At 35.6% G+C, this 115343-nt stretch carries 101 protein-coding genes; 73 read left to right on the plus strand and 28 right to left on the minus strand.

Features of this window, described 5'->3' with window-relative positions; genetic code table 11:
• Positions 1-676: 676 nt before the first annotated feature.
• The 14 genes from KEM10_RS12980 (at position 677) to KEM10_RS13045 (ending at position 14237) form a co-directional block, all read left to right on the plus strand.
• The gene (locus KEM10_RS12980; protein ID WP_212216445.1) at positions 677-1063 is read left to right on the plus strand and encodes an HU family DNA-binding protein; all 387 of its coding nucleotides are present in this window, start codon (positions 677-679) and stop codon (positions 1061-1063) included.
• Positions 1064-1220: 157 nt separating this feature from the next.
• Positions 1221-1613 (plus strand): HU family DNA-binding protein, encoded by a 393-nt coding sequence (locus tag KEM10_RS12985; RefSeq protein WP_212216446.1) that lies wholly within the window; start codon positions 1221-1223, stop codon positions 1611-1613.
• A 495-nt stretch (positions 1614-2108) separates the two neighbouring features.
• The gene (locus tag KEM10_RS12990) at positions 2109-3440 is read left to right on the plus strand and encodes a DUF2314 domain-containing protein (RefSeq protein WP_212216447.1); all 1332 of its coding nucleotides are present in this window, start codon (positions 2109-2111) and stop codon (positions 3438-3440) included.
• Between the two features lie 379 nt (positions 3441-3819).
• Positions 3820-4716: a HamA C-terminal domain-containing protein gene (locus tag KEM10_RS12995; protein ID WP_212216448.1), complete on the plus strand. Its 897-nt coding sequence runs from the start codon at positions 3820-3822 to the stop codon at positions 4714-4716.
• Positions 4713-7298, plus strand: a complete 2586-nt coding sequence (locus tag KEM10_RS13000) for a DEAD/DEAH box helicase (protein ID WP_212216449.1) — start codon at positions 4713-4715, stop codon at positions 7296-7298. The genes KEM10_RS12995 and KEM10_RS13000 overlap by 4 nt, the downstream gene beginning before the upstream one ends.
• A 503-nt stretch (positions 7299-7801) precedes the next feature.
• On the plus strand, positions 7802-8824 hold the full coding sequence (locus KEM10_RS13005) for a PH domain-containing protein (RefSeq protein WP_212216450.1): 1023 nt from the start codon (positions 7802-7804) through the stop codon (positions 8822-8824).
• A 127-nt stretch (positions 8825-8951) separates the two neighbouring features.
• On the plus strand, positions 8952-9605 hold the full coding sequence (locus KEM10_RS13010; protein ID WP_212216451.1) for a hypothetical protein: 654 nt from the start codon (positions 8952-8954) through the stop codon (positions 9603-9605).
• A gap of 230 nt (positions 9606-9835) precedes the next feature.
• Positions 9836-10582 carry a putative signal transducing protein gene (locus KEM10_RS13015; protein ID WP_212216452.1) on the plus strand — a complete coding sequence of 249 codons (747 nt, stop codon included), beginning with the start codon at positions 9836-9838 and terminating at the stop codon, positions 10580-10582.
• Positions 10583-10862: 280 nt separating this feature from the next.
• Positions 10863-11444 (plus strand): YdeI/OmpD-associated family protein, encoded by a 582-nt coding sequence (locus tag KEM10_RS13020; protein WP_212216453.1) that lies wholly within the window; start codon positions 10863-10865, stop codon positions 11442-11444.
• Between the two features lie 68 nt (positions 11445-11512).
• Complete coding sequence (locus KEM10_RS13025) at positions 11513-11914, plus strand: GFA family protein (RefSeq protein ID WP_212216454.1); 402 nt, start codon at positions 11513-11515, stop codon at positions 11912-11914.
• Between the two features lie 145 nt (positions 11915-12059).
• The gene (locus tag KEM10_RS13030; RefSeq protein WP_212216455.1) at positions 12060-12428 is read left to right on the plus strand and encodes a hypothetical protein; all 369 of its coding nucleotides are present in this window, start codon (positions 12060-12062) and stop codon (positions 12426-12428) included.
• A 182-nt stretch (positions 12429-12610) separates the two neighbouring features.
• A complete protein-coding gene (locus KEM10_RS13035; RefSeq protein ID WP_212216456.1) occupies positions 12611-12886 on the plus strand; it encodes an autorepressor SdpR family transcription factor in 276 nt (91 codons plus the stop codon).
• Positions 12870-13520 (plus strand): SdpI family protein, encoded by a 651-nt coding sequence (locus tag KEM10_RS13040; RefSeq protein ID WP_212216457.1) that lies wholly within the window; start codon positions 12870-12872, stop codon positions 13518-13520. The genes KEM10_RS13035 and KEM10_RS13040 overlap by 17 nt, the downstream gene beginning before the upstream one ends.
• Before the next feature lie 135 nt (positions 13521-13655).
• Positions 13656-14237, plus strand: a complete 582-nt coding sequence (locus tag KEM10_RS13045) for a Crp/Fnr family transcriptional regulator (protein WP_212216458.1) — start codon at positions 13656-13658, stop codon at positions 14235-14237.
• Between the two features lie 2 nt (positions 14238-14239).
• Here KEM10_RS13045 and KEM10_RS13050 read toward each other — a convergent pair whose 3' ends face one another.
• The 5 genes from KEM10_RS13050 to KEM10_RS13070 form a co-directional block, all read right to left on the minus strand.
• Positions 14240-14731, minus strand: coding sequence for a thioredoxin family protein (locus KEM10_RS13050; protein ID WP_212216459.1), 492 nt, complete (start codon positions 14729-14731; stop codon positions 14240-14242).
• A gap of 15 nt (positions 14732-14746) precedes the next feature.
• Positions 14747-15796 (minus strand): serine hydrolase domain-containing protein, encoded by a 1050-nt coding sequence (locus KEM10_RS13055; protein WP_212216460.1) that lies wholly within the window; start codon positions 15794-15796, stop codon positions 14747-14749.
• 28 nt (positions 15797-15824) lie between these two features.
• The gene (locus KEM10_RS13060) at positions 15825-16682 is read right to left on the minus strand and encodes a CPBP family intramembrane glutamic endopeptidase (protein ID WP_212216461.1); all 858 of its coding nucleotides are present in this window, start codon (positions 16680-16682) and stop codon (positions 15825-15827) included.
• A gap of 77 nt (positions 16683-16759) precedes the next feature.
• A complete protein-coding gene (locus KEM10_RS13065) occupies positions 16760-17212 on the minus strand; it encodes an MBOAT family O-acyltransferase (RefSeq protein ID WP_212216462.1) in 453 nt (150 codons plus the stop codon).
• A 22-nt stretch (positions 17213-17234) separates the two neighbouring features.
• A complete protein-coding gene (locus KEM10_RS13070) occupies positions 17235-18167 on the minus strand; it encodes an NAD(P)-dependent alcohol dehydrogenase (RefSeq protein WP_212216463.1) in 933 nt (310 codons plus the stop codon).
• Positions 18168-18370: 203 nt separating this feature from the next.
• Here KEM10_RS13070 and KEM10_RS13075 point away from each other — a divergent pair, with 203 nt between their 5' ends.
• From KEM10_RS13075 to KEM10_RS13100, 6 genes are all read left to right on the plus strand, one after another.
• Positions 18371-18814 (plus strand): hypothetical protein, encoded by a 444-nt coding sequence (locus tag KEM10_RS13075; RefSeq protein ID WP_212216464.1) that lies wholly within the window; start codon positions 18371-18373, stop codon positions 18812-18814.
• A complete protein-coding gene (locus KEM10_RS13080; RefSeq protein ID WP_212216465.1) occupies positions 18814-19269 on the plus strand; it encodes a DUF1801 domain-containing protein in 456 nt (151 codons plus the stop codon). Before KEM10_RS13075 ends, KEM10_RS13080 begins: the two co-directional genes overlap by 1 nt.
• 114 nt (positions 19270-19383) lie before the next feature.
• A complete protein-coding gene (locus KEM10_RS13085; RefSeq protein WP_212216466.1) occupies positions 19384-20418 on the plus strand; it encodes a serine hydrolase domain-containing protein in 1035 nt (344 codons plus the stop codon).
• A 180-nt stretch (positions 20419-20598) separates the two neighbouring features.
• The gene (locus KEM10_RS13090) at positions 20599-20946 is read left to right on the plus strand and encodes a hypothetical protein (protein WP_212216467.1); all 348 of its coding nucleotides are present in this window, start codon (positions 20599-20601) and stop codon (positions 20944-20946) included.
• Positions 20947-21032: 86 nt separating this feature from the next.
• On the plus strand, positions 21033-22943 hold the full coding sequence (locus KEM10_RS13095; RefSeq protein ID WP_212216468.1) for a toxin-antitoxin system YwqK family antitoxin: 1911 nt from the start codon (positions 21033-21035) through the stop codon (positions 22941-22943).
• Positions 22944-22952: 9 nt separating this feature from the next.
• Positions 22953-24149 (plus strand): NADase-type glycan-binding domain-containing protein, encoded by a 1197-nt coding sequence (locus KEM10_RS13100; RefSeq protein ID WP_212216469.1) that lies wholly within the window; start codon positions 22953-22955, stop codon positions 24147-24149.
• Positions 24150-24152: 3 nt separating this feature from the next.
• Here the strand turns inward: KEM10_RS13100 and KEM10_RS13105 are convergent, their stop codons facing one another.
• A complete protein-coding gene (locus KEM10_RS13105; protein WP_212216470.1) occupies positions 24153-26153 on the minus strand; it encodes a sensor histidine kinase in 2001 nt (666 codons plus the stop codon).
• 355 nt (positions 26154-26508) lie between these two features.
• Between KEM10_RS13105 and KEM10_RS13110 the strand changes: the two genes are divergently transcribed.
• The 3 genes from KEM10_RS13110 (at position 26509) to nudC (ending at position 29467) form a co-directional block, all read left to right on the plus strand.
• A complete protein-coding gene (locus KEM10_RS13110; RefSeq protein ID WP_212216471.1) occupies positions 26509-28038 on the plus strand; it encodes a glycosyltransferase family 39 protein in 1530 nt (509 codons plus the stop codon).
• Between the two features lie 26 nt (positions 28039-28064).
• On the plus strand, positions 28065-28505 hold the full coding sequence (locus KEM10_RS13115) for a GNAT family N-acetyltransferase (protein WP_212216472.1): 441 nt from the start codon (positions 28065-28067) through the stop codon (positions 28503-28505).
• A 137-nt stretch (positions 28506-28642) separates the two neighbouring features.
• The gene (nudC, locus tag KEM10_RS13120) at positions 28643-29467 is read left to right on the plus strand and encodes an NAD(+) diphosphatase (protein WP_212216473.1); all 825 of its coding nucleotides are present in this window, start codon (positions 28643-28645) and stop codon (positions 29465-29467) included.
• Positions 29468-29546: 79 nt separating this feature from the next.
• Here nudC and KEM10_RS13125 read toward each other — a convergent pair whose 3' ends face one another.
• Both KEM10_RS13125 and KEM10_RS13130 read right to left on the minus strand, forming a co-directional pair.
• Entirely contained in the window at positions 29547-30239 is a 693-nt protein-coding gene (locus KEM10_RS13125) for a response regulator transcription factor (protein WP_212216474.1), read from the minus strand.
• A gap of 2 nt (positions 30240-30241) precedes the next feature.
• Positions 30242-31798 (minus strand): sensor histidine kinase, encoded by a 1557-nt coding sequence (locus KEM10_RS13130; RefSeq protein ID WP_212216475.1) that lies wholly within the window; start codon positions 31796-31798, stop codon positions 30242-30244.
• A 215-nt stretch (positions 31799-32013) separates the two neighbouring features.
• Between KEM10_RS13130 and KEM10_RS13135 the strand changes: the two genes are divergently transcribed.
• Genes KEM10_RS13135 through KEM10_RS13150 form a run of 4 tightly spaced genes read left to right on the plus strand, consistent with a single transcriptional unit; the run spans position 32014 to position 37595 of the window.
• Complete coding sequence (locus KEM10_RS13135; RefSeq protein ID WP_212216476.1) at positions 32014-34392, plus strand: efflux RND transporter permease subunit; 2379 nt, start codon at positions 32014-32016, stop codon at positions 34390-34392.
• Positions 34393-34398: 6 nt separating this feature from the next.
• A complete protein-coding gene (locus KEM10_RS13140; protein WP_212216477.1) occupies positions 34399-35697 on the plus strand; it encodes a 1-acyl-sn-glycerol-3-phosphate acyltransferase in 1299 nt (432 codons plus the stop codon).
• A gap of 28 nt (positions 35698-35725) precedes the next feature.
• Entirely contained in the window at positions 35726-36523 is a 798-nt protein-coding gene (locus tag KEM10_RS13145) for an SDR family oxidoreductase (protein WP_244825827.1), read from the plus strand.
• A 13-nt stretch (positions 36524-36536) separates the two neighbouring features.
• Positions 36537-37595, plus strand: a complete 1059-nt coding sequence (locus KEM10_RS13150) for a VOC family protein (RefSeq protein WP_212216478.1) — start codon at positions 36537-36539, stop codon at positions 37593-37595.
• Positions 37596-37661: 66 nt separating this feature from the next.
• Here the strand turns inward: KEM10_RS13150 and KEM10_RS13155 are convergent, their stop codons facing one another.
• Complete coding sequence (locus KEM10_RS13155) at positions 37662-38495, minus strand: C40 family peptidase (protein ID WP_212216479.1); 834 nt, start codon at positions 38493-38495, stop codon at positions 37662-37664.
• A 489-nt stretch (positions 38496-38984) separates the two neighbouring features.
• On the opposite strand from KEM10_RS13155, the gene KEM10_RS13160 reads away from it, so the two are divergent.
• The 4 genes from KEM10_RS13160 to KEM10_RS13175 all read left to right on the plus strand — a co-directional run bounded on the left by KEM10_RS13160 (position 38985) and on the right by KEM10_RS13175 (position 46499).
• The gene (locus KEM10_RS13160; protein ID WP_212216480.1) at positions 38985-40421 is read left to right on the plus strand and encodes a methyl-accepting chemotaxis protein; all 1437 of its coding nucleotides are present in this window, start codon (positions 38985-38987) and stop codon (positions 40419-40421) included.
• A gap of 56 nt (positions 40422-40477) precedes the next feature.
• Positions 40478-40945 carry a hypothetical protein gene (locus KEM10_RS13165; RefSeq protein ID WP_212216481.1) on the plus strand — a complete coding sequence of 156 codons (468 nt, stop codon included), beginning with the start codon at positions 40478-40480 and terminating at the stop codon, positions 40943-40945.
• 397 nt (positions 40946-41342) lie between these two features.
• Positions 41343-46016: a type I polyketide synthase gene (locus tag KEM10_RS13170; protein WP_212216482.1), complete on the plus strand. Its 4674-nt coding sequence runs from the start codon at positions 41343-41345 to the stop codon at positions 46014-46016.
• A 57-nt stretch (positions 46017-46073) separates the two neighbouring features.
• Positions 46074-46499 (plus strand): lipocalin-like domain-containing protein, encoded by a 426-nt coding sequence (locus tag KEM10_RS13175; protein WP_212216483.1) that lies wholly within the window; start codon positions 46074-46076, stop codon positions 46497-46499.
• 44 nt (positions 46500-46543) lie between these two features.
• On the opposite strand, the gene KEM10_RS13180 is transcribed toward KEM10_RS13175, so the two are convergent.
• Positions 46544-46894 carry a translation initiation factor gene (locus KEM10_RS13180; protein WP_212216484.1) on the minus strand — a complete coding sequence of 117 codons (351 nt, stop codon included), beginning with the start codon at positions 46892-46894 and terminating at the stop codon, positions 46544-46546.
• A gap of 113 nt (positions 46895-47007) precedes the next feature.
• Here KEM10_RS13180 and KEM10_RS13185 point away from each other — a divergent pair, with 113 nt between their 5' ends.
• From KEM10_RS13185 to KEM10_RS13195, 3 genes are read left to right on the plus strand one after another with little or no spacing between them, the layout of a single operon-like run.
• On the plus strand, positions 47008-48336 hold the full coding sequence (locus tag KEM10_RS13185) for a serine hydrolase domain-containing protein (RefSeq protein ID WP_212216485.1): 1329 nt from the start codon (positions 47008-47010) through the stop codon (positions 48334-48336).
• Positions 48337-48357: 21 nt separating this feature from the next.
• The gene (locus KEM10_RS13190; protein WP_212216486.1) at positions 48358-49056 is read left to right on the plus strand and encodes an HAD family hydrolase; all 699 of its coding nucleotides are present in this window, start codon (positions 48358-48360) and stop codon (positions 49054-49056) included.
• 2 nt (positions 49057-49058) lie between these two features.
• A complete protein-coding gene (locus KEM10_RS13195; protein WP_212216487.1) occupies positions 49059-49325 on the plus strand; it encodes a SemiSWEET transporter in 267 nt (88 codons plus the stop codon).
• 92 nt (positions 49326-49417) lie between these two features.
• Here the strand turns inward: KEM10_RS13195 and rbr are convergent, their stop codons facing one another.
• Together rbr and KEM10_RS24765 are read right to left on the minus strand one after the other, a co-directional pair.
• Entirely contained in the window at positions 49418-49993 is a 576-nt protein-coding gene (gene rbr, locus KEM10_RS13200; protein WP_212216488.1) for a rubrerythrin, read from the minus strand.
• 183 nt (positions 49994-50176) lie between these two features.
• A complete protein-coding gene (locus KEM10_RS24765) occupies positions 50177-50884 on the minus strand; it encodes a flavin reductase (protein ID WP_212216489.1) in 708 nt (235 codons plus the stop codon).
• A gap of 266 nt (positions 50885-51150) precedes the next feature.
• Between KEM10_RS24765 and KEM10_RS13210 the strand changes: the two genes are divergently transcribed.
• The 6 genes from KEM10_RS13210 to rplI all read left to right on the plus strand — a co-directional run bounded on the left by KEM10_RS13210 (position 51151) and on the right by rplI (position 55700).
• Positions 51151-51984, plus strand: a complete 834-nt coding sequence (locus KEM10_RS13210) for a sulfide/dihydroorotate dehydrogenase-like FAD/NAD-binding protein (RefSeq protein ID WP_212216490.1) — start codon at positions 51151-51153, stop codon at positions 51982-51984.
• Between the two features lies 1 nt (position 51985).
• Positions 51986-53470: an NADPH-dependent glutamate synthase gene (gltA, locus tag KEM10_RS13215; protein WP_212216491.1), complete on the plus strand. Its 1485-nt coding sequence runs from the start codon at positions 51986-51988 to the stop codon at positions 53468-53470.
• Positions 53471-53473: 3 nt separating this feature from the next.
• Complete coding sequence (locus KEM10_RS13220; protein WP_212216492.1) at positions 53474-54463, plus strand: dihydroorotate dehydrogenase-like protein; 990 nt, start codon at positions 53474-53476, stop codon at positions 54461-54463.
• A 154-nt stretch (positions 54464-54617) separates the two neighbouring features.
• On the plus strand, positions 54618-54965 hold the full coding sequence (gene rpsF, locus KEM10_RS13225; RefSeq protein WP_212216493.1) for a 30S ribosomal protein S6: 348 nt from the start codon (positions 54618-54620) through the stop codon (positions 54963-54965).
• A gap of 3 nt (positions 54966-54968) precedes the next feature.
• The gene (rpsR, locus tag KEM10_RS13230) at positions 54969-55238 is read left to right on the plus strand and encodes a 30S ribosomal protein S18 (protein ID WP_212188816.1); all 270 of its coding nucleotides are present in this window, start codon (positions 54969-54971) and stop codon (positions 55236-55238) included.
• Between the two features lie 18 nt (positions 55239-55256).
• Positions 55257-55700, plus strand: coding sequence for a 50S ribosomal protein L9 (gene rplI / locus KEM10_RS13235; protein ID WP_212216494.1), 444 nt, complete (start codon positions 55257-55259; stop codon positions 55698-55700).
• 266 nt (positions 55701-55966) lie between these two features.
• Here rplI and KEM10_RS13240 read toward each other — a convergent pair whose 3' ends face one another.
• Complete coding sequence (locus tag KEM10_RS13240) at positions 55967-56344, minus strand: RidA family protein (RefSeq protein ID WP_212216495.1); 378 nt, start codon at positions 56342-56344, stop codon at positions 55967-55969.
• 81 nt (positions 56345-56425) lie between these two features.
• A complete protein-coding gene (locus tag KEM10_RS13245) occupies positions 56426-59245 on the minus strand; it encodes a putative LPS assembly protein LptD (RefSeq protein ID WP_212216496.1) in 2820 nt (939 codons plus the stop codon).
• A 138-nt stretch (positions 59246-59383) separates the two neighbouring features.
• On the opposite strand from KEM10_RS13245, the gene KEM10_RS13250 reads away from it, so the two are divergent.
• The 6 genes from KEM10_RS13250 (at position 59384) to KEM10_RS13275 (ending at position 67693) form a co-directional block, all read left to right on the plus strand.
• Entirely contained in the window at positions 59384-60493 is a 1110-nt protein-coding gene (locus KEM10_RS13250; RefSeq protein ID WP_212216497.1) for an N-acetylmuramoyl-L-alanine amidase family protein, read from the plus strand.
• Positions 60494-60528: 35 nt separating this feature from the next.
• Positions 60529-61770 (plus strand): MlaD family protein, encoded by a 1242-nt coding sequence (locus KEM10_RS13255; RefSeq protein WP_212216498.1) that lies wholly within the window; start codon positions 60529-60531, stop codon positions 61768-61770.
• A gap of 313 nt (positions 61771-62083) precedes the next feature.
• The gene (gene dnaA / locus KEM10_RS13260) at positions 62084-63514 is read left to right on the plus strand and encodes a chromosomal replication initiator protein DnaA (protein ID WP_212216499.1); all 1431 of its coding nucleotides are present in this window, start codon (positions 62084-62086) and stop codon (positions 63512-63514) included.
• 113 nt (positions 63515-63627) lie between these two features.
• A complete protein-coding gene (locus KEM10_RS13265) occupies positions 63628-64641 on the plus strand; it encodes an agmatine deiminase family protein (RefSeq protein ID WP_212216500.1) in 1014 nt (337 codons plus the stop codon).
• 6 nt (positions 64642-64647) lie between these two features.
• Entirely contained in the window at positions 64648-65538 is an 891-nt protein-coding gene (locus tag KEM10_RS13270) for a carbon-nitrogen hydrolase (RefSeq protein ID WP_212216501.1), read from the plus strand.
• Positions 65539-65581: 43 nt separating this feature from the next.
• The gene (locus tag KEM10_RS13275; protein ID WP_212216502.1) at positions 65582-67693 is read left to right on the plus strand and encodes a M3 family metallopeptidase; all 2112 of its coding nucleotides are present in this window, start codon (positions 65582-65584) and stop codon (positions 67691-67693) included.
• A gap of 167 nt (positions 67694-67860) precedes the next feature.
• Here KEM10_RS13275 and KEM10_RS13280 read toward each other — a convergent pair whose 3' ends face one another.
• From KEM10_RS13280 to KEM10_RS13295, 4 genes are all read right to left on the minus strand, one after another.
• Positions 67861-68406 (minus strand): glutathione peroxidase, encoded by a 546-nt coding sequence (locus KEM10_RS13280; protein WP_212216503.1) that lies wholly within the window; start codon positions 68404-68406, stop codon positions 67861-67863.
• A 76-nt stretch (positions 68407-68482) separates the two neighbouring features.
• Positions 68483-69184, minus strand: coding sequence for a protein-L-isoaspartate(D-aspartate) O-methyltransferase (locus KEM10_RS13285; RefSeq protein ID WP_244825829.1), 702 nt, complete (start codon positions 69182-69184; stop codon positions 68483-68485).
• 23 nt (positions 69185-69207) lie between these two features.
• Positions 69208-69624: a hypothetical protein gene (locus KEM10_RS13290; RefSeq protein WP_212216504.1), complete on the minus strand. Its 417-nt coding sequence runs from the start codon at positions 69622-69624 to the stop codon at positions 69208-69210.
• A gap of 23 nt (positions 69625-69647) precedes the next feature.
• Positions 69648-70100, minus strand: coding sequence for a nuclear transport factor 2 family protein (locus KEM10_RS13295; RefSeq protein WP_212216505.1), 453 nt, complete (start codon positions 70098-70100; stop codon positions 69648-69650).
• Positions 70101-70267: 167 nt separating this feature from the next.
• Between KEM10_RS13295 and truA the strand changes: the two genes are divergently transcribed.
• Positions 70268-71053 (plus strand): tRNA pseudouridine(38-40) synthase TruA, encoded by a 786-nt coding sequence (truA, locus tag KEM10_RS13300; RefSeq protein ID WP_244825831.1) that lies wholly within the window; start codon positions 70268-70270, stop codon positions 71051-71053.
• On the opposite strand, the gene KEM10_RS13305 is transcribed toward truA, so the two are convergent.
• The 4 genes from KEM10_RS13305 to KEM10_RS13320 form a co-directional block, all read right to left on the minus strand.
• Positions 71048-71794 (minus strand): shikimate dehydrogenase family protein, encoded by a 747-nt coding sequence (locus KEM10_RS13305; protein WP_212216506.1) that lies wholly within the window; start codon positions 71792-71794, stop codon positions 71048-71050. The two genes, truA and KEM10_RS13305, sit on opposite strands and share 6 nt — an antisense overlap.
• A 2-nt stretch (positions 71795-71796) precedes the next feature.
• Entirely contained in the window at positions 71797-72717 is a 921-nt protein-coding gene (locus KEM10_RS13310) for a DUF368 domain-containing protein (protein ID WP_212216507.1), read from the minus strand.
• A 20-nt stretch (positions 72718-72737) separates the two neighbouring features.
• Positions 72738-74147 carry a tetratricopeptide repeat protein gene (locus KEM10_RS13315; RefSeq protein WP_212216508.1) on the minus strand — a complete coding sequence of 470 codons (1410 nt, stop codon included), beginning with the start codon at positions 74145-74147 and terminating at the stop codon, positions 72738-72740.
• 736 nt (positions 74148-74883) lie between these two features.
• Positions 74884-75780 (minus strand): EamA family transporter, encoded by an 897-nt coding sequence (locus KEM10_RS13320; protein WP_212216509.1) that lies wholly within the window; start codon positions 75778-75780, stop codon positions 74884-74886.
• A 144-nt stretch (positions 75781-75924) separates the two neighbouring features.
• Here KEM10_RS13320 and KEM10_RS13325 point away from each other — a divergent pair, with 144 nt between their 5' ends.
• Both KEM10_RS13325 and KEM10_RS13330 read left to right on the plus strand, forming a co-directional pair.
• On the plus strand, positions 75925-77250 hold the full coding sequence (locus KEM10_RS13325) for an amidohydrolase family protein (RefSeq protein WP_212216510.1): 1326 nt from the start codon (positions 75925-75927) through the stop codon (positions 77248-77250).
• 80 nt (positions 77251-77330) lie between these two features.
• On the plus strand, positions 77331-79724 hold the full coding sequence (locus tag KEM10_RS13330) for a GumC family protein (protein ID WP_212216511.1): 2394 nt from the start codon (positions 77331-77333) through the stop codon (positions 79722-79724).
• Between the two features lie 3 nt (positions 79725-79727).
• On the opposite strand, the gene KEM10_RS13335 is transcribed toward KEM10_RS13330, so the two are convergent.
• Both KEM10_RS13335 and KEM10_RS13340 read right to left on the minus strand, forming a co-directional pair.
• Positions 79728-80483 carry a glycosyltransferase family 2 protein gene (locus KEM10_RS13335; RefSeq protein WP_212216512.1) on the minus strand — a complete coding sequence of 252 codons (756 nt, stop codon included), beginning with the start codon at positions 80481-80483 and terminating at the stop codon, positions 79728-79730.
• A gap of 15 nt (positions 80484-80498) precedes the next feature.
• Positions 80499-81026 carry a DUF7935 family protein gene (locus KEM10_RS13340; protein WP_212216513.1) on the minus strand — a complete coding sequence of 176 codons (528 nt, stop codon included), beginning with the start codon at positions 81024-81026 and terminating at the stop codon, positions 80499-80501.
• A 282-nt stretch (positions 81027-81308) separates the two neighbouring features.
• Between KEM10_RS13340 and KEM10_RS13345 the strand changes: the two genes are divergently transcribed.
• From KEM10_RS13345 to gyrB, 5 genes are all read left to right on the plus strand, one after another.
• Positions 81309-82508: a pyridoxal phosphate-dependent aminotransferase gene (locus KEM10_RS13345; protein WP_244825833.1), complete on the plus strand. Its 1200-nt coding sequence runs from the start codon at positions 81309-81311 to the stop codon at positions 82506-82508.
• 67 nt (positions 82509-82575) lie between these two features.
• Positions 82576-83307: a cell division ATP-binding protein FtsE gene (locus KEM10_RS13350; RefSeq protein WP_212216514.1), complete on the plus strand. Its 732-nt coding sequence runs from the start codon at positions 82576-82578 to the stop codon at positions 83305-83307.
• A 157-nt stretch (positions 83308-83464) separates the two neighbouring features.
• Positions 83465-86512 carry a tetratricopeptide repeat protein gene (locus tag KEM10_RS13355; RefSeq protein ID WP_212216515.1) on the plus strand — a complete coding sequence of 1016 codons (3048 nt, stop codon included), beginning with the start codon at positions 83465-83467 and terminating at the stop codon, positions 86510-86512.
• Positions 86513-86539: 27 nt separating this feature from the next.
• The gene (locus KEM10_RS13360) at positions 86540-88297 is read left to right on the plus strand and encodes a porin family protein (protein ID WP_212216516.1); all 1758 of its coding nucleotides are present in this window, start codon (positions 86540-86542) and stop codon (positions 88295-88297) included.
• A 186-nt stretch (positions 88298-88483) separates the two neighbouring features.
• A complete protein-coding gene (gene gyrB, locus KEM10_RS13365; RefSeq protein WP_212216517.1) occupies positions 88484-90448 on the plus strand; it encodes a DNA topoisomerase (ATP-hydrolyzing) subunit B in 1965 nt (654 codons plus the stop codon).
• A 178-nt stretch (positions 90449-90626) separates the two neighbouring features.
• Here gyrB and KEM10_RS13370 read toward each other — a convergent pair whose 3' ends face one another.
• Positions 90627-91880, minus strand: a complete 1254-nt coding sequence (locus KEM10_RS13370; RefSeq protein ID WP_212216518.1) for an OmpP1/FadL family transporter — start codon at positions 91878-91880, stop codon at positions 90627-90629.
• 457 nt (positions 91881-92337) lie between these two features.
• On the opposite strand from KEM10_RS13370, the gene KEM10_RS13375 reads away from it, so the two are divergent.
• On the plus strand, positions 92338-93123 hold the full coding sequence (locus tag KEM10_RS13375; RefSeq protein ID WP_212216519.1) for a class I SAM-dependent methyltransferase: 786 nt from the start codon (positions 92338-92340) through the stop codon (positions 93121-93123).
• 54 nt (positions 93124-93177) lie between these two features.
• On the opposite strand, the gene KEM10_RS13380 is transcribed toward KEM10_RS13375, so the two are convergent.
• The 3 genes from KEM10_RS13380 to KEM10_RS13390 are packed head-to-tail and all read right to left on the minus strand — an operon-like array spanning position 93178 to position 98123.
• The gene (locus KEM10_RS13380; protein ID WP_212216520.1) at positions 93178-93795 is read right to left on the minus strand and encodes a hypothetical protein; all 618 of its coding nucleotides are present in this window, start codon (positions 93793-93795) and stop codon (positions 93178-93180) included.
• 5 nt (positions 93796-93800) lie between these two features.
• Positions 93801-96095 carry a tail fiber domain-containing protein gene (locus tag KEM10_RS13385; RefSeq protein WP_212216521.1) on the minus strand — a complete coding sequence of 765 codons (2295 nt, stop codon included), beginning with the start codon at positions 96093-96095 and terminating at the stop codon, positions 93801-93803.
• Positions 96096-96119: 24 nt separating this feature from the next.
• Positions 96120-98123: a T9SS type A sorting domain-containing protein gene (locus KEM10_RS13390; protein WP_212216522.1), complete on the minus strand. Its 2004-nt coding sequence runs from the start codon at positions 98121-98123 to the stop codon at positions 96120-96122.
• Positions 98124-98334: 211 nt separating this feature from the next.
• On the opposite strand from KEM10_RS13390, the gene KEM10_RS13395 reads away from it, so the two are divergent.
• The 18 genes from KEM10_RS13395 (at position 98335) to KEM10_RS13480 (ending at position 115192) form a co-directional block, all read left to right on the plus strand.
• The gene (locus KEM10_RS13395; RefSeq protein WP_212216523.1) at positions 98335-100317 is read left to right on the plus strand and encodes a tetratricopeptide repeat-containing sensor histidine kinase; all 1983 of its coding nucleotides are present in this window, start codon (positions 98335-98337) and stop codon (positions 100315-100317) included.
• A gap of 4 nt (positions 100318-100321) precedes the next feature.
• Positions 100322-100954: a response regulator gene (locus KEM10_RS13400; RefSeq protein ID WP_212216524.1), complete on the plus strand. Its 633-nt coding sequence runs from the start codon at positions 100322-100324 to the stop codon at positions 100952-100954.
• 92 nt (positions 100955-101046) lie between these two features.
• Entirely contained in the window at positions 101047-101904 is an 858-nt protein-coding gene (locus KEM10_RS13405; protein ID WP_212216525.1) for a hypothetical protein, read from the plus strand.
• A gap of 92 nt (positions 101905-101996) precedes the next feature.
• The gene (locus KEM10_RS13410) at positions 101997-102539 is read left to right on the plus strand and encodes a hypothetical protein (RefSeq protein ID WP_212216526.1); all 543 of its coding nucleotides are present in this window, start codon (positions 101997-101999) and stop codon (positions 102537-102539) included.
• Positions 102540-102558: 19 nt separating this feature from the next.
• Positions 102559-103170: a Crp/Fnr family transcriptional regulator gene (locus KEM10_RS13415; RefSeq protein ID WP_212216527.1), complete on the plus strand. Its 612-nt coding sequence runs from the start codon at positions 102559-102561 to the stop codon at positions 103168-103170.
• Positions 103171-103226: 56 nt separating this feature from the next.
• Positions 103227-104579: a T9SS type A sorting domain-containing protein gene (locus KEM10_RS13420; protein ID WP_212216528.1), complete on the plus strand. Its 1353-nt coding sequence runs from the start codon at positions 103227-103229 to the stop codon at positions 104577-104579.
• Between the two features lie 55 nt (positions 104580-104634).
• On the plus strand, positions 104635-105117 hold the full coding sequence (locus tag KEM10_RS13425) for a GyrI-like domain-containing protein (RefSeq protein WP_212216529.1): 483 nt from the start codon (positions 104635-104637) through the stop codon (positions 105115-105117).
• A 44-nt stretch (positions 105118-105161) separates the two neighbouring features.
• On the plus strand, positions 105162-105926 hold the full coding sequence (locus KEM10_RS13430; protein WP_212216530.1) for a DUF6090 family protein: 765 nt from the start codon (positions 105162-105164) through the stop codon (positions 105924-105926).
• Positions 105927-106061: 135 nt separating this feature from the next.
• The gene (locus KEM10_RS13435) at positions 106062-106715 is read left to right on the plus strand and encodes a 3'-5' exonuclease (protein ID WP_212216531.1); all 654 of its coding nucleotides are present in this window, start codon (positions 106062-106064) and stop codon (positions 106713-106715) included.
• A 65-nt stretch (positions 106716-106780) separates the two neighbouring features.
• A complete protein-coding gene (locus KEM10_RS13440) occupies positions 106781-108679 on the plus strand; it encodes a DUF294 nucleotidyltransferase-like domain-containing protein (RefSeq protein ID WP_212216532.1) in 1899 nt (632 codons plus the stop codon).
• 15 nt (positions 108680-108694) lie between these two features.
• The gene (locus KEM10_RS13445) at positions 108695-109180 is read left to right on the plus strand and encodes a YdeI/OmpD-associated family protein (RefSeq protein ID WP_212216533.1); all 486 of its coding nucleotides are present in this window, start codon (positions 108695-108697) and stop codon (positions 109178-109180) included.
• Positions 109181-109335: 155 nt separating this feature from the next.
• On the plus strand, positions 109336-110916 hold the full coding sequence (locus tag KEM10_RS13450) for a sensor histidine kinase (protein ID WP_212216534.1): 1581 nt from the start codon (positions 109336-109338) through the stop codon (positions 110914-110916).
• Positions 110917-110920: 4 nt separating this feature from the next.
• Entirely contained in the window at positions 110921-111562 is a 642-nt protein-coding gene (locus tag KEM10_RS13455; protein WP_212216535.1) for a response regulator transcription factor, read from the plus strand.
• A 106-nt stretch (positions 111563-111668) separates the two neighbouring features.
• On the plus strand, positions 111669-112070 hold the full coding sequence (locus KEM10_RS13460) for a response regulator (RefSeq protein ID WP_212216536.1): 402 nt from the start codon (positions 111669-111671) through the stop codon (positions 112068-112070).
• Positions 112071-112081: 11 nt separating this feature from the next.
• A complete protein-coding gene (locus KEM10_RS13465; RefSeq protein ID WP_212216537.1) occupies positions 112082-113200 on the plus strand; it encodes a methyl-accepting chemotaxis protein in 1119 nt (372 codons plus the stop codon).
• Between the two features lie 149 nt (positions 113201-113349).
• The gene (locus KEM10_RS13470) at positions 113350-113760 is read left to right on the plus strand and encodes a gamma-glutamylcyclotransferase family protein (RefSeq protein WP_212216538.1); all 411 of its coding nucleotides are present in this window, start codon (positions 113350-113352) and stop codon (positions 113758-113760) included.
• Positions 113761-113782: 22 nt separating this feature from the next.
• A complete protein-coding gene (locus KEM10_RS13475; RefSeq protein ID WP_212216539.1) occupies positions 113783-114490 on the plus strand; it encodes a L,D-transpeptidase family protein in 708 nt (235 codons plus the stop codon).
• A gap of 3 nt (positions 114491-114493) precedes the next feature.
• On the plus strand, positions 114494-115192 hold the full coding sequence (locus KEM10_RS13480) for an epoxyqueuosine reductase (protein ID WP_212216540.1): 699 nt from the start codon (positions 114494-114496) through the stop codon (positions 115190-115192).
• Positions 115193-115343: the final 151 nt, after the last annotated feature.

Consider the following 115343-nt stretch of genomic DNA (forward strand, 5'->3'; position numbering starts at 1 on the left):
GAAGCCATAGCGGCTTGAGCTAATAATGAAACAAATTGTAAGTTGCATAGATATTTATTTTAGTTCCAGAAGATATACCATATAAATAGCATAGAGGAAAAATGCCCTTTAACTGAATTTTTGCAACTGATGACAGAAAGTACGTAAAAGAAAATACTATTCCTTTTGGGAAAAGCTTACCTGGCAATTCATTTAATAATAATGTCTGAAGGACATAAACAATAATAGCCGCGGGTGAAACCCGTGGTAATATGGTATTGGTAATGCAACCCGAATAGGGTTGAACTTTTATCGTTTTCCTTGCTGCAGTAATATCATTTTATCATCAAGCACCTCTCCTTGAGGAGAGGACCGAGGTGAAGAGAATAACCCCTAATTTAAAATAATTCTATATTATCATAGTATAATTACTGAAATCATTTACCGGTAAGGAATACAAGCGATTTTTAAAATTAAAATACGTACAACGGTTGTGTGTACTAGTAAAGGAGGTGATTAGTAAAGTGCTAATTTATTGGATAAATGTTTGTATGGTAATTAACAATATAGTATTTTAAGAAGCAAATATTGACGGAAAACCCTCCCCGGCTGGTCATCAACCTACCTGTTTTAAGCGACCGGAATGGAAGAAGAGGCCGGAGAGGTGACCGCAATATATCATTAAATTTTTTTAAATATGGCTGTAAAATATAAAGTCATTCAACGAGGTCAACCGGGTGTAGCAGGCGGTGGAGAAAAAAAGTACTATGCCAACGCAGTTACAAACGGAGAACTAACTTTAGAGAAGTTAACCACACGAATTGAAAAAAACAGTACTGTGGGTGGCGCAGATATTAGGGCTGTTTTGTATGCAATGGTTGATCTAATGCGCGAAGAACTTGAAGATGGTGCAATTGTTCGCTTGGGCGATCTGGGAAGTTTGCGAATTAGCATTAGCAGTAAAGGTGAAGCCGAAGAAAAGGATGTAACTGCCAATTCGATTAAAGGGGCAAAATGCATTTTTACACCTGGTAGTTCGCTTAAGAAAATGCTGAATAATTTAACGTATGAAAAGACCGTTTAAAAAACACTTTAGCATTGATCTTAAAAAACGTGCTTATGTTTTAGCCAAAACATAACTACGTTTTACTAAAAACATGCTTACGTTTTTTAAAAACATAAGCATGTTTTTTTTATTCCTTAATTGCATTTGATTATCAATTACTTACAAAGCCTGAAAAATGACTATAGAAATCACCTCAAAAATCTTTAAAAACTCATTGAATAAAGCAACTAAAAAACCGAAATATTACCCTTCTGTTGCGCATGCTAAAAAGATAGAATTTGAAAAGCTTTGCGATGATATTAGCTCCCAATCAAGTTTAAATGCTGTTCATATCCAGCATGTATTATTGGCCTTGAGATTTCAAATTGAAAATTATCTCGAAAATGGATATCGGGTAGAGTTACCCGGAATTGGGATTTTCTTTCCATCTGTAACCGGAGATCCTTCAAATACACCGGAAGAGGTAAATAAAAAAAAGATAAAAAACATAAAACTTCATTTCAGACCTGCCAACAACCTGAAAAAGGCATTACAGAGAGCTCCCTGTAAAATGGTTAGAAAAAAATAAGTTATTGAGAAATGTAAGCTTGTTGCACCCGAATGGCTTCGGTTGTTTACAAGCTTATTACCTGTAAAGATGTGTATAACTTATTATTTACATGATAAATGCCTCTAATCCCAAACCACCTATATAACAATAAAAGACACATAAGTATGTATTTATAATATGTTTGTTATTGAAATACAAAATTATACCATTTATCTTCTGTTTTACTTCGTTAAACTAAAAACGCAATGGTTTATTAGCATAATACCCGTATTGTGCTATTTTTGTAAACGCTAATTTTTAACCAAATACTATGAATCAGTATTTCTCACCTATCTGCTTATTTCCTTCAACCATGTGGGTCAATTGCTTAATCGTTTATAAACGTATTTTTTTAAATAAACGACTATAAGTAATTAAAACGATTTTATAGCATATATACAGGTGTTTACAAAAGAATAGGAAGTAATGGTAGATATATAGTAGTTGTAAACAATTGCAAGAAACACCCTGCATATGAGAAACAAGATTATAATTTTAGGAATGATTTTTTCAAATTTGATTACAAGCTGTTCAACTGGACAGAAAAAAGTACCAGGCGGAAAATTAAACGATGAACAAATACTATTTGAATATGGGATTTATTACACTCCTGATTCCCACAAGACAAAATCAGATGTAATAGAATTATTACAAAAGAATTATCCCGATTTTGAAATAATTGATTCTGTTCCAAATCCTGAGAATGTAAAAGGTTCTCAAATTGTAATTAAGGAAATTATAAATGTAAAGGAAGAGTTTGCTGCTCCCGACATTGATTTTCTTAGACATTGCAGTCGTGGATTAAGCGATGAGCAAAAGGAGATTTTACAAACATCTGATTTCGTAATACTTCTTGACTTTTTATGTATTGAGGATAGATTGATTTCAACCATGAAAAATGCAAATGAGTTAATTACGGAACTGACTATAAACGATAATGATATAATTTGGGATTCCGAAACAAGAGAATGTTTCACGAAGGACTTCTGGATTGAAAATAGAATGATTCAGGATAATTCGATAAATGTGAGCAAGCAAATTACAATACATCTTTATCCGAAGAATGATTATTGTAGAGCAATCACTTTAGGAATGTTAAAATTCGGTTTACCTGACATTTGTATTGAAAATTTATCGTGTCATAGTAATCAAAGTGTTGCAAGCTTGATAAATCTAACAGCACAGACTCTTCTTGACAAAAAAACTATTGCTAAAAAAGGAAAGTTATTAATTGACATTGAAGCACTTTCAAATCAAGAATTAAAGACCGATTTGCTTAATTCACTTGAAGAGAAAGCAGAGAAAAAAGCGGAAATTAATTTAAAACAAGGAATTTGGGAGGAAGGTGACCCACAAAATAGAATAATGGAAATTGGATTTCCAAAGAATAATCCACAGATTAAACAAGACGAATTAATAGCAAAGGTTTTTGGTTCAAAAGACGAAGTAACATATTTAAGCCATGATGATGAATTAATTGCAGCAAGTGAAAAAGCAAAGGAAAAAATTCCAGAACTATATGATAAATTTTCAAAGGGGTTGCCTGTTGGCACTCATTTGTTAATTAAGTTCCCATTTGAAAATGTTGCAGGTGAAAGAGAATGGATGTGGGTTGAAATTGTGAAGTGGACTGATAAAGAAATAAAAGGACTTCTTCAAAATGACCCACAAATAGTGAAGTCTTTAAAAGCTGGACAAGAAGTGACAAAAAATATAGATGATATGTTTGATTATATTTTATATTTTCCTGATGGAATACAAGAAGGGAATGAAACTGGAAAGATTATATCAAGACAGTATGAATAAGCAACAGTTTACAACACGCAATATACGTAAGCTGGGCGATGTAGCCAATTTAAGCCTTTGTGCATTTATTCAAAATCTCATCGGTTTGATAAGTTTGAGCTCCGAAATCACAGCCTCCGCATATTGCCACCGTTGTGCTTCATACTAAAAGAGACCGAATATAATCCAAATTGACAGGAAATAAAAATGAGAAGTAGAATTAAAGTAAGACAAACTGAAATAAAAGAAAAAGCCCTCGCTTCGCATTTTTTAAAATTTCTCTGCCAACCCACATTTGGCACATTTACAAAGTCACACAGGCTACCACACACCCTAAACTTAGTAAAAGAGCCAAGTTTTGCCAACACCCTAAAACGGGAATATCAAATGAAATAGCTGTATGATTGAAACAAGTATAAATAGTAATTTTTTGGATTTGTTCCATCTAATAATTGAGGATTATGAATTAGATAATTCCAATAGGCTGAACGTATTTACTCTTAAAATGCAAAATAATAGATTTGCATACAATGACTTGGTGGATTTGCTTGGAAACAATTTATACTACTTTGCTCTTTCAAGGACTGAAATACAAAAACTTATAGATAATAACCAGTTTGATACTCTGATTAAGAGAACAAAAAATAAATTCAGAGATTACACATCTAACGAAGGGGAACTTGGTGAAGTAATGCTGTACTGCCTTCTTGAAGCACATTTGAATGCTCCAAAAATTTTGACAAAATTAGAATTAAAAACAGCAAACAATGATTATGTAAAAGGTGCCGACGGTGTTCATTTATTAAAACTCGATGATGAAAATTATCAGCTAATATTTGGAGAAGCCAAATTAGATTCAGACTTAAAACAAGGTGTATATGATGCCTTTGGGTCAATATCAAAACTATTGAAAGACGACAATAAGAAACTTGACTTCGAATTTGATTTGGTCAATAGCCAGCTAATAAAAGAGGTTTATGATGAAAAGCAATATGAAAAATTGAAAAGTATTTTGTTGCCTAGTGCGAAAACAGATGAAACTTATTTAGATTATTCATTTGGTATTTTCTTGGGCTTTGAAGCAAAAATAACGGATGAAGAAATGAAGCTTTCTAATCCTGAATTTAGAAAACAAATTAAAGAGCGAATAAAAAAAGAGGTTTTGGATATTATTAGTTCTTTTAATTTTCAAATAAGAAAGGAAGAATTTACAGGATATCAATTTTACATTTATATCATCCCCTTTTCCGACTTAGCTAAAAAGCGTAAGGAAATTATAAAAGACCTGACGGTATGACAATTATTGAAAAACTCACAGAGGACATTTTAAATGATGAGTATTTCAACCAGCTTTTTAGAAAAAGCTCTTTGTTGTCCGCGTACAATCAGTTCAATATTTTAAATATTGATACTCTCTCCGAGAAAGAGTTGAAAGATATTTTAAGATATGCTGATATACTTTCAAACTCAACCAATTCGATAGCGAGAAATAAAGCGTATCAAATTATCACGTTTTTAAATACAAATTATTCTAATGACCCAATATATATGACTGTTTCTAAAGCAGTATATTCAAAACTTGGGAATTTTCCTGCAATTAAATACCTTGAGGAATATAATGAAAACAACTCCGAACTTCCTCTAAATCGCTTAATAGAAGTTGAGGCAAAGACACTAATACAGCAAGTACCAGGCAGTGACAAATTTACATTTACAGATGCTCAATTTGAATTGTTTTCAAGTTTAAGTAACTCAATTGAATACAGTTTTTCAGCGCCAACATCAATGGGCAAATCATTTATTATAAAGGCTTTCATTAAGAAAGTTATTAAAAATGTACCCCCTGAGAATCTAGTTGTTATTGTTCCTACTCGTGCCTTAATAAACCAGTTTGCAATTGACCTGAAAAGAGAATTGACAGAAGCGTTAGAAACGTATAAATACAGAGTTGTTACAAACTCAAGTGTAAGTGACCTGATTACTGAAGAACAGCATAACTATATTTTCGTCCTTACACCAGAACGGTTGATTAGTTATCTATCTCAAGAGAATAATCCTTCAATAGGATTTTTATTTGTTGATGAAGCACACAAAATTGCAAGCAATAAGGATAGTCGAAGCGTAACATCTTATGCAGCAATTGAAAAGGCACTAAAAAAATATGGCAACATTAAATTATATTTTGCCTCACCAAACGTGTCTAATCCTGAAATATTTTTAAAATTATTTAATAGAAACAGCAATGGCAATTCGTATAAGACTAGTGAGTCTCCAGTTTCGCAGAATTTGTTTTTTGTAGATTTATTAAATAATAAAATTGACTACATCGCTGGAAATGATAATGTAGAAATGGAATCTGAAGAGTTCTTTTCTATTAATAATTCTATTGATGATTTAATAAAGAATATTGGTCGAGAAAAGAACAATTTGATTTACTGTAATAGTAAGAACAGAACAATAAACTACGCTTTTAACTATTCAAAATCATTAAACAAGATACCACCTAATGAACAAAGCAGTGATATAAAAAAAGCAATTAATCAAATCAAGGAATACATACATCCTGACTATTATCTTGCAAATTTATTAGAGTATAAAATAGCGTACCATTACGGAAAATTGCCACAACTGATAAGAAATTCCGTTGAAGAACTTTACCAAAACGGTGATGTAACAAATGTCTTTTGCACTTCGACCCTACTTGAAGGTGTAAATATGCCAACCCAAAATATTTTCATTCTCAACAACAAAAATGGTTCATCCAAATTAGAACCAATTGATTTTTGGAATTTGTCAGGGAGAGCAGGAAGGTTGTCAAAAGAGCTTTATGGTAATATTTACTGCGTTCAGCATTCAGATTGTGAATGGGAAAATAAAGAAATATTGCATAGAAATGCTATTGAGTTAAAACCTACAGTTTTAAATAGGATTGATAGAAATATTCAAAGAATTGAAAAATTACTTAGAGAACAAGAAATTTCAACTCCAAAAACTGAAAAAGAAATTTTACAGTATATCGCCAACATTATTAGCGTTGACACAATGGAACTTCAAGGCAATAGAGAGCCGAGTCCATTACTAAAAAAACTAATTGAAAAAAATAAAGAAACCATAATTGAATTGGCGAAATCAAAAGTTCAAGATTTTACAATTCCAGTTTCAATTCTTAATTCAAACCAATCAATCAATCTCTCAGTGCAGAATAAGGTTTTCAATGAATTATTGAAGAGACATAAGCGGGGTGTAAACATAAAACTTCCATCGATAAATCAACCAAAATTTTATAAAGTTTGTAAAAGAGTTTTAGATTATATGTTCGATTTGTATGAATGGAAAAATGCGGAAAAGAAATTAAATAACCCAAATAGCCTATCTTATTATGCTACAATAATGACCCAGTGGGTCAAAGGATTTAGTTTAAACCAGATTATTCAACAATCTATCGAATACCATAATAATACAAACAAAGAAATTATTCTGGACTATGATTATAACAATCCAATTGTTTTTAATCCTAGAGACAAAAGGCATATAAACTACGTGATTGAAAATGTGATTGAGGATATTGAATATATTTTACGCTTTTTGTTTGAGAAGTATTTTAATCATTATCATAGCATTGTTGTAAACCTACTTGGAGAAGAGAATGCTGGTGAAAATTGGGCTACTCTACTTGAATATGGTACTCAAAATAGAATTGTGATTGCTTTGCAAAATACTGGGATTTCAAGGCATACAGCAATAAAAGTATATGAAAAATGTAGAAACAGTGGATTAATCATTAGAGATAATAAACTTGAAAGAATTGACAAACAACTTGTTTTGCAAAAATTCAGAAAGACCTCAATGGAATATGATGAATTGATAAAAATATTATAGCCAACACACACTTGTAAGCACATTTGCAAGTCACACAATGCCACCGCGAGTCCAAAACCTGCAAAAGAGCTTCCAAGTCCCTGCCCTAGAAAAAGAGAAATTAAAAAAATGCCACACCGCACGAGTGGAAGATGAAATGAATGAATAAAGAAAATAAAGTACGAAAGCACAACAATATGTATAGTGCATAGCGGGCTTAGAGGATTATATTAATCATACCGACAAGGTATTAGAGTTTACTTTAAATCTGATAAATGATAAAAAATAAATGCCATATATACCGAGTACCTTTACTCACCGTAGTCACAAAAATAAAGCTTGGCGAAGTTTGTAACTTCGTCACTTATTAAAAGTAGTTTGCAACTGCTAAACAAAGCAATATAAGCAGGTAATAATAGTCAGAGACTACTTTGTATATCAATCGAAGTCACAGACTTTGCTTAGCAATGGCAACAAATTAATCCAGCAAAACGCAATCGCTTATTAAAAACGACATTACCTAAATGAAAGCAATAGTAAAAGATTATGGAGGCTCGTTGTTTCTGATTGTTTTAGGAATAGCAATGATTATTATAACGCGCAATCCTGAATCCTATTCACCTGAGAACACTGATTTTATTGATGGAGTACTTTCAGAAGATCCTAAAGAAGGAGTTCATGATGAAAGTGAAGATTATATAGGAGTCTGGGTAAAGGGATATGATAATTTTTACGAGTTTTCAAGCTGTTCTTATAATGATAGAATTGCTGCGGATGTTAAACAATTGAGAGCTGGTGACCAGATTTCATTTTACGCCAAAAAAGACAATTCATCAATTACCTTTCCATGGAAAGGAAAAAAGTACAAAACATATGGCATTTGTGATGCTTCGTCACCCAAAGTTGGTAAGATTATAAAATTCGAGCAATTTAATCGTTGCAATGATTTTCAGTCTAATGTAGTTATTCCCATATTAAGTGGTATTCTGATGTTGATGGGAGTATTTCAATTTATTCGACAGCAAAAAGACAGAGTGAATAAAAATGAAATTAGCTCTTTACAGATGGGGCGATTAAAAAATACAGATGAAATAATAAAACTACGGCCCGACAGACTAACATTTGTTTTAAGAAACAGCTATTTCTCATTTTTCCTTATTGGTTTCGGATTGTTTTTTAATTATCCATTTGATTTAAATGACATACATACAATTGGAGCAATAATGATTTTATGTGGACTTTATATGTTATTCCACTATAGATTGATACATGATAAGATCAATTATATGATTGATTCGTCTGGCATCCATATTACAAAGATTTCGGTATTATTTCAAAGCGAGATGAATGTAATTAGATACAACTCAATTAAAGAGGTTATATATAGACAAGCATTTTATGAATCCGGAAAGAATGTTGGAACTATTCTAATAGATAACGGAGATACCAATAGTGATGGAGAAAAAGTTTATAGTAGAATTATTGGAGTTGAGAACTATAAAGAAATAGCCAGATTAATTTTAGAGAGAGCAGATTTGAACCAATAATAGCGACCAATATGCTGAAAATAAAGCTAGGCTTGACGCAAGTGCAATACGAGTTACTTTTTTTAGCCAAGGTGGTAGAGAGGCATTAGCAAACCCGTTACAAACAAAAGGAGATAATGTTATGAATATGAATAAATTAATTATTGCAATTTTAGTTATAGCCACAACTTCTTGCTCTAACGGCAAACTAACCAAACTTTCGATTAACTGTTTATGCAGTGTTTCAGAACACTTTGTTGCAAGTACTGACGAAGAGGATAATCATACAAAAGAATTTTCCTTCACTAATAGTAAGCTGTTTGACTATGGTGTTGCCAAGGAAGACTTTGCATTAAGTTCTGCCATATTAATAAAAAATGAATTTGAAATAGATTCAGCTTCGGTTATAAAAATTAGTCTTGTTACAGAAAATGGAAACAAGAAGAAAACCAAATCCTTTACCTATGAGCAAGAGCGTATTGAACAACTCTCTCTTAAATATTATGAAATAGAGACTTTAATTAATGAATTCGTTAGAAACATTTATGCGAATAATTTTTCAGAATGTAGAAAACTAACTGATATTCAAATTGAAGAAGAAGAATTTAATTCAATTATGAGTCAAGTATTAGAGTGGCTTGAAAAAGAATATATTGACACCAGAATTGTTGGTTATTCTATAAGTGAATTAGGATATGAAATAAATGGAGGTGTTTGGACAACAAATGAAATACTTAATCTTTTTACAATGACCCTTAAAGAAGCTGATGACGGATTGAAGATAATTGCTTTCAATTTCTAAAAATTTACAACTGCCCATTATTCACCGCAGTCACAAAAATAAAGTTTGGCGAAGTTTGTAACTTCGTCACTTATTAAAAGTAGTTTGCAACTACTAAACAAAGCAATATAAGCAGTTAATGATAGTCAGAGACCACTTTGTATCAATCGAAAACACAAATTCGTTTAGCAATGAGGTACGGCTCATTAATATAAAGTTAACCAACATCAACCTTTAACCCGATAAATGCAATGAACCAACTTAAAACCTTATTTAGTTCCAATATCCCGATGGATTGCCATATTCTAAAAGGAAGATTAGAATGTGAGAGCATTGATTGTTTTGTTTTTGATGAAAACATCGTTTGGCTGAATCCTTTTAGAGCCGTTGCCATTGGAGGAGTAAAACTAAAGGTTCCCTCTGATCAACTGGAGCTTGCACGTAAAATATTACTACACATAAAAAAAGGCTTTTTGTTCGACGAAGAAGGAGGGTACCCAATTACAGAAGCCTTGCAATCGGAATATGATAAACAGCAAGATGTATTGCGAATCAAATCAGAAATTCGTTCTCAACCCTCATTGCTTGATGCACCGGACGAAATTAAATCAACTATTCTTAGTCGTGATGAAATAGATTTATTGCTGGTTGCAGAAAAAGAATTTCAAACCTTGTCAAAGCAAAAATTCCAATTTGTCTGGAAAGATTTCCTTTCGGAATTATTAGATTTTGACGGGAATGTATTTGAATACCTGAGGCCTAAGCCTGTTGAATATTTTCAGGATAAGGAGTTGGTAGAAAACTACCAATCATACGATGCTTCGGGTGTAGATATACCTTGCCCCAATTGTCAATCGCATAATACAAGTAAGGGATATGCCATTGATTATAAATGGGATTTCTTGTATTTATTTTTATCTCTGTTGTTAGTCATACCATTTCCCCTGATACGAAAAAAAACACATTGTTTTAATTGTGGTTATGATTTTAAAAACTAAAGAACTTTCTTTATTAAAATTAGTTGTAATACAGAATAGTGAGATGAAAAATGCTTTGGAGGTGAAAATGCAAATTGGCACTGTCGATCTTTGCTAAAAAGAAAACAGCATGAGCTGGATTATAATTCTTTTATTAATGCCCAATATTTTGAAGACGATTTATACCCTCAACTAACCTTTAAAGTGGAAGACAAGGAGAAAGGATAAAATCCAATATGCTTGATATTTTAATTCAAGATTCAAACGAACCGATTTATTCTAAAATGGTTATAAGAACAGAATGGGTAAAAAGGAAGTAGAGACATATTATCCCAAAAGCAAAACAGATTGGCGAAACTGGCTAGAGAAAAATCATCAGTTGAAAAAAGCTGTATGCCTTATTTTTTATAAAACATCAACAAATGCTCCATCCATTAGCTGGAGTGAAGCGGTTGATGAGGCGCTTTGCTTTGGATGGATAGATAGCACGAAAAAGACTCTTGATAAAGAGAGGTATATGCAATATTTTACAAGAAGAAAGCCAAACAGTAATTGGTCAAAAGTAAACAAAGAAAAAGTAACCAAACTCATTCAAAACAACCAAATGTCAAAGGCCGGATATGATAGTATAGAAACGGCTAAACAAAATCGGTCATGGACAATATTAGATGAAGTAGAAGCGCTTAAAATTCCGGATGATTTAATTGAGCAATTGAAAAAATATAACAATGCTATCGAATACTTTGATAGTTTAAGTAAGTCTAATAAAAAGATATTGTTGCATTGGATAGTTTCTGCCAAGAGACCTGAAACCAGAAAAAGTAGGATTAACGAAATTGCTAAATCGGCCAGTCAAAGTCTAAAACCAAAACAATTTCGATAAAAACTAAGGGTGGCTTACAATATCTTGTATTTCTGCTAAAAATTATAATTAAAAAAGGCACTTATCAAATGGAATACTTGGGTTCTTGTTTATGCAAAGGAATTAAATTTAAAGTTGCAGGTGATTTTGAGAGTTTTTATTTATGCCATTGCAGATATTGCAGGAAAGATACCGGTGCTGCTCATGCTGCAAATTTATTTTTCACAACAGCTAAGCTTGAATGGATAAAAACGGAAACTGAAATGAAAATATTTCAACCACATAAAAGCAATCATGTGAAAGCCTTTTGTACTAATTGTGGTTCAGCTCTGCCCAATTTACAAATGGACGGTAAACTGTTAGTAGTTCCGGCAGGATGTTTAGATACAACATTAGCAATACGACCTAATGCACATATTTTTATCTCAAACAAAGCAAGTTGGGATGATTCGTTGGAAGAAATAAATACATTTGAACGTTTCCCGGAATAAGAAAAATTTGCTGCGGTTGTATAAAAAACATGGCGCATGCTAGTAATATAAAGGGTATAGAATGCTCAAACCGGATAGCGACTCGCTAAGTTTAAAGTCCTTATTCGCATTTGGCAAATCCACAATCAGTTAATTACAATTAAAAATGAAACTATATACTATTTGCAAAGATTGTAAGAAAGAAATTGGAATATGGACTTGGGCTACGGATCGTGTAGAATTAAAAATGAACCATGGACAAGACATGCAGCTTCATTGTAATCATTGTAAAAAGACTAACGATTATTTAATAGAAGACTTAAAAGCCAAAGACAACCAAATTGCAATATTGATTGGTATAACGGTATTTATTATTGGGACACCAACCCTTTTAATTTTTTTGTGGGATTACATATGGCAATCCGGATTATATGCTGTATTTGGACTAGTTGCGATTATAGGAATTCCAAGTCTTATTTATTCCGTAATTAGCAAAAATGACCTTGACAGAGTTAGAAATTTTAACAGAAGCTAATCGACTTTGAATAAAGTAGGAATGAATAATTAAATAGAAAAAACTAACTACAACGTAAGAAGAAAATACCTGCCAGGGCGCTGACGCTATAGAGAAAAAGCATTCTGCATAAAATTAACAAATGAGAATTTTGATTTTAAAATATGTATTTAGACATTTGTCTAAATATAGAAATGAATTAAATGAATATTGTTTTTAAAGCATTAAATGATCAGACTCGTAGAAGCATTCTTGATATGCTTAAAGAAAAAGATATGTCAGCTGGAGAGATTGCAGACCAATTTGAATTTTCCCGCGCGACAATATCTCATCATTTAGAACTTTTGTATCATGCCGATTTAGTATCAAGTGTCAAGAAAGGACAATTCATTATTTATTCTATTAATACAACAGTTCTCAATGAGATTTCAAAATGGATTGTCGAATTAATTGATAATAAAAATGAAAACAAAAAGTAATTTTAAGAAAGAAATACCAATTTTAGTAGTCGTCCTGCTTCCTTTATTATTCATCCTGTTAGGAAACGATTATTTAAATAAGGTAGTTGAAATTAATTGGATTCAACCTAAACTGATTCCAATAAGGACATTGATCTCAATATTTATTGGAGTAAGTATATTGATATATGGACTTATGCTATTTGTTCAAAGGATAGACCCTAAAAAAAAGAATTACGAAGCTTTTGAATCTTCATTTTATAAGATCCGATTCATAGTTTCATTATTTATGACAGCTATAACTGGACTATTTGTTGCTTCAAATATTGGAATTGTTATTGATGAGCTTAAAATTTTACGAATCTCAACCTTCGTGTTATTAGCAGTAATTGGAAACTATTTATATAGTGTTAAACCAAACTGGTTTATTGGATTTAGAACTCCATGGACACTTGATAATGAGAATGTATGGAGAAAGACGCATCATTTTGGAGCAAAAATTATTGTTGGATTCAGTATAATTGGGCTAATTGTATCTATGATTCCGCAAAAAGAGGGTATCAGTTTGATTGTTTTTTTTAGTATCATTATGATAATGGTAATGATACCGATAATCTATTCATATTTTTTGCATAAAATATTGACAAATAAATAGCTACAGTCTACCGGAAATGCATGACTAAGTTTGCTCGTCCTGACACCTTTGTCAAGCACAATATTTAAAACGAACTGAAAGCTGTATATGATTGCTTAAATATTTTGGAAATATTACAATTAAAGAGAAGGTTCCATGCAGAACAAATTAGTAGACTATTTTTCAAGAATATCACCACTTTCAAAAGAAGAGGCGGACGCCATTGCTGAAAGTATGCAAACGAAGAAATTCAAGAAGGGTGACTTCCTGATTGAAGAAGGTCAGATCTCAACCAAAACCTATTTTATTCTGGAAGGTTGTGTCAGAGAATATATTCTTACTGATGGAGAAGAAAAAACGACTAATTTCTTTACCGAAGAACAATGGGCTATTTCATTAAACAGCTTTACCCCACAAAATGCATCAAAGCACAATTGGATTTGTGCAGAAAATACCTTGGTGGTGGAAGGAGACGAGCAGCAAGGGCAGGCCCTTTTCAAGCGCTTTCCCCGGTTTGAAACAATTTCCAGAACCATAATGGAAGCTGCCTTTGCCGAACAAAAAGAAGCATTGACCTCTTATTATACCGATTCGCCTGAGCAACGTTACTTGAAACTTATGAAATCGAGGCCCGACTTATTCCAGCGAATCCCCCAATATCATCTGGCAAGTTATATTGGCGTGACTCCCGAATCACTAAGTAGAATAAGAAGACGTATTGCCTCGGCATTGGACTAATATTATGATGCCGTTGCATCCAAATTTTTAAGCATCTCCAGGAATTTTGTTTTCCCAATCTTTCCAACAGCGTAATCAATTACATTTCCTTCGGGATCAGTAAAAATGGTTACAGGTGTTCCACCAACTTTATAGAGTTTAACAAGCTCTTTTGCATAGGGGGCATCAACATTAATCATTACCGGTATAATTTGTGAGTTGATGGCTTTCATCACTTCCTTATCCGCAAAAACTTCTCGCTTCATAATGCGGCAAGGTACGCACCACTCGCCGGTAAAAAAGAGTAGCATGTTTTTACCGGAATCGTTGGAAAGTTCCCGAGCCGAGTCAATATTATCGGCCCAGTGCACATCATTGGAAGGTACATAAAATGAATACCCTGCATAAGTCAGAGAAAGCACAAGGAAAGAAAGCCAGAACCATCGCCAGAATGGATGCGACTTCGTTTTTTTACTCTTGGGAGAGTTGTTTGATGGATTCGAGTATCTTTTCATAGTGTAGGTTAATCTTTATTGCTTCTTCAGAATTTTAACAATTCTATTGTTGATGATTTCTGATAAGTTCCAATTGTATAATTTAGGATCAGTTGTACTATAAAACTCAACAATTACAGCATCAATATCTTTGTGGTATTTTGCAAAACTTTGGTATCCCGGAACCCAACCTGCATGTTCATACTTATAAACAGAAGAATATATTTCCTGTTCCCCCGGTGCAAACAATGATCCCTGCCTACCGGGCAGGCTGGCTTCATTTAATGCCCGCACAAAAGTGCCCACGTCTTCAGCAGTTGCTAACATGCCATGTTCGTCAGCCTTTAAATCAAAGGGGTGCCCAACATGATAGCCACTCATCACATCGTCAATATTCACTTCGCTAATCGAACCGAAGGTGTGATTAAGATGTAATGGATTTAGAATTTCTTCCTGAATGAATTGAAAGTTGCTATAACCTAATGCATCATCCATTATCTTATTAATTAAAAGATAATTGGTATTACAATATTCGTAGTCTTCGCCAGGTTCAAAATTGGCCGGTTGATCCAGTATCAATGCAAGGCTTTCTTCATAGGTTTGGGTTGGGTTTGCCCAAAAATTAGTAGCATCAGTAAAATTGGGTATACCACTTCTATGCTGTATCATCAACCGTAAAGTAATTTCTTCAGCATAAGCAATTCTTCCCACCAGTTCCGGTAAATAATCAGCTATGGTTTTATCCAGCGAAAGTCGCCCGTCACTTACTAATTTGGTGACAGCCACAGCATCATATAGCTTACTAATGCTGGCAATTTTAAATAATGCGTGCGGATTGGCAGGTATCTGGGATTCCCGATTATGCCAGCCGGAAGCAAAGTACTGAGGTGGTTTGCCGGCCTGATCTATATAAACAATCATTCCATCAAAGCCATGATCAATGGCTTCGTCTAACTGCTCCTGAACAGTATCAGGCAGCGGAAGTATCCAGGCTTTTACCAATAACCATGGAACAAAAAATAAGGAGGATATTGATGCAACTATAAAAGCTATTCTCAGAATTCGTTTTATATTTTTCTTTGTCATAATTCAATACTTTAATCAAAAGTGATCTTTACAATTTTTCTTTTAGTGCTTTTCGCCAAAAGTAAATGCCAAAAACAGAAGTCACTATTGCAAACATAACTCCGTATTCGCCCAACCAATATTCAGTTCCTTCGCTTTTAATGGTTAATTCAGGCAGTATTTTTTGAATATACACATTGCTTACGGCATGAAATAGTACAGCCGGCCATAAACTATTGGATTTAAAAGTGTAGTAGGTCATCATAAATGACATAGATATAATCACAACATAAAACGAAGCTAGTTCCACGAACACATTTTCGCCATAATATACAATTACCGGCCAGTGCCAGGTAGCCCAAATAACTCCACTGAAAACAGAAACACCGGTAAAGGAAAGTACTTTTCTTAATTCATAAATAAAAAATCCCCGCCATCCGATTTCTTCACCTAAAGTTGTTGCTGCTGACCGAATTACTTCAACGGTTCCAAGTAAGATAACAGCAATGATTACTATCGATGTTGAGTTTAAGGTTCCTATTCCAATCAAACCAATATCTTTAGCCCATACTGTAATTGTTTCTTTATTGGCTAATTCTCCTAAACCAAATATCCAGATTAGCACATAAGTGATGATACCATACAAGGCAGGAACAAAATAAGAGAGTCGGATATATTTCCATTTTCCCCAATTCCAATGCAGGGATGATATGGGGCGTTTTTTTATCCTCAATGTAATTATTGCAGCTATGGCCGGACACCACATCAAAGCTCCAATGTATATCCGTGAAGGGTACAAATTCACTATTGCATAATGAAAAAGCGAACTTAATACCGTGACAATGGCAAGGAAAATTATAATTGTTTTCCAGGCTTCTTTACGTTCTGATAGAGTTTCAAGTGTCATGTTTTATTGTTTGTTTCTTTTTAGAAGCTTACTTAGGCAAAATTGGTTATAGAGAATTCCAACTTCATTGACTTGGGTTAAGAAATGAAAACCATGAATATGAATTTATTTAATTGATAAGCGATGAAGAAACAAGCTGAAATGACTAGTGTATGAATTAATGCCCGCACCATCCATGATAATTTTGAATAATTAATTTTTGCATATTCTCCTATAATTACACAAAGTGCCATGAATAGAAACCATTGAGTCAGGAGCAGACTAAATTTCCATTTTAGTACCATCACCGCCAGATCGTGAATAAATCCGCATGCAATAAAAGTTATTATTAGCGATAATGAGGAGGGAAGGATCTGTTTAAGAGGTTTGAAAATATACTTCCCCAGGTAATATCCCCATATGGGATTCCAGTATTGCCAAAATTTCGCAAAGGTTTCTGCACCTAACGATCGATATAGCATATTTCGAAGGGAATCACTGGCCCCCAGAGGCATACCATTTCTTTTTTCTACGTACTCAGATAAATTCATATTTTAGGTTTGTGGCTCAATTTTATATGGTAATTATCACATTACCTCTTTTGTGGCCTCTCTCCACATATTTATGTGCTTCGGTCATTTCTTCTAAAGGATATATGCTATCAATAACAGGCTTAATCTTCTCTTGTTCAGCTAACGTTTTTAAATTAAGAAAAGCATCTTTGGGAGTTAAAGGAGTTCCATGATCAATGGAAATGTATTTACCATTTTGTGTAAGTGCTTTCTTGCTTTTCTTTTTCAAGTCTGAGGATTTAGAATTTCCAACAGCATCGATTACATATTTATAGGATTTCAGTTTCGAAGCAGCATTTTTTGCAGTGTAATCGATTATCTCATCACTACCTAAAGACTTTACTAATTCAAAGTTTCGACTACTGCAAACACTCGTAACATGGGCCCCGGCAAGCTTTGCCAATTGTATTGCCATGGTGCCAATACTTCCCGACGCTCCATAAATTAAAACTTTGTCGCCGCTGTTTATGCTTGTCTTTTTTAATAAATGCGAAGCAAGTAAACCGCCGTACGGAATAGCTGCTACTTCCTCAAAACTTTTATTTGTTGGTTTAATGGCAATATTCCAATCTTCGGGCAGGCAAATATATTCGGCATAAGAACCAAAATGGCGTTTGGTTGGTGAAACAGAGCCATAAGCAAATACTTCATCACCAATGTTAAAAGAGGAGACATCTTTTCCGATACTTTCAATAACACCTGAGGTAACCATTCCTAAAATTGGATTTCTAGGTTTATTAAAGCCAAATATTAATTGCACTATAAATCGGGCAACAGGGCCTGCCTTTAATCCACGTATAAGAACATCGCTGGTAGTTACTGAAGTAGCTTTTATCTTAATTAGCACTTCATTGTTTTTGGGAGTTGGCTTTTTTACTTCTGTCAATACCAGATTTTCAGCATCACCGTATTTTAAACATTTAATTGCTTTCATTATTTTTCATTTTAATGATGGTATCAAAATTACCAAAGGTGTATTCTGGTTTCATTGACTTGAGATAAGAAATGAAGGTGTTCTTTAATTTGAAAGTCAAGTTATATCGGGTGAAATAATGTCAACCTATCTGCAACATTCCATATCTTAAATCTGTTAGCCTTCTGTAACAAACCTGTATATAACAGTTAAATACATCGTGTATGGAATCAGCAATAACACAAAAGAAAGCTCCTGTTTGGTTTTGGATTTTAGCAGTATTATTACTGTTATGGAATATTATGGGAGTAGTATCGTTTTTTATGCATGCATTTATTTCCGATGAAGCCTTGGCTAAACTACCCGAAAACGAAAGAGCCTTGTATGCAGAGTATCCATTCTGGAGCACTATCCTTTTTGCCATAGCTGTGTTGGGTGGTTTATTAGGATCAATAGCAATGGTGGCACGAAAGAAAGCGGCTGTGTTCTTATTCATTATTTCTTTTTTGGTTGTTGTTCCGCAAATGATTCATAACGTGTTTTTCACCCAATCCATAGCGGTGTATGGTCTTCTTCAGGCTACATTAATGCCCATTCTGGTAGTGCTTATTGGGGCTTTTCTGATATGGTTTTCCATTTTTTCTAAAAATAAAAACTGGTTGAAGTAATGAAATATAAAGCTACAACACCAGAGGAGTATATTAGTCAGGTACCCGAAGATCGAAAAAGCGTATTGCAGAAGTTACGGGCTGTTATTAAAGAGAATCTTTCTGAAGGATTTGAAGAAGGAATCAATTACGGCATGATAGGTTATTATGTTCCGCATAGTATTTATCCCAATGGTTATCATTGTGCCCCGGAACTGCCTTTGCCCTTTATGAGTATTGCCTCGCAAAAGAGTTCCATCAACCTTTATCACAGTGGAATTTATGCTGATAAAGAGCTGTACGAATGGTTCGTTGCTGAATATCCGAAATACACATCGCGTAAGTTAGATATGGGAAAAAGCTGTATCCGTTTTAAAAAAATGGATGAAATACCCTATGAGTTAATTGGGGAGCTTTGCTCAAAAATGTCAGCTAAAGAATGGATTGATTTATATGAGAGAAGTATCAAAAAATAAGTCTTTAACAGGCATTAATTTTTATAGCAAAGTAAAATTGTATTATTGCATTAAAATAGCAGATTAGATTTGTGTAAGCTGCATCTTGTTTGTAAAAACCATAACCCTTAAACAATGAAGAAGAATAGAAGTAAACTGGTTGTTAGAATTTTATTGGCTGTTGGAACACTTACCTCATTTTACTTTGTACCATGGCCTATTGTAACGGCATGGATAAAGCCCTTGCCGGATACCATTCAGCAACAGGTTAATGCAGCTACCGATATGGGTTTCGATGGTATAATTGTATATGTTGATGAAGCTGGGAAGGAGCCGGGCTTTTACGCTGCCGGATATAAAAACCGGGAAAACAAAACTCCTGCCGATCCTCATTCCTTATTTAAAATTGCGAGTGTTAGTAAACTTTATACGGCTGTTTCTATCGCCAAGCTCGTGAACAGCGGACATCTAACTTTAGACAGTACGCTGGCTTTTTACTTTCCTGAATTAAATGGCCGAATAGAAAATGCAGATAGAATAACCGTGAGAATGATGGTTCAACACCGTAGCGGAATTCCTAATTATACAGATACCAAAAATTATTGGGTTCATCCAAAACAAAACGACAAAGAACGATTGGATTTGGTACTTGATTTACCTGCAAACTTTGAGCCCAATACCGATTTTGAGTATAGTAATACCAATTATTTATTACTCTCCATGTTAATCGAAAAAGTATCGGGAGTAAGTAAATTTCAGTATGTCAAAGAAAATATCTTAGAACCTCTCGGGCTTAAGAATACTTATGGCTCCATTAAAGACGTTGATTTAGATGATGTGATGAGTGGCTATTATGTTGGCTATGAAAACGATCTGAAAACAGATGATAATGGTGTTATGTTGGCAACCGCCCAGGACTTGGGTACATTCTTAAGAGCTTTAAATGATGGTTCGGTATTTAAAGACCAAAAAGAGCAAGAGATTTATTCGTCTATTTACCGATATGATCATACGGGATTAATACCCGGTTATCAAACCATTGCCAGATATTATAAAGATATTGATACAGTAGTCATTCAGTTTACGAATACAGTAAATTTTAATGGTTACAACTGGAGTCTCTCTGAAATTAATTTTAATCGTATTGTTAAAATACTAAGGGAAAAATAAACTGGTGTAGAGTAGGGAATAGTAATCAGCTTAACCGAATTATAAAGATCACTTTTACCGATTGCTTAAAGAAAGGAAGATATTGTTGTAACGTTTACTTTGAAATGAGGATAATTTCATATATCAGTAATTAAATATAAATGTTTATATTGTGGTGTAAATCTGTTAGATTTTAGATGTATGAAACCATTTACCTTACTAACCTTTTTATTACTTATGGGCGTTGAGCATGTAGTTGCGCAAAGTAATTATTCCTTTCAATTGGATAGTATCTCCATAGCCAATAGTTTTCAGAAACCCTCAGGTTTAGACTGTAGAATTGAATACAATAGCAATTTACCTGAATTGCTAAGTCAGCTTAAAGAAAGTACTATAGAAAAGCAAAAACAGGTACTATCACTCGAAAAAGATAGAAGCAATGGAGTTGAACACTCTATGCCTTGCTACCAGCCTGAAGGAGATTATCCTGCTTTGATATTTCAGCCTGATACAACCATTAAATATTCCTTATTGATTAAGGATAAGTAAGATCGTTTCAATTAAATGCCAGATTAACAATAGCAAGGATCCAATTTAATTGTGATCATCCCAAATAACATAAACCCAAATCAGTTATGACCAGACAAGAGCAACTTGAGTTTTGCAAAAAATGCAAAAACCGAAAGAGTGACATTAATCAAGGTATTATTTGTAGTTTAACCGGTGCTAAAGCCGATTTTGAAGAATCGTGTAAGGATTTTGAAGGAGATCCGTATTTATCTACCACAGCAACCTATGAAAATACCGATATGTCGATCCAACCCGAATTCCAACATTTGGATGATGCGGCATTAAATACACTTAAATCACATCAGGATTTTTATTATGCCATCATAGGTGGCTTGCTGGCCAGTATTATCAGTGGGGTTTTATGGGCAATGTTTACCGTTGCTACCCAGCATCAGATTGGATACATGGCTATTGGAGTAGGACTGTTGGTAGGATTTGCTGTCCGGTTTTTTGGCGCCGGTATTGATATGAAATTTGGTATTTTGGGTGCAAGCTTATCATTATTGGGCTGTTTAATGGGTAATTTATTTACTCAAGTAGGTTTTTATGCCCAGGAGGTTTCCATTCCTTATTTCGAGGTGCTTACTTACTTAACACCAAGATTGATTGTTGATGTTTTGGTAGAGGCTTTTTCGCCAATTGATATTTTGTTTTACGGTATTGCTTTGGTGGAAGGATACAAATTGTCATTCCGCAAAGTATCACCCCTTACATTAAAAGAATTGAAAGAGGGAGTTGTTGATGCAGTTCCTCCAATGGCAAAATTACGTATGCCTTTAGTCGTTATATCGGTGTTGGTTATTGGATTTACTGTTTTTAAGCTGAGAAAGGGAGTTAGTGGATTCAGAACTTATTATTACGAGTCGGGGCAAAAGATGTCGGAAGGTACACTTAATAATAGTAAGGAGGAAGGTAAATGGACTTACTGGTATGAGAATGGCAACAAACAATTGGTTGGTCATTTTACTAAGGGAAATCCGGATAGTCTTTGGCAGTGGTATAACGAGTCGGGTAAGCTGATAAAAGAAGGAACTTATAAGAATGGTTTAGAAGATGGTATTTGGATGAATTACTATGAAAATGGAGTTAAAACTGATTCGGGCTTGTATGTAAATGGTCGAATGGAAGGGATATGGAAAAACTGGAATGAGTCAGGACAACTGGTGCAAGTGGGTAATTTTACCAGAGACAAGCAGGATGGCATCTGGAAGGTGTATCATGATAATGGTAATTTACTTAGCGAAGGCATGATGAAAGAAGGAATCGCTTCGGGCTTGTGGACTACTTATTTTGAAGATGGAAAGGTTGAAAGCAAGATTGTTTATGAATCAGAGAATAAGATGATTGTACAGGATGTTTGGGATGCTTCAGGTAATCAGTTGGTGAAAGAGGGGAATGGTACCTACCAGACATACTCAAACAGGGGTGTATTACTGGGCCAAGGAAAAGTGAAAGATGGCTTACGCACAGGAGAGTGGAATATCTTTTACGAAAATGGGGCAAAAAAGGAAAAAGGTATATATGAAGGAGAAATACTTCGCCTTGATCAGGCCTGGTATCCTGATGGAAAAGTAATGATTCAGGGTGGTAATGGTAACTATGAATCGTTTTATGCTGATGGTAAAAAGTTGATGGAGTCGGGTAAAATGGTTAATGGTTTGCGACAAGGAATCTGGCTAACTTACTATGAAACCAATCAAGCCATTTTCCAGGAGAGTTCCTATGTCAATGGGCATCTGACTGGCGAAGTAAAATTTTACTATGAATCGGGCCAATTGTTTTCAAGCGGCAGAATGAATAATGACTTACGTGAAGGTGAATGGATCTGGTTCTATGAGGACGGTGAAAAGCAATCGGAGGTTAGTTATGTAAATGATAAAAAAGAAGGAAAACAAATTATGTGGAGTGAAGTAGGAGAAAAAGCCAAAGAAGAATATTATGAGAATGGAGAGTTAATTGAAGAGAAAATTTTATAGAACAATAGAATGAAACAAACCATATTGTTAACACTGATTTTTGCATCACAAATAGGAATATCACAAATAAAAGAATTGTTCCCTGAATATGTTCATGTACTTGATTTCTCGGAAGAAGCCAAAGCTGAATGGATCTTAAGAGATACCGTCATGCAGCAAATATCAGAAGGTCGAAAAGAATGGGAAGACTTATCAAAGGACGAACAGGCTATCTTTCAAAAATATGGTGAAGTATACGAAGATATTTGGGATATTGTAGGAGGAGGTTGCAGCTGGTATTGTGGTGGTGGTCCTAAAAAAGTGTCGGCTTCCAGTTATTTGTCATCACAAGGGAACATTGATTACAAACCCAAAAATGCTCACGACTTAAGCTATAAAAATGCATGGGTTGAGGGTGTTTCCGGATATGGTATTGGTGAATATTTGACTTATACATTTGAGCATAACTCACCTCGTATTACCGATATTATTGTTGTAAATGGGTACGTTAAGAGCACTTCATCATGGATTAATAATTCAAGGGTGAAAAAGCTAAAAGTATTTATTGATGATGAACCATATGCTATATTAAATTTAAAGGATGAGATAGCTGCTCAGTATTTTAAAGTGGATACTTTGGGTTATGGATGGAGTGAGGGGCAGAAACAACCAGACTGGACTTTAAGATTTGAAATACTTGAGGTTTATAAAGGCAATAAATATGATGATACCGTTATTTCAGAAATTTATTTCGACGGTATTGATGTTCATTGTTTTGCTAAAGGAACTAAAGTATTAATGGCTAATGGCTTATTAAAAAATATTGAAAACATACAAGTTGGAGATGAAGTAATTAGTTTTGATGAGGTATTAGGAAAGAAGTTTAAGGCAACCGTTGAAAAAACAGAAAGGGCGAAACATGGTGGCCTGGTGACTTATATCTTCGAGAGTGGTAAAGAAATAACAACCACTAAAGATCATCCATTTAAATTACAGGATAAAAGCTGGGCATCATTAGCCCCACATCAATCAAAACAATATAAAGGATTTGAACACATCGAAACCATAGTGGTGGGAGATTTTTTTCTGACTATTGCAGGCGAAGATCAATTAATTGCCATAGAAGAGTCAAAGGAAACACAAATGACCTATACAATATCAGCATTGAATAAAGGAATGAGTTTTATTGCCAATGGTTTTGTTGTGGCAGTTGAAAGAGTTGAATAATACTTAAGTTTTTGGTAGTTGAATAATAAACTCAGCCCCTTTACCAGATTGGCTGTTTACTTTAACCTTACCGCCTAATTTATTGGTGAGCGCCTGTACAATAGATAATCCAAGGCCGTTTGATCTTTCTCCGTTGGTTGGGCGGGCCGAAAGCTTTTGAAATAACTTAAACATCTTTTCCTGGTCTTCCGGACTGATACCCGGTCCTTCATCTTTAACTGCAAAACTAAAGTCATTAGCAGTTTCTGTCACATGGATATCAATATTTTTCTCCTTATCGGAGAATTTAATAGCATTGGATAAGAGATTATTAAGGATACGGGTTAACAGAAAAGGATCGGTAGTAAATTCAGAATTTGTGATACCAAAGGTAAGTTGAGCTGTTTGATTCTTCTTATTTAATTCTTTATCAAACTTTTTTAGCCAGCTATTCATGTATTCTTCAATATTAATTAACTCTAACCTGGCTTTTGCGTTTCCGGAATTGAAAGAGTGAAGATCCAATAAATCATCAATCAAATACATGCCGTCCTGCACCACATGATCAATAACGCGAAGGTGCTCTTTCTGTGCATCGCTATTGGGGGCCTCATGCTCAATTAATTCAACAAAATTAATGATAGTACTTAAAGGAGATCTTAAGTCATGAGCCACCACGTGCATTAAACCATCTTTCTCTCTGTTTAAATCAATAAGCTGTTCGTTAGTTGCCAATAACTCTTCATTTATCTCTTTTAATTGTTTGGTTCGTTCAGCTACTTCTTTTTCCAGTTCTAAATTCTGATTTTGGATGATCTTTTTATTTTCCAGTGTTTTTTCAATTACTTTTTGCTGGGCTTCAAATTTTTCTGTTTCTATTTCTTTCCTTTCCCACCTGAAGCGTCTTGAAAGCAAAAAGGATAGAATAAATGCCTCAAATAATGTAGCATAGGCAACAAAACTTAATCCACCAATGTATTCGGGCCTTCCGGTGTTAATATATATTGCCTGCATAACAACCAATAGGAAATATATAAAATAAGCAATGGCAAAATAGTAGCCCATCTTATTACCTTTCTTTCCCACCATAATACCCACCATACTCATGATAAAAAACGATAGAAGGGCATTGATGGTGTTTACAATCAGAACAAGAGGTAATGGAAGAAAGAACTTAATCAGCATCCATATGGCAAAATAGATAACTATACCAATAACTATTTTATTGACTTTTGGTACATATGATTTGGCTTTTAAAAATACCAGGCAATAGGATGTTTGCATAACAATGCCGATGGCCGGAATGGTTGTGTAAAAGAAGAGCAGGTTAACATGTGGAATAAAATATACGATAAAACCATCAATTACAGCCGCCGAATAACTTATATATATTAATACCAGTAAAGAGTAAAATAAAAAGAGCTTTCTGCGTAAGGATATAAATAGAAAGAAGTTATTAAGAACAACAAAAATCATTAATCCCAGGTAGATTCCATATCCCATCACTTTAGCAGTTGATGCTTTCTCAAATGCTTTTTCACTGTATAAATTCACGGGAATGGGTTCTGAATTAGAAACAAGCCGAATATAGCATTCTGTTTTTCCGGGCGGCAAAGCAAAGGCCTGGTAAGAACTGTGGTACGACTTGTTATGAACTGGTATTTGATAACCCGCCTTAACCAGTTCTGCAATACTATCGTTAAGAGTGTAATACAAATTAGCCAATGGTAAGCCCGCCTGAGCTAACTCAAGTATGGTATTATGGTTGGTTACATTATTGATGGCAACGTGCAACCAGAAATGAGATTCTGTATATCCAAGACTGAGAATGTTTTGAGATGAGGTTTTAAATTGCCTTTTTACCTCCTCAGAAGTAACTTGCTCAAGACTTAATGATTGCGATGGATCTTCTAATATTTCAACCATACTACCAATAGGTAATTGATCGATTGATCCATCCCAAACTATCTCCTGACCATGGGCGATCAAGGGAATAATAAAAAGAAATAATAACAACTTTTTCATGGTTGTTGACTTAGGTGTATTTGTAGCTTATTTCTTTAAACAAAAGTGTTATGGCGTGAGATAAAACAGTTTTTAAGTACTTTATATTAAGTGACATTAAAAACTCAATTTACATTGTTTCCCTTACTTTCCCCGTTTGATTTTACACTTTAATTCAAAAACAAAGTATAAGCTAGTTGTATTTTGGCTTAATAATTACAAAATAAGCAGATATAAATCATTTTCCAACACGACAGCTTTAGAAAAACAAATATTTAAGAGTTGTATGTCATTCAGATGATACCCTGAAAGAATGAATAAAAATAAATACATTTGATTGGTAAGTAAAATGTTAACTTTAACAGAAACCTGATTGATGAAGAAGAAAGAACTATTTATACTTACAGCCTTTATTATTCTAAAGTTTGTTCTGCAGTATGTGCTAATTGATCCTGTCTATGATTTGCATCGTGATGAATATTTGCATTTAGATCAGGCTAATCACCTGGCATGGGGGTATCGTTCGGTCCCTCCTTTTACATCCTGGATATCATATATCATTCAATGGTTAGGAAACTCTGTCTTCTGGGTTAAGTTTATTCCGGCTCTGTTTGGTGCTATAACCATTGGCCTTGTTTGGTTGATTGTCGATACATTTAAAGGCAATTTATGGGCAAAAATGCTTGCTGCTTCAGGGGTGTTATTCTCTGTACTCCTTAGATTAAATACACTTTATCAACCCAATTCGTTTGATGTTTTAAGCTGGTCACTGGTATTTTATTTCTTCATTAAATACTTAAAGAGTTCGCAAGCTAAATGGATTTACTTATGTGCGGTAAGTTTTGCCTTGGGCTTCTTAAATAAGTACAATATTACTTTTTTGGCCATAGGCTTACTACCTGCACTACTTTTTAGTTCTCATCGAATCATATTTTTGCGAAAAGAATTATGGATAGCTCTTGCCATTGTGTTTTTAATGGTCTTGCCCAACCTGGTATGGCAATGGAATAATCAGTTTCCTGTAGTTCAGCATTTAAATGAGTTAAGTACGACGCAGCTGGTTAATGTTAGCAGAATGCAATTTCTTTCTACTCAGCCTTTGTTTTATTCAGGTTCTCTTCTGTTGATAGTGGTGTCGTTGTTTGCTTTGATGTTTTACAAACCATTTAAAGAAATTCGTTTCTTGTTGGTTGTCTTTGGTGTAATATTGGTAGTTTACACTTATTTAAGAGCCAAGGATTATTATGCTATTGGATTGTATCCGTTATATATTGCACTTGGGGCAATATATGTTACCAATGTTTTGAATAAAAAGTGGAGAATTCCTGTTTTTGTGCTATTACTGATGGCTCCTGTTGCTTCTTTTGCATATATGGTTGGATTTTTATTTCCTAACAAAACACCAGAATATATAATGAGTCATCAGGAAAAATACAAATCCATGGGTATGTTACGTTGGGAAGATGGTAAGGATCACGATTTGCCACAAGATTATGCCGATATGTTGGGATGGCGGGAGTTAGCTGAGATAACAGACAAGGCTTATTCTGCAGTCAGGCAAACTGGTGAAACATTGGTTTTATGTGATAATTACGGACAGGCTGGTGCTGTTAATTTTTACTCCCAAAAGGGTATTCGAGCTGTGTCTTTTAGTGCCGATTATATCGATTGGTTTGATTTAGATAGAACGTATGTCAACTTAATAAGGGTGATTAATCGCTTTGAAAAAGATTCGGAATTTCCAGAAACAGCAGTTTATTTTAATGAAGCTTTTGAGGTGGATTCCATTTCAAATAGATTTGCCCGAGAGAAGGGAACAGCTGTTTATGTTTTTAAAGGAGCCAGAGATGGAGTTGATATTTCAGCCATTCTTGGCCAGGAGATCAAAGAACTACTGAAACAATAAGTACTGAATGATTTTAATGAATGGACATGGAGTATAAAATCAGAACAATAAAAATTTCAGATTATAGCAATCTAATTGAAATGTTTAAAGAGTTCGCTGCTTTTCAGAAGATGCCTGATGCAATGCTGAATTCAACAGAGTTAATGGAGCGGGAATCGGAATTGATAAATGGCTTTGTTATTGAAAATAAGTCAGGAGAGTTACTTGGTTATGCAACTTGTTTTTATGCCTATTACACATGGATAGGTAAATCGATGTATATGGATGATTTGTATGTAAAACCCAAATTTAGGGGAAAAGGATTGGGACAGAAGTTGATACAAGCAGTTATTCAAAAAGCAAAAGAAGAAAACTGTAAAAAAGTGCACTGGCAGGTTTCGGGATGGAATACTAACGCTATTGAGTTTTATAAAAAACTGGGTGCTAAAGTTGATGATGTGGAATCGAATTGTGATTATTTGTTATAGAGTTTTGTGAGCATAATAGAAGAATCTTGATGTTTGGTTTGAATTAAAAGGGCTAACGTTAATAAATCTGAAATTCAGTATTTATTGGCCAATAGTTTATATTTTCGTTTTTCTAACTTATAAGCCTAATAAAACTCATGATTCAGGATATTTTTCCACATACTTTCAAAAATGAGTTTTTGCCCAATCAGCAAATTCAGGAAGAAGATTACGTCTTTTGTTTTCATCAGAATAACGTTTTATTAAAGAAAAACGGTGATGAGTTTGAAATTCCACTTAAAAAAGATATTGGTACTGTCGACTCAACCGTGTTTTTGTTTATTTTAAATGAGAAGCCTTGTTTCTGGATTATTGATGAAATAGCACTGCCTTCGAATGAGTTCGTATATCATGATGTTACTTCTTATCAGTCGTTTCAACAGAAAGAGCTGGATTGGTCAACCATGGTGGCCATGCAATTGAAGAATTGGTACGAACGCAACCGATATTGTGGAAAGTGTGGTACCCCCACAACAATGCGAGAGGAAGAACGTGCCTTAGTTTGTTCTTCTTGCAAGCACACTGTTTATCCACAAATAGCACCTGCTATAATTGTCGCTATCTTTTGCAACGATAAATTGTTGCTGGCTCATAATACAAACTTCCCTGAGGGCTTTTATTCATTGGTAGCTGGTTACGTTGATGTGGGAGAATCGATAGAAGATGCAGTTCGAAGAGAAGTGAGGGAAGAAGTGGGTATTCAAATTAAAAATATTCGTTACTATAAAAGTCAGCCCTGGCCTTATTCGGGTTCAATGATGATTGGTTTTTTGGCTGATGCTGATGAAGGACAAATCATAAAAGTGGATAACAAGGAAATTGAGCATGCTGATTGGTATAGCAGAGATAATCTGCCTAATCATCCTCATACCCGAAGTATTGCCGGTGAGATTATTGAGAAATTTGTAAACAGGGAATTGTAGACTGTAAAGGCAAAGGTTAAAAGTATAAAGGCAAAATCTGGTAGCTAATGACTACTTCGGTCCTCGGTCTTTCGTCTTTTTAATAAACAAAACGATAGCCGATACCGTGCACTGTTATTAATATTTCAGGATGATTAGGATCTGTTTCTATTTTCTGGCGAAGTTTTAGTATAAAATTATCCACTGTGCGCGCTGTAGGCTGATAATCATAGCCCCAAATGCTGTCTAATATACTGTCTCGGCTTATGGTGGAGTTTTTATGATCGAGCAGATAGCGAAGTATTTCAAATTCCTTAGCAGTTAGTTTAACCGGTTGACCATCTGAAACAGCCAGGTAATTATCAAAGTTAACTTCCAGCTTTCCAATAGTAACTAAAGTTTCTACTTCTGGTTGATTGGAATTACCAGTACGACGAAGTACGGCTTTAATTCTGGCCATCAATTCGCGTAAGCTGAATGGTTTGGTCATATAGTCATCACCTCCCGATTCCAGTCCGATTACCTTATCAATTTCTTCACCTTTGGCAGTAAGAAAAATAATGGGTGTTTCAATTCCCCGGTGGCGAATTTGTTTGCACACATCAAAACCACTTATTTTGGGTATCATTACATCCAATAGAATAAGGTCAAATTCACCATTGGTAATTTTTTTTAGAGCCATCTCTCCATCATCAGCAACATCAACAGTATAACCTTCAAATTCAAGATTATCTTTTATGCCTTGTTGCATATCGGGTTCGTCTTCAACTATTAATAAGTGTTTGTTTAGCATTGTTAGATGTTTTTAGAGATAGGGAATTTAAGGGTGAAAGTACTTCCTTTGTTTTCTTCACTTTCAACAGATACCGAACCGTTGTGAGCTTGCATAATATGCAGTACAATACTCAAACCTAAACCAGAGCCTTTGGCATGATGAGCCAAAGCCCCCTTGGTAACACGGTAAAATTTATCAAATATATGTTTTTGTTCCTTTGGAGGAATACCAATTCCAAAATCACTGACTGTTATTTCAACTTGTCCGTCATAAAGCGATGAGGTAATTTCAATCTGTCTGATTTCCTTACTGTATTTAATTGCATTGTCCAGTAGATTGGTAAGGGCTTCGCTAATAGCCTCGGAATCGCCATCAATTAACGGAATATCATCGTTTAACTTAACCTGAGCTTCAAAGCCTTTAGTTTCCATTCGATAGGCGTAGTTTTTCATTACCTCGCTTATCAAATCATTAATATCAACCAGTGAGAAAGTAAACTGCCTTTTACCATTATCAATTCTTGAAAAATTTAGGATGTTATTGACAATCGATGAAAGTCGTTGTGTTTCTTTATAGATGATGTTGTAATATTTGCTTCTCTTTGATTCGTCATTCACCCGGTTGAGGCTGAGTGTTTCGGCATACATGCTGATAAGTGCCAGTGGGGTTCTTATTTCGTGCGAAACATTAGAGACAAAATCTGATTTGATTTTAGCCAGCTTAATCTCGCGGCGTATATTACGATAGAAAAACCATGCACTAATAATTAACAGAATGTCAACCAGGGCTAGAAATAAAATATTATTAGTCGCGCGTTGCTGTGCCACTTCACTAATGGTTAGGCCTTGAGGTTGAATTCCAATACTGTAATCAGGTAGTAGCCAAATAACCATTTCATCGGTAATGGAAGAAGGTACTGTATTCAAAAGGGTGCTATACACCATTTGATCTGAGCTGGTTTGTTTAACACTTAAAACGAAGTTATCACCGGCTATACGTTGCATTCGGGGTGATAGAACATCGGAAATAAATTGCCGGGCATCTAACAGAAAAACTCCTAGCTTATGAGTTCCGTTCAATTGAGCAATAAAAGTGATCAATGAATAATGATCTTGCTTGAGATCTATCCCTACAAGTTTTCTGTAACCCTCTTTATAATAGCTGAATTGTCGTTTAAGATTGTTCGAATGATTAAGCAAGGTGTCTTTTATTTCTTGCTTCAGCTGAAGGTCGTTAATTTGAATAGTAGAGAAATCAATGGAATCATTCTTTAGTGAAAAGAGGAATAGATTCTGACACTGTGGATTTTTTTGAATGTAACTGTCGATATTGGTATTCGTATTGGCCTCTGTCCAGTTCATTTTTTCCAATTCATTAATCCATGTGTTTACATGGTCATCAGAGAATTGATTGATGGAAAAGATAACTGCTTCCAGCTGATTCTTGTATATCCCTTCAATTAATTCTTCCTGATCGTCCATCGACGTTAGTTCCAGCACAGTAAATAAAGTGGTTGGTATAATTAACAGAATCAGAACAAAGATTAGCGGGCTTATTTTAAAGGTATAGTTTTTCATTTTTTATAATCAGGAGTACAAAATAAAAATATTTAATGTAAATGCCTAGCAGAAAAAAAGATGAAAACCAGGAGAGAAAATAGCTGTGTTCTTTTTTGATTCAGACTGTGCAAATAAGAGGTGCGAATTGTGTATTATTTTATTTGATTAACTGCTGAATAAATAGGATAAGATTTTACAATGTGGTAATTTTGCAGCCTTAAAAACAGAAATTTGTGAATTACTTATCGGTTAAACATCCTATTATAAAATATAGGGTTTCTATATTGGTTACCATAGCTGTTATCACCATTTTTATGGGATTTCAGGCCAAAAAGGTTGCGCTGGATTACGAATTAGCTCAAATGCTTCCGGAGAAAGATACAGCCTTTATCGAATACAATCACTTTAAAAGTATATTTGGTGAAGATGCCAAATTAATTTTGCTGGGATTTAAGGATGATGAAATTCTTAAACTTGAGAATTTTAAAGCGCTACAGCAATTAAGTACCGATATTGCCAATATTAGAGTAAAGGAAGATACCAATGAAAATCCCGAGTCAACAGTTCTTTCACTGGGTAATATTCATGTACTTACCAAAAATGATGAGACAAAGACTTTAGAGCTGCAGGATATTTTTAAACAAATACCTGAAACACAAACAGAGCTGGATAGTTTGTTGCAGATTGCTAAGGATCAGATTTTTTATAAAGACTTATTGTTTAAAGAATCAGATGATTCGTTTGTAACCATTCTTACTATTACCTTACGAAATGATTTGGTCAACTCAAAAAGCCGTATTGCTTTTGTGCATGAGGTATACGAGTTGGGCGAAAAGTTTCATAATCAAACGGGTATTGATGTGCATTATTCGGGATTGCCATTTATTCGAACCCATGTAATGGCAACGGTAAGAGGCGAATTAAGTCTGTTTATTGCCTTGGCAGCATTAGTATTGGCCGTTATTTTATTCCTGTTCTTTCGTTCGTTCAGGGTGGTGATGATTTCACTTCTTATTGTTGGTATTTCGGTAATTTGGGTGTTTGGAAGTATTGCGTTATTTGGATATAAAATCACCATTTTAACCGGGTTAATCCCGCCACTTATTATAGTTATTGGTATTCCCAATTCTATATTCCTTATAAATAAATATCATCAGGAGTGTCATAAAAAGGGTAATCAGTGGAAGGCCTTAAAGCAAATGATCAGTAAGATTGGTTGGGTTATATTTTTATCGAACCTGACAACAGCTGCGGGTTTTGCAACCTTTATTTTAACCAGTTCAGCTATATTGGTTGAATTTGGAATGATTGCAGCCATCAATATTTTTGGCTTGTTTTTTCTTTCCATCACCATTTTTCCCATTTTGCTGAGCTTTCAGAAAATGCCGTCGGAGCGACACCTAAATCACTTAAAAAATAAGCCACTAAAGAAAGTGATAAAGTGGTTGGTTTTAAGTTCAATCAAGAACCGAAGGTGGGTTTATGGAGGTGCTATTCTTTTGGTTGTTATTAGTGGAATAGGTATTTCACAGATAAAAACCGAAGGAACTGTGGTGGATGATATTCCGCAGGATGATGATGTTTACCAGGATCTGATGTTTTTTGAAGAGCAATTCAATGGTGTGTTGCCTTTTGAAATAGTGATAGATACCAAAACAGAAGATGGTGTGTTTAAAGATGGTGCGAAAGCTCTTTATAAAATGCGAAGACTTGAAAAAGTGCTGATGCGCGATTCTTTGTTTAGCCCATATTTTTCAAAGCCTGTATCAATTCTGGACGGAGTGCGTTATTTGTATCAAGCCCATCGGGGAGGTAATCCTAAGTATAACCAAATGCCTGCACCGCGATATCTCAATCAACTTAAAAAGTATGCTAATCAGGAGGATGGTGAAAATTCGGCCGTATTTAATTCATTTGTGGATTCAACCAAACAGGTAGCCCGAATGACTTTAAAAATGGCAAATATTACTACCGATCAGATTGAGGTGATTCAGGATTCACTTCGTGTTGAGGTGAATGAAATTTTTGAGCCGGAAGATTATCGGGTAAGCTTCACAGGTACCAGTGTGGTATTTTTGAAAGGAACCTATTTCTTAATTCGTAACCTTTTTGTGAGTTTAGCTATTGCTATTGTATTGATATCGCTATTTATAGCCAGCATGTTTAAATCATTCCGAATGGTGTTTATATCACTTATTCCTAATTTAATTCCCTTGTTATTTACAGCTGGCATAATGGGATATTTTGGAATACCTATTAAGCCATCAACTATCCTTGTTTTTAGTATTGCTTTTGGTATTTCGGTAGATGACAGTATACACTTTCTGGCCAAATACAAACAAGAATTAAAACATCATAAAGGAAGAATAAAGCACTCTGTTGTATGGGCCATTAAAGAGTCTGGGGTAAGTATGATTTATACATCAATTGTGCTGTTTTTCGGATTTGCTATATTTACAGCCTCAAGTTTTGGAGGAACGGTGGCATTAGGTTTATTGGTCTCACTAACATTATTGGTTGCCATGATAACGAACCTGGTATTATTACCGGCACTTCTTTTATCGCTTGAGAAAATGAAACGTAAAGAGTTAAAGAGAAAGAGGGGAAAATAGAAGCAAATGAATTATTATGTACTTCGCTACTCAATGCCTGTAGCATTGAGGCTTTTTTTTAAGAAGATATTCATCAACAACAAGCAAAATATACCTAAGAAAGGGCCTGTTATTTTAGCTTCGATGCACCCCAATTCGTTTATTGATGATTTTACTTTAGGAGTCTTCTCTGGAAGGAGGCTGCGTTTTTTGGCACGAGGTGATGTTTTTAAAACAAAGGTGGCTCGGTTTTTTCTGAATCAGATGCGTGTATCGCCGGTATACCGGGCAATGGATAATGCCAAGGACGTTAAAAAGAATCTGGAAGCGTTTAATGTCTATACTCAAACTCTTGAGAAAGGAGGCACTCTTCTGATTCATTCCGAGGGTATTTGTGTTCATGAAAAGAAAGTGAGGCCACTTAAAAAAGGAACCGCTAAAATTGCTTTTGGTGCGGAGGAAGCTCATAATTTTAAATTAGGTATTCAAATTGTACCTATTTCATTAAACTATACCAATGCTCCTAAAACAAGGGAGAATTTAATGATTGAATGTGCCGAACCTATTTTGGTAAACGATTATAAAGATCTCTATTTGGAGAATCCGGCAAAAGCAATTAATACAATAAATAAAGACATATATGCTGCGCTGGAGAAGGGAGCTGTAGTGCAAAAGGAAGGAACTGAGTTGGTTTCGGAGCAATGTTTGGAATTAGCCAGGAATAATCATCCGGTATCGGCATTACCCATTGCCGTTAAAAACAATAATCGTTCTGAGTTGGAGAAAAAGGTGTGTGATACAGTTAATACTATTCATGCCGAGTCGCCCGATAAATTTGCCCAATTGAAGTCTTCAACAGGTAATTATTTTACTCAACTGGAAAAGTACAAGATAAAAGACCGTGAGGTTGCACGCTCCAAAACAGGTTTATTCATGCATTGGTTAGGTTTGCTTTTGCTCGCTCCGATATTTGTAATTGGATATGCTTTAAATATTGGACCGATAATCATAAGTAGAAAATTGGCGCAAAAGGTATGCAAAACCATAGAATTTTATGCTTCTGTATTTCTTGGGGCTGCATGGCTGTTATTTATTATTCAGTACTTCATTTTATTTCTTGTATTTAGTCTTATTTTTGGCAAAATTGGTTTCTTTGCCATTGTTGGAGTAGCATTGGCAGGCTTTTGGTCGGTGTTAATTCGTGACCAGTTTGTAATTGGGATTAGTAAATTTCGTTTTAGCAGATTTAAAGCTAAATACCCAAAATTAGTAGATGAGTTAAATGAGAAAAGAAAAGAAATTCTACAATTAATTCAGATCAAGTAGGTTTTTGTCAATAAAAAGAAGAATATAATTGAAAAATATATCAAATAAAATAGTTTGGATTACGGGAGCTTCGTCGGGTATTGGGGCAGCTTTAGCTGAATCTTTTGCCAGAGAAGGAGCCCGCTTAATACTAACAGCGCGAAACCTTGAGAAGCTAAAAGGAGTAAGAGAAAAATGCTTAAATTACACTAACGAGTGTGATGTTTATGCAGCTGATTTATCGTTGAGTTCTGATATAGAGCAAGTGGTGAAGAAGGTACAAGAAAGGCATAAAGTAATTGATGTATTAGTTAATAATGCCGGAATGAGTCAGCGATCGCTGGCAAAAGATACATCCATTGATATTGATCGTAAATTGATGGAACTCAATTTTTTTGGAGCTGTTTATCTTACCAAATTAGTGTTGCCTGGTATGCTGAATAATCAATCAGGACATATTGTAGCAGTTAGCAGTATTGTAGGTAAGTTTGGGTTTCCGTTACGTTCGGCTTATTCGGCATCAAAACATGCAATTCAAGGTTTTTATGAATCGCTTAGAGCGGAGTTGGCATTTGATAATATTAATGTTACTATTGTCTCTCCGGGTAGAATTAAAACAGAAATTTCGAAAAATGCGCTCACTGAAAGAGGAGTAAAGCATGGTGAGATGGACCCGGGACAGGCAAATGGCATGGATGCTGATGCATGTGCTCGAAAAATTATCAAAGCAATAAAAGCGGATAAAAAAGATGTGCTGGTTGGAGGAAAAGAGTTGATGATGGTGCATATCTATAAATATTTACCGGCTTTGTATAATAAAATGGTTAATAAGATTAATAGTAAATAATATACAGGGTGTTATGAGCAAAAAACTTTGCGGGATACAACAGATAGGTGTCGGAGTAAAAGATGCTAAAGAAGCATGGAAGTGGTATCGAACACAATTCGGAATGGATATTAATGTGTTTGAGGATACTGCCGTTGCAGAGCTCATGCTGCCTCATACCGACGGTAAAACACGTGAAAGGTATGCCGCCTTGGCTATGAACCTGGAAGGCGGCGGTGGTTTTGAAATTTGGCAACATAATGGAATAACACCTAAAGCTCCTGATTTTGAATTGCAATTGGGTGATTTAGGGATTTTTATTACAAAAATGAAGTGCCGGGATGTTCAAAAAGCCTATGAAACGCATAAAGAAAGAGGTTTAAATATTATTGGTGAATTATCGGAGGATCCGGCAGGTACAAAGCATTATTTTGTAAAAGATCCATACGATAATATTTTTCAGGTAATTGAAGATGATAGTTGTTTTAAAAAGCAAAAGTCATTAACCGGTGGAGTATTCGGATGTGTGATAGGAGTTACAGATATTGATGCTTCATTAAAAGTGTATAGCGATATATTGCAATATGACGAGGTCATTTATGATGAGAAAGGAACCTTTTCTGATTTAGCCGCTTTGCCGGGTGGAGAATTGAAATGCCGTAGAATACTTTTAAAGCATTCAGAGACCAGAACAGGAAGTTTTAGTTCAATTTACGGACCAACAGAAATAGAATTGGTGCAAATTGAAGGTCGCACACCAAAAAAGATTTTTGAAAACAGAATTTGGGGAGAGTTGGGCTTTATTCATTTATGCTTTGATATTATTGGTATGGATGATTTAAGAGAAGAGTGTAAAAGCAAAGGTTTTCCGTTTACTGTAGATAGTGCCGATAGCTTTGATATGGGGGTTGCAGCCGGTCATTTTTCATATATCGAAGATCCGGACGGAACCTTAATAGAGTTTGTTGAAACACATAAATTGCCAATTATTGAAAAACTTGGTTGGTACATGAATCTTAAAGACAGAGATCCGAATAAAGGTATTCCTAAATGGATGATTAGTACTTTGGCTTTTAGTCGAATTAAAGATTAATCATAGCCATTCGGTTTTGATTGAATAAAATAGTATAGGCTCCGGTGATTTAATCATTGGAGCTTCTTAATATCTGCCACCTCCGGCAAAATATCTTTTGTAGTAGGTTTCATTTAAACTACTTATTACAACACCCCTTTTGGTAGAGGCATGAATAAATTCATCATTACCCAGGTAGATACCTACATGACTGACTCTACCTGAATTTATTTTGAAGAATACCAGATCGCCGGGTTTTAATCCTGACTTTGATACCTTTTTAGCTTGTCTATATTGATCTGCAGACGTTCGAGGTAAGGTAATGTTATATACTTGTCTATAAATCTGACCACTTAAACCAGAGCAGTCAACGCCACTTTTTGAGGTGCCCCCATAACGATAGCGAGTTCCCAGCCAATTTCGGGCTTCTTTTTTTAATGATGAAGGTTTTGTTTCCGGAATAGGAGCAGTGCGTGTAGAATTACCTGATTTATTATAAACAACCATTGTTTCGCCCGATAGGTAGGCAATTCGATTATTTATTTTATTGATTTCTGTTTGTTTGTCTTTTATATTTGTCCTGACATCCGATAACTCACTTCTTTTAGCCGTTAGTTTACTCAAAAGCTTTTGTTCCCGATTGCGGATTTTGGTTTTATTACGTCGTTTTTTACGCTTACCAGCTTCTGCCCAGGCCTTCTTTTTCAACAACTCTTCTTCATCGGCCAGCTTTTGCTCAACTGATTTTATCTTGCTGAGTTCTTTTTCTAATCGGTTAATTTCTTTCCGTAATTGACGGATTTCTTTCTTGACACCGGTTAAAACTACTTCTGTTGTACTTTTTTCTGATGCATAAGAAGAAAATGAAAAAAACAGTAGGCAAAGGCAAAATTGGAGTGTTGCAAAATGGTACACCTTCATTTTATTCTATCTTGATTTTATGGATTCGAATATAAATAAATGTGTTGGATAGTAACAAAAGGTTAGAACAATTCTTGCAATTTCAAGAAGGTAAAATTACTATAATATTAATCAATAATAATTAAAACATTATTTGATGATTATAAATTGTACGTTGTTAAAGTGTTTTATTATCAGTGATTAAAATCTTTTAGATGAACAGTATAATTTAAAGTGTGAAATATTAATCAGATTATTTATTGAAAAAATATAACCAAATAGTCAGTTTTTCGTATTTAACTTGCTGATAATTCAAATACGTTATTAAGATATAAAGATTCATTGATTAATTTATTGATAATATAATTAAAGAATTGAAAAAGAGATTAATAGCATATTAAAATATTAAAGTGTAATATTGTAAGTTACTTATATATAGTAATATAAGTAAGTATATGATAGGTGGTAAAGAGTAGTTTTAAGTCCTAATTATTTGAATGTAAATACATAATGAAATTAAAATTTGTTACTCTTGGTGAAAAATCTACGTTAAGTAGAAATTTTCTAATAGATGGTTTGTTTAGTGCTCTAATTGTTGTAGTATCATTTGTTTTATTGTTTTGGTGTTTGTTGTCATATAATAATTATATTTATCAGACTCACATTATCAGTGGTTTAGATGAGTATGTTGCCGACTATACTTTAGTAGTTGAGAAGGTAGTTCTTGACGAAAGTGAAAACAACAAGACTAAGGTTGTATCTTCAAATAAACATTTTGCTGATTTTATCCATGCTAACGATGAGAAATTCAAAGAATTAGAACTTGTTGATTTGAGTAGAGAAATTGAAAAAAAATTAAAAGAATCTATTCAACTTGTTGATAACGAAGAGATACAGAAGAGTAAATTAATTGATATACCTGTTTCGTTAAGTCATACATTAAATGCCCAAAAAGAAGCTCTTTATGAATCTTTTAATCTTAAAAAATCCATTTTAATACTGGTAACAATACTGGTTGTGCTAGGTGGAACTATTTGGATCTTTTACAGGCGATATAAACTGGTTAAAATACACTTGTTAGATGGAATGGAGCACTTGCGTCAGTTTGCCACAGATATTTCAGAGGGGAAATTAATTCAAAAAGAATGTCCGGTAACCATAGATAATGAAATATCGCAATTGCATACTAAGCTAAATTTAATATGTAAAAAATATAAAGAGTTATTATCAGAGGTGATATATAGTGCCGATAATATTGCTGTGGCAACTTCACAGTTAAGTTCCACATCGCAACAATTATCACAAAGTACAAATGAACAATCAGCTTCTGTGGAAGAAATCAGTTCAACTGTAGAAGAAATGGCTGTTAGTATTGAACAGAGTAAAGAAAATGCCTATTTAACAGAGCAGATATCAACAGAAGCTTTGCAAGGCATATTTGAAGTAGGTGATGAGTCAATGAAAAGTGTTGATGCTAATGAAAGTATTGCAAAAGAAGTGGGAGCGTTAAATTATATTTCTTTTCAAACTAATATTTTAGCATTAAACGCCGCAGTTGAAGCTGCACGTATTGGAGAACTTGGAAAAGGCTTTGGAGTTGTTGCCTCCGAAGTACGTAAACTGGCAGAGAATAGTAAAATCGCTTCGGCACAAATTTCAACTCTTTCAAACGATGGATTAAATATTTCCAAATCATCTTACGACAGGTTGATGAATATTTTACCTGAAGTACAAAAAACATCTGCCTTACTGCAGGAAATAGCCAGCACCAGTAATGAGCAAGCCACAGGGGCAACTCAGATTAATTCTGCCATTCAACAATTGAATTATTTAACTCAGCAAAATGCTGCAGCTAGTGAAGAATTAGCTGCTAATGCCGAAGAGATGTCATCTCAAGCAGAACTACTACGCAAGGCAATGGAGTTTTTTGAATTTGATGAGAAATAGTGAATAAGGAAAGGCACTTATGTGCATAACTATATTTATTAATAAAAAGTTAAATAATGGAAGTTATTAAGGATTACGATCAATCAACAAGCGGACTTAAAGTCGTTAAAGAAGGGAATATTATTAAAAGTTATAATAGAATGGGAAAAGAATTTCATTTTATTGATACAAGCTATTTGTCAAAAGGTATTTTGTTTCATGGATGGATTGGTTTCAGAACAGGTGATCAAATTAAAGAAGTGTTAAGTGGTCATCTATATGAAATGTTTGAGCAAAATAAATGTACCAATATGATTATTGATAACAGAAAAATGGAAGGAAGTTTTTCCTCTGTTAATGATTGGTTGGCAAATGATTATATGCCAAGTTTGATTAAACTAGGTTTGAGTAATAATGGGGTTGTTCTTCCAGCCAATGTGTTTGCAAAATTAGCTGTTGATGATTGGGATAAAAAAGTTAGCGGATTTGCAACGCGTAATTTCGATAATACTGAAGCAGCCATCAGCTGGGTGCAGTCGAACTAGAATTAGCAGGCTTTAGGCCTGTTTTTTTATTTTATAAAGCAGGTATCCACTGTATTTAGTGATACCTGCTACACCTTTTGTATATCAATTAATCAATCTTAACCATTGTAGTGACACCCAAATTACATTTAAAATATAAGCATTTAAAATGAATAGCACTATGAGGTTGTAATTCTTTTACTTAAAATGAATTGTACCTGTTTTCTATTAAATCATGTACCTATGTGAGTATAATAAAAGCACTACATATTTAATAAAAGACTGTTTAAAGATTGGATGGTTGAACGCAATGATATTGTCAGTAACTAAAATTCAGGATTAAATCTATTTAATGTTTAATTCAATTAATTCTGCCTTATTGAAATGGTAAGGATTAATAACAGTTTTTATCTAAGCTATGAAGCAACCTGTTCAAAAAAATGCCATTGCTGTGATTGGCATGTCGTGTCGGTTCTCGCAAATCGACAACCTTGAAGACTTTTGGAATGTATTAAGCGAAGGAAAGTCTGTAATAAGTAAAATTCCCAATGACAGATGGAATCATGATGAGTACTTCGATCCAAACCCCGATACGCCATTAAAAACCAATCAAAATTCAGGGGCATTACTAAAGGATATTAATCACTTTGATCCATATTTCTTTCATGTGTCGCCCAAAGAGGCCATTGAGATGAGTCCGTCTCAAAAGTTAATGATGGAGTTAGCATGGGAATCGTATGAAAATTCTTCTTTAACCAAAAATGAGTTTTACGGCTCTAAAACAGGGGTGTATATTGGAAATATATGGGCTGATTTTGAACATTTACGAAAGATTCGTAAATCAGAGATTAATAATTTTTCAGCTCTAGGTCAATCATCTAATATTATAGCCAATCGTATTTCGTATTACTTTGGTTTAACTGGGCCAAGTCTGGTATTAGATACCGGATGTTCTTCATCGCTGGTAGCCCTTATGTTGGCTTTACAAAGCTTGCGTGATGGTTCGTCGAATATGTGTATCGCCGGAGGGGTTAATCATTTGATCGATCCAGATGAGTATGTTTATCTTTCGAAATTTGGCGGTTTGTCTTCCAAAGGTCAGTGTAGCGCTTTTGACGCCGATGCTGATGGTTTTGTAAGAGGAGAAGGTGCCGGATTGGTTCTGTTAAAACGTTTGGAAGATGCCGAAAAAGATGGAGATAAAATTTTGGGTGTTATTCGTGGTGGAGCAGTAACCAATAATGGTTTTAATGTGAATATGCCTGCTACCAGTAAAAGCGGGCAGGTGGAAGTGTTAAAGCATGCGTATGAAGATGCAGGGGTTGAACCATCTGAAGTTGATTACATTGAAGCTCATGGAACCGGAACAAAACAAGGAGATCCGACTGAGACAAGCGCTCTGGGAGAGTTTTTTGGAGCGAACAGAAACGAAGATGCTGCATTATGGGTTGGTTCGGTAAAAACAAACCTGGGACATTGTGAGTCTTCATCGGGTATTGCAGGTGTAATTAAAACGCTGCTTGCCTTACAGAATAATACCATACCACGTAACTTAAATTTTAAGAATCCGAATCCAAAAATAGATTTTAAAACGCTTAAGCTAAGAGTACCTACTGAAAATGTTGCTATTAAAAAGGCAGAGAATAAAACCATTAAAGCCGGAGTGAGTTCATATGGTTGGGGTGGAACCAATGTACATATTGTTTTTGAGGAATATAAAAAGAAAGAGTCAATTGATTCTAAGGCTTTAGCGCCTGATTCAGCTTATTTCTTACCTATTTCAGCTCATTCGCCCAAAGCATTGGTAGATTATTCTCAAAAATTCAAAGCCCTGCTTGAAAAGCCTAGTTCATCAGAAATAGTGGCTGATATTTGCGCATCTGCAGCATTTCATAAAACTGATTTTGAATATAAAAAAATGTTTTGGGGTAAAACTATCAATGATTTAACAAATCAGTTATCAGGATTTAAGGCTATAGATCAAAAGGCTATTAAACCAGGCAAGAATACAAACGAAAAAGTTGTATTTGTATTTCCCGGGCAAGGAGCGCAATGGTTTGGTATGGGTAAGGAATTATATGAGAGAGAACCTGTATTTAAACAATCAATTGATAAGTGTGATAAAGCATTTTCAAAATATGCAGATTGGTCGTTAATTGATGAAATTTATGCGACTGAAGAAAACAGTAAGCTGAAAAATATCAATGTTATTCAGCCTTATTTGTTTGCAATGCAGGTATCGCTGTCAGAGTTATGGATATCTAAAGGAGTTGAGCCATCGGCTGTAGTGGGGCATAGTATGGGCGAAGTTGGTGCTGCTTATATTGCCGGCGCTCTTTCTATAGAGGATGCAGCTATGATTATTTGTACCCGTAGTATTTTAATGAATACTTTAAGTGGTCAGGGAGGTGCAATGGCAGTAACCGAATTAAGTGCCGATGATGCCCAGGCTCTGGTTAGTCAGTATAGTGGAAAAATTTCATTGGCTGTGCAAAATAGTCCTAAGTCAACTGTGTTAGCTGGTGATGATGAGATCATTCAAAAAATACTTGAAGATTTAACGGCAAAGAATTTATTCTGTCGTCAGGTAAAAGTTGATGTAGCTTCTCACAGTCCTCAAATGGATTTGATCAAAGATGAGCTATTTGATCGAATTCAGTCGGTGAATCCCAAAGACCATCAAATGACTATTTATTCAACCGTTAAAAACAAAGTGGTTGAAGGAACAGATTTAGATGCTGACTATTGGCGCTCAAATCTAAGAGGCACTGTTCAGTTTGCTTCGGTAACTGAAAAGTTATTGGGTGATGGATATACAGTATTTGTGGAGGTTAGCCCTCACTCCGTATTAAGTACAGCTATAAACGAGTGCGCTGAGCATTTTAAATACAACAATATTTCTGTGATTGGTTCCTTGCATCGCGATAATCCTTCGATGGAAGAATTTGCCACAAATGTAGGGTTACTATATGAAGCGGGATATCCTTTTAAATGGGAAAAGTTTTACGGTAAGCAATACAATAAGAATATTGAATTGCCGGCATATCCTTTTCAGCGCGAGAACTACGAAATAGAAGACTTGTCAAGCCATTTTGAGTCTGGAGCCGATACGGTAAGTAGTCATCCTTTTCTGGGCTCACCTATTAAATTGGCCGAATCGGATGTTCATTACTGGGAGTCGAAATTAAGTTTATATAGCACTCCTTATTTGGCGCATCACCAGGTGAATGAAACGGCTGTTTTTCCGGGTGGATTTTATATCGAGATGATATTATCGGCCATCAGACAGATTGATGCAAAAACTACTTATTCTATTGAACAACTTAGGTTTGTGCAGTCAATTGAGATATTTAACAACGAGCCGGTGAGTATTCAGTTGAAGGTTGAGTCTGATCAAGGTATTTGCACTCAATTTAAAGTGTTTAAAAAAGTGGGTGAAAATCAAGATTGGGAATTAACTTGTTTTGGTGCTTTAAAAGTAAATACTCATTCGTCTCAAAAAGAATATACTGAGCTGGCAAATGTTGAAACGACTCTTGATAAACCATCTGTTTATAATTCGTTTAACAATTTGGGTGTAACTTTCAAAGAGTATTTCCAAAATGTAGAAGAATTGGTGATTAATGGTGATCAGGTTAGGGCTAAACTACAACTATCTGATACCAGTTTTTATCGAAAAGAATTGTTTGAGGCATCGCCCATTCTATTTGATAATTGCTTTCATTCATTGTTTGCTAAAGCCTTTTCATCGGTAAGTGATAATACCATTAAAACCACTTTTGTTGAAGGTTTGGATAGTATTTGTTTTTATAACAATTTTGCTTTTGAAGGGATGTTTTATGTTGCTGCAGACTTAGCTCCAATTTCAACTGAAGGAAACGATAATGTATACCTTATAAAAGGTGATATTGAAGTGTTTGACGAAAGCAAGAAACTGCTATTTGAGTTAAAAGGAGTCCGGGCAAAAGTAATTGATACGGGCATTGAAAAAGCTGATGATGATGAGTCGGATGGTGATATTAGAATGAAGGTATTGAATGAACCGGATGCTCAAAAACGTGTAGCTCTTATTAATGAATACATGTTGAATTTGGTGGCTGATGCTGCCAAAGCTTCACCTGATCAATTGGAGTTATCGATGACGTTTAAGAATATGGGAATTGATTCATTAACTATTGTTCAGTTACGAAATGTCATTGAAAAACAGTTTGATATCAAAATTTCTATCAAAATGTTTTACGAATTTCCTTCTATTGATGTGTTCTCAGAACTTTTAAATGAGTTGGTTATTTCGGAAGATAGTATCCCAATGTTGGGCGCTGAAACAAGTAACAATGGATGGTTGATCAGGCAACCTCTGAGTGGTGAAGTAAAACAGCAACTGTTTGTCTTTCATGATGCGGGAGGAAGTATTCGTTTGTTTGAGCCATGGGCATCTGTGTTAAATGATTCAACAGAGTTGATAATGGTGCAATTGCCCGGAAGAGATAATCGAGCAGATGAAAAAATGCTAAATGATATTGATGTTTTAATGGAACAATTAGTTCCAATAATGAACGATGTAATTGATAAACCTTTTAGTATTTATGGACATAGTATGGGGGGATTGCTGGCATTTGAAGCAGCTCGGCGATTACAAATTCAGTTTGGACAAACAGCTCAGGAGTTAATTGTATCAGGTACGCCTTGCCTGAAAGGTTTTACAAATAAGTTTGTGAACACTATTTTCGAAGATGGATATACCGATGAGCAATGGTTTTCTCTGTTAACATCAGGTAATAATACCGGACTATCATTGCAAGATGAATTGGTTCAGCAAATGTTGACTACCTTACGTAACGATTTTGAATTGATTCATAGGTATCAGTACCAAAATGGAGATAAACTGAAGTGTTCGGTTGTTGCTCTTCATGCTATGGCCGACGATCGTGTAAATATGGAAGATGTTAAAAAATGGCCATCTGAAACGGAAAAATCATTTGAGCTTTACGAGGTGACAGGAGGACATAACTTTGTGTATGAACAACCCGAAGTTGCTCCGCAGATTGTAAGTGAAAGATTAGCTCGCTGTTTGGTTGAGTCAGAGGCTTAATTAAAAATAAAGAGAAAGCTTCCAATTTAGGGAGCTTTCTTTGTTATACTATTGAATATGACAAACGAAAATAATGTGTATTTGCCGATAGTTGGTACATGGGTCCTATCATCTATTTATTACCTTTTTGATGACGGTACCAAACAAGATATGTATGGCTCCAATCCATTGGGGATTTTAATGTACGATGAAAATGGTTTAATGAATGCTCAGTTGGGCAGTAAAGAACACAAAAGTTACGATTTTGAATCACAATCCTGTTCCGGGCTTTTTTCTAATTATATGGCTTATTATGGTGATTATTATGAAGAATCTCCCGGAAAACTAATACATAAGGTAACAGGATGTGTTCATCCGCATTGGATAGGTGAAAAAGAGGTGCGTTATTACGAGTTGAAAGAGGATGTGTTAAGAATATGGACTCCAAAAATGAACATTAATGGCAAAGATGCCATCATAGAAGTATATTGGAAGAGGGCTTAAAACATAGCTGTTAATCTTTTAAAGGTTAACAGCTTCTTCTTTTTTCAACCACCCGACTTCTTCACTTTGTAACCATCATTTTTAAGCAAATCAACCACTTTGTCTCTAAAATCACCTTGAATAATAATTTCTCCATCCTTGGCGGTACCGCCCACTCCACATTTACTTTTGAGCATTTTACCTAGATCTTTAAGGTCATCATTAGTGCCAATAAAGCCAGTTACTAAGGTTACTTTTTTGCCACCTCGCTGCTTTTTATCAAGCATCACTCTTAAATCCTGCTCCGATGGATTAAGGGTTTCCTGTTCTTCACTTTCGTTGTATTGATAGTCAAAATCCTGGTTGGTTGAGAAAACAACTCCATCCAGATTTTTCCATTTTTTCTTTTTTGCCATCATTAATATTTTGCGGTAAAAATACGATTAATCCTTAATTTGTAGAAGAATTAGAAAGTCTTTGGTATCTTACTATTTATTTCAGTTATTCTAATCTTTTTAACCCTAACATTATGAAAAAGTTAATCTTATTATTAGTGGTGGTAGTAGGTACAACCACTTTTGCGCAAGACTCACTTAATTTTATTAAGCTCGATCAGTTTTTTGATTTGCTCGAAAAGAACAATAAGTTTATGGGTGCCGTTGCGGCCTATAAAGGTGATCAACTGTTGTACGAACGATATTGTGGATTTTCTGATGTAGATATTAAGCAATCAATAGACTCCTTAACAACTTTTAGAATTGGTTCTATAACAAAAATGTTTACCTCGGTTCTCATCTTCAGAGAGATTGAGAAAGGCAATCTATCACTAGAAACCAAACTGAGTAATTACTTTCCTCAAATAACTAATGCTGATAAAATTTCTGTTGGTCAGTTACTAAGTCATCGAAGCGGGATTCATAATTTTACTGATGATATCGATTATCAAGGATATATGACGATGGATAAAACACGGAATGATTTATTGGAAATAATTCAATCAAAGGGATCTGATTTTAAGCCCGGCGAAAAAATGCAATACAGTAACAGTAATTACGTGTTACTGACTTTTATACTGGAGGATATTACCCATAAATCGTATAGCCAATTAGTTAACGGGTTATGTGATAATATTGAGCTGAAAAACACCAGGTTGGGAGGAACGATTGAACCATCTCAAAACGAAGCTTTGTCTTATGTGTATAATGAGAAATGGGTGCTGGCTCCCGAAACCAGCATGTCCATTCCATTGGGTGCAGGTTCTATTATTTCAACTCCCCGGGACCTTAACATTTTCATCCAAAAATTATTTAATGGTGAAGTTATTTCTAATGAAAGTTTTACAGACATGACCAGCCTGACGGGTGGTGTTGGATACGGTATTTTCTCGTTTCCGTTTTATGAAAAAACAATGTTGGGACATAATGGGGGGATTGATGGTTTTAGAAGTAATTTATCTATTAATGAAGATATCAGTTTAGCTGTATTGGGAAATGCTTACAGTTTCGACTTGAATGGAATATTAATTGCTTGCTTAAGCGAAATTTATGGCAAAGACTATGAATTACCTGATTTTTCAGGAAAAGCAATTGAGTTGGATGCTGAAGTTTTAAAAAGTCTTGAAGGTGAATATGTGTCAGCACAAATGCCTTTGAAAATATGGATTGTTTACGACGGTGAGAAACTAACTGCTCAGGCTACCGGTCAGTCGCCTTTCCCATTAACAGCTTGTGAAAACGGAATTTTTAAGTTTGATCCGGCAGGTGTTCAAATCGTATATTCAGTTGAGAATAATGTCATTGTGCCGGATAAATTTCAATTAAAGCAAAATGGTATGACATTCGATTATCAGAAGGAGTAATTCTTTTCTACTTTTGCAGGTATGGATTTGAGGTCAATAAAAGTAATAGGGTTTGATGCAGATGATACTCTTTGGGAAAATGAGACATTTTTCAGGGAGGCTGAGCATCAGTTTGCCAATGTTTTGTCCGATTTTATGCCGGAGGAAGATATTATGCGTGAGTTGTATCAGATTGAATTGGCAAATATGCCCATTTACGGATACGGAATAAAGGCTTTCATTCTCTCGTTGATAGAAACGAGTTGTTTAATTACCCATAATCAGTTAACAGCTGAGCACACAACTCAAATTCTGGCAATTGGAAAAGAAATGCTGAATAAACCGGTTGAGTTGCTGGATGATGTACCTGAGGTTTTGCAAATCCTTTCACAGAAATATAAATTGATTGTCGCCACCAAAGGTGATTTGCTCGATCAGGAACGCAAACTGGCTAAGTCTGGATTATTGACTTACTTTCATCATATTGAAGTAATGAGCGATAAACATCCGGAAGCATATTTGAAATTAATCAATCATTTGGAGGTTGAACCTGCTGAGTTTTTAATGATAGGTAATTCTATGAAATCAGATATTCTGCCGGTTGAGGAGATAGGAGGATACGGTATTCACGTTCCGTTTCATACAACCTGGCATCATGAAGTGGTTGAACATCATGTGGTTTCTGATCGAGTGCATGAAGTGGGAAAATTAAGTGAGGTGTTAACTCTTTTTAATAGCTGATTATGATTGTGACAATGATGGGTACTATTGCTGCTGTGCTCACTACTTCTGCCATGTTTCCTCAGGCCATACGTATTATTAAAACCCGTGATGTGCACAGTATATCCTTGTTAATGTATCTGGCTAATACTTTTGGAATTGTATTTTGGTTGATTTATGGAGTGTTACTTCAGGAATTACCTATTATAGTTGCAAATTCAATTGCTATAATACCCGCATCTGTTATACTTATTTTAAAGATTGTGCTTGGAAGGAATGTTAAGAAGTAAAAATAACCATCTCACATTGTTCAAATTGTCTGAAACAAAACTCAATTCAAGAGCAACAAGCGAGATGGTTTACCAATTACAGATTTTGCGGTCTAGTAATTAGTTTTATTAATTTCAAAATAAGATTGAGGATGTAAGCAAGCTGGGCATGTTTTAGGTGCTTTTGCACTTTCATGGATAAATCCACAATTACGACACATCCAGGTTACTTTTCCGTCTCTCTCAAAAACTTTTCCCTCCATTAAATTGTCGTATAGCTTTCTGTATCTTGCTTCGTGATGAGCTTCTACTTTAGCAATCATCTTAAAGGCAACTGCTACTTCTTTAAACCCTTCTTCTTCGGCAACTTTTGCAAATTCAGGATATAATTCAGTCCACTCTTCATTTTCACCATCTGCAGCTGCTTGCAGGTTTTCCTTAGTATCACCAATTACACCAGCAGGATATGAAGCAGTAATTTCAACCATGCCACCTTCCAGGAATTTAAAGAAGCGTTTAGCATGTTCTTTTTCTTGCTCAGCTGTTTCCATAAAAATAGAAGATATTTGCTCTAAACCTTCTTTTTTAGCTTGCTTAGCAAAGTAGTTGTATCGCATGCGAGCCTGTGACTCACCTGCAAAAGCTTTTAATAAGTTTTGTTCGGTTTTTGTTCCTTTTAAACTAGTCATAATTTGTTCATTTGTGTTTTTAAGATCTGGGTTGATCAACAATATTACTTTATATTTTTTATTTTTTTATATCTCAAGTAAGTAGAACCTCTTATTTAGATTTCTTCCAAACACATATAAAGTGCAGGATGCAGACCATTATTACTTTCTTTTTAAATGAATATAATGGAATTAAAGCTTCTTTTAAACAGGTTCAAACATAGATTTGGGTGATCCGCAAGTCGGACAAGTCCAATCGTCGGGTAAATCATCAAATGAAGTGCCCGGAGCAATGTCATTTTCTTCATCACCAACGGCCGGATCATAGATATATCCACAGGCCAGACACTTGTATTTTTGATTAGTAGATGCCTGTTCTGTTTTTGGCTTTGAGGTTATTTTTGATTTATCAATATAGGTTGGTGCATTTTTAGGAGCAGCACCTTTTTTAACATCTCGGTAGAAGGCGTATGTTAAAGGTTCTCCTGCTTCATCCAGTAATTCATTTTCTATTATTTCACCAATAAATAAAATGTGAGTATCAACAATTATGGTTTGTTTTACTTTACAGTCAAACCATGCAATGCTGTCTTGTGTAACAACCGGAGTACCGCTTTTACTGGTTTTGTATTCTATATTCTCAAACTTATCAACATCTTTTCCCGTTTTGTATCCAAAAAGTCCAATGGTGTCGGCTGAGGTATCTTGTTTTAGTATTGAAATAGAAAAATATCCTGACTCTTCTATTAGTTTAGAAGTAAGGTTATCTTTATTACAGCTAATAGCTATTTGAGGTGGCTCAGCAGTAACCTGGAATGCCGTATTGGCAACATATCCGTTTTGTTTATCATTGGCTTTGGCTGAAATAATATATAATCCGTAGGTGATTTTAAAAAATGCTTCTATGTTCATAGTTGTCTGTTTAGTTCTCGATTCTATAAAATTAAAATAAATTAAACGTTATAAGAAGTGTATCGTAGACTGGTTGTGATCTTTTTCTGCTTTTGGAATCTATTTAGATTGATTGTAAATTGTGATTTCTTCGTGTTTGTCATTCAAAATCTAAATCTCAAGGTTTACTTTTGACAGAGGAATGTGACACTAAGTAGTATAATTAATATTAACTGCAATAATTCTATCATCATTGCTTAATGCAATAAATTGATTAATTGTTCGATATGAATAAAATCGTTGATAAGGAGTTTTTTTCTGAGAATGTTGTTCGGTTGGAAATAGAAGCTCCCAGAATTGCAAAAGCCCGAAGAGCTGGTCATTTTGTAATTGTTAAGGTAGGGAAAAATGGAGAGAGAATACCATTAACTATCGCATCTGCAAATCCGGAAAAGGGAACCATTACTTTGGTTGTGCAACGTGTTGGTGTTTCATCACGCCGCTTAGCTGAACTTAACATAGGTGATGAAATTACCGATTTGGTAGGACCACTCGGACAAGCAACCCATATTGAGAATTTTGGAACCGTTTTGGCTTGTGGAGGAGGCGTTGGTGTAGCTCCGTTATTGCCTATTGTTGAGGCAATGAAAAAAGCGGGTAATAAAGTTATAACGGTAATTGCAGCTCGTACCAAAGATTTAATTATTCTGGAGGATCAAATAAAGCAATATTCCGATGAGCTGATTGTAATGACCGATGATGGAACTTATGGTGAAAAAGGTTTGGTAACCGATGCCATGGAGAAAGTTCTGCAACGCGAAAAAGTTGATCTGTCAGTTGTTATTGGGCCAGCTATTATGATGAAGTTTGCATCTTTAACTACTGAAAAATACGAAGTACCTACCTATGCCAGTTTAAATACTATAATGGTTGATGGTACCGGTATGTGTGGCGCATGCAGGATAACAGTAGGGGGTAAAACTAAGTTTGTTTGTGTTGATGGTCCTGAGTTTGATGCGCACAAGGTTGATTTCGATGAAATGTTGCTTCGCTTAAACGGATATAAAGAGATAGAAAAAGAAGCAGAACAAAATTACCTTCATTCAAAAGACAAGAAATAAAATGACTGTTAGCAAAGAATATTTAAAAGCAGAAAGAGAGCAGTCCTGGAGGGTTGATATACGCGGTTTAATGAAAAATAAGGATAGAACCGCATTGGTTAGGGTGCATATGGGGGAAGTAGATCCCAAAGAACGAATTCTCTCTAATATTGAAGTTAATAAAGGATTAACGCAGGAAGAGGCAGTAAATGAGGCACGTCGGTGTTTGGATTGTCCTGATCCGACATGTATTACCGGTTGTCCTGTTGAGATTAATATACCAAAGTTTGTAAAGCGCATTGAACAAGGTGAGTTTGTAGAAGCTGCCAAAGTGTTGAAACAAACAAGTACGCTACCTGCTGTTTGTGGTCGTGTTTGCCCGCAGGAGAAACAATGCGAAGCAAAATGCTTTTATAAACTTAAGCTAAAAAAAGATCCGGTTGCCATTGGTTATCTGGAGCGTTTTGCGGCCGATTATGAGCGCGAATCAAATCAGATGTCGGTGCCTGACATAGCCGCCAATAACGGAATTAAAGTGGCTGTGATTGGCAGTGGGCCTGCAGGCTTAACTTTTGCAGGTGATATGGCTAAACAAGGCTATGATGTTACTGTTTTTGAAGCTTTGCACGAAATAGGCGGTGTACTTAAATATGGTATTCCTGAGTTTCGTCTACCCAACAATATTGTGGATGTTGAAATAGATATTCTCAGTAAGATGGGGGTGAAGTTTGAGAATAATTTCATTGTAGGTCGAACAGCAACTATTGAAGATTTAAAAGAAGAAGGATTTGAAGCTTTCTTTACAGGTAGTGGAGCTGGTTTGCCTCGTTTTATGAATATTCCGGGTGAGAATTACATAGGAGTGTTAAGTTCCAATGAATATCTGACTCGTATCAACCTGATGCATGCAGCCAGTCCTGAAACGGATACTCCTATTGTGAGTGGTAAAAATGTTGCTGTTATCGGTGGTGGAAATACAGCTATGGATTCGGTTAGAACAGCTAAACGTTTAGGAGCCGAACGGGCCATGATTATTTATCGTCGTTCGCTGGAAGAGATGCCAGCACGTGTAGAAGAAATAAAACATGCTCAGGAGGAAGGGATTGAATTTATGACATTAACCAATCCGGTTGAATATTTTGCCGATTCAACAGGCAGGGTAAATAAGGTAAGAGTGCAAAAAATGGAGTTGGGCGAACCGGATGCATCGGGCCGTCGCAGACCTATACCTGTAGAAGGATCGGAATATGAAATAGAGGTTGATACAGTGGTAGTAAGTGTAGGGGTGTCACCCAATCCGCTTATCCCAAGTTCTTTGCCTCAGCTTGAAACAACCCGTTGGGGAACAATTGTAGTAGATGAAGAAAAATTACAGTCATCTATACCAGAGATGTTTGCCGGAGGTGACATTGTAAGAGGAGGGGCAACGGTTATTCTGGCTATGGGTGACGGCAGAAATGCAGCGGCAGCCATGCATAATTATCTTCAGGAAAAACATAACTCTTAAAATATGAAGAATCTTTCAACTACATATTTGGGTATTCCCATTAAAAACCCAATCGTTATTGGTAGTTCGGGATTGGCGGCTACCATTGGCGGAATTAAAAAACTTGCTGATGCCGGTGCTGCTGCCATTGTTTTGAAATCAATCTTTGAAGAGGAGATTGTGGCAGAAGCCGAGCAAACCATTGGTCAGCAATTAGGTATGGACGATAATAATCTGGAGTTTTTTGATTATTACGATTATCAGGTGAAGCATGAAGCGCTTCAAAACTATGTTGCTTTAATTAAAGAAGCCAAAGAAGCGGTAGATATTCCTATCATAGCAAGTATTAATTGTACTTCGTATAGCGAGTGGGTATCATATGCTAAAAAGTTTGAAGCTGCTGGAGTAGATGGTATTGAGTTGAATATTTTTAAGCTTCCGTACGATGAATCAGCAACTGCAGAATCAATTGAAAAGATTTATTTTGATATTGTTGATAAGGTGAAGCAATATGTACAAGTTCCGGTTGGATTAAAACTGGGATCGTATTTTACCAATATGGGCAGTGTGTTAACTCGTTTGAGCGAACAGGCTGGTGGTTTAATACTATTTAATCGTTTTACATCATTGGATTTTGATATTGAGAACGATCAGGTTGTATCGGGTAAGGTTTACTCTAATCCCGAAGATTTTTCGATGTCGTTACGTTGGATTTCTATTTTATCACCCAAGGCTAAATGTGATTTAGTTGCTTCAACCGGTATTCATGATTATTCATCTATTATTAAAATGTTGATGGCAGGAGCATCCTCTGTAGAGATGGTGTCAGCTGTTTATAAAGAAGGTCCGGAAGTAATCAGGTGGATGTTGGGCGAAGTGGAGAAATGGATGGAACGTAGGGGATATGAATCAATAAATGATTTTAAAGGACGATTAAGCCAGGGGCAATCATCCAATCCAGAGGTTTTTGAACGTGTTCAGTTTATGCGGTATTTTTCTGGTTACAACAAATAGAAAAATAAAGAATATAAAGGCAGAAGGCGGAAGTGTTCACGAATACTTCTGCCTTCTGCCTTCTGCCTTTATACAACCGACTTCTTTGTTTCTTAGTAATTTATTCCTATCTTTGCGCCCTGTAAAAATAAAACCTTCTAAAAATTAAGAAGATATGTTGAATCATTATGAAACCGTTTTCATTTTAACTCCCGTTTTGTCTGATGTTCAGATGAAGGAAGCGGTAGAAAAATTCAAAGGTTTGATAACCGAGAATGGAGGTAAAATTGTAAACGAAGAAAATTGGGGCCTACGTAAATTGGCTTACCCAATTCAAAAGAAATCGACTGGTTTCTATCAGTTGTTTGAGTTCGATGCTGAACCAGATTTCGTTGCTAAATTGGAAACAGCTTTCCGTCGAGATGAGCGTATTATCCGCTTTTTGACATTCAAGCTTGACAAGTACTCTAAAGCGTACGCCGAAAAAAGAAGAGCTAACAAAAAAGAAAAAAAGGAGAACTAGACCATGGCACAGAATCAATCAGAAATCAGATATCTTACTCCTCCATCAGTAGAGATTAAGAAGAAAAAGTACTGTCGTTTTAAGAAAAACAAGATCAAGTACATCGATTACAAAGATCCTGAGTTTTTGAAGAAGTTCTTAAACGAGCAAGGTAAAATTTTACCTCGTCGTCTAACAGGTACTTCTTTGAAATATCAAAGAAAAGTAGCTCAGGCAGTTAAGAGAGCACGTCACTTGGCCTTGTTGCCATACGTAACCGATTTGATGAAATAAGAAAAAGGAGGATTTACGATGGAAATTATTCTTAAAGAAGATATTCAGAATCTTGGCCACAAAAACGATATCGTTAGTGTGAAAAATGGTTACGGACGTAACTATTTAATTCCGCGTGGATTAGCTATTTTGGCTACTACGTCTGCCAAGAAAGTACACGAAGAAAATATGAGACAACGTGCTCATAAAGAAGAGAAAATTAAAAACGAAGCCCTTGAGGTAGCTAAAACATTAGAAGGTAAGTCATTTACTATTGGTGCTAAAGCTAGTTCAACTGGTAAGATTTTCGGTTCAGTAAATACTATTCAAATTGCTGAAGCATTAACTAAGGAAGGTTTTAACGTAGAGCGTAAAAACATTGCTATGAAAGATGATGCTAAAGAATTAGGTACTTACACAGTAACCGTAAAATTGCATCGTGAAGTTAAGGTTGACATCTCTATTGAGGTTGTTGCCGAGTAACATTTTTTATTAATCTCGGATAGATTAAAAAACATTTTTCAAACAGACATAAACCACCATGGGGACATGGTGGTTTTTTATTTGTATTAACTGAAGGATTTTAGCTGCCTTCGCAGATCTTTCTGTACGAGGCTGAAGATATCTCTGAGCGAGACTACAGATTATTCTGAGAAGATTATTCTGTCCTTCACTTTAGGATAACCTTCAGACATAAAAAAACTGCTCCTCTATACGAAAAGCAGTTTATAAAATATTGTAAGGTCGAATTATTTAACGGCTATTGTTTCAATTTCAACTAATACGCCCAATGGTAATTCTTTTACAGCAAAGGCGGCTCGTGCTGGTGGGTTTTCTGTATAGCGCGATCCATAAACTTCATTCATGGCTTTAAAGTTGGCCATGTCGCTTAATAAGCAAGTCGATTTTACAACATCAGCAAAAGTGTAACCTGCTTCATTAAGTATGGCTTCGATATTCTTCATTACCTGCTCTGTTTGCTCAGTAATTCCTCCCTCAATAACTTTACCTGTTACAGGAACAACTGGTACCTGACCCGATATGTATAATGTGCCGTTTACTTCTACTGCCTGACTGTATGGTCCAATTGCTCCCGGAGCGTTGTTTGTTGATATTATCTTTTTCATTGCGAATTGTTTTAATTTGATATTGAAACCAACTGTTTAGTTGAATGTTTTTAGATATCTATAATCTAAATTTCTAATCATCTAATTATAGAAATTAGGATTGTCACGAGCACTGCTTCGTTTGTCGTATTTTAAGTCTTGTAGCATACTTGAATTCACTCTTATGGTGAAAAAGTATGATTTATATCGGCCAACGGGTACTAAACTAAAATTCATGCTCCAGCAATGAAGGTCGCGACTGATACCCATACTGGTATGTGCCAATTCTTTTCTATCGAAACTATATCCAGATGAAAAATTGATTTTCCATTTAGGGGTTAAGGAGACGTTACCATTAAAGTTAACATCGGAAGTAACAGCATATACATAATCCTTTTCATCTCTATCAAATCGACCGGATACTCGTAATGAATAATTAAAGGATAAATTCCAGGGGATAGAGAAATCGGCGTAGCCATCATCACCAGCCATAAGGTTGCGATTTTCATCATCACCAAACTGAGGTAAGCCCGAAGTAGGATCGTTAGGGTCTATAGCATCACTATTTGGTGGTTCTTGATCCTGGTTTTGGTTATCTGTACTATTGTCGGTTTTCTTTTTAAAGGTATCGGAGCCAATGCTGTATCCAAAGCTTAAGTTGGCACTTTCTAAACGAAGAAGTTGTTTGTTTGACTCCCATAAAAAGGTGTTAGTGACGGCTCCTACAGAGTCGAGTGCGTATGCGTTAAAACGAGCGCCAAAATTAATATTGGTACCAGCAATTTTAGTACGACCTGTCATATTAATAGGAGCTAATTTAACCGAGTCTCTTAAGAAGTTGTAACTAGAGCTGAAGTTTAAGCTCTCAAGAATTTTAATTTTCTTAAATCCGGTAGTGTCTTTTTCGCTTTTTACTTTCATCTCCAGGGTGTTACCTAAGCTAAAGCCCATTGAGCCCGATTTTCCTGCTCCCGGAGTTCCATATAAGTAACCTTCGTAGTATGAATATTCTTTTCTTACTACTTCATCTCTGTTTTCGTCGTAGTATTCAAACCAATCATAGAATCCATATTTTGGATCACTAAAATCGGGGCTATATGAAAATGATACTGATGGAGTTGCAACATGGCGAATTTTTTCAATTTTGTTTCCAAAGAGTTTTCTCCATGGAGTAAAGAAGGTGTATATTTTAGTTGATGTACCAGCGCTCAAACTGTAATCATACGCGCGGTTAAATCCTGATATTGGGTCGCTTTTAACTATCGATTGTTGTTCTTCGTCCCAATATTGCTCGGTTTTGGATAGGTACCAACGCTCTCTGTAATTAAATGATGGATTTAATGTGAAGTGCTTAAGGAATTTAAAATTCATGGCAACAGGTATGGAGTGTTGTGCTCCATTTTTCCATTGGTTGGTAAAGTGGTCAGGAGAAAAACCCAATTCATATTCTTTTGCACTTACATAGTTTTTAGCATTACCTGTATAAGAGAGGCTAATTTTTTCTAAAAAGTTTTCGTTGGAACCAACCTTGTTTTTTTTCTTAAATGGATAAAAACGATTTACTGTAAAGGTTACGTCCGGAATGGTTAAGTCAATGGTTGTATCTCTACTGTTTTGCGAGTGAAGAAGGTTTAAAGAAAGGTTGAATGGTTTTCCAGGCCATCTTTTGCTGTAAGAAATACTTGATCGTTTAGTGTTTCTTGAGATATCACTTCCGTTTACTGTTCCAATGGAGTTGATATTGTTTTGATCGTATGAGCTGGTAGAATAATTTACACTGGCTGAAAAGGTTTGAAAAGGATTAGCTTTTGCATCCTGACGATGGCTCCAGGTGATTGACATATCCTTGGTTTTTCTGTAGTCAGGAAGGTCTTTTTCGCTGTAAACGTTTTCCATGTACTGAAAATTAAAACTACCGCTAAACTTATACCTTAATTTATAGTTGGATGAAGTTCGCGATGCCCAAGAACCATTGGTGAATATATCAGCCTTCTGTGTAAGATCGAAATAATCATTCGCTGCCCAGTAGTAACCTCCATCCGTTAGACCAAAGCCTCTTATTGTTTCATCGCGGTATGATGGAAATATAAAGCCTGAGCTATAGGAAGATGTACTTGGTATCATAGCGAAGGGAATTGCAATAGGTAATTTTACATCTTCTACCACCAGATAGGCCGGACCTGTAATTGTTTTTTTACCCGGAACTACTTTTGCTTTGGTTAAATTGAGGTAAAAATGCGGATGGTCGTGATTATCACAAGTAGTATATCGGGCGTCTTTCATGCAGTATGCATTGTCTTCAATTTTTTTAGCCCGTTCACCTACAACAAAACCTTCTCCTTGTTCGGTTACAATGTGCTTAATAATAGCTTTTTCTGTTTTGAAATTGTATTTCATCCTGCGCATCTCGTATTCGCCGCTGGGGTCTGTAAAAACAGGTAAGCCAATTTCATTATTGAGCGAATCTTTCATTCCGTAGGCAACAGCAGTACTGCTGTCCATATCCAAAATAATAGTATGAGCAGTTAATAATATATCCTGATAACTTACTTCCGCTTCTCCATATAGATAGGTTTTTTTCGTAACCATATCTGTATAAATTGAATCTTTTGCCTTGTACTGCACCTCAGAGTCAATCAGAAAGCTACCGGAGCCTGAGTTATCTTTAATAGAATCGTTAGGTGTATTTAACGAGTCTTGTTGGACAATTAAAGTCTGTGGCTGATTAAATTCCAGGCTGTCTCTTTGTGGCAATCTGTTATTTAGTGTATCATCCTTTATTGTTGTAGGTGGAAACATCTGCGGCATAATCTCAGGAGTTTGTGCCAACGTCGGAATTTCATGAAAGAAGATGACTGTCCAAAAAGCTGATAATAAAATAGTTTTTAGCAGTCTGCTATATTGTGTGTTTTGAAGTGTCAAAGTGGTTATTTTTTCAAGCGTCCACAAAAATAATTAAAAAAAGCGCACATCGCGGTTTCCTTAAAAAAAATAGGGATAGTAAGTGTCTTTTTTATCTCATCATTATTTTCCTATTTTTGAACAGTAATTTATAAATGTATGACAATTTTTCCACTAAATACACGCATTGTTTTTTCAGTATTTATTGTCTTTGGGGTGTTTCTGTCTGAAAAAGAGCTTGTAGCTCAGGAGGACTTAACTTTAAATACGATTGTAATAGATGCGGGACATGGGGGCAAAGATCCAGGGGCCATTGGTAAAAAGTCTAAAGAAAAAGACATTGTTTTAGATGTTGCTTTAAAATTAGGAGATTATCTAAACGAATATCTACCGGAAGTAGAGGTTGTATATACCCGAAATAAGGATGTGTTTGTACCATTAAATAAAAGAGCAGAGATTGCGAACAAAAGCAAAGCGGATTTATTTGTTTCTATTCATGCCAATTCAATAAGTGTTCCATCAATAGCTGGTGCAGAAACATTTGTTTTAGGTTTACATCGAACAGAGGAAAACCTGGAAGTGGCAAAGAAGGAGAACTCTGTAATTGTGTTGGAGGAAGATTATAGTACGACCTATGAAGGATTTGATCCAAATTCGCCCGAGTCATATATTATATTTGAGTTGATGCAAAATGTGCATTTAGATCAGAGTATTCATATAGCTTCAATGGTACAGCAACAGTTTCATAGTCGGGTTGGAAGAAAGGACAGGGGAGTGAAACAAGCCGGTTTTTTGGTTCTTCGGGAGGTTGCTATGCCCAGCGTTTTAGTAGAACTTGGTTTTTTAAGTAATATTAAAGAAGAAAAATTCATTGCATCAGAAGAAGGCAAGACTTATTTGGCTTCGGCACTTTTCAGAGCCATCAGAGATTATAAGAAAGAACATGATGCAAAAAGTAATATGCAGGATTTAGCCTTGTTACAATCTAATTTAATTAAGAGCAAAGTGCTATATCGAATACAGGTGGCGTCTTCGAAAAATAAGATAAAAGAGGGAACTCGGATATATAAGAAATTTAATGACCTTTATGAGTTTCAAGAAGGAGGTTATTTTAAATATTCTACAGGGTGCACGTCGGATTATAACGAAATTGTAAAGTTACTACAAACTGTAAAGTCCGATGTGAATGATGCTTTTGTTATAGCTTTCCAAAGTGATAAAAAAATTAGAGTTAGTGAAGCAAGAAAGCTAACTGGTAATAAAGAATAAATTCTCTATTAATACAATATCTTAAACCTATATAGATGAAGAAAGAGATAAAAATAGGATTAACGGTTATAGTGGCTTTCGCAATTCTGATTTGGGGATTCAATTTTTTAAAAGGACGTGATATTTTAAAGGTAGGCGACTTTTACTATGGATCATATGCAAGAATTGATGGTTTAACTAATGCCAGTCCTCTTTATTATAAAGGCTTTAAAGTGGGATATGTAAGAGATATTGATTTTCATCCTACAATACCCAATCGCTTTTTGGTAACCTTTGAATTGAAGAAAAATGTTCCATTACCCATTGATTCAAAAGCACAGATTTATAGCTTAGATCTAATGGGCACTAAAGGTGTTCAACTTATACCAGGTAAATCAGATGAACTCTTAGCGTATGGAGATACCTTACAGACCTCGGTAATGGGTGATTTAAAGGATCAGGTTAGTATGGAGGTGTTGCCTTTAAAGGATAAGGCCGAACGTTTAATTGTACAGCTCGATTCGGTGTTTACAAATTTGGGCGATATTGTTGATGAAGAGAATAGAACAAATATCAAAGAAACGATGAAGTCCTTTCGAAAATCGATGAAATCGTTTCAGACCATATCATCCAGACTTTCTGAGGAGCTTTCCGAAGGTGGCGAAATGTCAAATGTAATTAAACGCACCGACTCAGTTATGATGATGTTAACAGCCCAAGGGCCCTATATAGATACTGTTTTTCAGAGTATGGCTGGTTTTAGTCAACAATTAGAAAATGCTCAAATTGATGAGTCTCTTCAAGAATTAAAGAAAACTTTAGGTAATACATCTGAATTGCTTGCTACTATTAATGAAGGCGATGGTAGTTTAGGGTTGTTATTAACAGATAAGGAGCTTTATTATTCGTTAACCGAAGTTTCTGCTAGTTTAAATCGTTTATTGATTGATGTAAGGCATAATCCTAAAAGATATGTGAGCTTCTCAGCAATCGATTTAGGTAAGAATGTAACTGTTTCTGATGGTTCGTACGGAATAACCGGTATTGTATTTCAGGTTCAACTTAAAGAATCGAAAAAACCTCTTCAAATGGATTCGGTAATTTTGGATGGAAAATATAATGTATTTGAAGATTATCGAAAATCTAAATATTACTACTCAGTTGGTCAATCTCGCTCATTTGATGAAATAGAAAAAGTATATGACGAAGTGAAGGACTTTTATGATGAGGCAAAGATCGTCGCTTTTGAAAATGGGGAGTCTTTAAGTTTGAGAAAAGCTAAAAAAAGATCTAAATAATAAATATATATTATAATCAATAGGTGTGTATTAATTTTTTTTTACCGTCGTATTAAATTTTTTTTTAGAATATTCTAAAATGCCTGATAATTCAATAGGTTGCAAGTAGTGTTGTAATAGTGTTTAAATGCTATATGTCAGAATTTCAGTATCTTAACCTTAAAATCATTAAATGGCTGATTTATAGTGTAAGAACGACAATAATGAGAAAATCAAGAAAATTAATATTTTTTTTTCCATTTTTTTTTCACAAATTTTGTTTTCGGAAAAGGGATAGTGTTGAACATAAAGCTTAAAAAAGGAAACGAAAAGAATGAATGTCGATTACTCTAATGTTTGGGATAATTGCCTACAGGTGATAAAGGACAATATACCTCAAACAAGTTACCAAACCTGGTTCGAACCAATTAGGCCTGTGAAATTGGAAAAGGACATCTTAACCATTCAGGTACCCAGTTTATTCTTTTATGAATATCTGGAAGAACATTATATTGATTTGCTAAGCAAAACGCTTAGAAAAAGTTTGGGATCCACCGCTAAGCTGGAATATAATGTTGTTATGGACAACAGTCATATTGATAACAGAAAGCCATATACTTTAAATTTCCCAACAACTAACAAAACAGATTTACGTAATCGACCTGTTTCAGTTAGTTCAAATCAGGAACGTCCTGATATAAGAAACCCTTTTGTTATACCGGGGATAAAAAAGTTAAATGTTGATCCTCAGTTAAATAATGATTATAGTTTTGAGAATTATATTGAGGGTGATTGTAATCGACTTGCTCGTAATGCGGCAATGGCTGTAGCAAAGAATCCAGGTAAAACGGCATTTAACCCATTATTCTTACATGGTAACTCTGGTTTGGGTAAAACTCACCTGGCGCAATCAATTGGTATTGAAGTGAAGCGTCAAATGCCGGAAAAAACAGTTTTGTATGTAAATGCAAACAAATTTCAAACTCAGTTTACAGACTCGGTTAGAAATAATTCACAAAATGACTTTTTGAATTTCTATCAAATGATCGATGTCTTAATTATCGATGATGTTCATGAGTTTGCCGGAAAAACAAAAACACAAAATACATTCTTCCATATTTTTAATCATTTACATCAAACAGGTAAGCAGTTGATTATCACTAGTGATAAAGCTCCTGTTGAGTTGGCTGGAATGGAAGATCGATTGTTGTCGAGGTTTAAGTGGGGTTTATCAGCTGATTTGCAGATTCCTGATTTTGAAACTCGTGTAGAAATATTAAATCGTAAAATATATACCGATGGGTTAACTGTACCTGAGGATGTTGTTTATTACATTGCCAGCAATGTTTTGAATAATGTTCGTGAGTTGGAAGGTGCTTTGATCTCATTACTGGCTCAGGCTACTTTAAATAAAAAAGAAATCAACTTCGAAACTGCTAAAAGTATTATAGATAAGTTGGTTAAGAAAACTTCTCGCGAAGTGTCTATCGAATCTATTTCACAAACAGTTTGTGATTATTTCGGATTAGATTTGGATTTGCTCCAATCTAAGACTCGAAAGCGTGAAATTGTGCAGGCTCGCCAGGTGGCTATGTATTTTAGTAAAGGTTTAACCAATTCTTCTTTATCTACTATTGGAGCTAAGATTGGAAAAAAAGATCATGCAACGGTTTTGCATGCTTGCAAGGCTGTTAATAACTTAATTGAAACTGATAAAGATTTCAAAGGTCAAATTAAAGAAATTGAGGCTCAGTTGAAGTCGTAACTTGATAACGCTATTTTTGAAAAAAGACATCCAATTTTTTGGGTGTCTTTTTTTGTGTCCAAGTATTTGAATTAACATTTTCATTATTTTTGCCTTCATATAATTTATACTAAATGAGAGAGTTTCCAGCAGAGTGGCACAAGCAAAGTGCTGTTCAGTTAACATGGCCTGATTCTACAACCGATTGGAAAGATGATCTGAACGAAGTCATTCCTGTTTATAAAACAATTGTTGATGAAATCAGTCAGGATCAAAAAGTGATCATAGTGGCTCAGGATATAGATGATGTGAGTCTGATGTTTTCAGAAAAGGAGAATGTAAAAGTGGTTAAGAGTCAGATTGATGATACATGGGCGCGTGACCATGGAGGAATCTCTGTCTTTAAAGATGGAAAACCTGTACTTCTCGATTTTGGTTTTAATGCGTGGGGAGAGAAGTTTAGCTATCAAAAAGACAATGCTATTACTCAACATATGTTTCATTCAAATATTTTTAATGAAGATGTTGAGTATTCAAATAACCTTGATTTTATTTTGGAAGGCGGAAGTGTTGAGTCAGATGGGAAAGGAACGGTTTTAACAACAGCAGAGTGTTTACTATCGCCCCAGCGTAATCCTGAACGTGATAAGGAGCAGATTGAAGAAGAGCTGAAACAGCGATTGGGGGCCGACAGAATACTTTGGCTTGAACATGGCTACCTGGCTGGAGATGATACAGATAGTCATATTGATACATTGGCAAGGTTTGTTGATGAAGAAACAATTGCTTACGTTGTTTGTGATGATGCAGAAGATGAGCATTTTAATAGTCTGAAGGCAATGGAAGATCAATTGATGAAATTCAGACAAAAAGATGGAAAACCATATCGCTTAGTAAAATTACCAATGGCGGATAAGGTTTATGAAGATGAAGACCGTCTTCCGGCAACCTATGCTAACTTTTTAATTGTCAATAAAAAAGTATTGTTACCCTTTTATAATTCTCCTAAAGATGAGGAAGTAAAGTCGATGTTTCAACAATTGTATCCCCAACATCAAATTATTGGAATCAATTGTTTGCCTTTGATTAAACAACATGGTTCACTGCATTGTATTACCATGCAATATCCCATTGGATTTGTAAAATAACAAAACATGAAAAAAGAGAAGTTAATTGTAGGTGTTGTTCAGCAATCAAATATAGATTCAGTTAATGATAATTGTAAATTATTGGAGCGAAATATAAGGGATTGTGCAGATAAAGGGGCGGAGTTAGTTGTTTTGCAGGAGTTGCACAATAGTTTGTATTTCTGTCAGCACGAAACGGTTGACTATTTTGATTTAGCTGAAACCATTCCTGGACCATCTACAGAATTTTATGGAGCTATTGCAAAAGAGCTGGGGATAGTATTGGTTACATCACTATTTGAAAAACGTGCTCCAGGCTTGTATCATAATACAGCGGTTGTATTTGAGAAAGATGGAAGTCTAGCTGGTAAATACCGCAAAATGCATATTCCTGATGACCCCGGTTTTTACGAAAAATTCTATTTTACTCCAGGTGATATGGGGTTTGAACCCATAGTAACTTCAGTTGGTAAGTTAGGTGTTTTAGTTTGTTGGGATCAATGGTACCCTGAAGGAGCCAGGCTGATGGCTTTGAAGGGAGCAGAGGTTTTGATTTATCCTACAGCAATAGGTTGGGATATCAATGATACATCTGATGAACAGGAACGTCAACTTGGTGCCTGGACGATTTCGCAACGAGCTCATGCTGTTTCAAATGGATTACCTGTTATAGTGGCAAACCGAACAGGTCATGAATCAGATCCTACAGGTAATTCAGATGGAATTAAATTCTGGGGAAATAGTTTTATTGCTGGTCCGCAAGGGGAAATATTGGCAAGTGCTCCTTCAAATGAACATTGCAATATTATACAGGAGATCGATCTGAAGAGAAGTGAAGATGTTCGTCGTATTTGGCCTTTTCTAAGGGACAGGCGCATAGATGCATACGGAAATATTGTTAAACGGTATATTGATTAAAAATTGAAAACCACCATATTTATTTAAAGAATCTATGAAAAGAATGAAACACTTATGTTTTTTATTAATTGCATTAACGATAATGATTAATTCTTGTCAGAATAAAACGGTAGAGGAGCAAAATCCTTTTTTTGTGGATTATGATACTGAATTTAAGGCACCTCCTTTTGATTTAATTAAAGAGTCGCATTATTTACCTGCCTTTAAAAAGGGGGTTGAAGAGCAGAATAAAGAAATAGAGGCTATTGTGAAAAATATGCAAGCTCCTGATTTTAAAAACACTATTGTTGCTTTTGATAAATCTGGTGAACTGCTAACAAAAGTAGGAAGCGTATTTTACAATATTAAAGAAACGGACAATAATGATGAGTTACAATCTATTGCCCGTGAGGTAGCTCCTTTAATGACTAAACATCGTGACAATATCTCAATGAATATGGAGTTGTTTAAACGTGTTAAGTCGGTTTATGATCAAAGAGAGACTTTGGATCTAAACCTCTCTCAAATAAGGGTGGTTGAAAAGTATTATAACGATTTTGTGAGAAATGGTGCTGAATTAAGTACTGAGGATCAGGAAAAGTTAAAGAAACTGAATGCGAAACTGGCTTTATTGCAATTAAAGTTTGGTGAAAACCAGCTGGCTGAAACAAACGAAAACTTTCAGTTGATAATTGACAAAGAGGAAGACTTGGCGGGCTTGCCTGAAGGAGTGATTGAAGCAGCTGCTTTAACAGCCAGGCAAAATGGTGAAGAAGGAAAATGGATGTTCACTCTTCAAAAACCAAGCTTAATTCCATTTTTGCAGTATGCTGATAATAGAGCACTAAGAGAAAAGATCTACCGTGGTTATTTTATGCGAGGTAATAACAACGATGAATTTGATAATAAAGAAATCGCTATTCAGATGGCGAGTATTCGAGCTGATAGGGCAAAACTGTTGGGGTATGATACTCATGCCGGGTATGTGATTGATGAGAATATGGCAAAGACTCCTGACAAAGTGTATGATTTTCTTAATCAGCTTTGGGTGCCGGCTTTAGATAAATCAAAAACTGAGTTAAAAGAAATGCAAGCCATAATTAATGCAGAAGGCGGCGATTTTGAGCTCAAAAGTTGGGATTGGTGGTATTATTCCGAAAAGTTAAGAAAAGCTAAATATGACCTTGATGAGGCGCAAATAATCCCATATTTCCAGTTGAGTAATGTTCGTGATGGAATGTTTTGGGTAGCTAATCAATTATATGGAGTTACTTTTTCTTCAACTGATAATGTGCCTTTATATAATGATGAAGTTGAGGTATTTGAGGTGAAAGAAGCGGATGGAGCACACTTAGGATTGTTGTATTTAGATTATCATCCGAGAAATAGTAAAGGACCGGGTGCCTGGTGTACTGGATTTCGTGAATCTATTACCTGTGATGGGGTGAAAACAGCCCCTTTGGTATCTATTGTTTGTAATTTTACGAAACCTACGGGTGATGCGCCGGCCTTATTAAATTTCGACGAAGTAAGTACTTTATTCCATGAATTCGGACATGCTTTGCATGGTTTGTTTACTACCGGCGAATATAAAAGAACAGCGGGAGTAGTGCCTCAGGATTATGTAGAGTTACCATCTCAGATAATGGAAAATTGGGCTGCCGAACCAGAAGTATTGAAGCATTTTGCCAAGCATTACAAAACAGGTGAGATAATTCCGGATGAGCTGATTCAGAAAATTCAAAGCAGTGGCCATTTTAACCAGGGATTTGCAACCGTTGAATATTTGGCAGCATCTATATTGGACATGGATTGGCATAGTTTATCTGCCGCACAGGAGGTGGATGATGCATTACTATTTGAAAAAGAGTCGATGGATCGAATTGGTTTGATCGATGAAATTATACCTCGATACAGAACAACATACTTTGGTCATATTTTCGATGGCGGATACGCAGCTGGTTACTATGTGTATATTTGGGCAGAAGTATTAGATGCTGATGCTTTTGATGCTTTTAAGCAATCAGGTGATATTTTTAATCCGGAATTGGCTGCTAAGTTCCGCAAACATTGTTTATCGGAATGTGGTGAAGATGAAGGAATGGTGCAGTATATGAAATTCAGAGGACAAGAACCAACTGTTGATGCTTTACTATCAAAACGAGGTTTAAACTAACCTAAGTTCAGAATTTTATATGGACTCAGGTTATTAGTCTAAAATAAAAAAAACGAAGCGAATTGATACTAAGAAGTCAATTCGCTTCGTTTTTTTTAGTAAAAGTTGTCAACCTAATAAATGAATGCATTGGGATAGTGTCGCATATCTTAGGAGGGTGACAACTTTTAGTTTGTAATCCAATCAATTATTTCCTGGTCGTATGGTTTGGTTTTTGGTGAAATAACCTTAGCAATGGTTCCGTCAGTATTAATCAGGTATTTTTGAAAATTCCATTTTACTTTACTGTCTTCAAATCCATTAAGTGTTTTGGTGGTTAGCCATTGGTATAAAGGATGTATATCATCACCTTTAACCGATATTTTTGACATCATAGGAAACGTTACACCATAGTTTTCGGTACAAAAAGTCTTAATCTCACTCTCGGTACCTGGTTCCTGGCTCAAAAAATTATTTGCCGGAAAACCGATGATCATAAAATCGTCGCCTCCATATTGTTCATATAGTTGTTGTAATTGTTCATATTGAGGAGTAAGTCCGCATTTGCTGGCAACATTCACAATCATTACTTTCTTTCCTTTCAATTCACTAAGATCGAATAATTTTCCATCAATGTCTTTAACGGTAAAGTCATAGAAAGATTTATCGGCCTGGGCACTATTGTAAACCGGTAAAGCTAAAATTAAAGTCAGCGTTAAAATAATTCTATACATAATCTTATTATAAGGTTTGTAATTCAGTATTATAACAAAATATTGCTAGAAAGGTTGTGTCTGTTCAAGGTCAAAACTACAGATCGCTGTTTCTCATAAAAGGTACAAACCTAACCGTTAACAGGTTCTTCTGTTTTATTTTCCCTCTTTCTTTCTTATATATCTTCAGGTGCTGAATGTCATGAGTAGGGCCTACGGGTATTATCAGTCGTCCTCCTTCCGCTAATTGGTCGAGCAAAGGTTGTGGAACTTGATCGGGTGCAGCAGTTACTATAATGGCGTTAAAGGGAGCGTGTTCGGGCCAGCCATTATAACCATCGCCTGCTTTGCAATAAATATTTGCATAACCTGCAGTTTTTAATTTTTGATGACTGATGGTAGCTAATTGATTGATTATTTCAATGGTGAAAACACTGTCAACTATCTGTGATAGTATGGCTGCCTGGTATCCGCTGCCCGTTCCAATTTCCAACACTTTATCATCAGGGGATAATTTCAGTTTTTCTGTCATGAAAGCTACAATATAGGGTTGAGAAATAGTTTGATTGTAGCCAATGGGTAAGGGGCAATCGTAATATGCTTTGGATTTATGTATTTGTGGTACAAAATAATGACGGGGAACAGTTAACATGGCGTCAATAACATTTTCATCAGTAATACCTCTGTTAATAATTTGTTCTTGTACCATTTTCTGCCTCATGCTATCTTCCTCTTGTTGCAAAGGGAATAAGTTTAATATGGTGATCAATAATAGAATCATAAAATAAAATCCGGGCATTATAACCCGGATTTGTTTATGTATTAAGATTTTATTGATTCAAAGTGATCTTTCACTTTTGCTATTAATTGTTTTTGAGTTAATTTATCTGAGTTCTCAGTTTGTATAAATTTATCCTGAAATTGATGATGTTTTTTTAACTCCTTTTCCAGTAAATTTTTTGTTTTTGACGGTCCGAAAATAAACAGGTCCGAAGCGTCTTCAATGTTATTAATTATTTCATCAAAGTAATGATGAAGCTGATGCTTCTTGCGATTAGTCAGCTTCTTACTCGGATTTACCTGCATAGCTCCTAATCGTGAATAGTTTTTACCCTCTCCGGGAAAACGGGTTCTGCTTTCGATGTCTGATTCAATGGTTTTAACGGTTTGGTTACCATTGTTAATATCCACCAAAATGGCTTTGGTAGAATTTAACCAAATTCCAATTTCTCGTTTCATAAAAATGAAAGTTTTTTAAGTAATTAATCTAGCGGGTTTTCCTGGGCGTTGTTGTAAGGTGCCGAAATATGACTTTGTACAATTACCCATTTTTTGTTTCTTTTTTCCATTACACCTGTGTGTCTGAAACCTTCCAGATTAAATGGTTCCCCTTTGGTTTCGAAGCAGGTGTCAAGTAATTGAGAATACCATGCTACATCACCCGATTGGCTTAATTTAACATGAGTGTCTTTTTCTGTTATAGTGTAGCCTTTTCTATCAATAATGGCCGATTCCATCCAGGTATAGAAACTGCTCCAGTTATGCCAGATTTCGTCCAGATCGGTTCCGATGTTGATCATATCATTGTCGTGAGCGAAAGAGGATGCAAAAGTGGTAAGATCACCTTCTTCCTGTGCCCGCAACATCATGCTTAAGGTATCTTTTATCTTAGCTACCTTTTCCGAATCTCTGATTGATACATCCAGTGTATTCATGGTGTCGGTTTTTAATAGGTTAGTAAATCTTTATTCTGCCTTTTCGTCTTCTGCAATCTTAACTGATGATTGAATAAGTTACTAAAAAGCCATAGGGCTGTCAAGTGAAAACAAGAGTTCTTCAGGTGCGTGTTTTTTTGTTTCTTTGTACAAATTTTTCAATTGGTATGCCAAGATATTTTATGGAGATGGCCTATAATGGTCAAAACTATCATGGGTGGCAAATTCAGCCCAATGCAATAAGTGTGCAGGAAGTAATTAATGATGCTTTAAAAAAAGCTATTCGTGAAGAGGTGAATGTGGTTGGCGCCGGAAGAACTGATACAGGGGTACATGCTTCCTATTTTGTGGCTCACTTCGATTGTGAACAAGCTATTGAGGATACTCAGTTTATTCTTCATCGATTAAATCGTATTTTACGAAATGATGTAGTTGTGTACTCCTTGTTTTTGGTTGATGATGAGGCTCATAGTCGTTTTGGTGCAGTTTCAAGAACCTATCATTATTATATTAAGCCTTTTAAAACTCCTTTTTTTAATGACATATCATATCGTCCTTCATTTCACATTGATGTTGGAAAAATGAATGAAGCTGCCTACACGTTATTTGAATACACCGATTTCACCAGTTTTAGTAAGTTGCATACAGATACCAAAACAAATAATTGTAAAATAATGCAGGCTCAATGGGTGGATAAAGATGATATGTTGGTGTTTGTAATTAAGGCTGATCGTTTTTTGCGTAACATGGTTCGGGCAGTTGTAGGCACTTTATTGGAAGTGGGAAGAGGTAAAATGACGATTGAGCAATTTAAAGAAGTGATTGAGGCAAAAAATCGTTCGCAGGCAGGAACATCAGTTCCGCCACAAGCACTTTTTTTAGTTGATGTTGAATATTCTAATGAATTATTTCAGCCTATTGAAAAGAAACCACCAGTACAGGTTGATTTATAAATCATTCCAGATTGACCATGATGCCTCTGCCTGAAGATGCAACATCTCCAAACCATTTTTAGTTGTAGCTCCGTTTTTTGCCCCCAACTGCATAAACTTGGTATTCTCTGGATTGTATGTCAGATCAAAAAGTAAATGCTTGTCCGATAAACAATCATAGTTAATGTCAGGGCACTTATCAATATTAGGATACATGCCCAGTGGAGTTGAGTTGGCTATGACAGTATATTCATTGAGAATGTCTTCTGATAATGAGGCGTAGTTGATTAAATTGTCAGAATCAGCTTTACGGCTTACATATTTAAATTCAAGACCAAGCATCTCTAATGCGTGTGCAACTGCTTTTGCTGCGCCACCTGTTCCTAAAACTAAGGCTTTTTTATGATGATCTTTTAATAAAGGCTGAATGGAATTCTTAAACCCAATCAAATCAGTATTGTATCCTTTGAGATAAGGTTTCTTATCCTTCCAGGTTATTTTAATTGAATTAACAGCCCCAACTTTTTCAGCGGTTATATCCAATTCATTCAGGTATTTTATCACCTTTTCTTTGTATGGAATAGTAACTGAAAGACCTGCAATGTAGGGGTGGTGATCAATTAAGCTGGGAAGTTCCTCAATAGTAGGAATTTCAAAATTCAAAAAGCGGGCGTTAATATTTTCGTCTTTGAATTTTTGAGTAAAGTATTTGTATGAAAATGATTGAGCAAGAGGATAACCTATTAAACCAAAAGTTTTCATGACTATGCGTTTTGATGTTTTTTATTGGCTGTTAATTCGGTGGCAACAATGCTAGCTATCCCTAAAATAATAAAAAACAAGGCCAAATAAAACCCGCCGTCTAAGTTTGGTAAATAATAATTGTAGTCAACCGTTTTAATTTTTTCGCCAAACTGTTTTGTAACGGCTTCTTTCCAAGGCCATAATATACCCAATGATCCGGCAATAAATCCCGATAATAATGCGATGGTTTGGTTATGATATTTTTTTAATAGCCAAGACAGGAAGTGAGAGAAAGCTACCAGTCCAACTCCGGCACCTATTGCTACAGGTAATAATACTTTAACATTTAACTCGCTAACAGCATTAATCATTACCAATTGGTAATTTCCCAAAAGAATGAGAACAAATGAGCCTGATAAACCAGGTAGTATCATACTACATATGGCTACCACACCACAAAATAGTAAATAGATAAATGAATTGTTTTCTGAAGCTGGCGTCAATACAGATATTGATACAGCCACTGCGGTTCCGATTATTAGGCTTACGATGGAAGAAGCATTCCATTTCTTTACTGTTTTACCCACAAAAAATACAGAAGCAATTACTAGTCCAAAGAAAAAAGCCCAAATATAAATGGGATGATTTTCGAACAAAAATTTAAAAAGTTTTGCCAGCGAAATAATGGCAATTCCAACACCCGCAAATAAAGAAACCAAGAAAGCTAAATCGATGTGATCAGCAAACTCTTTGAATTTACCAGTTAATAAGAGTTTAAGAGCTTTTACATCAAAAGATTTAATGGCATTAATTAATCGTTCAAATATTCCGGTAATTAAAGCAATAGTTCCACCTGAAACGCCAGGTATAACATTGGCAGCACCCATGGCTGCTCCTTTGATAGCAGTTTTTAAATAAAACGAAAAATTTTGCTTACTCATAAGTAGCTGTAAGTTGTATGTTAAGTGTTTGGAAGAATTGATTTGAATTCTGGAATTTTTTGAATTTCAGGAATTTCATCCAATAAATAAGATAATAGCGATGAGTCGGTATTCAATGCTTTTTTTAACTCAGAAAAAGCTGAGATGTTATCATTCAAATACTTGTAATTAATTATTACCGAAAGATAATGAATGGCTGCTACATCGGAGTATTGCTCTTGTAACTCTTTTAAAAACTCTTGTAGTACAAACGATTTATCCAGTCCCATCTTCAGTTTAAGTAATTCAATCCATCCGCTTAGTTCTTCCGGATCGATGTTTAAACCATTTTCAAGACTTCGAGTGGCATCATCAGCTTGGTCTAATTCAAATAATCCACGTGCATGAGCAAACCAATAGTCAGCATTCATTGGGTTTATCGAAATGGCTTGATCAATGGCCTGGAGACCGTTTTTAAAATCTTCCTTTTCCATCAAAGCTGTTCCAATTCCATACCATGCATCTCCACTTTCGGGGAGTTCTTTGGTTACCAGCTTGTAAAAACGAATAGCCATATCAAAATTGCCGAGTTGTTCCCAGCAATCAGCTATGTACTGATAGGTTAAAACAACATCGCGGCTTAAGCTAACATGATAAATATAAGCTTCTAGAGCTTCAGCAAAGCATCCTTTATGTGCCAGGCTATTTCCTTTGTTGAAATAGGCCTCGGTGTGGTATGGATTGATGGCAATGGTAAAGTCATATGCCTGACTGGCTTCAATAAAACGATCTTCTTTGTTATAAAGAATTCCAACATTATACCATGCATTTTCTGAGAAAGGATCTAATTCAAGAACTCTTTCATAAATGTTAATACTTCTTTGTCTTTCGCCTATTTTCTCCAGTGCAAAAGCAAATTCAAACAAAGCATTGGTATTATTGGGGTATTTATTAGAAAGTATTTCAAGAAACTTTACCGCCTCAATATATACTTCTGACTGGTTGAGGTTATAAGCTATTTCTAAAAGAATATCCTCTTCATCATCAAAAGCAAGGTCTACCGCCCGGTTAAAATATCTTACTGCCGAATGAATTTCATCCTTTTGCAACATAACCCATCCTAATGTGATAAATACTTCAGGATTGGTGTTTTCAATGGGGGCCACTTTTAGTAAAATACCAAGGGCATCATCCAGTTGATTTGAATCAGCCAAGAAGCCTGCTTTTTTTACAAGAAGAGAAGTGGATTGTGGATGTTGTCGCAATCCTATTTGTAGAATCTGTTCAGCCTGTTTTAATAGGCTTTTCTCCAGATAGAAATCAAAAATATTTTCAACTTGATGTACGTCAAAAAAGACTTCTTTGTCTTTGCTGATCATCCTCTCAAATCGTTTAACAGCCTCTACTACATCATCATGGTTGGCGTGCAAGAAATCCTGCATATACTTCATCGTTATTTATGCAACAAAAATATCAAATTAATCAATACTTCCAATCGCATTACAAGCAATTATATCAACACTTTATTAACGATTTATAAGGTGGTAAATGGGTGTAAAAAACAAAAGCCTCTGAAAGAGGCTAATGCATTAGGGTATTTAAACATTAAGGAGTTGACTAAAAAAAAGAGGCTGTCCTAGGGTTCGGTATCAGCCTCTTGCCTGAAGAGAAATTGCACCTTTATCGCCAAAACACTAGAATTGTGCACTTTAATCTTACAAGCTGTGCCTGGTTTAAATGATTAAAACAGAATAAAATCGCCATTTTAAACTGTTCAGTTAGTGTTAAGAAATCGCCATTTTCTTTTGTGGGGTCACTCTTCATTTTACCTTGGCAAAAAAAATAGGGTTATGAAGACTTAAGTCTTCGGTTCGGTCAAAGCTTAGTTGTGTACTATTTGCATTTTTCCGTTGTTTGCCTTTGCAAATCAGGAATTAATTCTTCAATTGCTGTGCCAGTGTTTGTAATATTAACTTAATTAGGCTTTTATGTGAGAAAATTGAATTGTTTGGCTTTAAAAATTTGTTCGGTTTTGATACAGGGGGTTGTACGAAAACGTGCACTGATATTTGCACACTTTATGACTAAAGGGCGCTAATTAACAAAGATAAACATTGCTAAACCTTATTTTGGCCAATGTGAATTAGTAATCAAATTTACTCACTGGCGGATGACTGATTTTAGTTCTTACATTGAGCCTAGAAGAAGCAGAAGAATACCTGTTAGGATACCTGCCAGATAAATAGCTTTTCGCTTGATGTTTTTTTCTTTGAATAGTAAAGCTCCGAAAACAAAAGCAATTATTACACTACCCCGACGTAAGGCTGAAATAACTGAAATTAAGGCTTCTGGATTGCTCAGTGCATAAAAGTATGCAAAGTCGGCAATAACCAGCATAATGCCAACCATTGGAATGCTCCATCGAAATGTAAAAGAACCGTGTTTTTTTCGTTGGGGGTACCAAATAAGGTAAACAATAGGAACCATTAACATTGCTTGATAAACAGAAAACCAACTTTGTACAGCCATTCTGTCTAAATTGGTCATCAAGTATTTATCGTATAATCCGCTGGCTGCTCCAGTTAATGTTGCCAAAATAATAAACCAGAACCAACGGTTGTTTTTTAATGAAATTCCTTCGAGTTTACCGATAGTTGAGAAAAGGTAGAAAAAAAGCAATGTTATTATCAATCCTAACCATTGTGTAATATTTAGTTGCTCACCAAAAATTAAAATGGCTCCAATTAATGTCCATAATGGACCTGTAGCTCGGATTGGACTAACAACGGTAATAGGTAGATGTTTGAGGGCAAAAAATGAAAAGATCCATGAGGTAAGAACTAATACTGCTTTGGCAAAAATAAATAAATGTGTTTGTAAATCGGCTCTGGGTATAAAAAGCAAGTCTCCTTCAATTAGGTAACCATTTCGCGATAAAATAAATATGGGTAGAAATAACAGGGCTGAAGACAGGGTGCTGACAAGTAATACCGGAAAAACAGCATTGTTATTTACAGATACCTTCTTTAAAACATCGTAAATACCTAAAAAAAGAGCTGACACTAGAGCGTATAAAAACCACATGAAGTAAAAATTTTCGCAAAACTAATGCTTTTCAAAAGAGTGCAAAAGGTTCTACACTTTTCTTTAAGCCTTAATAGTATGCTAAGATGTATTGATTTTGCAAACCTTCTATGTTTTATTTATATTGGTATAAAACACCTTATTATGGATTATGTACTAATTAAAAATGGCCAGGTAGTAGGTGATGATGAGGTGGTGGAGGCTGATTTACTAATAGGCAGTAATAAAATTGTTGCAATTGGAAATGGTTTGGAAAGACCTGAACCTGAGACTCCGGTAATTGATGCCGGAGGTAAATTTTTATTGCCCGGAGCTATTGATACAAGCATTGCTTTTGGTGAGTTATGCACAGTCGAAAGTGACATTCAAAAGAGGTTTAATCAAGCCGAAATAATGGGAGGTACAACAGCTTTGATCGAAACGATGATGCCTGGCTATTCGTTGGACGCAACCAGTGAATTAATAAACAGAAGAAATAAAAAGTTTTTTGTCGTTCCTGATTATAGCTTTCATTTGGCCTTGCAAGGATGGGAGGGAATTACTGCTAAGGATATTGATTATTGTTACTCTCATGAAGGTATAACTTCTTTTTTTCTTCGATGGCCTGTATTAGACTCTTTTAATCAGTCTAAGCTGGATGAAATTCTTCAGGTGATTGCTTATTTTGATTTGGTTGTGGTACTGGAAATGCAGCAGCCCGAAATAATGGAACATCGTTTTTCAAATTGGGATGAGGAATACAAAGAATCTATTGATGAACATCTGCGACAGTTCAGATATATTATTAAAAAGATCGTAAAGTTTGGTTGTCGGTTAAGTTTGTTAGGTGTTAGTTTTCAGGAACAAATGGAAGTGATAGAAGAGTATCGGGAGTCAGGATTGATTTCGGCTGAAATTGTGTTTCCATTTAATATTGGTGGTCAGGATAGATATGAAATTAATGAAGATTCTATTTTTTCAGGTTTTTCACTGAGTAACCGATTATCACTTATTAAAACAAATTATTTTTGGGAGCTTTTACAAGATCCTCATTTCTTTATTGCACGTCCATTAATAAACCTATCCGGGGAGGGTATTGTAAAAACAAGTCAGGTTAATAATCGACCAGATGAGTTTTTTTTATTAAAGAATTTTCTTTCTGTAATATATACAGCTGGAGTTGTAGAAGGAAAGATCAGTATTTCGGAATTTGCCTCAATAGTTTCCGGCAGGCAGGCAAAAATATTTGGGCTTTATCCAAAAAAAGGCACTTTAAAAGTGGGTAGTGATGCTGATATTGTTGTTTGGGATCCTGATTTTGAGCGGAACTTATATTGTAATTTCCCGGTTGGTATGGAATCAGAAAGTAAGAGTGTGAAATTGCGTGGGCGTCCTGACTTTGTTTTTGTAAGAGGAAATATGGTTTACGATGGAGAGAACTTTACCAAAGAAGGTTGCTGTGGACATTTTGTGTATCGTAGTCCTGTTTAATTCTCCTAAAACCCAATCCATCAAACAGAGGGCTGACTGATTACTTAAAATAATTATATTTGCCTTGCAAAACTCAATCTATGACTCCAGTCGAAAAAGGCAGTAAGTATATATCGCATAATGCGCGCAAAGGAAAATCAAACGATTCATTATTCGATCTTAAACGAATATTATTTCTTCTTCGGAAAAATTGGTATTTGTTTGTGATTTCATTTCCGTTGTGTGTTGGATCTGTTTATATATATCATCGTTATACCGTGCCTGTTTATCAGGCTCGTGCCACAATGTTGTTAAAAAGTGGAGATCAACAGTCAATTAGTCGTTCAGAACTAATTGAAGGCTTTGGGTTATCCCCTGAAGTGAGAAATGTTGAGAATCAAATGTTTGTTATTCGTTCGAAGAAACTGGTTAAGAAAGCAATTGATCGATTGAATTTTGGGGTAACTTATGTGGTTGAAGGTGTATTTAAAGATACTGAACTATACTATAGTAAGCCATTTATTGTTGAGTTTGATTCCTTGCACCCACAACTCCTGAATGTACCTATCAATGTAAATTATATTTCAGATGATGAAGTGAGTGTAGAAGTGCAGACTGAAGGTGGTGCTTTATTTATTTTTGATGGAGATAAAAGAGCCGGATCAACAGGTCCAATTGATTTACACGAGAATTTAAAGATGGGAGAATGGTTGACGAGAGATCAATTTTCATTTCGTATTATACCAAGTTCAAATGTTTTTAAGGATGATGCGACGTATCATTTTGTTTTTAAGTCGCACGACCAACTGGCAAATCAATATCGTTCCAGGTTGGGAGTTAGTTCATACAGAGAGGGATCGAGTATTATTTTTGTAACGGCAACTGGAACGAATCATGAAAAATTAACAGTTTTTCTGGATGCTTTATGCGAGGTGATATTGGAGCATAATTTAGAGCAGAAAAACAACATGGCTACGCGCTCTTTGGCGTTTATAAATTCTCAGTTGGATAATATTGCAGATACCTTGGATAAGGTTCAGAATAGTTTGTTAGACTATCGTCGTGATAACCGCTTTATGGGGCCGTCTGAGTTTTCGCAAAAATTAGCTGAACAATATTTTGATGCAGAGAAAGAGGTGAAGATGCTGGAAATGCAGGAGTCGTATTACGAGTATCTTCAAAATAATTTGGATGATACAGCAGATATTGAAGAGTATATGTTACCGGCTGTTAATGACGAAAATACCAGTTTTATTAATCAATTGGTTCTTCAGTTAATTTCTTACGAAGAAGAAAAGGAGATGCTGTATAGTGCGGCTGAGAAGAATAATCAATATGTACGAGCTCTGGAGAGTAAAATCGATGTCACTAAAGAAAATCTGGTAAAGGGTATTAATCAGGTTCTACGAAGTTTGGATCTTGAAAAGCAAAAATATCAAAGAAAAATAAATGACATTGTGGTTGATATGGACCAGTTACCTGCATTGGAAAAGACTTACTTGAAAATTGACAGGTCGTATAAGTTGAATGATGCCATTTATACTTTTTTGCTGCAAAAACAATCTGAAACTCAAATTGCCAAAGCCAGTAATGTTCCGGATAATGAGATAATTGATAATGCAAGTATTTCGGCAGTGGTCTCTCCAACTAAAAGAAGTAATTATCAAAAGGGTATTTTGTTAGCTTTGATTTTACCGGCGGCATTTATTGCGCTTAAAGAGTTTTTAAATACAAAAATCAGGAATAAAGATGATGTGCATTTTGTAGCTCCGAATTTGTCAATAGTGGGTACTGTAGTGCATAATAAAGCTGGAGTAAACAATGTTATTCACGAGCATCCGCATTCCATAATAAGTGAATCGTTCAGGGCATTACGAACGAAGTTAAAGTATATGAATTCAGATAGGGATGTACAGGTAATTACTTTAACAAGTACTAATACAGGTGAAGGTAAAACCTTTTGCGCTGAGAATCTGGCTTCGGTGTTTGCTATATCGGGTAAGAAAACGATTTTACTGGGTTTTGACTTGCGAAAGCCTCGCTTAACTGCTTTATTTAAATTGATAGATAAGCCCGGTTTGTCAAATTATCTTATTGATGAAGCAAATATTGATGACATCATTTATCAAACTGAATATTCTAATTTGTCGGTTGTGCCAGCAGGACCAATTCCTCCAAATCCCAGTGAATTGCTTTCGGGATCAGGTCCCAAAGAGTTGTTTGATTATTTGCGAAAGCATTTTGATGTGATAATTGTGGATTCACCCCCTATAGGCTTGGTGGCTGATGCAAGGATGTTAATTCAGGAATCGGATTATAATTTGTTTGTTGTGCGTGCCAATTATACTTTACGAGAGCATATGGCGCTAACAATTGAAAATCTGATGGATGAAGATGTTTCTAAGATTGGAATTTTAATGAATGATATTTCTCTGGCTGAAAAAGGCTATGGATATTATTCAGCCGAATATTATAGCGAACACTACAGTTCGTAAAAATTATTTGTGCTTAAAGAATTGCGATAATTTGCTGAAATTCTTAATCAGTAAGGATGAAAAGCCTCCAATATTGTTGCGTTTTAAAGCAAGGTAGTCTTCTTTTGATTTTTGAATGATGTTTGACAAAGATTGATTGCTGGCACCGCCCATTCGCATGTTTACAATAAGTTTGTTTAAAAAGTAGCTTTGTGTTTCTGAATTAGAAAACAAGCGAAGGATAAAATCATAGTCTGCAGCAATTTTATAACGAGTATCAAAGCCATTGAGCTTAAGAAATAAATCTCTTTTTAAATATAGCGTTGGGTGAGGAGGCATCCAACCATTTTTTAATAGCTTAGTTTTAAATGGCTGGCTCTTCCAATGGCGAACTGTTTTGTTGATATTGTTTTCCTGCACGTAATTTAGGTTGCCATATAGTGCATTTATTGTATTGTTGGTAGCAATCACTTCCAGCATTTCTTCAACGATACTATTGCTGGCTAAAGCATCATCGGCATGCAAAAAACCAACCCAATCTCCGTTGGCCAACTTTAGACCTTTGTTCATTGCATCATAAATTCCATTGTCGGGTTCGCTAATCCAATGGCTGATTGTATCGGTGTTATTCTTAATCAGCTCAACGGTTTCATCCGTTGAATTTCCATCAACAACTATGTACTCAATATTTTTTAAAGCGGTTTGTTCTTTAATGCTATTAATAGTGGATGCAAGTGTGTGTGCGCTATTATAAGTAACGGTAATGATACTGATTTGCATGGTGGCAATCGTCTGTTAAGAAAAATAATAAAGTTGAATGTCTTTTTTTAATGCTTCTTTAGCCTGCTTAATGTAAAAGTCTGATTCTTTACTGAAGCGCTCGATTATTTTTTGAGATAGTTCCATTGAAGGGCCTTCTGCTTTTACTTCTCCTGCACAGGTGTTAATCAGTTTTATTACTTCGTCACGTGATTTTAGTATTAAATCCCATGTTTTTACAGGAAGGTAGATTTGCATGGCCAGGTTATGCTCAAATTCAGAACGAATGCTTTTTAATAAAGAAGAGTGTAACTGCAAGTTTGATAAACCTTGCTTTTGTTCACGTAATATAAGAGTATCAGGGTTGATTCGCTCCAATAAAATAGTAAGCCGTTCATATGCCTGTATTCTTAATGGAAGCATTTCTTTTTGCATCGACAGGGATAGCTCTATCTGTTTGGTTTTTAGGTTTTGTTTTAAAAACCAGTTTATAAGGATTAGAATAGGAACTCCAATCATTAAATAGGGTATTGCCTGATAGAGGATTGTTTGCCAGTCAATCATTATAATTTATTTAAGTTATGTATGTTAATTGTTTTCAGTCAAATCCATTCTGATGATTCAATAACTTTTGATTTGCAAACGCTTTTAAATCTCAGCTTATAATTTACTGCAATTGTCTGATAAAAAACAACAATTAATAATAAATTGAACCTTGCGGACTTGCTTTTTTTACTTAGTTTTGTATTAAATTCGCTGCAAGATAGAAAATGTTTTCGTATTGCAGGAAACTATAATTATTGTAAAATTTACAGGAAACTGAGTCAATTTAAACGCAATCGATTTATGGAGGCTTTACAAATTTCGGACAGGATTAATCGTTTATCAGAGTCGCAAACTATTCTGATGAATCAAAAAAGCAAAGAGTTACAGGATAAAGGAGTAGATGTTGTAAATCTAACTCTTGGAGAACCTGATTTTACAACTCCCGATCATATAAAGGATGCCGCCATAGATGCAGTAAATAATAATTTTACAAAATATCCACCCGTACCTGGTTATCCGGCTTTGAAAAAAGTTATTTGTGAGAAACTGAAAAAAGACAATGGTTTGGATTACGATCCGGCCCAGATTGTAGTATCAAATGGAGCTAAACACAGTTTGGCTAATGTTCTTCAGTGTCTTGTAAATAATGGAGATGAGGTGATTGTGCCGGCACCGTATTGGGTGAGTTATATCGACTTAATTAAATTGTCAGAAGGAACCCCGGTTATTATTGAATCAAGTGTTGATACTGATTTTAAAATTACACCGGAACAATTAGATAAAGCTATCACCCCAAAAACCAGGGCGGTGATGTTTAATTCACCTTCCAACCCATCAGGAAGTGTTTATACCAAAGCAGAAGTTTTTGCCTTGGCGGAAGTGTTGAAGAAGTATCCTGAAGTGTTGATTATTTCAGATGAGATTTATGAGAAAATCAACTATATGGGTGAGCATGCAGGTTTTGCTGAGGTTGATTATTTGAAAGATAGAACGATTTTAATCAATGGCGTATCAAAAGCATATGCAATGACAGGTTGGAGAATCGGTTACATTGCTGCTCCGCTTCCTATCGCTAAAGCTACATCTAAATTACAAGGACAGTTCACTTCAGGTGTTTGTGCTATTGCTCAAAAAGCTGCAGAAGCTGCTATTGGCGATAGTCAGGATTGTGTGGAAGATATGCGTCAGGCCTTCTTGAAGCGTCGTGATATGGTGTTGGATCTGGTTAAGGATATACCTGGATTTAAGGTATCAGTGCCAGATGGAGCATTCTATATTTTCCCTGACTTAAGCTATTATTTTGGTAAGAGTGTAAACGGAAAGGTGATGAATGGATCTATGGATTTATGTTTGTACCTTTTGGAAGATGCTCATGTAGCATCGGTGCCGGGAGTAGCCTTTGGTGACGATAGATGTATTCGTTTTTCTTACGCTGCCAGCGAAGAGCAATTACGCACAGCGTTTGACAGAGTTAAAAATGCATTGGCAGAACTACAATAGTTCTGCCTTTCAATATTCCTTAAAAAATTGTTTCTTTGGGTTGCATTAGTAACCGCTTGTAACAATTATGGATAAATCTTCACACAACACCGTAAATAAAGAGGGTAATATTGTTGATTTTAACAATGTTTACATCCGTCAGCAGGAACATTTAATACTGCAGGATGTAAATTTTCATATCAAACCGGGTGAGTTTGTGTATTTGATTGGTAAGGTGGGGAGTGGAAAATCCAGTTTACTTAAAACAATGTACAACGAGCTGCCTTTGCAGGAAGGGTATGGATTTGTTGCCGGATATCCACTCAAGTCTCTTAAGAAAAGTAAAGTACCTTTTCTTCGTCGTAAGATGGGAATTGTTTTTCAGGATTTTCAGCTTTTATCCGATCGCACTGTGTATAATAATCTTTTGTTTGTATTGAAGGCTACTGGCTGGAAAAACAAAAAAGAGATTGATAAGCGAATAAGAGAGGTGCTTTCGCACGTTGATATGGTTCATAAGGGCTATAAAATGCCTCATCAGTTATCGGGTGGAGAGCAGCAAAGAATAGGAATTGCCCGGGCGCTTTTGAATGAACCGGATTTAATTTTGGCAGATGAGCCTACCGGAAATCTCGATCCGGAAACTTCAGATGAATTAATGTTATTGTTGAAAAAAATCTGTGAAGGAGGGAGAACGGTAGTTATGGCAACACATAATTATAATCTTCTAAAGAAATTTCCGGGACGAACTATTCGCTGTGAGGATACCCGACTTACCGAAAGTAAACAAGAAGAAATTGACTTTGACTTATTGGATTAGTAAGCTGTTCATTTCTTGATGATAAAAAACTAAAGTGATTGTGTATAGGCTCAATCACTTTTTTTATCTTTAAGCGGTTATGAGGTTTTACAGACTAATTGCCTTATTTCTGCGTTATAGTAATTAATCGATCATAATTTTCTTAAGCCTAAGGCGCATGATTAGAAATATCTTCTTTCTACTATTTATAGGAATGCTTCAGGTAAGCTTCGCTCAAAAATCGTTAAAATATCAATCGGTTGAAGAGGCTTATGAGAAGGGCATTGAATTATACAAACATCAGAAGTATGGATTAGCACGTTTGCAATTTAACGAATATGTTGAGGCTAATCAAAATAACATGTCGGCCAGAGTAGCCGAAGCAGCTTACTTGCAAAGGGTATGTTCACAAAAACTGGATAATGGAGATATGCAATATCTCTGGGAAGAGTTTATAAAAGAGTATTCCTATAGCAACCGACTACCTTATGCTAATATGCATATGGGTGATTATTATAAAGATAAGAATAAGTTTCGCCAGGCATCGCGGTGGTATGAAAAGGTTGATGCAAATGGTTTGGATAAGAAAACCCGTGTGGACTATAATTTTTCAGCCGGTTATGCTTTGTTTAAACAACAAAAGTATGAGGAAGCTTTAGTTTACTTTAATAAGATAAAAGGCCAGAATAATAAGTATTACACTTCGGTGCAGTATTATTATAGCCATATTCAGTACGAGAAAGGAAACTACCAAACGGCATTAGATGGATTTAAGAAACTGGAAAATGATAAGGGTTTCAAAAAGGTGGTTCCTTTTTATATAGCTCAGATATATTATTTGCAGGATGATTTTGATAGCGCCATTGATTATGCATTGCCAATGGTGAATGAAGGTAATAAGGAACGACAGGCTGATATGAATCGTATTATTGCGGATTCGTACTACGGTAAAAAAGAGTATTCTAAAGCTATTCCGTATTATATTAAAGCGAATGATTTAGCATCACAACCACGAAGAGAAGATTTTTATCATTTAGGCTTTTGCCAATATTATAACAAGGATTATGAAAAGGCTACAGAAGCATTGTCACAGGTTACATCGGCTGAAGATATTATGTCGCAAAACGCCTATTATCATTTAGGAGACTGTTATCTTAAGCTTGAGGATAAGAAACGTGCCCGTGTAGCTTTTGAAGCTGCTTCAAAATATGAGTTTGACAAAGAAATTCAGGAAGATGCCCTCTTTAATTATATCAAGCTTAATTACGAACTTTCGTTTTCGCCATTTAATGAAATCATCAATTCGTTTTTGACTTATATTGAGTTGTTTCCCGAGAGTGATAAAGTGGATCAAGCCTATCAATATTTGGGACAGGCTTTTTTGACTACAAAAAACTATAGCGAAGCCTTGAAGTCGATGGAAAAGATTCAGCGTAAAAACGATGATGTGTATCGTGCCTTGCAGCGTGTGGCTTATTTCAGAGGATTGGAGTTGTTTACTGATTTGAACTTTACTGAGGCCATTGAATTTTTCGATTATAGCCTTAAGTATGGCGAATACAATAAAAAGCTTAAAGTTGGAGCCTATTATTGGAGAGGAGAAGCCTACTACAGAACCAATAACTTTGCTAAAGCAATTAAGGATTATCGCGAGTTTATTTACATGCCGGGTTCCTATCAAACCAACGAATTTCCGATAGCTCATTACAATATCGCCTATTCCTATTTCAAACAGAAAGAATACAATGAGGCGAATACATGGTTTAGAAAATATATAAATATTACCAACGGTAAAAATCGTGTGATGTATGGCGATGCTTTAAATCGCTCTGGTGATTGCTACTATGTGGATCGTAATTTTTTACAGGCTATTGCAATGTATACAAAGGCATCAAAAGTTCCGGAAGGATCGCCTGATTATTCTCTTTTTCAAAAGGGTTTTTGCCTGGGACTAGCAAAAGATAATCAACAGAAAATAGCGGTATTAAAAGATTTAACTAATCGTTATCCTCAATCACCTTTTGTTGATGATGCATTGTATGAAATGGGGCGTTCGTATGTGGCTATGGGTAACCTAAATGAGGCTATTTACAATTATAAAACCATCAAAGAAAAGTACCCGAAAGGTAGTTTGGCTAAAAAGGCTATGCTTCAGTTAGGGTTGGTTTATTATAATGACAATGATCTGGATAACTCCATGGCTTTTTATAAGCGTGTTGTAAATGAATATCCTGGTACGCCGGAAGCAGAAGATGCATTACTCGGTATCCGGAATATATACATGGATCAGAATAACCTGGATGGATATGTGAGATATACAGAAAATTTAGGCGGTTTTGCCCGTATAGATATTCGAGAGCAGGATTCATTAACCTTTGTTACTGCTGAGCGCTTTTATATGAAGAATGAATGTGAACCTGCAATTAAGCATTTTCAGAGTTATCTGACTACTTTCCCTGAAGGTAAATTTGTGTTGAATGCTCATTTTTACAAGGCCGATTGTCAATATAGGAGTGGAGATTTAAGTGATGCCTTAAGTTCATATGAGTATGTTGCCAGTAAAGGACGTAGTTTGTTTACAGAAGAGTCGTTGTTGCGAATGGGTGAATTAAATTACCAACAAAAAGCCTATCGAAAAGCCTACAATGCCTTTGTGCGTCTAGAACAGGAAGCTGAGATTGGTGAAAATCGTATTGAAGCCAAAATTGGTATGATGCGTTCGTTGGTAAAACTCGATCAACCGGAAGAATGTATCAAAGCAGCGCAAAAAGTTTTGGATGGATCAAAAATAGCGGATGAAATAAAGAGGGAAGCAACTTATTATATGGCCAAAAGTTACGACCAGTTAAATAATAAGGAACAGGCTTTTAAGAGTTATTCAAAATTGGCTGGTAACACAAAAAGTAGCGAAGGGGCAGAAGCAAAGTATTGGGTAGCTCAATATTATTACAATCAGGGAGAGAAAGACCGCTCGGAGAAAGAAATATTTGATTATATAGATAAGGGTACTCCACATCAATATTGGTTGGCACGAAGCTTTATCTTATTAGCTGAAATCTATCACGACCGGAATGAAGATTTTCAGGCAATACAGTATTTACAGAGTATTAAAGAGAATTACCAGGGAGATGATGACATTCATTCAAGGGCAGATAAATATTTAAATGCGTGGCAGCCTAAAGCTGAAGCTGAGAATGTTGCCGATACAATATCTGTTGTTGAATAGATTCTGAAAACGAATAAAATGAAATTGATGCAAACAAAATATATCAAGTTACTTTTAGTTAGTCTGGTTGTTATTTCTGCTAATTTAAAGGCGCAGGAAGAAATTAATAAAGATGTAAAGGTGGTTCGTGAGTATACACCAACGGTTTCAGATGCTTTTAAGGTAAATCAAATGCCTGAAGTGAATGACTCTGTAACTCTTCGCCCTAGTTTCAATTATCGTATTATCAGTACTTCTGTAAATACCGACTATCAACCTACAATGATTACTCCGGCTAAGATTCAAACAAAGCATCACGAGTATTTAATGAAATCGTACATTAAAGGGGGTATAGGGAATTACAACACAATTTTAGGCGAATTGGGTTACAATATTCTTGAATCAGAGCCTTTTCTTTTAGGCTTGAATATCGGACATACATCCTCGTTTGGTAATCTTAAGTTGGAAGACGGTGAAACGGTTGATGCACCTATGAACGATACCTATGCAAATCTGGGTTTCAAGCATTTTTTCGATGATAAAACCTTTAGTGTTGATTTGAATTTTCAGCACAATATATATAGGTATTATGGATATCAGACATTAGACAATGAAACTGATTATTTTTTACCAGGCTCCATTGATGCTATTTCGGGAAGTGAGTTGATGCAGGATGAAAGACAGCGCTTGTCTGCTTTTGATTTGCTTTTGGGTTTTCAGAATAATGAGGCGGATGATAGGAAAACTGCGTATCATGCCAATTTTGGTTTTTCAACATTTGGCAATGTAACCGGAGTAAATCAAAATGGTTTTAAACTGTCAGGTGGAATAAAACACCCAATAAATGATTTGCGATTTGCATTGAATGCTAATATTGAAAGTTATAAAACAAGTGTTCCGGATTCGATAGGTCCTATGTTTGGTTTTGCAGAAAGAAACTTAACTTACATTGAGGCTAATCCATCAATTAACTTTGTTTTCGACAATCTTGATTTGAAAGTAGGAATGATTATCGGAGGTTCAATAGACTCTGAGGGAGATCAGTTTTTTGTTGCACCAGATATTTTGGCCCGATTAACCGTAGTGGAAGGTATTGTGGCAATGTACGGAGGATTAAATGGTAATATGGATGTAAACGATTATCGTTCTACTATATACGAAAATCCTTTTGTCTCGCCAGATGCCAATGTTAAATCATCTATTTATGGATTGAATTTAATTGCCGGTATTGAAGGTAACTTTAGTTCTTCTACTTCTTTTTCTGTAGGTCTGGAGTATGGCTTTTTTAATGATGAACATTTTTTCGTGAATCAATATTATGCAGATCAACCCGAAATAAGCAGTCTGCCATTTAATTATCATTACTCTAATTTGTTTATGCCAGTGTATGATGATGGTAATCTGTTAAAGGTTAAAGGTGAATTATTATTCCGACCTAAGAAACAGATTGAATTGTTGCTTCATGGTGCTTATTATGGCTGGAATTTGGATACTCAAGAAGCTGCGTGGCATAAGCCGGAGGTTGAATTGGGACTGAAAGGTTCGTGGGACTTTAATGAATATATTTCGGTGAATGGTAGCATTGGATATCTGGGGGAGCGAAAAGCCTATGATTTTTATGCGGATGGTTTTCAGAAATCACTAAAGGGTGTTTTTGATATGAATCTGGGAGGTGAATACCGCTTTAGTCGTCAATGGACATTTTGGGCAAATATGAATAATATTGCTGCTTCAAAATATTATAAATGGAATGGTTATCCATCGCAACGTTTTAATGTTCAGGCCGGAATTATTTATTCCTTTTAATTCCTAAAACTTTTGATGTTAAGGGGTTGTGTAAAGCCTTGTATTTTGGGTGTTTATAGGGTGTAAAAAAAGCTGATTTTTACAGGCTGAAAATGCTGATTTTTGCTATATTTGTAAGTCTTTCTTTATGGAGGATATTTCAACCGGGTAATCCGGTTTTTTTACGCTTTTCAAAAGTATTTTAAGATGAGTGAAGAAGTTAATGAAAATGTAAATAAGCAGGGCGATTATAGTGCCAATAGTATTACGGTTCTTGAAGGGTTAGAAGCGGTACGAAAGCGACCTGCGATGTATATCGGTGATGTAGGTGAAAAAGGGCTGCACCATTTGGTTTATGAGGTGGTAGATAACTCTATTGATGAAGCTCTTGCCGGACATTGCGATGAAATTACAGTTGAAATATTAGAAGACAACTCTATTGCTGTAACAGATAACGGTAGAGGTATTCCGGTTGATTATCACGAAAAAGAGGGTAAGTCGGCTCTGGAAGTTGTGATGACTGTGTTACACGCCGGTGGTAAATTCGATAAAGACTCTTATAAAGTATCGGGTGGTTTGCACGGTGTAGGTGTATCCTGTGTGAATGCATTGTCAACCATGTTGAAGGCAGAAGTGCATAGAGATGGTAAAATGTATACTCAGGAGTATTCAATTGGTAAGCCAGTTACTGAAATTACCGAGATTGGAACAACCGATAAAACGGGTACAAAGGTAACTTTTAAGCCAGATGACTCAATTTTTAATACCACCGAATACAAATATTCAATTTTAGCCAATCGTTTGCGCGAGTTAGCCTTTTTGAATAGCGGTATTAAAATTAATTTAATTGATCATCGTGAGGTAGATGAAGAAGGCAATAATAAGGTTGAATTATTCTTTTCAGAAAGAGGATTAGAAGAGTTTGTGGAGTTCATTGATGAAACCCGCGAAAAACTAATCGACCAGCCAATTCATATCACTACTGAAAAGAATGATATTCCGGTAGAGATTGCTATATTATACAATACTTCGTTTAGCGAAAACATTTATTCGTACGTTAACAACATTAATACCATCGAAGGAGGAACGCACTTAACTGGTTTCCGTCGTGGTTTAACACGTACTTTAAAAACTTTTGCTGACAAATCAGGAATGTTGAGTAAGCTGAAGTTTGATATTAATGGTGATGACTTCCGCGAAGGTTTAACAGCTGTTGTTTCAGTAAAAGTTGCTGAGCCTCAGTTTGAAGGTCAGACTAAAACCAAATTAGGTAACGGTGAGGTAAGCTTGTCGGTTGATCAGGCCGTAAGTAGTATGTTAACTAATTACCTGGAAGAGAATCCTAAAGCAGCTAAAGATATTGTTAGCAAGGTTATTTTGGCAGCTCAGGCTCGTCATGCAGCGCGTAAGGCACGTGAGTTAGTGCAACGTAAGAGTGTGTTGAGTGGTGGTGGACTACCAGGTAAATTGGCTGACTGCTCTGATAAAGATCCTGTTAACTGTGAGGTTTTTCTTGTCGAGGGAGATTCGGCGGGTGGTACTGCCAAACAAGGACGTGATCGTAAATTTCAGGCCATATTACCTTTACGAGGTAAAATCTTAAACGTAGAAAAAGCGCTTCAACACAAGGTTTTTGAAAGTGAAGAAATCAAAAATATATTCACAGCTTTAGGGGTGACAGTTGGTACCGAGGAAGATAGTAAAGCGCTTAATGTTGAGAAATTACGTTATCACAAGATAGTCATCATGTGTGATGCCGACGTGGATGGTAGTCATATCGCTACCCTTATTATGACATTTTTCTTCCGTTATATGAGAGACCTTATTAAAAATGGCTACTTATATATTGCAACTCCTCCGTTGTACCTTTGTAAAAAAGGTAAGAACGAAGCTTATTGCTGGAATGAAAAGCAACGTATGGAATTTGTTGAACAATATGGCGGAGGAAAAGAAGATAGCGTTCACATTCAACGATACAAAGGTTTGGGAGAGATGAATGCTGAGCAATTGTGGGAAACAACGATGAATCCAGAAATGCGTACCCTTCGTCAGGTAACTATCGAAAGTAGTGCTGAGGCAGACAGAGTATTCTCAATGTTGATGGGGGATGAAGTTCCACCACGTAAACAGTTTATTGAAGAAAACGCTACTTACGCTAATATTGATGCGTAAGGCTTAAGATAATTAATTCATATAAAAAGAGGTTGTCAAGTTATTGACAACCTCTTTTTTGTGTAAAAAGAAAACACCCCATCAAGGCTGATGAGGTGTTAAAAAGGTTAGTTTTGGAGTTTTAATAAGTCTGTTTGATTATAGTTGGGGAAGACTTATTAATAGGGGATCTTTAATATTAAAATGTAAAGGCAATTTCAAATTCAAATTGCTTCATTGATAATTCTATATTTTGTGCCGGATCTAAAGGATTGGGGCCGGTGACTGAATTATTAAAAGCATGAACAAAAGCAAAATCTATGCTTTTACCGTTTGAGCCAATGTTTTGGGTAAATCCAAGGGTTAAATGATTTTCAATAACAGCTGGAGCAAAAATGTTAAATAAAACTTCACTTTCTTTGACCGGTTGTTTGCCGTGTGCAAAACCGGCTCTCAGTTGTAATGATTCAGAAGCAGTAAACTCCGATCCCAGTTTAAAAATAGTCATATCATCCCATCCGAATCCGGGACCCTCATCCGAACCTAGTAAATGTCCTTCTTCAAATAATTTGCTCAAAGGATTGGCTACCGATTTAACCTTGCTGTAATAGATTTGCTGTACATCAAAAAGAACCCGCAATTTGTCCGAGAAGGCATAGTTTAGCCCAGCTGTCCAGTTAGCTGGAATATCAAATGATCCTCCTTCAGCAAATAGTCCTGCATATTCTGTAAATTCGCTTGCATTTACTCTGGATTGATAGCTGGCACCAATAGTAAGCCCTTCCATTATTTCGCCCATATAACCCAATTTAAATCCCAGACCAAAATTAGAGTCGTTATCGTTGTTCGTTAGTTTATCTGGGTTGGAAGATAGTCCCAGCATTCCAAACAATGATAATCCTTCGGCTTTAAACTGCTGATAGGCTAGTATAGCTGAAGCACCAATGGAATGTTTTTCGCCAAGCTTTAACGAATAGGTTGGATTAGCAAATACTTGCAAAATATTGATGCCTGTGTTGTCAACGGATTCGTCGTAGAATGTTTGTGCCGGGTAGTTGGTGTTAAGTCCGCTACCATAAAATGAAATACCAAAAGCACTTTTTTCGTTAATAGCCCAGTTAGCCCCAAACGAAGGAATAAATAGGATTTTTGTGTCGCTTATCACTTCTCCCGTTGCCAGTGGCATAGTACCATCAACACCGCTGGGAGTTCCGGTTACGTTATAGCGTCGATCAGGTAAAAAAAAGTCCAGAGCCAGGCTGTATTGAGTTCCTAAAAATGAATTACCGGCAGGGTTTCCTCCTATAATAGAGTTTTGGTAGTAAGCTACGCCAGTGCCACCCATTCCTTTGCTTCGCGTACCGAATCCAAGCATGAAATAACCATCGGTAGCATTAACTATAAACGGACATATAAATAACAGAGATAATAACAATAAGCTGAATTTTTTCATAATGATAAGTTTGGTTACAAATAAAATTGTGCAAATAATAAGTATTTACAGTAATTATCCACTGTTTACATTAATGGCTAAAAAAGGTTACAAAAGAATGGAACTTATCTATTTGAAAATAAAAATATAATGTGTTGTATTATGAATTTTAAAAATTGAATATACTAGTGAATATAAGTATATACAGGTTCATAACTTACTGGTAAATAACTAGTGAGATGTATTAAGTTGAGGTATTATGATTTAGATAATTATTAGTAAATAAAATGTTATTCTATGACGATATAGCTTGTTGTATTTTACTTGGTTAAAAGGCTCTGTTTTGTCGGCTCAATTGAAGCTTATGGAGTTATAAGCATTCAGTTTACTTTATATTTTTAACATTGCGTTGGATTGAGTAAGTTTAAATACTTTAATTATTATCCTTTTTAAGGAATCAGGACTAATCAGTATGAAAATGAATTATATCGAAATCAATAAAAATCTATGGAATAAAAAGACTGAGATTCATTACGAATCTGATTTTTATGACGTAGAATCGTTTAAGAAAGGAAAAAACTCATTGAATCCCATAGAACTGCAATTGTTGGGTGATGTAGAAGGGAAGAAGATACTGCATCTTCAATGTCATTTTGGACAAGATACTATATCGTTTGCCCGACTGGGAGCCAAAGCAACGGGAGTGGATTTGTCGGATAAAGCCATTGAAAAGGCACAACAGTTGAATGATGAAGTGGGAGCAGATGCTACATTTATTCAAAGTGATATTTACCAATTGCCCGAAGTGTTGGATGAGCAGTTTGATATTGTATTTACCTCGTACGGCACCATAGGCTGGTTGCCCGATATGGATCGATGGGCGCAGTTAATTAATCGCTTTTTAAAGCCTGGTGGACAATTTCTGATTGTAGAGTTTCATCCGGTGATTTGGATGTTTAGTTACGACTTTACTAAAGTAGAATTTAATTACCTGAAATCAGAACCCATTGTTGAAGAGTTGGAAGGAACTTACACCAATAACAATGCAGATATCAAAGAACAATCGGTTAGCTGGAATCACGGACTGGGTGAGGTAATGAATGCATTAATCAAAACAGGATTAAGCATTGCCGATGTTCAGGAATATGATTATTCGCCTTACGATTGTTTTCAGAATACGGTTGAAACTGACAAAGGAAAATATCAGATTAAAGGACTGGAAGGAAAACTGCCTATGTTGTACTCAATATTGGCAAGTAAATAAAAGAGACCCGACGATTGTCGGGCCTCAAACACAACAAAACAATAGGTGAGAAGGCTATCGTGTATAGCCTTCGAGTTGTTGTTGAAGGGTTTCTACAGCTGCTTTCAGCTCCTCAATTCTATCTTTAAGCAAGCCAATTTGGTTACTCACTTGTTTTGCCAGGGTTTCATAAGGTAATGTTACTGAACCGGATCCACTTAACGACAAAACATTTCCATCAATAGATAATTCTTGTATTTCGTTTTGTGGGTCAGGATCCGAATTATCAATCGAACCGGCCTTCAGTGCATACAAAGCATAAGGTACGCTCAGCATCTGATTAATTACTGTAATGGTGTGGTTTCGTCCTCCGGTTAGATCCATATCTGCCTTTAAATAGTAAGTGCCAGCTCCCCAATTAATATCAGATAATTGATCTATGTTAGAACCTTCGCCAATATGCAAAGTAAGAAGGCCATGCTCGTTGGTTTCGGCAGACATTTCCTGAGTAAACACCACTTCACCAGTTGGTGCATTTCTAATAATACTTATTAATACACCAATTTGAGTATTGGTCACCAGATTATTGTCAGAATCGCGAATAACCGATTGATAGGAGAATACGTGGGGAGATTGAGCACTCAAAAGTGCAGAGCAAGCTAATAATACGATTGATAAAGTAATATTTTTCATGATTTTTATTTTTTAATGGAGTTTTTGATTTGAGTGATTTCTAATTGCAATGCTTCCAATATTTTAGTTAAATTTTGGTTGCTATTCTGTAGCTCATCAATGACTTGGTTTTGTTCCTGAACGGATTTTACCAGAGGTACCACAAACTCGGCATACGACAAATTATATAGCGATTGCTGATTGGTAGGTTGTACCACACCACTAAAGTCGAATGAACTGTTTAGAGCGGCTTGTTCCACTTCCTGAGCAATAAATCCGGTATAGATCTTTTGTGATTTACTTGTGTTGAAATCATCCACAGTATTGCCTTGGAATTGATTTAGTTTGCTAAGGTTCCAGGTATAAGTAACCGGACGAAGACGCAGAATGAAATCCAGTCCGGGAACATTTTCCTGTACATTGGTTTTAAACCGTCCGTCTGACAGATTCGACCAGGCAACGGCTCCACCTATCTGATTAATACTATTGTTACCAATGCGAACGCTGTTATCGGCGGTGGCTTGTGCACTATAGCCCAAACTTATTGTGTTACGCAGATCGGTATTTACAGAGGATGGTCCGGCATTGTAGCCAACAGCCACATTGTAATCGCCAGTTTGATTGTATTGCAACGATCGTTCTCCCATTGCCACGTTGTAGTGTCCACCTGTATTGTGAAGCATAGATCGGTTACCTGTAGCAGTGTTCATATTTCCATTAGTATTGGCCCAAAGAGCCGACTGTCCAACAGCTGTATTAGAGCGACCAACTGTGTTATTTACCATTGTACGGCTACCGATGGCTACATTTTTAGATGATGAGGTGGTATTAGAAGCACCATTGCCATTGTAGTAAAGAACCGAATCTCCAATGGCCACATTCTGTATTCCAATTTCATTTGTTTCAAGCGTGTTGGAACCAAGAGCTGTATTGGCATACCCGCTGGTGTTGTTGTAAAGAGCTTTGGAGCCGACCGCGGTATTGGCCGTGGCATCGTTCTCCGATGTGCTGTTCATTCCGTTGTTAAACAATGCATGATCGCCTATGGCTACAATATTGCTACGGTCGGTATTATTGAATAAGGCAGCATACCCAATGGCCACATTATCATTACCGGTTTTATTGCCAGCCATACTGCTAATACCCATGGAGGAATTACGACTTCCAGTGGTATTGCTAACTCCAGACAATGCTCCTATTATAGTGTTGGATTCACCGTCGGTATTTTTGCGTAAGGCTTCGTTTCCAATGGCGGTATTATTATCACCAATATTGGATTGTAAGGCCAGATATCCCATAGAAGTATTATAAGATCCATCTGCGTTTTGCCCCAGTGCACCAGCTCCCATAGCAGTGTTGCCTTCTCCTGTTTCACCAAACCCTAAAGCACCAGTACCCATTGCTGTATTATAATTCCCTTCTCGATGATACCCTAGAGCAAGGTTACCAATGGCTGTGTTTCCTATTCCTTCATTATTGGCAAACAAGGCCTGAACTCCGATGCCAATATTGTTCTCACCCGATAAATTATTGGTTCCGGCATAATGACCAATGTAGATGTTTCGAGTAGAAGTGGTATCGGTATTTAAGCCGGCCCAAACTCCCAAAAAGGTATTTAGTTTCGGATTTAAAAAGTAGAGGCCACCATTCGGTGTAATCTCAATTCTTTTTTCACCATTTGTCATAAAGCTTACTGCAACCGAGTCGGTTGTGCCAATCATCGCACCTTCTTCCGGATCGAGGTCGCTATTTCCTGATGTACTCCAGTAGTTTTGTGATAAGGTGGAGTCATTCATGGTCGATTGAATAGTAACTGTATTTCCATCTGAGATAGAAAGTTGATTATTGCTGTAGCTTAATGTCTGTAATTCGTTTTCAGGATCAGCATCATCATCGTCCACATCTTCGGCTGTTTGTGCCCTGAAGGCGTAGGGTACCGTTAATAGTTGGTTCACCGAAGTAATTTGGTAGTTGGAGCCACCTTCCGGATCAACATCAATACGGATGAATAATTGTGATTCGGCCCAATCTACATAGGCTGACAAGTGATCGCTACCAAAGTGCAGGGTGACCAATCCGTTTTCGTTGGTGGTCACAACAGATTCTTCGTAATACAGTTCTTCGCCACTGGGCGATCCGGCTATTATGCTTAAGCGGATTCCCACTTCTGAATTGGCTATTATTTGGTTTTGATTGTCGCTGATAATGGCCTGATAACTGATGGTTTCTGGTATCTGGGCCAACATTGTAGAAGATAAACTAGCTAATATTAACTGAAGCAAATATCTTGCTTTGTAAAGATTGATTACTATTTTTTTCATGACGATTAAGATTTACAGTTTTGGTTATTTGTTCTTGATGATGGAGTAGCTTTTATGGAAACCCTGTTCGGTAATCAAGCGCAGAAAGTAGGTGCCACTTGGAAGGTCACTCATGTTAATGCTTGTTTGTTCGATTAAAGTACCCTGATAAATCTTCTGACCAGTGGCCGAGTACAGCTCTATATTATACTCGATCAACTCGCTATTATCTTTGGTTTTAATGGTGAGGTTATCCATCACCGGGTTAGGATATGCACTTATTTCCAGAGCAAACAGATTCTCCTGAATGGCTGTGGCTGTGGTATCGTTGTTTTCGGAGATGCTGTAAGGGTGAAGAATTCCTTCCGCTATCTCACCGTTTTCGCTGGTGGATTTGGAATAAAACAGTTGCCCAACCGACTGACTTGAGTTGTTATCATCATCAAAATAGGAACTTCCGGTTGTGTTTAGTACATAATGAATGTCTTTAACAACCATGTCTCTATATACAATAGGATAGCATAATTCAGTAATGCCACATCCGTTTGATGCAATCATGCAAATATCAACTACACCGTATTCATTAAAAATATGAGAAGAAGAAAACTGGTTGGTGTCTTTCTGCACTTCGTGGTTGAAATCCCAATAGAATTCATCGTAATCCGACGCTTCGCCATATACATATAATTCTTTGCCCAACTGACCACTTGTAAAATTAATGACCGGCTTTCCGTTTGGTTCTTCATCCTGAAGTTTAAAAACCAAAGCTCCTTTGTTGGTTTCGTTAATGGGGCATCCCATTTCTATATTAACACCGGTAACACAATGGATGGCCCCATATAGATCGTTGTTATAAAGGCTTAGCCCGGCAATATTGTTAGTGCTACCTTGTTCCGGTCCACCGAGGAAATGCCAGTCGGCTGTTAGGTCTTCGTCTAACTTGCTTACAAAAGCCGTGCTAACCACACTTCGTTGCCGGGTTTCACCCTGATATATAAAGCCGGTTCCGACGGTGGATCCTCCAACGTAAACCCCAGTTTCGTAGGCTTCCAGTTCATCAATAAAACAACCTCCGGTTTGATTTGGTAAATACGTTTCAGTATTTATTAATTCGCCATCCAGAGACACAGCAGCAATGGCAGAAGGATAGCCTGTTTCGAAAGGAATTGTAGTACCCAACAAATCAACATTGCTACGAAAGGTAAAGCCTACATAAAATTGACTCGATCCGGGGTTGTAGGAGGTTTGTAAACCATAAGGGTCCTGAAATCTACCAAATGTTTTTATCCAGTTAAGTCTTCCATCAACAGAAAGCATGGCAATGAAACCCGGACTACCATTACCCGGGTAAGAAGCACTAACAGTGGTGTCACCATAGCTTATGTTGATGCCAAATGCCCCGCTCACTATTGTAGCTGTGTCATTCACATTAACCATTGAATGGATAACAATATAAGAAGTGGATTTTAATTGAAAAGATTTATCAATGCTAAGATCGTCATTTAAATAGAATATAGTATTGGCTTTGGTAAAAGCCAGCTTGCCATCAATTTTCATAAAATTATCTATGCCATAAAGGGTGGAATAAGATCGGGAGTCGATGTAATTACCGTCGAGGTCCAGTTTAAGTAAATAGTGTTTGTTCGATGATCGGGTAATAGAGGTGTCTAATAGGTCGATGGTAGGGCCCTGAAAATAAGCTCCTATATAAATATGCCCGTTTATACAGCCAATACTAGTGGCGTCGTCGTAGGTGTTTGAACCGGCTTTTTTTAACCAAACCGGCTCACCGTCTTTGGTATATTTTCCAAAAAATACCGATGAAGTACCCGGCTTATCAATTTTAATGGTGTCTACACCGTTGCTCATATCTCTGCGATATACGCCAACTACGTACATGTTTCCGTCTTCGTCGTTGCACACGTCAACCGGTGGATGGAAATCATGGATGGTTGTTGGGCCAATGTTATGAACCCAATCCACTTTTTGTGCCGACAGACTAAAGGAAAAAAGCAAGCCAGCAAGCAATCCTGAATAAAGCTTTCTCATAATGATTGATTTGAGTTAATAATTGTTTGAATACTGATGCTAAAGTATTAGGATAGAAACGGCTATACATCCATGTAAAACCTGAAAATAAATTCAGGGAATTCCCTTAGAAAATACTTCTGTTTTGAATTTATCTTGCGCTTGGTTCAGTGAATTAGCAATTTACAGAACTTATGAGCATAAATGTTGTTTACCATTAAACCGTATACCTATGAGGAATTATTTGCTTCGTTCCAACACCCGAGTGTTGCTATTGATATTGTTATTCTTGTTTGCAGCCAATCAAATAAAAAGTCAGGATAAATCAGTTATTGATAGCCTTCTGAATCAATTGCCCAAGCAAACAAACGATTCGCTCTTCATCGAAAAATTATGGGAAGTTTCATTTGCTTATGAATCATACAACCTTGATTCAGCAGCACAATATGCCCTTAAAGCAATCAACCATTCAAAAAGAACAGAGAACAATGAGTACCTGATACGATCGCTTATTACCTATGGTAATATTTTACGCGATAAACGCAGTCAAGAGAAAGCTGATTCGATTTTGCAAGTGGCTGAAAAGGTTTGTGTAGGTAGTGTCTATGAAGATAATTATGCATTTTTTTTATTCAATGCCATTGGTGGTTTAAAAACTAATGAAGGAAAATATACAGAGGCCATTGAGTATTATTTAAAAGCTTTGAAGAAAGCTGAATTGTTAGGTGATGAATATTATAAAGCTGCCACATCGCTTGATTTAGGTGTATTATGTGCGTATACAGACGAATACGATAAAGGACTGAATTATTACTACGATTCGTATCAGTATTTTAAAGAAATAGATGATGGTTATTTTATTGCCGCAAGTGCCAATGGTTTAGGAAGTATCTATCAATTAACCGGAGAAATTGATTCGGCTTTATACTATAATAATATAGCCTTGGATTATTCATTAAAGATAGATAATCAGATTTTGGCAGCCCGTATGTATACTAATCTGGCAGAGTGTTATGCTATCCAGAACGACTATTCTAAATCGCTTCAAGCACATTTGGATGCACTAAAAATTAAGGAAGGTCGGGGTGACTGGCAAGATATTGCGATATCAAAGATTTTGGTTGGGCAAACTTATGCTCGAATGGGAGAATTAGCAAAGGGTCTCCGGTTTATTGACGAGGGGCAATTAATGGCAGATACATTGAATCTGCCGTATATTCAAAAAAGTGCCTTACTGGCTAAGAAGGAATCTTACTATTTGAATAAGAAATATGAAAAGGCTTACGATTATTTGCAAAAATATCATGAGTTGAATGATAGTATCTATTCTGAAGATGTAAAACTGCAAATTAAAGAATTAGAAGAAAAATACGAATCGGAGAAGAAAGATAAACAACTATTGGAACAAAAAGCCAGTTTGGCAATGAGCGAGAAAAAAAGGGTGCAGCAGCGTAATTTATTATTGGTCAGTGTTGGATTGCTTGTGATTCTTGCAGGCTTAGTTGTATTTACTTTTGCTTACATGCGTCAAAGGCGGAAACTATACAACGAAACGATAGCCAATCTGGAGAAAGAGAAGGAATTAACTCAACTGAAATTTGTGATGGAAGGAGAGGAGAAAGAGCGATCGAGGCTGGCACGTGAGCTGCATGACGGAGTAAATGGCAGCTTGGGGGCTATTAAATTAATGGCCAGCAGTGAGCTAAAAAAAGCGAGTGATACAAGTGATAACCTGATACGAATTAATCAAATGCTGGATTCGGTAAGTGATGAGGTTAGGGATATTTCGCATAATCTGATGCCTGATACATTACTGAAACTGGGGCTGGACGAGGCTTTGCTTAAACATATTAATAAGCTTTCTGAAACAGATAAAATAAATGTTGATTTTCAATCCTATGGAAGAATGGATGATTTGGATGTTACTGTAAAACTGGCTATATACCGAATTACGCAGGAGTTACTGAAAAATATTATTAAACATGCCAAAGCTTCGGAAGGTCTTGTTCAGGTAAACCGACATCAAAACGAATTATCATTAATTGTGGAAGATAATGGTAAGGGTTTTGATGTGTTTGATCGGGCCCAAAAGAAGAATTGGGGCATTGGTCTTCAGAATATTTACAATCGTGTAGAAATACTGGGCGGCATAATCGATATTCAATCCTCACTGGATGCCGGCACATCAATCAATATTAATTTACCTTTAAACTAAGCCTATGATAAACCTGGCCATAACCGACGATCATCCTTCTGTTGTTGAAGGATTGAAAACCATGTTTTTGGATGATTCTTTCGTGAATATTGTAGCTGTTTACTCAACGGGCAAATCAACAGTTGAAGGATTAAAAACTCAACAGGCCGATGTGTTATTGCTGGATATCAATCTACCCGATCAGAGTGGAATAGATACGTGTAAACAGCTTCTTGAGTTTGCTCCTCAATTGGCCATCATTGCTTTTACCTCCTATAAAGACACTCGTCATTTAAAGGAGTTGTTAGGTTTGGGAGCAAAAGGCTATATGTTGAAGAACTCATCTTATGATGAGATGCATCATGCCATTTTAACCGTGTACGACGGCGGAGAATATCTTCAACCAGAGATGAAGGATGAGTTGGTTAAAGAGTCGCTGAACAGAAGTGATACCATGAGTTATATTCCCAAACTTACCAGGCGTGAAAAGGAAATACTTCAACTGATACTTCAGGAACATACCACGCAAGAAATGGCCGACAAACTGTTTATCAGCTTTAAAACAGTTGAATCGCATCGCCTGAATCTGCTGCAAAAGCTGGGTGTTAAAAATACTGCAGGATTGGTACGTATGGCTATTGAGCACAAGTTGGTGTAGAAATGTAGGGGAATTCCCTTAGATACGATTTGGTTGTTTTACCTGAACTTCCGTTGGTATAGAATAGTGACCTTAGTGTAAAATTCACTACCATGAAAACACTATTACTACTTATGCTTTTATTTATGGGATTACAGTCAAATGGTCAGAACACTCAACGCATTAACTATCGAAACATTGAATTTAACCTGCCACCTGACTGTATTGGTTCCGAAAACGTCGAAGGTTATCTGATCGAAAATAAAGATGCAGATTATTATATTATCGTCAGACCGGCATCGTTTGCTTCACAAGATGCAATCATTCAAGAATTAAACTCAAATGCTTTAGGTGGAGAAAGTAATGCTGAATTTATCCGAAACAGCGAAATTACTAGTATTACCAACAATGCCTTTGGGGCACAGTATACATTAAGTTCCGAAAATCAGTATTATTATATGTACATCGCAGGTGTGATGGGGGCCAATAATCGAGGTGCCATGCTGGTAGGTGGTAAAAAAAGCGGCACCCAATCTTTGGTATATGAATTAGCGTGTAAACAACTGATTTCGAAATTAACTTTTAAAAATATTGAGGCTCGATCGGGCATGCTTAATCAATGGGAGAAAAACTATGCCAATACAAGTCTTACTTATATGGATTCGTATTATAGTTCGGGTTACGGTGATTCATATGGCGCTTATCGACAAAAGATAGTTATTCAATTATCGGGGCAAGGGCTTTTCACCTATTCCGATAATTTTGAAATGGGCGGAGGGGGCGATGCCTCTGCATTTATTGGTAAAAATGGCAACGCCGGCGAAGGTAACTGGTATATCAAACAAAATAATAATGAGGTGTTTCTGATTTTAGAGTTTTATAATGGCAAACTTTATGAGTATAGATTAGAGACAGACGCTGAGGGAGCTACCTATTTAAATGGTAAAAGATATTATTGTACGACCAATTGACTGATGAAGTAAATAGTTTAGGTTTTTAGAAATCAAAAAATTGATTATAAATTTGAGAATGAGTTAAGAAAAAACAATCATCCCAGATTATCATGAACAGAAAAGACTTCTTAAAGAAAGCATGTATTTCAACAGCTTGTTTTTGTGGTTTTGGCGCTGTTGCATCGGCTGCATCAGATATAAATACAGAACCCGAGGAGAAGGAGGACACTATACAGCATGAATGGTTGGCTAATTTATTAGAAAACCTGGGTGAAGATATGGATGAAGAATTATTACGCCCTGTGATTAAAAAAGCATCGGAGGTTCATTATAATCAATTGAAAATGGATGAAATGTTATCGTCTTATGTTGGTGATATAGATGCATTTATTCAGTTTATTCAGAAAGAGTGGGCATGGAATATTACCTACAATAAAGATGAAAACATTATTTTAGCCGATGAAAACAAACCGCATTGTGTTTGTCCGGTTTTGCCGTTTAAAAAAGGAAAAAACACTTCTGCCATATGTTATTGTTCCGAAGGATTTGCCGAAAGGATGTTTTCTTATGTGTTGAATAAACCTGTTCAGGCAGAGGTAATATCTTCGGTTCGAAGAGGCGATAGTACCTGTATATATCAAATAAACGTTTAAATGAAATTGAATTAGCCTAATGAATACTATCAGTCAATCTGATTATCAACAATTTTATCAGTTTTTAAATAATATTACTCCGGTTTCTGAAGACTTGTTTGCCAATATCAGGCCCCTTCTTAAAAAGAAATGTTATCGAAAAGGAGATGCTATTTTACGGGAAGGAGATATAGAAATCAACTCAAAATTTGTTTTAAAAGGAGTGGTGCATCAATATATATTTGAAGAAGATGAACCTTTGACCATCAATTTAACACCGGGTGGATTGGTTTTTAATTGTATTAAAAGTTACATCGAAGGAACTCCCTCGGTTGAGATACAGGAGGCCATTACGGATGTTGAGTTATTATTTATAGAGAAGTTTGCTTTGGAGGAACTGGCTCAAAAAAATCAGGAATTCAGTTATTTATTATTTAAAATATACGAAAGCATACTTGCCGACCGTGAGAACAGAACTTTAATGCTTCAGTATCGAAATCCATCTAAAAGATATCAATTGTTTTACGAAACAGTGAAACGAGCTCAATGGATAGTGGGAGATACGCCTGATAAATATATTGCAAGCTACCTTAATATGACTCCCCAGCAATATAGTAAAGAAAAGAGATTGGCAGCAAAGAAGTTATCTTGAGATAACTTTTATTTGAAATCAATGTATTTGTTTTGCTTCAACCAAATAAATAGAATATGTTGAAGTACACTTTTTCATTCCTACTAATTAGCCTTATATGTGTTGTTGTTTCTTCGCAGGTAAAAAATACCGAATTGCAGCATGTAATTCATAAGCGACAAGCACTCAAAAAAGAGGTCTTAAGACATTTAGAAACTTCTCTAAACTCTCATGAAGCGCTAAAATCATCTGTCGAACCTAAATTGAAGTTAGATAGCTTGATTGAGTATAATCAAAATAGTGAAACCGATCTATGGGATAAAAAATTCACGAAAGAAACCTTTCGTTATAACGAAGATAATAACGAAGTTTTATGGATATATTCCTCATGGAGTGATGATGCCAACGAATGGTATGGTCTGATGAAAGAGGAAAGTGATTACTACTCCAATGGAAAGCTAAAAGGATTTATAAATTATGTATGGGGTGTTAATGATCAATGGAATGGCTTTATTAAAGAGACCTATCAATACGATGAATTAAACCGTTTGCAAGAAACTACCCATTACTCCTGGAAGAACAGTATTCAAAACTGGATAGCTACCTCGCTTACCAAATACAGTTATAACACTGATAACAGTTTAAAAAAGGATAGTACTTATCATTGGGTGGCTGACCTGGAAGACTGGAGTATACAATCAAAAAATGATTACACCTATATTCATGGTGGCTTAATTCATCATATATATCATTCAGAATATAATACTGCCAGCGAGTCATGGGATATTAATGAAGATACCTGGTATTTGTACGATAATATTAAGTGGTTATTGCACTCAATTACCGTTTATGAGTTTCATAGCAATGAATGGTTTCGTAAACAGATGGATGGAATGACATACAATGATGATGATTGGCTTAATGGTAATGGTGTTGTTAAATGGAATATTACAGGTGAAAAACCTGAGTTAACAAGCATGACAAACAGCTATTACGATTACGACCATAATACGAAGATGGAAGATTTAGTAATACCATCTTATTTGACCAATACATACCCTCAGTTCTTCCATCATCAGGTTATAGGCCGAAGGTTATATCAGAATGAACTGGAAACAAATACAAAGTATCAGTACCGTACAATCAAATACTATTATTCAGATGTTGATGAGGCCACAAATATCAATAACAGACAGGTGAATTCTTTTGAACTATATCCAAATCCTGCAACTGATTTTGTTTATTTAAACTTTGCAGACATAAATCAACCAGTACAATTTCAATTGTTTGATATTATGGGGGCTATAATATTTAATGTTCAGGTAAGGGCAACAGATAAGGTGGATGTGAGCTCAATTGCTCCGGGTTTGTACTTGTATGTGATACAACAAGGAAATAAAAAAGAATCAGGTAAAATAATCATTAACTAAATTAATTGTACATTGTTAGGATAATGAAAATATCGAATCATTATCAATTTTAAATATGCAATTACAACCAAATATTGTTTTGGGCCAAGAAAGAAAATTAGTTGGGGTAAACAAGCAAATGAGTCTGGCAGATTTTAAGCCAGCAGAGCTTTGGAAACATTTTATGCCCCTTCAGCATAAAATTAAAAATCGTGTAAATAATGAGCTGATAGCACTCACCGAATATTCAGATGATTATTTTACTGACTTTAATCCGGAGCGAGTATTTGTAAAATGGGCATTGGCTGAGGTCAATAATTTTAATGTCGTGCCTGAAAATATGCAAACATTAGTTGTGCGCTCAGGTTTATATGCGGTATTTAATTATAAGGGGGCAGCAAATAATAATACCGTTTTTCAATATATTTTTAATGATTGGCTTCCCGCATCATCCTATCAACTTGATGACCGACCTCATTTCGAGATATTAGGGGAGAAGTATGATAATCATTCCCCCAACTCAGAGGAAGAAATCTGGATTCCTGTAAAAACGTTATGAGCTTGGAATAAAGTATAAAGTGAAATTATAGTGAATGATAAACAATGAGGTTTTTTAGGATCATCAGACAGACTTTATTAAATGATAATAAAATTCGCAGATATCTGGTTTACGCGGTTGGTGAGATTATTTTAGTTGTAATTGGTATTCTAATTGCATTGGCCATTAATAATGTCAATCAAAAACATAAAATTCATAAAAAAGAGCAGGTGTATCTGCAAGGTTTGCGAAAGGAGTTTCAAACCAGTAGAATAAAATTGGTGGAACTCATTAAAGTTAATCGTTCCAATTTAAATGGGGCAAAACAGATTATTACCTTTATTGGAGCTGATAGTATCCCATCAGAGAAAGAATTATCTACCTTTCTGTTTAGCACCTTGGCATTTGATATAGCATTTAATCCCAATAATTCGCTGCTAAACGAAATGATCAATTCGGGTAGCTTAAAAGACATTTCGAGCGATCTGTTACGTATTCATCTCACCACATGGATTTCTACAGTGGAGGATATTTCTAAACAGGAATATGATCAGGAATTACAACGAGAAAGGGTAATGAGTGTTTTGAGTGGAGATAAATATAGTATTAGAACGGCGTATGAATTGAACGGGGCAATAAACAATCAACTTGGATTGCCGCGCATGAAAAAGCACACCAGTAATATGGGACTTTTATCCTCAAACGAATTTGAAAATAAGCTCTTTCTGTTTATTTCATCAGCTTATGCAACTAATGTAAATCATTACCAGCCATTATTAGAGGAGTTAGATACAATAATAGAACTGATTGATTCGGAGCTTGATAACTAAAGGGAGTTTTCGTTAGTTATATGCAAGTAATCAATCCCTAAAGTCTAAATAATGTGGGAATGAACTAATTTGTATAGGAAAATTTCCTGCTTCAGCCTTTGCTTATTACATTTGTGTGCTGGCAAAATTCAATTTATGAAAGATTACATCCTGTTTATTGATACAGAAACTTCGGACAAACCGAACCAATGGAATTCATCCACTAAAGAGGTGCACAAGTGGCCTTATGTGCTGCAAATATCCTGGACAGTTTGTAAAAGTAATGGACAATTAGTGTTAACACGAGATTATTATATTAATCCGGGGCAAATTGAAATTAACCCAACAGCTTATAAAATTCATGGTTTAAATCTTGATTTTCTGAAAGAAAATGGAATTCCCAGGGAAGGTGCTTTAAAGCAGTTGCTTATTGATATTAATTTGTATCAACCCCTTTTAGTGGGGCATTTTCTTAAGTTTGATTTAAAAATGATTGAAGTGGCTTTTAACCGGGTGGGTGAATCATTAAAATTAGATAATCTACCTAAGTTTTGTACTATGCTTAATACAAGGCGACCTTTTGCTCCTGCTGATACGCCCTTATTACGATTGAATGAACTATATCATTCGCTTTTTAATAAGGAGTTGAAAGATATGCATAATGCAAAAGTAGATGCACTGGCAACAAAGAAGTGCTTTTTTGAGTTAGTTAATCAAGGTAAGATTGATGATAAGGTAATACAAAGGCAACAAAAGCTTTTTAAAAAAGGAGGTAAATTTAAAAGTATCTTACTTCAACTTTTTCCATAGTAAAACCTTTGTATTATTATGGTATTGTAAATGTAGTAGCTGGTGTGTCAGGTTAGACATGTATTATGAAAGATAAAAAAGAATTCTTACAACATATTTCTCCATTTAATATTTTATCCGATTCAATACTTTCTGATGTTTCGGAAATGATGTCAGTTAAATCATTTAAGAAAAATGAAACCATTTATGTTCAGGATAAAAGCCCAATAAAAACGGTTGATATTATTGTACAAGGAGCTTATAAGGCTAACTTCTACGATAGTAATCACGTTCTTCGATTGGAAGAATTATACAATAGTGAAGATATTTACGGAGGTAGTTCCGTTCTTCTGAATAAGCAATATTCAATTCGTACAGTTATAGCGCTGGAAGATACAGAAGTGCTTACACTTGACAAGGAGGAGTTTAAGGCTTTGTGCAGGAGTTATCACGAATTCTTCGATTTCTTTTCAGATCAGTTTGGTAATAAAATGCTGAATGATGCCTATGCGCATTTTGTCAAGCAGAATACCATGTTTGAAGAGAACTTTATTGATGCTGATCTGATTTTTACGCGAAAGATTGATACTATTGCGCCTCGGTTATTAGTTACTTGTTCTCCTGAAACCCCATTGCACAAAGTAGCTGCTTTAATGCGCGATAATGTTGTTAATTGTGTATACATAGAGCAAGATGAAGAGCTGATTGCTTATGTGTCGAAAGATACTTTGATTAAGAATGCCTTAGCAAATGAAGTAAGCACCAATGCAGAAGTAATTAGCGTAGCAGAGACTGATGTCGTTACTATTTCAAAAGATGCATTGGTTTATGAAGCGCTTTTAGCATTATATCCATCTCAAAAGGAATACTTATTGGTAAAAGACGGTGATAAAAACCTGGGGTATTTAAGCCGATATCGATTGTTGACCGAGCATGCTCAATCGCCCATGGTATTTATTCAATCGGTAAAATTATCAAATACTACCTTTGAATTAAAAGAGAAATGGGCTAAAGTTCCTGAGTTTATCGAATCAATGTTGGGGCGTGGTGTAAATGCCGAAATTGTAAACCGAATTATCAGCACCATTGCCGATGAGATTTTGTCTCGGGTAATAAACGGTGTGATTAATGAAATGCCACCAGCTCCGGCTCAATTCTGTTTTATGGTTTTAGGTAGCGAAGGACGAAATGAGCAAACATTAGCCACCGATCAGGATAATGCCATTATATACGAAGACAAAGCCAACCTGCAACGAGAGACCGTAAGAGCTTATTTCCTTGAATTTGCTGATCGTATTTCTTCACGACTGGATGATATTGGATTTAAATTTTGTACAGGTGGTTTTATGGCTAAAAACCCCAAGTGGTGTCATTCGCTTTCGCATTGGAAACGTAATTACGATAGTTGGATTGCTGAACCGGCACCAGATCAGGTAGTGAAGTTTTCTACTTTTTTTGATTGTCGTTTTGTATACGGTGATGAGTCTTTATTCGATGAACTACATCAGCATATGCTGGATTGTATAGATAAAGCTCCACCTAAATTTTCATATAATTTGGTAAGTAATACATTACAATACGAAGTTCCGCTAACTGTATTTAAAGGAATTAAAACCTTTGTAAAAAACGATAAGAAAGTATTTAACATTAAGCATGCAATGAGCACTATTGTAGATATGGCACGTATGTATGCATTGCGATATAAAATTCAGGACAACAATACAGGAGTAAGACTTAAAAAGCTATATCAGGCCGGTCATTTTGATGAGTCGCAATACAAAGAATTGCTTAATGCTTATTATTATTTAATGGGGTTAAGATTGAAAAATCAATCGACCCAAATATTGCGGGATTTTACCGAAGCAACTAACTTCTTAGAGCTAAAAAGGCTAACTGCTGTTGAGCAAGCTACACTGCGTGAGATATTTAAGTTCTTAAAAAATATGCAGTGGGTTATCAAAGCCAGGTTCAATATTAATCGGTAGTAAAATGGTCTGATTATGAAGAAAGATCAGATAAAACCTCTTGTTGACAGTGATTATCTGTTGGAAAAGTTTCCAGGTAAAGGAGGCTGGACTTATGCCGATATTCCTGAAGTAGCACCTGATAAACATAGTTGGTTCAATTGGGTGAAGGTTCGAGGGTTTATTGATAATTATGAAATTCAGCATGCCCGATTAATGCCCAAGGGTGATGGCATGCTCTTTTTACCGGTTAAAACAGCAATTCGTAAGGCGATTAAAAAACAAGCAGGTGATACAGTTCGTATTATTCTATACCCCGATGATACTTCAGTAGAATTACCAAATGAATTAAAAGACTGTTTTGATTTTGAAGACCTTCGGTTAAAGGAAGCCTTTGAAAAAGAACCTGAAGGAAGAAGAAAAGAATTTATCGAATGGATTTTTGAAGCTAAAAAGGAAGAGACAAAAGCTAAGCGAATTGCAAAGTGTATTGATTATTTAATAGAAAAGTATCGTCTTTAGGTTTCAAAAAATCAAGTATTATACCCATGGCTGCCTTCATTGAATGTCGATAAAAGAACCGACTATTGATTTTATTAAAAAGTCTGGTTTATTCTTACCAACTCCGTTTAATATTTTGTGTATTTATTCTTATATTTATAAATAGCATTGATTAAATGAATATAGATAACCAAACTCATAATACATCGCTTAACCAAAATAAGTTAAATGATAAAATACTAAAAAGGGTATTTTTAATTTTAACCATACTGGTTGTTCCGGTAATTATAATAGCTGTTGTTCGTTCCTATCTTATATCAGGAAATTTAATTACGGTTGGACTAACCGGGATGGCGCTGATTATTAGCTTATCATTTCTTTTCTATACAAAATGGAAAACTGAATTAAGAATTCAGACTTTTTTAATTGTTCTGATTTCTTTGGCGGCCTTTGGTATGTATCATTATGGAATCTTTTCTTTAAGTAAATATGCACTTGTTTTGGTACCTGTTTTTGCCATTGTGTATTTATCCTACAAGCGGACATTACTATTAGGGGGGATTTCATTATTGGTTTTTATTGTTTTTGGAACATTATATTCCTTAGAATTAATTTCGTACAAAGCAGATGCTAATATTTTGGCAGTGATGCCAACTACATGGATAACGGAAGCTCTGGTTTTAATGATTATATCCGTTTCAATCAGTATTGTTGTCTATAATATGGTGAATGCTTATAAAAAGGAAGTTCTTAAGCTAAAAGCAAGTGAAGAAATGCTTTATAATAGTTTAAATGATTTGCCTCTTCCGGTTGGTATTATGAATAAAGATTATGAGATTCTTTTCATAAACAACAGTTTAGTCGAACACATGGGCTACTCATTAAATGATGGGGGCGATGTACAATCGATTTTAAAACTGGCATTTCGAGAAAATGAGAAGTTTAAGGAAATTATTAAAGAGTGGCAGATTAGTATTGATAAAGCCTTCGAAAGTCAAATTGTTCCGCCGGTTAAAGAGTACTCTTATTTAAGTAAGAATGGTGAGAAAAGAATTTCGGAGATTCATTATAGTTTATCAAATGATAAGATTCTATTGATATTTGTTGATCAGACAGAGAAAAAAGAGCGGATGAAAGAGATTGTTAAAGCAATTGTGCAAACAGAAGAGAAGGAAAGAGGAAGGGTGGCAAAGGAGTTGCATGACGGTTTAGGACCTCTAATTTCCACAGCAAAAATATATGCTCACAGTTTAACAAAAGTAAAAGATGAAAAAACAGTATCATCATATAACGATAGGTTGCAGCAAATATTAGATGAATCAATAAATGAAATAAAAGATATATCCAATAATCTGAGTCCGCATATTTTGCGTAATTATGGACTAAAAGATGCCATACTTTCATTTGTTGAGAAGTTAAGACCTGTTTCTGGTATAAACTTTTCTATAAGTATTGATTTTCATAGTCAGCTAAATGAAGTGATACAGTTTACCACCTATCGTTCCATAGTAGAGTTGATCAATAATTCCATAAAGCATGCTGATGCGAAAGATATAATTATAAAGGTCAAAGAAGAAGATTCTAACTTGTTGATTGTATTTGAAGATAATGGAGTTGGCTTTGATTTTGAAGAAAATAAGAATAAAGGATTTGGATTAAATAATTTACTTGCCCGTATTAATAATATAGGCGGTAATTTTGACTACTTTACTGGCCCTGATAGTGGGGTGGAGATAAAAATAAACTTACCATTGTAGATCTATGATACGTATTGTTTTAGTTGAAGATTTAGATTTAATAAGAGAAGGAATAAGAGTTTTAGTGTCGCAAATTGATGATTTTGAGATAGTGGCTGAATACTCAAATGGTAAAGAATTAGTTGATAATATTAAGCATCTGGAAGTTGACGTCATAGTAACGGATATTGATATGCCTGTAATGGATGGCATTACAGCAACCCGAAAGGTTTTAGCTTTTAAGCCCGACCTTAAGGTGATAGCACTTTCTTTATATAACGAGTCTCAATATTATCACGATTTATTATCTGCTGGAGCAAAAGGCTTCATTTTAAAACAATCAAGTATCCATGAGCTGGAAGAGGGAATCAGAGAGGTTTTTAATGGTAACTCATATTTCTCGCAGGAATTGTTGCAGAATGTTATTAAGAACATGAACTATAAAAATGCCAATTCCAATACCCTTGAAGAGCAAATAACTGATAAAGAAAAAGAATTACTTCAATATATCTGCCAGGGTTTAACTAATCAGGAGTTAGCTGATAAATTATTTGTTAGTGTTAAAACCATTGAAAGTAACAAGGCAAGGTTAATGCGTAAAACCAATTCAAGAAATAATGTTGCCCTTATCTTGTGGGCCATAAAAAATAGGGTTGTCCAGCTTTAAAATGTAGGGATTTCCCTAGATAAAAACCAAGATTTCACTGCTTCGCAAAAATAATTTCCTACCTATCTTGCACACTATAAATAACGAACTTCGTTATACATAGTTTGTGAAGAAACAACATCCAAATATAGTTATTGTTAATAGTTTGAAAAGCATGGTTGATGCTTTGTACGATTTTATTGAAAGCGATACTGATTATAAAATAATTGGTAATATGTCTGAATTTAAAAAGCTATTAAAATTGCCACAACTTAATGAAGTTGATATGGTATTGGTTGATACTATTATACTTGATGAAAATAGTGAAGATATAATAGAAAAGGTCAAGAAAAATAGTCCTGAATGTAAATTTATAGCTATCAGCTTGTATGATGATCAGGTTTATTTACAGGATTATTTGAAAATTGGTTTTTCCGGAATGGTAAGTAAAAACAAGATTACCGAAGAACTTATAGAAACAGTTACTCAGGTGATGGAAGGTTTAAATGCTTTTCCGAATAAGAATTAAAGAAGGGGGAGATGAAAGAATTTATAATTTTTGTATTGCTGATGATACCTTCCATAGGAAGCTTGATATTTGTATTACGAAAAATATTTAAAACATCGATGTTATTTACATTTGGTGTGATATGGATCGTTACTCAGTCCATTATTGTGATAGAAGCTTATGGAATTGGGAAAATGGGTGAGTTAATTGATTTTGCGTGGGCTTTCCCATTAGGTATTGGAATTATTATTTTAGGCTTTATCTATTTGGCAAAAAATTATAAAAAGGTGCTTGAGGATACTAGTAATTATATCCTTCGTTTATCCGAAGGCGATTTAAATGTAAAGCTGGATGAAAAGCAGTTTAAACGAAAAGATGAGGTGGGTATTATCCTTAATTCTTTAAATGTTTTAATTACGCAATTGCGAGAAGTAGTAGGAAGTGTGCAGGATAATGCTAACAATGTGTTGAGTGCCAGTATGCAATTAAGTTCCAGTTCTGAACAATTGTCGCAAGGTTCAACGGAACAGGCTTCATCGTTGGAGGAGATTTCATCCACTATGGAAGAAATAGCAGGTAATATTTCGAGTAATACTGATAATGCTAAAACAACATCAGGTATAGCCAATGATTCTAGCAGTAGTATGCAGGAAGTAGCTCAGGCAGCAGATGGTAGTTTTCAATCGGTAAATCAAATTGCTGAGAAGATATCAATAATTAATGAGATTGCAGATCAAACCAATATATTGGCTTTGAATGCAGCTGTTGAATCGGCACGAGCAGGTGAATATGGAAGAGGATTTGCCGTTGTGGCTTCAGAAGTAAGGAAGCTGGCAGAAAATAGTAAACGAGCAGCAGTGGAAATTCTTGAACTTTCTGGTAATAGCTTGAAGGAAACGGAAATGGCTCATGAGAAATTAAATAATATAAAACCAAATATTGAAAAAACATCAGATCTAATTCAGGAAATTACGGCTGCCAGTATGGAGCAAAACAATGGAGTGGATCAGGTAAACAACGCGATTCAGGAGTTGAATAATGTTACCCAACAAACTGCATCGATGGCAGAGGAGATAGCCAGTAGTTCTGAAGAATTATCTGGACAGGCAAGGGGGTTAAAAGAGGCTATTTCTTATTTTAAGCTAAAGTAATTACACTATCGGGTAACTTTATTTTATAGGGGGAGTTGTAGGGCTTGCGACATTAGTTGCGGGCCTTACTTCTTTTTATACTACCTTGAATGTTTATTAATAAGCCGAATTTTATTATTTTAAGTGCATTGTTAATAAATAGGTAAATAATGACTTTTTTATTCGTTTATGGTACTCTTTTGCACAAGGTAGATAGCAGAATGGCTAACTTTTTAAAGGCTAATGCCAAAAAAATAGGTAGTGGTTATATGATTGGAAGGTTATATGAGATTAATGGTTATCCGGGTGTTATTAAGAGTACAAATACAGAAGATAAGGTCTTTGGTAATATCTTTGAATTGGACGATACCGATATGGTTTTTAAAGAGCTGGATCAATATGAAGAGGTGGGGATTGAATTTAAACAACCCAATGAATACAAACGAGAGCAAATAACTGCCTATTTCGAAGACGGAAAAAATATGAATTGTTGGGTATATACCTATAATCATTCAATTGAGAAGCTAACCAGAATAGAATCTGGTGATTATTGGTCGTATATAAATAGAATAGATGGTTAATCCACTAACATATATCGTACTCATGTCAGTAATGATTGTGACCGGATTTAAAGGTGAGCAAAAAAAGTTTAAGAGAGTAAGAGATGCCTATGCCGAAAAAGAATCCGGAGTAAAGGCTTTGTTGGCTGAAAAATCAATACAACCAGATCAACTTGAGATTTACCTCAGAGCTTTTAAGTCTGAACAGCAATTGGAGTTGTGGGGAAGAAATAGAGGAGGCAATCAGTTTCAATTACTAAAAACCTATTCAATTTGTCAGACTTGCGGAGTTTTGGGGCCTAAGCGAAAGCAAGGTGATCTGCAGATACCCGAAGGCTTTTATCACATCAATGCATTTAACCCGACTAGTAAATTTCATTTGTCGATGAGGTTAAATTATCCTAATCAATCCGATAAGGTTTTGAGCGATAAGAAGTATCCCGGCGGTGATATTTATATACACGGCGATTGCGTAACTATTGGCTGTTTGCCCATTACTGATGAACAGATAAAGGAACTGTATATAATTTGTGTTGAGGCGAAAAACAATGGTCAGAATACAATACCAGTAACCATGTTTCCAGCAAGACTGACAGATGATAACTTTCACAAGTTACGTCAGAAATATAAAGGAGATACAGATCGTATTAACTTATGGAATGAATTAAAGAAAGGGTATGATCTTTTTAATCAGAACAAGCAATTGTTTTCGGTGAAATTTTTACCCGATGGGCGTCACCAAGTGAAATAAGGTATGAAACTTATGAACCAAAACATAACAGAATTTCTAAGCTTAAAAGGAATAAAAATTGTTCGTTTTGTTGATGTGTCTCATTTGAATCCTAATCAGACTTTAGGTTATAAAACGGCAATATTATTTGCCATACCTCTTTCCGTTGGGTATGTTCGTAAGGTTTATGCCAATCCCGATTATGTAAGAGATATGATTCGCCATAAGGAGGTTGATCAGGATGAATTTAATTTGATTGAGAAGAAAACCGATAGACTGGCAGATGAAGTAGCAGATTATCTGATAAGTAATGGATATAAAGCATATTCGCAGTCGGAAAGAAATATAGAAGCGACTCATCGATATAACCAAACAGAACATCGAACTCCCTTGCCTCATAAAATCTTAGCGTTGAAGGCAGGTATGGGCTGGATCGGCAAACATAATTTGTTAGTAAATACTGTTTATGGAAGTGCGTTAAGTATGTGTTCGGTATTAACCAATGCTAAACTGGAAACCAGGAACCATAAGCCTTCTGTTTCGAAATGTGGTGATTGTATGGTTTGTGTTAAAGCATGTGCTCCCGGTGCTCTAAATGCAGTTAGCTGGAATGATCAACTGGACCGAGATGATATTGTAAATATCAGAAAATGCACTACCTGTATTCAATGTATGATGGCTTGTCCATGGACACAGAAATATGCCATGGCTGTTCATGATTGAAAAATTCTCTGCCGCTGCAGGAACGAAATTCTTGTGAATAGTTTAACTTATATCATCCTTTTTTTCTTCTTGTTCCTTTTTTGAAAAAGGAACCAAAAACTTTTCGGAGTGAGGGGATTGCTTCGCACCGTTGATGAACTTATGGCTTCAG

Origin of the sequence: Carboxylicivirga linearis (genome assembly GCF_018271995.1) — a bacterium.
Taxonomy (GTDB): Bacteria; Bacteroidota; Bacteroidia; order Bacteroidales; family Marinilabiliaceae; genus Carboxylicivirga; species Carboxylicivirga linearis.

Coding starts and splice junctions, on each gene's coding strand:
- KEM10_RS12980 (WP_212216445.1), top strand. CDS start 677: ATGGCTGTAAAATATAAAGTCATTCAACGAGGTCAACCGGGTGTAGCA.
- KEM10_RS12985 (WP_212216446.1), top strand. CDS start 1,221: ATGACTATAGAAATCACCTCAAAAATCTTTAAAAACTCATTGAATAAA.
- KEM10_RS12990 (WP_212216447.1), top strand. CDS start 2,109: ATGAGAAACAAGATTATAATTTTAGGAATGATTTTTTCAAATTTGATT.
- KEM10_RS12995 (WP_212216448.1), top strand. CDS start 3,820: ATGATTGAAACAAGTATAAATAGTAATTTTTTGGATTTGTTCCATCTA.
- KEM10_RS13000 (WP_212216449.1), top strand. CDS start 4,713: ATGACAATTATTGAAAAACTCACAGAGGACATTTTAAATGATGAGTAT.
- KEM10_RS13005 (WP_212216450.1), top strand. CDS start 7,802: ATGAAAGCAATAGTAAAAGATTATGGAGGCTCGTTGTTTCTGATTGTT.
- KEM10_RS13010 (WP_212216451.1), top strand. CDS start 8,952: ATGAATAAATTAATTATTGCAATTTTAGTTATAGCCACAACTTCTTGC.
- KEM10_RS13015 (WP_212216452.1), top strand. CDS start 9,836: ATGAACCAACTTAAAACCTTATTTAGTTCCAATATCCCGATGGATTGC.
- KEM10_RS13020 (WP_212216453.1), top strand. CDS start 10,863: ATGGGTAAAAAGGAAGTAGAGACATATTATCCCAAAAGCAAAACAGAT.
- KEM10_RS13025 (WP_212216454.1), top strand. CDS start 11,513: ATGGAATACTTGGGTTCTTGTTTATGCAAAGGAATTAAATTTAAAGTT.
- KEM10_RS13030 (WP_212216455.1), top strand. CDS start 12,060: ATGAAACTATATACTATTTGCAAAGATTGTAAGAAAGAAATTGGAATA.
- KEM10_RS13035 (WP_212216456.1), top strand. CDS start 12,611: ATGAATATTGTTTTTAAAGCATTAAATGATCAGACTCGTAGAAGCATT.
- KEM10_RS13040 (WP_212216457.1), top strand. CDS start 12,870: ATGAAAACAAAAAGTAATTTTAAGAAAGAAATACCAATTTTAGTAGTC.
- KEM10_RS13045 (WP_212216458.1), top strand. CDS start 13,656: ATGCAGAACAAATTAGTAGACTATTTTTCAAGAATATCACCACTTTCA.
- KEM10_RS13050 (WP_212216459.1), bottom strand. CDS start 14,731: ATGAAAAGATACTCGAATCCATCAAACAACTCTCCCAAGAGTAAAAAA.
- KEM10_RS13055 (WP_212216460.1), bottom strand. CDS start 15,796: ATGACAAAGAAAAATATAAAACGAATTCTGAGAATAGCTTTTATAGTT.
- KEM10_RS13060 (WP_212216461.1), bottom strand. CDS start 16,682: ATGACACTTGAAACTCTATCAGAACGTAAAGAAGCCTGGAAAACAATT.
- KEM10_RS13065 (WP_212216462.1), bottom strand. CDS start 17,212: ATGAATTTATCTGAGTACGTAGAAAAAAGAAATGGTATGCCTCTGGGG.
- KEM10_RS13070 (WP_212216463.1), bottom strand. CDS start 18,167: ATGAAAGCAATTAAATGTTTAAAATACGGTGATGCTGAAAATCTGGTA.
- KEM10_RS13075 (WP_212216464.1), top strand. CDS start 18,371: ATGGAATCAGCAATAACACAAAAGAAAGCTCCTGTTTGGTTTTGGATT.
- KEM10_RS13080 (WP_212216465.1), top strand. CDS start 18,814: ATGAAATATAAAGCTACAACACCAGAGGAGTATATTAGTCAGGTACCC.
- KEM10_RS13085 (WP_212216466.1), top strand. CDS start 19,384: ATGAAGAAGAATAGAAGTAAACTGGTTGTTAGAATTTTATTGGCTGTT.
- KEM10_RS13090 (WP_212216467.1), top strand. CDS start 20,599: ATGAAACCATTTACCTTACTAACCTTTTTATTACTTATGGGCGTTGAG.
- KEM10_RS13095 (WP_212216468.1), top strand. CDS start 21,033: ATGACCAGACAAGAGCAACTTGAGTTTTGCAAAAAATGCAAAAACCGA.
- KEM10_RS13100 (WP_212216469.1), top strand. CDS start 22,953: ATGAAACAAACCATATTGTTAACACTGATTTTTGCATCACAAATAGGA.
- KEM10_RS13105 (WP_212216470.1), bottom strand. CDS start 26,153: ATGAAAAAGTTGTTATTATTTCTTTTTATTATTCCCTTGATCGCCCAT.
- KEM10_RS13110 (WP_212216471.1), top strand. CDS start 26,509: ATGAAGAAGAAAGAACTATTTATACTTACAGCCTTTATTATTCTAAAG.
- KEM10_RS13115 (WP_212216472.1), top strand. CDS start 28,065: ATGGAGTATAAAATCAGAACAATAAAAATTTCAGATTATAGCAATCTA.
- nudC (WP_212216473.1), top strand. CDS start 28,643: ATGATTCAGGATATTTTTCCACATACTTTCAAAAATGAGTTTTTGCCC.
- KEM10_RS13125 (WP_212216474.1), bottom strand. CDS start 30,239: ATGCTAAACAAACACTTATTAATAGTTGAAGACGAACCCGATATGCAA.
- KEM10_RS13130 (WP_212216475.1), bottom strand. CDS start 31,798: ATGAAAAACTATACCTTTAAAATAAGCCCGCTAATCTTTGTTCTGATT.
- KEM10_RS13140 (WP_212216477.1), top strand. CDS start 34,399: ATGAATTATTATGTACTTCGCTACTCAATGCCTGTAGCATTGAGGCTT.
- KEM10_RS13150 (WP_212216478.1), top strand. CDS start 36,537: ATGAGCAAAAAACTTTGCGGGATACAACAGATAGGTGTCGGAGTAAAA.
- KEM10_RS13155 (WP_212216479.1), bottom strand. CDS start 38,495: ATGAAGGTGTACCATTTTGCAACACTCCAATTTTGCCTTTGCCTACTG.
- KEM10_RS13160 (WP_212216480.1), top strand. CDS start 38,985: ATGAAATTAAAATTTGTTACTCTTGGTGAAAAATCTACGTTAAGTAGA.
- KEM10_RS13165 (WP_212216481.1), top strand. CDS start 40,478: ATGGAAGTTATTAAGGATTACGATCAATCAACAAGCGGACTTAAAGTC.
- KEM10_RS13170 (WP_212216482.1), top strand. CDS start 41,343: ATGAAGCAACCTGTTCAAAAAAATGCCATTGCTGTGATTGGCATGTCG.
- KEM10_RS13175 (WP_212216483.1), top strand. CDS start 46,074: ATGACAAACGAAAATAATGTGTATTTGCCGATAGTTGGTACATGGGTC.
- KEM10_RS13180 (WP_212216484.1), bottom strand. CDS start 46,894: ATGGCAAAAAAGAAAAAATGGAAAAATCTGGATGGAGTTGTTTTCTCA.
- KEM10_RS13185 (WP_212216485.1), top strand. CDS start 47,008: ATGAAAAAGTTAATCTTATTATTAGTGGTGGTAGTAGGTACAACCACT.
- KEM10_RS13190 (WP_212216486.1), top strand. CDS start 48,358: ATGGATTTGAGGTCAATAAAAGTAATAGGGTTTGATGCAGATGATACT.
- KEM10_RS13195 (WP_212216487.1), top strand. CDS start 49,059: ATGATTGTGACAATGATGGGTACTATTGCTGCTGTGCTCACTACTTCT.
- rbr (WP_212216488.1), bottom strand. CDS start 49,993: ATGACTAGTTTAAAAGGAACAAAAACCGAACAAAACTTATTAAAAGCT.
- KEM10_RS24765 (WP_212216489.1), bottom strand. CDS start 50,884: ATGAACATAGAAGCATTTTTTAAAATCACCTACGGATTATATATTATT.
- KEM10_RS13210 (WP_212216490.1), top strand. CDS start 51,151: ATGAATAAAATCGTTGATAAGGAGTTTTTTTCTGAGAATGTTGTTCGG.
- gltA (WP_212216491.1), top strand. CDS start 51,986: ATGACTGTTAGCAAAGAATATTTAAAAGCAGAAAGAGAGCAGTCCTGG.
- KEM10_RS13220 (WP_212216492.1), top strand. CDS start 53,474: ATGAAGAATCTTTCAACTACATATTTGGGTATTCCCATTAAAAACCCA.
- rpsF (WP_212216493.1), top strand. CDS start 54,618: ATGTTGAATCATTATGAAACCGTTTTCATTTTAACTCCCGTTTTGTCT.
- rpsR (WP_212188816.1), top strand. CDS start 54,969: ATGGCACAGAATCAATCAGAAATCAGATATCTTACTCCTCCATCAGTA.
- rplI (WP_212216494.1), top strand. CDS start 55,257: ATGGAAATTATTCTTAAAGAAGATATTCAGAATCTTGGCCACAAAAAC.
- KEM10_RS13240 (WP_212216495.1), bottom strand. CDS start 56,344: ATGAAAAAGATAATATCAACAAACAACGCTCCGGGAGCAATTGGACCA.
- KEM10_RS13250 (WP_212216497.1), top strand. CDS start 59,384: ATGACAATTTTTCCACTAAATACACGCATTGTTTTTTCAGTATTTATT.
- KEM10_RS13255 (WP_212216498.1), top strand. CDS start 60,529: ATGAAGAAAGAGATAAAAATAGGATTAACGGTTATAGTGGCTTTCGCA.
- dnaA (WP_212216499.1), top strand. CDS start 62,084: ATGAATGTCGATTACTCTAATGTTTGGGATAATTGCCTACAGGTGATA.
- KEM10_RS13265 (WP_212216500.1), top strand. CDS start 63,628: ATGAGAGAGTTTCCAGCAGAGTGGCACAAGCAAAGTGCTGTTCAGTTA.
- KEM10_RS13270 (WP_212216501.1), top strand. CDS start 64,648: ATGAAAAAAGAGAAGTTAATTGTAGGTGTTGTTCAGCAATCAAATATA.
- KEM10_RS13275 (WP_212216502.1), top strand. CDS start 65,582: ATGAAACACTTATGTTTTTTATTAATTGCATTAACGATAATGATTAAT.
- KEM10_RS13280 (WP_212216503.1), bottom strand. CDS start 68,406: ATGTATAGAATTATTTTAACGCTGACTTTAATTTTAGCTTTACCGGTT.
- KEM10_RS13285 (WP_244825829.1), bottom strand. CDS start 69,184: ATGCCCGGATTTTATTTTATGATTCTATTATTGATCACCATATTAAAC.
- KEM10_RS13290 (WP_212216504.1), bottom strand. CDS start 69,624: ATGAAACGAGAAATTGGAATTTGGTTAAATTCTACCAAAGCCATTTTG.
- KEM10_RS13295 (WP_212216505.1), bottom strand. CDS start 70,100: ATGAATACACTGGATGTATCAATCAGAGATTCGGAAAAGGTAGCTAAG.
- truA (WP_244825831.1), top strand. CDS start 70,268: ATGCCAAGATATTTTATGGAGATGGCCTATAATGGTCAAAACTATCAT.
- KEM10_RS13305 (WP_212216506.1), bottom strand. CDS start 71,794: ATGAAAACTTTTGGTTTAATAGGTTATCCTCTTGCTCAATCATTTTCA.
- KEM10_RS13310 (WP_212216507.1), bottom strand. CDS start 72,717: ATGAGTAAGCAAAATTTTTCGTTTTATTTAAAAACTGCTATCAAAGGA.
- KEM10_RS13315 (WP_212216508.1), bottom strand. CDS start 74,147: ATGAAGTATATGCAGGATTTCTTGCACGCCAACCATGATGATGTAGTA.
- KEM10_RS13320 (WP_212216509.1), bottom strand. CDS start 75,780: ATGTGGTTTTTATACGCTCTAGTGTCAGCTCTTTTTTTAGGTATTTAC.
- KEM10_RS13325 (WP_212216510.1), top strand. CDS start 75,925: ATGGATTATGTACTAATTAAAAATGGCCAGGTAGTAGGTGATGATGAG.
- KEM10_RS13330 (WP_212216511.1), top strand. CDS start 77,331: ATGACTCCAGTCGAAAAAGGCAGTAAGTATATATCGCATAATGCGCGC.
- KEM10_RS13335 (WP_212216512.1), bottom strand. CDS start 80,483: ATGCAAATCAGTATCATTACCGTTACTTATAATAGCGCACACACACTT.
- KEM10_RS13340 (WP_212216513.1), bottom strand. CDS start 81,026: ATGATTGACTGGCAAACAATCCTCTATCAGGCAATACCCTATTTAATG.
- KEM10_RS13345 (WP_244825833.1), top strand. CDS start 81,309: ATGGAGGCTTTACAAATTTCGGACAGGATTAATCGTTTATCAGAGTCG.
- KEM10_RS13350 (WP_212216514.1), top strand. CDS start 82,576: ATGGATAAATCTTCACACAACACCGTAAATAAAGAGGGTAATATTGTT.
- KEM10_RS13355 (WP_212216515.1), top strand. CDS start 83,465: ATGATTAGAAATATCTTCTTTCTACTATTTATAGGAATGCTTCAGGTA.
- KEM10_RS13360 (WP_212216516.1), top strand. CDS start 86,540: ATGCAAACAAAATATATCAAGTTACTTTTAGTTAGTCTGGTTGTTATT.
- gyrB (WP_212216517.1), top strand. CDS start 88,484: ATGAGTGAAGAAGTTAATGAAAATGTAAATAAGCAGGGCGATTATAGT.
- KEM10_RS13370 (WP_212216518.1), bottom strand. CDS start 91,880: ATGAAAAAATTCAGCTTATTGTTATTATCTCTGTTATTTATATGTCCG.
- KEM10_RS13375 (WP_212216519.1), top strand. CDS start 92,338: ATGAATTATATCGAAATCAATAAAAATCTATGGAATAAAAAGACTGAG.
- KEM10_RS13380 (WP_212216520.1), bottom strand. CDS start 93,795: ATGAAAAATATTACTTTATCAATCGTATTATTAGCTTGCTCTGCACTT.
- KEM10_RS13385 (WP_212216521.1), bottom strand. CDS start 96,095: ATGAAAAAAATAGTAATCAATCTTTACAAAGCAAGATATTTGCTTCAG.
- KEM10_RS13390 (WP_212216522.1), bottom strand. CDS start 98,123: ATGAGAAAGCTTTATTCAGGATTGCTTGCTGGCTTGCTTTTTTCCTTT.
- KEM10_RS13395 (WP_212216523.1), top strand. CDS start 98,335: ATGAGGAATTATTTGCTTCGTTCCAACACCCGAGTGTTGCTATTGATA.
- KEM10_RS13400 (WP_212216524.1), top strand. CDS start 100,322: ATGATAAACCTGGCCATAACCGACGATCATCCTTCTGTTGTTGAAGGA.
- KEM10_RS13405 (WP_212216525.1), top strand. CDS start 101,047: ATGAAAACACTATTACTACTTATGCTTTTATTTATGGGATTACAGTCA.
- KEM10_RS13410 (WP_212216526.1), top strand. CDS start 101,997: ATGAACAGAAAAGACTTCTTAAAGAAAGCATGTATTTCAACAGCTTGT.
- KEM10_RS13415 (WP_212216527.1), top strand. CDS start 102,559: ATGAATACTATCAGTCAATCTGATTATCAACAATTTTATCAGTTTTTA.
- KEM10_RS13420 (WP_212216528.1), top strand. CDS start 103,227: ATGTTGAAGTACACTTTTTCATTCCTACTAATTAGCCTTATATGTGTT.
- KEM10_RS13425 (WP_212216529.1), top strand. CDS start 104,635: ATGCAATTACAACCAAATATTGTTTTGGGCCAAGAAAGAAAATTAGTT.
- KEM10_RS13430 (WP_212216530.1), top strand. CDS start 105,162: ATGAGGTTTTTTAGGATCATCAGACAGACTTTATTAAATGATAATAAA.
- KEM10_RS13435 (WP_212216531.1), top strand. CDS start 106,062: ATGAAAGATTACATCCTGTTTATTGATACAGAAACTTCGGACAAACCG.
- KEM10_RS13440 (WP_212216532.1), top strand. CDS start 106,781: ATGAAAGATAAAAAAGAATTCTTACAACATATTTCTCCATTTAATATT.
- KEM10_RS13445 (WP_212216533.1), top strand. CDS start 108,695: ATGAAGAAAGATCAGATAAAACCTCTTGTTGACAGTGATTATCTGTTG.
- KEM10_RS13450 (WP_212216534.1), top strand. CDS start 109,336: ATGAATATAGATAACCAAACTCATAATACATCGCTTAACCAAAATAAG.
- KEM10_RS13455 (WP_212216535.1), top strand. CDS start 110,921: ATGATACGTATTGTTTTAGTTGAAGATTTAGATTTAATAAGAGAAGGA.
- KEM10_RS13465 (WP_212216537.1), top strand. CDS start 112,082: ATGAAAGAATTTATAATTTTTGTATTGCTGATGATACCTTCCATAGGA.
- KEM10_RS13470 (WP_212216538.1), top strand. CDS start 113,350: ATGACTTTTTTATTCGTTTATGGTACTCTTTTGCACAAGGTAGATAGC.
- KEM10_RS13475 (WP_212216539.1), top strand. CDS start 113,783: ATGTCAGTAATGATTGTGACCGGATTTAAAGGTGAGCAAAAAAAGTTT.
- KEM10_RS13480 (WP_212216540.1), top strand. CDS start 114,494: ATGAAACTTATGAACCAAAACATAACAGAATTTCTAAGCTTAAAAGGA.